103 protein-coding genes (1 of these 103 only partly in view) are annotated in these 114,263 nt (G+C 61.8%); 34 read left to right on the top strand and 69 right to left on the bottom strand.

Annotation, left to right across the window (positions count from 1 at the left end):
• A protein-coding gene (gene tssI / locus J3361_RS09785) for a type VI secretion system tip protein TssI/VgrG (protein ID WP_207964182.1) crosses the window boundary here: on the bottom strand, positions 1-831 show its 5' portion. 576 nt of this gene lie to the left of the window's left edge; the window shows 831 of its 1,407 coding nt (coding positions 1-831); it begins with the start codon at positions 829-831; its stop codon lies off the left edge, out of view.
• 218 nt (positions 832-1,049) lie between these two features.
• On the opposite strand from tssI, the gene J3361_RS09780 reads away from it, so the two are divergent.
• Entirely contained in the window at positions 1,050-1,754 is a 705-nt protein-coding gene (locus J3361_RS09780; RefSeq protein ID WP_207964181.1) for a YebC/PmpR family DNA-binding transcriptional regulator, read from the top strand.
• A gap of 169 nt (positions 1,755-1,923) precedes the next feature.
• Here J3361_RS09780 and J3361_RS09775 read toward each other — a convergent pair whose 3' ends face one another.
• The 8 genes from J3361_RS09775 to J3361_RS09740 form a co-directional block, all read right to left on the bottom strand.
• Positions 1,924-3,267: a leucine-rich repeat-containing protein kinase family protein gene (locus J3361_RS09775; RefSeq protein ID WP_207964179.1), complete on the bottom strand. Its 1,344-nt coding sequence runs from the start codon at positions 3,265-3,267 to the stop codon at positions 1,924-1,926.
• Between the two features lie 240 nt (positions 3,268-3,507).
• Positions 3,508-4,569 (bottom strand): ABC transporter substrate-binding protein, encoded by a 1,062-nt coding sequence (locus J3361_RS09770; RefSeq protein WP_207964177.1) that lies wholly within the window; start codon positions 4,567-4,569, stop codon positions 3,508-3,510.
• 18 nt (positions 4,570-4,587) lie between these two features.
• A complete protein-coding gene (locus J3361_RS09765; RefSeq protein ID WP_207964175.1) occupies positions 4,588-5,703 on the bottom strand; it encodes an FAD-dependent oxidoreductase in 1,116 nt (371 codons plus the stop codon).
• Complete coding sequence (locus tag J3361_RS09760; protein ID WP_207964173.1) at positions 5,700-7,055, bottom strand: FAD/NAD(P)-binding oxidoreductase; 1,356 nt, start codon at positions 7,053-7,055, stop codon at positions 5,700-5,702. Before J3361_RS09760 ends, J3361_RS09765 begins: the two co-directional genes overlap by 4 nt.
• A gap of 835 nt (positions 7,056-7,890) precedes the next feature.
• A complete protein-coding gene (locus J3361_RS09755) occupies positions 7,891-8,181 on the bottom strand; it encodes a (2Fe-2S)-binding protein (protein WP_003199964.1) in 291 nt (96 codons plus the stop codon).
• 7 nt (positions 8,182-8,188) lie between these two features.
• Positions 8,189-8,983, bottom strand: a complete 795-nt coding sequence (locus J3361_RS09750; RefSeq protein ID WP_207964171.1) for an ABC transporter permease — start codon at positions 8,981-8,983, stop codon at positions 8,189-8,191.
• A 6-nt stretch (positions 8,984-8,989) separates the two neighbouring features.
• Positions 8,990-9,859: an ABC transporter permease gene (locus tag J3361_RS09745; protein WP_207964169.1), complete on the bottom strand. Its 870-nt coding sequence runs from the start codon at positions 9,857-9,859 to the stop codon at positions 8,990-8,992.
• Positions 9,856-10,881 (bottom strand): ABC transporter ATP-binding protein, encoded by a 1,026-nt coding sequence (locus J3361_RS09740; protein WP_207964167.1) that lies wholly within the window; start codon positions 10,879-10,881, stop codon positions 9,856-9,858. Before J3361_RS09740 ends, J3361_RS09745 begins: the two co-directional genes overlap by 4 nt.
• Before the next feature lie 247 nt (positions 10,882-11,128).
• On the opposite strand from J3361_RS09740, the gene J3361_RS09735 reads away from it, so the two are divergent.
• Entirely contained in the window at positions 11,129-11,965 is an 837-nt protein-coding gene (locus J3361_RS09735) for an IclR family transcriptional regulator (protein WP_207964165.1), read from the top strand.
• 412 nt (positions 11,966-12,377) lie between these two features.
• Here the strand turns inward: J3361_RS09735 and J3361_RS09730 are convergent, their stop codons facing one another.
• Positions 12,378-13,130: an anti-sigma factor gene (locus J3361_RS09730; protein ID WP_207964164.1), complete on the bottom strand. Its 753-nt coding sequence runs from the start codon at positions 13,128-13,130 to the stop codon at positions 12,378-12,380.
• The gene (locus tag J3361_RS09725) at positions 13,127-13,633 is read right to left on the bottom strand and encodes a sigma-70 family RNA polymerase sigma factor (RefSeq protein WP_060738305.1); all 507 of its coding nucleotides are present in this window, start codon (positions 13,631-13,633) and stop codon (positions 13,127-13,129) included. Before J3361_RS09725 ends, J3361_RS09730 begins: the two co-directional genes overlap by 4 nt.
• Positions 13,634-13,801: 168 nt before the next feature.
• Between J3361_RS09725 and J3361_RS09720 the strand changes: the two genes are divergently transcribed.
• The gene (locus J3361_RS09720) at positions 13,802-14,884 is read left to right on the top strand and encodes a catalase family peroxidase (protein ID WP_207964163.1); all 1,083 of its coding nucleotides are present in this window, start codon (positions 13,802-13,804) and stop codon (positions 14,882-14,884) included.
• A complete protein-coding gene (locus J3361_RS09715) occupies positions 14,881-15,417 on the top strand; it encodes a cytochrome b (RefSeq protein WP_207964162.1) in 537 nt (178 codons plus the stop codon). The genes J3361_RS09720 and J3361_RS09715 overlap by 4 nt, the downstream gene beginning before the upstream one ends.
• 77 nt (positions 15,418-15,494) lie before the next feature.
• Here the strand turns inward: J3361_RS09715 and J3361_RS09710 are convergent, their stop codons facing one another.
• Together J3361_RS09710 and J3361_RS09705 are read right to left on the bottom strand one after the other, a co-directional pair.
• Entirely contained in the window at positions 15,495-16,646 is a 1,152-nt protein-coding gene (locus J3361_RS09710) for a M14-type cytosolic carboxypeptidase (RefSeq protein ID WP_207964161.1), read from the bottom strand.
• A gap of 492 nt (positions 16,647-17,138) precedes the next feature.
• Positions 17,139-17,480 (bottom strand): DUF3077 domain-containing protein, encoded by a 342-nt coding sequence (locus J3361_RS09705; protein ID WP_207964160.1) that lies wholly within the window; start codon positions 17,478-17,480, stop codon positions 17,139-17,141.
• 130 nt (positions 17,481-17,610) lie between these two features.
• Between J3361_RS09705 and J3361_RS09700 the strand changes: the two genes are divergently transcribed.
• On the top strand, positions 17,611-18,258 hold the full coding sequence (locus J3361_RS09700; protein ID WP_207964159.1) for a S24 family peptidase: 648 nt from the start codon (positions 17,611-17,613) through the stop codon (positions 18,256-18,258).
• A gap of 29 nt (positions 18,259-18,287) precedes the next feature.
• On the opposite strand, the gene J3361_RS09695 is transcribed toward J3361_RS09700, so the two are convergent.
• From J3361_RS09695 to J3361_RS09680, 4 genes are all read right to left on the bottom strand, one after another.
• Positions 18,288-20,237, bottom strand: coding sequence for an acetyl/propionyl/methylcrotonyl-CoA carboxylase subunit alpha (locus J3361_RS09695; RefSeq protein ID WP_207964158.1), 1,950 nt, complete (start codon positions 20,235-20,237; stop codon positions 18,288-18,290).
• Positions 20,234-21,052: a gamma-carboxygeranoyl-CoA hydratase gene (locus tag J3361_RS09690; RefSeq protein ID WP_207964157.1), complete on the bottom strand. Its 819-nt coding sequence runs from the start codon at positions 21,050-21,052 to the stop codon at positions 20,234-20,236. The genes J3361_RS09695 and J3361_RS09690 overlap by 4 nt, the downstream gene beginning before the upstream one ends.
• Before the next feature lie 12 nt (positions 21,053-21,064).
• Positions 21,065-22,669 (bottom strand): carboxyl transferase domain-containing protein, encoded by a 1,605-nt coding sequence (locus tag J3361_RS09685; protein WP_207964156.1) that lies wholly within the window; start codon positions 22,667-22,669, stop codon positions 21,065-21,067.
• Between the two features lie 97 nt (positions 22,670-22,766).
• Positions 22,767-23,930 (bottom strand): isovaleryl-CoA dehydrogenase, encoded by a 1,164-nt coding sequence (locus tag J3361_RS09680; protein ID WP_207964154.1) that lies wholly within the window; start codon positions 23,928-23,930, stop codon positions 22,767-22,769.
• Between the two features lie 356 nt (positions 23,931-24,286).
• Between J3361_RS09680 and J3361_RS09675 the strand changes: the two genes are divergently transcribed.
• Entirely contained in the window at positions 24,287-25,984 is a 1,698-nt protein-coding gene (locus J3361_RS09675; protein WP_207964152.1) for an AMP-binding protein, read from the top strand.
• Positions 25,985-26,638: 654 nt separating this feature from the next.
• Here J3361_RS09675 and J3361_RS09670 read toward each other — a convergent pair.
• From J3361_RS09670 to J3361_RS09660, 3 genes are all read right to left on the bottom strand, one after another.
• Positions 26,639-27,538, bottom strand: coding sequence for a hydroxymethylglutaryl-CoA lyase (locus J3361_RS09670; protein WP_207964150.1), 900 nt, complete (start codon positions 27,536-27,538; stop codon positions 26,639-26,641).
• Positions 27,539-27,695: 157 nt separating this feature from the next.
• Positions 27,696-28,097 (bottom strand): MerR family DNA-binding transcriptional regulator, encoded by a 402-nt coding sequence (locus J3361_RS09665; RefSeq protein WP_063322105.1) that lies wholly within the window; start codon positions 28,095-28,097, stop codon positions 27,696-27,698.
• Between the two features lie 206 nt (positions 28,098-28,303).
• On the bottom strand, positions 28,304-29,236 hold the full coding sequence (locus J3361_RS09660) for a LysR family transcriptional regulator (RefSeq protein WP_186710034.1): 933 nt from the start codon (positions 29,234-29,236) through the stop codon (positions 28,304-28,306).
• 177 nt (positions 29,237-29,413) lie between these two features.
• On the opposite strand from J3361_RS09660, the gene J3361_RS09655 reads away from it, so the two are divergent.
• Positions 29,414-30,643 (top strand): acyl-CoA dehydrogenase, encoded by a 1,230-nt coding sequence (locus tag J3361_RS09655; RefSeq protein ID WP_207964149.1) that lies wholly within the window; start codon positions 29,414-29,416, stop codon positions 30,641-30,643.
• A gap of 140 nt (positions 30,644-30,783) precedes the next feature.
• Here the strand turns inward: J3361_RS09655 and J3361_RS09650 are convergent, their stop codons facing one another.
• The 12 genes from J3361_RS09650 to J3361_RS09595 all read right to left on the bottom strand — a co-directional run bounded on the left by J3361_RS09650 (position 30,784) and on the right by J3361_RS09595 (position 41,132).
• On the bottom strand, positions 30,784-31,653 hold the full coding sequence (locus J3361_RS09650; RefSeq protein WP_207964148.1) for an oxaloacetate decarboxylase: 870 nt from the start codon (positions 31,651-31,653) through the stop codon (positions 30,784-30,786).
• A 186-nt stretch (positions 31,654-31,839) separates the two neighbouring features.
• Positions 31,840-32,019, bottom strand: a complete 180-nt coding sequence (locus tag J3361_RS09645; protein ID WP_207964147.1) for a hypothetical protein — start codon at positions 32,017-32,019, stop codon at positions 31,840-31,842.
• A gap of 50 nt (positions 32,020-32,069) precedes the next feature.
• Positions 32,070-32,249: a hypothetical protein gene (locus J3361_RS09640; protein ID WP_207964146.1), complete on the bottom strand. Its 180-nt coding sequence runs from the start codon at positions 32,247-32,249 to the stop codon at positions 32,070-32,072.
• Positions 32,250-32,263: 14 nt separating this feature from the next.
• Positions 32,264-32,923 carry a transposase gene (locus tag J3361_RS09635; RefSeq protein ID WP_207964144.1) on the bottom strand — a complete coding sequence of 220 codons (660 nt, stop codon included), beginning with the start codon at positions 32,921-32,923 and terminating at the stop codon, positions 32,264-32,266.
• Complete coding sequence (locus J3361_RS09630; protein ID WP_207964142.1) at positions 32,920-33,693, bottom strand: hypothetical protein; 774 nt, start codon at positions 33,691-33,693, stop codon at positions 32,920-32,922. The genes J3361_RS09635 and J3361_RS09630 overlap by 4 nt, the downstream gene beginning before the upstream one ends.
• A 206-nt stretch (positions 33,694-33,899) precedes the next feature.
• Positions 33,900-34,934 carry an arginine N-succinyltransferase gene (gene astA, locus J3361_RS09625; RefSeq protein ID WP_207964141.1) on the bottom strand — a complete coding sequence of 345 codons (1,035 nt, stop codon included), beginning with the start codon at positions 34,932-34,934 and terminating at the stop codon, positions 33,900-33,902.
• Positions 34,935-34,995: 61 nt separating this feature from the next.
• Positions 34,996-36,012, bottom strand: a complete 1,017-nt coding sequence (locus J3361_RS09620; RefSeq protein WP_207964139.1) for an arginine N-succinyltransferase — start codon at positions 36,010-36,012, stop codon at positions 34,996-34,998.
• A gap of 110 nt (positions 36,013-36,122) precedes the next feature.
• Positions 36,123-37,472 carry an APC family permease gene (locus J3361_RS09615; protein WP_207964137.1) on the bottom strand — a complete coding sequence of 450 codons (1,350 nt, stop codon included), beginning with the start codon at positions 37,470-37,472 and terminating at the stop codon, positions 36,123-36,125.
• Between the two features lie 73 nt (positions 37,473-37,545).
• Positions 37,546-38,298, bottom strand: coding sequence for an N-formylglutamate amidohydrolase (locus tag J3361_RS09610; RefSeq protein ID WP_207964135.1), 753 nt, complete (start codon positions 38,296-38,298; stop codon positions 37,546-37,548).
• Complete coding sequence (locus tag J3361_RS09605) at positions 38,282-39,634, bottom strand: glutamine synthetase family protein (protein ID WP_207964133.1); 1,353 nt, start codon at positions 39,632-39,634, stop codon at positions 38,282-38,284. Before J3361_RS09605 ends, J3361_RS09610 begins: the two co-directional genes overlap by 17 nt.
• Positions 39,631-40,275 carry an isochorismatase family cysteine hydrolase gene (locus J3361_RS09600; RefSeq protein ID WP_207964132.1) on the bottom strand — a complete coding sequence of 215 codons (645 nt, stop codon included), beginning with the start codon at positions 40,273-40,275 and terminating at the stop codon, positions 39,631-39,633. Before J3361_RS09600 ends, J3361_RS09605 begins: the two co-directional genes overlap by 4 nt.
• 2 nt (positions 40,276-40,277) lie before the next feature.
• Positions 40,278-41,132, bottom strand: coding sequence for a MurR/RpiR family transcriptional regulator (locus J3361_RS09595; protein ID WP_207964131.1), 855 nt, complete (start codon positions 41,130-41,132; stop codon positions 40,278-40,280).
• Positions 41,133-41,431: 299 nt separating this feature from the next.
• On the opposite strand from J3361_RS09595, the gene J3361_RS09590 reads away from it, so the two are divergent.
• Both J3361_RS09590 and cobF read left to right on the top strand, forming a co-directional pair.
• Positions 41,432-42,010, top strand: a complete 579-nt coding sequence (locus J3361_RS09590) for a histidine phosphatase family protein (RefSeq protein WP_207964130.1) — start codon at positions 41,432-41,434, stop codon at positions 42,008-42,010.
• Positions 42,007-42,765, top strand: a complete 759-nt coding sequence (cobF, locus tag J3361_RS09585) for a precorrin-6A synthase (deacetylating) (protein WP_207964129.1) — start codon at positions 42,007-42,009, stop codon at positions 42,763-42,765. The genes J3361_RS09590 and cobF overlap by 4 nt, the downstream gene beginning before the upstream one ends.
• A gap of 157 nt (positions 42,766-42,922) precedes the next feature.
• Here the strand turns inward: cobF and ftrA are convergent, their stop codons facing one another.
• Entirely contained in the window at positions 42,923-43,882 is a 960-nt protein-coding gene (gene ftrA / locus J3361_RS09580; RefSeq protein WP_207964128.1) for a transcriptional regulator FtrA, read from the bottom strand.
• A gap of 101 nt (positions 43,883-43,983) precedes the next feature.
• Between ftrA and J3361_RS09575 the strand changes: the two genes are divergently transcribed.
• The 4 genes from J3361_RS09575 to J3361_RS09560 all read left to right on the top strand — a co-directional run bounded on the left by J3361_RS09575 (position 43,984) and on the right by J3361_RS09560 (position 47,608).
• Positions 43,984-44,418: a rhodanese-like domain-containing protein gene (locus J3361_RS09575; protein WP_207964127.1), complete on the top strand. Its 435-nt coding sequence runs from the start codon at positions 43,984-43,986 to the stop codon at positions 44,416-44,418.
• Between the two features lie 413 nt (positions 44,419-44,831).
• Entirely contained in the window at positions 44,832-45,611 is a 780-nt protein-coding gene (locus J3361_RS09570) for an ABC transporter substrate-binding protein (protein WP_207964124.1), read from the top strand.
• A 102-nt stretch (positions 45,612-45,713) separates the two neighbouring features.
• Positions 45,714-46,826: a succinylglutamate desuccinylase/aspartoacylase family protein gene (locus J3361_RS09565; protein WP_207964123.1), complete on the top strand. Its 1,113-nt coding sequence runs from the start codon at positions 45,714-45,716 to the stop codon at positions 46,824-46,826.
• 65 nt (positions 46,827-46,891) lie between these two features.
• On the top strand, positions 46,892-47,608 hold the full coding sequence (locus J3361_RS09560; RefSeq protein ID WP_207964122.1) for an alpha/beta fold hydrolase: 717 nt from the start codon (positions 46,892-46,894) through the stop codon (positions 47,606-47,608).
• A 322-nt stretch (positions 47,609-47,930) separates the two neighbouring features.
• On the opposite strand, the gene J3361_RS09555 is transcribed toward J3361_RS09560, so the two are convergent.
• The 3 genes from J3361_RS09555 to J3361_RS09545 form a co-directional block, all read right to left on the bottom strand.
• Positions 47,931-48,518: a hypothetical protein gene (locus tag J3361_RS09555; protein ID WP_207964121.1), complete on the bottom strand. Its 588-nt coding sequence runs from the start codon at positions 48,516-48,518 to the stop codon at positions 47,931-47,933.
• Positions 48,519-48,597: 79 nt separating this feature from the next.
• Entirely contained in the window at positions 48,598-48,771 is a 174-nt protein-coding gene (locus J3361_RS09550) for a hypothetical protein (RefSeq protein ID WP_207964192.1), read from the bottom strand.
• 297 nt (positions 48,772-49,068) lie between these two features.
• Positions 49,069-49,353, bottom strand: coding sequence for a hypothetical protein (locus tag J3361_RS09545; RefSeq protein ID WP_207964120.1), 285 nt, complete (start codon positions 49,351-49,353; stop codon positions 49,069-49,071).
• A gap of 182 nt (positions 49,354-49,535) precedes the next feature.
• Between J3361_RS09545 and selD the strand changes: the two genes are divergently transcribed.
• Positions 49,536-50,570, top strand: coding sequence for a selenide, water dikinase SelD (gene selD, locus J3361_RS09540; protein ID WP_207964119.1), 1,035 nt, complete (start codon positions 49,536-49,538; stop codon positions 50,568-50,570).
• Entirely contained in the window at positions 50,570-51,673 is a 1,104-nt protein-coding gene (gene mnmH, locus J3361_RS09535; RefSeq protein ID WP_207964118.1) for a tRNA 2-selenouridine(34) synthase MnmH, read from the top strand. The genes selD and mnmH overlap by 1 nt, the downstream gene beginning before the upstream one ends.
• 159 nt (positions 51,674-51,832) lie before the next feature.
• Here mnmH and J3361_RS09530 read toward each other — a convergent pair whose 3' ends face one another.
• A complete protein-coding gene (locus tag J3361_RS09530) occupies positions 51,833-52,507 on the bottom strand; it encodes a histidine phosphatase family protein (protein WP_207964190.1) in 675 nt (224 codons plus the stop codon).
• A gap of 317 nt (positions 52,508-52,824) precedes the next feature.
• On the opposite strand from J3361_RS09530, the gene J3361_RS09525 reads away from it, so the two are divergent.
• From J3361_RS09525 to J3361_RS09510, 4 genes are all read left to right on the top strand, one after another.
• The gene (locus J3361_RS09525; RefSeq protein ID WP_207964117.1) at positions 52,825-53,523 is read left to right on the top strand and encodes a glutathione binding-like protein; all 699 of its coding nucleotides are present in this window, start codon (positions 52,825-52,827) and stop codon (positions 53,521-53,523) included.
• A gap of 8 nt (positions 53,524-53,531) precedes the next feature.
• Positions 53,532-54,377, top strand: a complete 846-nt coding sequence (locus J3361_RS09520) for a PhzF family phenazine biosynthesis protein (protein ID WP_207964115.1) — start codon at positions 53,532-53,534, stop codon at positions 54,375-54,377.
• Between the two features lie 117 nt (positions 54,378-54,494).
• A complete protein-coding gene (gene hemB / locus J3361_RS09515) occupies positions 54,495-55,469 on the top strand; it encodes a porphobilinogen synthase (RefSeq protein ID WP_207964114.1) in 975 nt (324 codons plus the stop codon).
• A gap of 654 nt (positions 55,470-56,123) precedes the next feature.
• Positions 56,124-57,218, top strand: a complete 1,095-nt coding sequence (locus tag J3361_RS09510) for a DUF1615 domain-containing protein (protein ID WP_207964113.1) — start codon at positions 56,124-56,126, stop codon at positions 57,216-57,218.
• A gap of 199 nt (positions 57,219-57,417) precedes the next feature.
• Here J3361_RS09510 and J3361_RS09505 read toward each other — a convergent pair whose 3' ends face one another.
• Positions 57,418-57,969: a phage infection protein gene (locus tag J3361_RS09505; protein WP_207964112.1), complete on the bottom strand. Its 552-nt coding sequence runs from the start codon at positions 57,967-57,969 to the stop codon at positions 57,418-57,420.
• 218 nt (positions 57,970-58,187) lie between these two features.
• Between J3361_RS09505 and J3361_RS09500 the strand changes: the two genes are divergently transcribed.
• Positions 58,188-58,817: a glutathione S-transferase family protein gene (locus J3361_RS09500; protein ID WP_207964111.1), complete on the top strand. Its 630-nt coding sequence runs from the start codon at positions 58,188-58,190 to the stop codon at positions 58,815-58,817.
• A gap of 1 nt (position 58,818) precedes the next feature.
• Here the strand turns inward: J3361_RS09500 and J3361_RS09495 are convergent, their stop codons facing one another.
• The 5 genes from J3361_RS09495 to J3361_RS09475 all read right to left on the bottom strand — a co-directional run bounded on the left by J3361_RS09495 (position 58,819) and on the right by J3361_RS09475 (position 62,774).
• Positions 58,819-59,355 (bottom strand): PqiC family protein, encoded by a 537-nt coding sequence (locus tag J3361_RS09495; protein ID WP_207964110.1) that lies wholly within the window; start codon positions 59,353-59,355, stop codon positions 58,819-58,821.
• Between the two features lie 17 nt (positions 59,356-59,372).
• Complete coding sequence (locus J3361_RS09490) at positions 59,373-61,031, bottom strand: MlaD family protein (RefSeq protein ID WP_207964109.1); 1,659 nt, start codon at positions 61,029-61,031, stop codon at positions 59,373-59,375.
• A complete protein-coding gene (locus J3361_RS09485) occupies positions 61,012-61,671 on the bottom strand; it encodes a paraquat-inducible protein A (RefSeq protein ID WP_207964108.1) in 660 nt (219 codons plus the stop codon). Before J3361_RS09485 ends, J3361_RS09490 begins: the two co-directional genes overlap by 20 nt.
• The gene (locus tag J3361_RS09480; protein ID WP_207964107.1) at positions 61,668-62,264 is read right to left on the bottom strand and encodes a paraquat-inducible protein A; all 597 of its coding nucleotides are present in this window, start codon (positions 62,262-62,264) and stop codon (positions 61,668-61,670) included. Before J3361_RS09480 ends, J3361_RS09485 begins: the two co-directional genes overlap by 4 nt.
• A gap of 69 nt (positions 62,265-62,333) precedes the next feature.
• Positions 62,334-62,774 carry a CBS domain-containing protein gene (locus tag J3361_RS09475; RefSeq protein WP_207964106.1) on the bottom strand — a complete coding sequence of 147 codons (441 nt, stop codon included), beginning with the start codon at positions 62,772-62,774 and terminating at the stop codon, positions 62,334-62,336.
• Positions 62,775-63,154: 380 nt separating this feature from the next.
• On the opposite strand from J3361_RS09475, the gene J3361_RS09470 reads away from it, so the two are divergent.
• Positions 63,155-65,518, top strand: coding sequence for a DNA polymerase II (locus tag J3361_RS09470; protein WP_207964189.1), 2,364 nt, complete (start codon positions 63,155-63,157; stop codon positions 65,516-65,518).
• Between the two features lie 185 nt (positions 65,519-65,703).
• Here the strand turns inward: J3361_RS09470 and J3361_RS09465 are convergent, their stop codons facing one another.
• A complete protein-coding gene (locus tag J3361_RS09465) occupies positions 65,704-66,525 on the bottom strand; it encodes an aldo/keto reductase (protein ID WP_207964104.1) in 822 nt (273 codons plus the stop codon).
• A 156-nt stretch (positions 66,526-66,681) separates the two neighbouring features.
• Positions 66,682-67,830, bottom strand: a complete 1,149-nt coding sequence (locus J3361_RS09460; protein ID WP_186708518.1) for an aldose epimerase family protein — start codon at positions 67,828-67,830, stop codon at positions 66,682-66,684.
• Between the two features lie 341 nt (positions 67,831-68,171).
• Between J3361_RS09460 and J3361_RS09455 the strand changes: the two genes are divergently transcribed.
• The 4 genes from J3361_RS09455 to J3361_RS09440 all read left to right on the top strand — a co-directional run bounded on the left by J3361_RS09455 (position 68,172) and on the right by J3361_RS09440 (position 71,881).
• Entirely contained in the window at positions 68,172-68,876 is a 705-nt protein-coding gene (locus J3361_RS09455; protein ID WP_243458803.1) for a hypothetical protein, read from the top strand.
• A 106-nt stretch (positions 68,877-68,982) separates the two neighbouring features.
• The gene (locus J3361_RS09450; RefSeq protein WP_207964101.1) at positions 68,983-69,768 is read left to right on the top strand and encodes a sulfite exporter TauE/SafE family protein; all 786 of its coding nucleotides are present in this window, start codon (positions 68,983-68,985) and stop codon (positions 69,766-69,768) included.
• Positions 69,769-69,837: 69 nt separating this feature from the next.
• Positions 69,838-71,196 carry an erythromycin esterase family protein gene (locus J3361_RS09445; protein WP_207964099.1) on the top strand — a complete coding sequence of 453 codons (1,359 nt, stop codon included), beginning with the start codon at positions 69,838-69,840 and terminating at the stop codon, positions 71,194-71,196.
• 136 nt (positions 71,197-71,332) lie between these two features.
• Positions 71,333-71,881 (top strand): DUF4174 domain-containing protein, encoded by a 549-nt coding sequence (locus tag J3361_RS09440; RefSeq protein WP_207964097.1) that lies wholly within the window; start codon positions 71,333-71,335, stop codon positions 71,879-71,881.
• Between the two features lie 177 nt (positions 71,882-72,058).
• Here the strand turns inward: J3361_RS09440 and ampC are convergent, their stop codons facing one another.
• Positions 72,059-73,207, bottom strand: a complete 1,149-nt coding sequence (gene ampC / locus J3361_RS09435; protein ID WP_207964095.1) for a class C beta-lactamase — start codon at positions 73,205-73,207, stop codon at positions 72,059-72,061.
• 223 nt (positions 73,208-73,430) lie between these two features.
• On the opposite strand from ampC, the gene J3361_RS09430 reads away from it, so the two are divergent.
• The gene (locus tag J3361_RS09430) at positions 73,431-74,309 is read left to right on the top strand and encodes a Dyp-type peroxidase (protein ID WP_207964093.1); all 879 of its coding nucleotides are present in this window, start codon (positions 73,431-73,433) and stop codon (positions 74,307-74,309) included.
• Between the two features lie 78 nt (positions 74,310-74,387).
• Positions 74,388-75,134: an SDR family oxidoreductase gene (locus tag J3361_RS09425; protein ID WP_207964091.1), complete on the top strand. Its 747-nt coding sequence runs from the start codon at positions 74,388-74,390 to the stop codon at positions 75,132-75,134.
• A 147-nt stretch (positions 75,135-75,281) separates the two neighbouring features.
• Here the strand turns inward: J3361_RS09425 and mapR are convergent, their stop codons facing one another.
• From mapR to J3361_RS09410, 3 genes are all read right to left on the bottom strand, one after another.
• Positions 75,282-76,691 (bottom strand): GntR family transcriptional regulator MpaR, encoded by a 1,410-nt coding sequence (gene mapR, locus J3361_RS09420; RefSeq protein ID WP_207964090.1) that lies wholly within the window; start codon positions 76,689-76,691, stop codon positions 75,282-75,284.
• A gap of 190 nt (positions 76,692-76,881) precedes the next feature.
• A complete protein-coding gene (ccoG, locus tag J3361_RS09415) occupies positions 76,882-78,294 on the bottom strand; it encodes a cytochrome c oxidase accessory protein CcoG (protein ID WP_207964089.1) in 1,413 nt (470 codons plus the stop codon).
• Between the two features lie 286 nt (positions 78,295-78,580).
• Entirely contained in the window at positions 78,581-78,817 is a 237-nt protein-coding gene (locus tag J3361_RS09410; protein ID WP_207964088.1) for a DUF3203 family protein, read from the bottom strand.
• Between the two features lie 137 nt (positions 78,818-78,954).
• Here J3361_RS09410 and J3361_RS09405 point away from each other — a divergent pair, with 137 nt between their 5' ends.
• Complete coding sequence (locus J3361_RS09405) at positions 78,955-79,455, top strand: MgtC/SapB family protein (RefSeq protein WP_207964087.1); 501 nt, start codon at positions 78,955-78,957, stop codon at positions 79,453-79,455.
• A 162-nt stretch (positions 79,456-79,617) separates the two neighbouring features.
• Here J3361_RS09405 and J3361_RS09400 read toward each other — a convergent pair whose 3' ends face one another.
• Positions 79,618-79,785, bottom strand: coding sequence for a hypothetical protein (locus tag J3361_RS09400; protein ID WP_207964086.1), 168 nt, complete (start codon positions 79,783-79,785; stop codon positions 79,618-79,620).
• Positions 79,786-79,997: 212 nt separating this feature from the next.
• Between J3361_RS09400 and J3361_RS09395 the strand changes: the two genes are divergently transcribed.
• The 3 genes from J3361_RS09395 to glgB all read left to right on the top strand — a co-directional run bounded on the left by J3361_RS09395 (position 79,998) and on the right by glgB (position 87,752).
• Complete coding sequence (locus tag J3361_RS09395) at positions 79,998-81,995, top strand: alpha-1,4-glucan--maltose-1-phosphate maltosyltransferase (RefSeq protein ID WP_207964085.1); 1,998 nt, start codon at positions 79,998-80,000, stop codon at positions 81,993-81,995.
• Positions 81,996-82,161: 166 nt separating this feature from the next.
• The gene (gene treS / locus J3361_RS09390) at positions 82,162-85,506 is read left to right on the top strand and encodes a maltose alpha-D-glucosyltransferase (RefSeq protein WP_207964084.1); all 3,345 of its coding nucleotides are present in this window, start codon (positions 82,162-82,164) and stop codon (positions 85,504-85,506) included.
• Between the two features lie 11 nt (positions 85,507-85,517).
• Positions 85,518-87,752, top strand: a complete 2,235-nt coding sequence (gene glgB / locus J3361_RS09385) for a 1,4-alpha-glucan branching protein GlgB (protein WP_207964083.1) — start codon at positions 85,518-85,520, stop codon at positions 87,750-87,752.
• A 235-nt stretch (positions 87,753-87,987) separates the two neighbouring features.
• Here glgB and gudD read toward each other — a convergent pair whose 3' ends face one another.
• Both gudD and J3361_RS09375 read right to left on the bottom strand, forming a co-directional pair.
• The gene (gudD, locus tag J3361_RS09380; protein WP_207964082.1) at positions 87,988-89,331 is read right to left on the bottom strand and encodes a glucarate dehydratase; all 1,344 of its coding nucleotides are present in this window, start codon (positions 89,329-89,331) and stop codon (positions 87,988-87,990) included.
• A gap of 30 nt (positions 89,332-89,361) precedes the next feature.
• A complete protein-coding gene (locus J3361_RS09375) occupies positions 89,362-90,708 on the bottom strand; it encodes an MFS transporter (RefSeq protein WP_207964080.1) in 1,347 nt (448 codons plus the stop codon).
• 335 nt (positions 90,709-91,043) lie between these two features.
• On the opposite strand from J3361_RS09375, the gene J3361_RS09370 reads away from it, so the two are divergent.
• The gene (locus J3361_RS09370) at positions 91,044-91,757 is read left to right on the top strand and encodes a FadR/GntR family transcriptional regulator (RefSeq protein WP_207964078.1); all 714 of its coding nucleotides are present in this window, start codon (positions 91,044-91,046) and stop codon (positions 91,755-91,757) included.
• A gap of 323 nt (positions 91,758-92,080) precedes the next feature.
• On the opposite strand, the gene J3361_RS09365 is transcribed toward J3361_RS09370, so the two are convergent.
• Positions 92,081-93,019 carry an alpha/beta hydrolase gene (locus J3361_RS09365; protein WP_207964076.1) on the bottom strand — a complete coding sequence of 313 codons (939 nt, stop codon included), beginning with the start codon at positions 93,017-93,019 and terminating at the stop codon, positions 92,081-92,083.
• Between the two features lie 161 nt (positions 93,020-93,180).
• On the opposite strand from J3361_RS09365, the gene J3361_RS09360 reads away from it, so the two are divergent.
• Positions 93,181-93,723 carry a hypothetical protein gene (locus tag J3361_RS09360; RefSeq protein WP_207964074.1) on the top strand — a complete coding sequence of 181 codons (543 nt, stop codon included), beginning with the start codon at positions 93,181-93,183 and terminating at the stop codon, positions 93,721-93,723.
• A 139-nt stretch (positions 93,724-93,862) separates the two neighbouring features.
• On the opposite strand, the gene J3361_RS09355 is transcribed toward J3361_RS09360, so the two are convergent.
• The 16 genes from J3361_RS09355 to J3361_RS09280 all read right to left on the bottom strand — a co-directional run bounded on the left by J3361_RS09355 (position 93,863) and on the right by J3361_RS09280 (position 112,033).
• Complete coding sequence (locus tag J3361_RS09355; protein WP_207964072.1) at positions 93,863-94,657, bottom strand: ChbG/HpnK family deacetylase; 795 nt, start codon at positions 94,655-94,657, stop codon at positions 93,863-93,865.
• Entirely contained in the window at positions 94,629-95,804 is a 1,176-nt protein-coding gene (locus J3361_RS09350) for a GNAT family N-acetyltransferase (protein WP_207964071.1), read from the bottom strand. Before J3361_RS09350 ends, J3361_RS09355 begins: the two co-directional genes overlap by 29 nt.
• Before the next feature lie 4 nt (positions 95,805-95,808).
• The gene (locus J3361_RS09345) at positions 95,809-96,498 is read right to left on the bottom strand and encodes an N-acetyltransferase (RefSeq protein WP_207964069.1); all 690 of its coding nucleotides are present in this window, start codon (positions 96,496-96,498) and stop codon (positions 95,809-95,811) included.
• A complete protein-coding gene (locus J3361_RS09340; protein WP_207964188.1) occupies positions 96,495-98,444 on the bottom strand; it encodes a hypothetical protein in 1,950 nt (649 codons plus the stop codon). The genes J3361_RS09345 and J3361_RS09340 overlap by 4 nt, the downstream gene beginning before the upstream one ends.
• A 263-nt stretch (positions 98,445-98,707) precedes the next feature.
• A complete protein-coding gene (locus tag J3361_RS09335) occupies positions 98,708-100,012 on the bottom strand; it encodes an oligosaccharide flippase family protein (protein WP_207964066.1) in 1,305 nt (434 codons plus the stop codon).
• Positions 100,009-101,013 carry a polysaccharide deacetylase family protein gene (locus J3361_RS09330; RefSeq protein WP_207964064.1) on the bottom strand — a complete coding sequence of 335 codons (1,005 nt, stop codon included), beginning with the start codon at positions 101,011-101,013 and terminating at the stop codon, positions 100,009-100,011. The genes J3361_RS09335 and J3361_RS09330 overlap by 4 nt, the downstream gene beginning before the upstream one ends.
• Positions 101,014-101,025: 12 nt before the next feature.
• Entirely contained in the window at positions 101,026-102,162 is a 1,137-nt protein-coding gene (locus tag J3361_RS09325) for a glycosyltransferase (protein ID WP_207964063.1), read from the bottom strand.
• Positions 102,155-103,114: a glycosyltransferase gene (locus J3361_RS09320; protein WP_207964062.1), complete on the bottom strand. Its 960-nt coding sequence runs from the start codon at positions 103,112-103,114 to the stop codon at positions 102,155-102,157. The genes J3361_RS09325 and J3361_RS09320 overlap by 8 nt, the downstream gene beginning before the upstream one ends.
• Positions 103,111-104,481 (bottom strand): O-antigen ligase family protein, encoded by a 1,371-nt coding sequence (locus J3361_RS09315; protein WP_207964061.1) that lies wholly within the window; start codon positions 104,479-104,481, stop codon positions 103,111-103,113. The genes J3361_RS09320 and J3361_RS09315 overlap by 4 nt, the downstream gene beginning before the upstream one ends.
• Complete coding sequence (locus J3361_RS09310; RefSeq protein ID WP_207964060.1) at positions 104,478-105,581, bottom strand: glycosyltransferase family 4 protein; 1,104 nt, start codon at positions 105,579-105,581, stop codon at positions 104,478-104,480. Before J3361_RS09310 ends, J3361_RS09315 begins: the two co-directional genes overlap by 4 nt.
• Positions 105,578-107,170 carry a Wzz/FepE/Etk N-terminal domain-containing protein gene (locus J3361_RS09305; RefSeq protein ID WP_207964059.1) on the bottom strand — a complete coding sequence of 531 codons (1,593 nt, stop codon included), beginning with the start codon at positions 107,168-107,170 and terminating at the stop codon, positions 105,578-105,580. The genes J3361_RS09310 and J3361_RS09305 overlap by 4 nt, the downstream gene beginning before the upstream one ends.
• A 15-nt stretch (positions 107,171-107,185) precedes the next feature.
• The gene (locus tag J3361_RS09300) at positions 107,186-108,208 is read right to left on the bottom strand and encodes a polysaccharide biosynthesis/export family protein (protein WP_207964058.1); all 1,023 of its coding nucleotides are present in this window, start codon (positions 108,206-108,208) and stop codon (positions 107,186-107,188) included.
• A 20-nt stretch (positions 108,209-108,228) separates the two neighbouring features.
• Positions 108,229-108,873 (bottom strand): CpsD/CapB family tyrosine-protein kinase, encoded by a 645-nt coding sequence (locus J3361_RS09295; protein ID WP_207964057.1) that lies wholly within the window; start codon positions 108,871-108,873, stop codon positions 108,229-108,231.
• Positions 108,874-109,620 (bottom strand): sugar transferase, encoded by a 747-nt coding sequence (locus tag J3361_RS09290; RefSeq protein ID WP_207964056.1) that lies wholly within the window; start codon positions 109,618-109,620, stop codon positions 108,874-108,876. It lies immediately after the preceding gene.
• Positions 109,617-110,672 (bottom strand): NAD-dependent epimerase, encoded by a 1,056-nt coding sequence (locus J3361_RS09285; RefSeq protein ID WP_207964054.1) that lies wholly within the window; start codon positions 110,670-110,672, stop codon positions 109,617-109,619. The genes J3361_RS09290 and J3361_RS09285 overlap by 4 nt, the downstream gene beginning before the upstream one ends.
• Positions 110,669-112,033 (bottom strand): UDP-glucose/GDP-mannose dehydrogenase family protein, encoded by a 1,365-nt coding sequence (locus J3361_RS09280; RefSeq protein WP_207964052.1) that lies wholly within the window; start codon positions 112,031-112,033, stop codon positions 110,669-110,671. Before J3361_RS09280 ends, J3361_RS09285 begins: the two co-directional genes overlap by 4 nt.
• A 375-nt stretch (positions 112,034-112,408) precedes the next feature.
• Here J3361_RS09280 and J3361_RS09275 point away from each other — a divergent pair, with 375 nt between their 5' ends.
• Positions 112,409-114,106 (top strand): sulfatase-like hydrolase/transferase, encoded by a 1,698-nt coding sequence (locus J3361_RS09275; protein ID WP_207964050.1) that lies wholly within the window; start codon positions 112,409-112,411, stop codon positions 114,104-114,106.
• Positions 114,107-114,263 lie beyond the last annotated feature (157 nt).

Genomic DNA, 114,263 nt, shown 5'->3' with positions numbered 1-114,263 from the left:
ATGGATTTCCCGTTGCCGACAGCGTAACCGTTCAAGGTGGCGGCGACCGGTCTGGTTACGATGTGTCAAGGCCGGGTCGCCGTGCATGGTTTTATGATCGATCGGCTCAAGGGTCTGATTCGCCGCCGAGGCCTCGGTTTCGGTCGTTGCGCGATCGCTGAATGCGACGGGCAAGCCAGGCAGCATCCCGTGGTGACGCAAATACAAGCGCTTGAGGGCCGGTACCGAGTTGTCGTTCGGGCGCAGGGGCAGCTCAATGGGGCGCGAGGGAAAACTCTTCGGGTCTTCGGCAAATACCAGGACGTGACCCTTGGGGGCGTGTTCGAAGTGGTAATGGATGCCTTCTTCTTCACACAGCCGTTGCAGGAGGGTCAGGTCGCTTTCGTCGTACTGGATGCAGAATGGGCGGCACGGATACTGTCCGTGGGGCAGCTCGAAACGGTAACTGTCGGCAGGCAGGCCGTTGTCTTCCAGCAGGCGTCGCAGTACCTGCACCACGCTGAGCCGATGGAAAATCTGGCGCCGTGGGCCTTGTTCCAATTGCTGCAGGTAGGGGACCAGGGTCAAGCGATAACCGATGCGCCGCGGTGCCAGGGCACTCAGGCTGACGCTGTGGACAATCCCATGGATGCCTGATTCGCCGTCCAGGCGCAGGAAGGCCGGGTGCCCCAATAGCAGGTCGGGCTGCAACGCTGGGGCCAGGCCGATCAATTCGAGGTCGAAACGGTATGGCTGGTTGAGGGCTTCGCGGCCATTGAAGCGCAAGACTTGCAGCTGCAAGTCGCTTTGCGTGAGCGTCAGGCTGAAGGGACTTTCCGTGTCGTTGCGCATCGCGCCTCCTACGGGCAGGGAGAGAGGCGCAGAGGGTACGAAACCACGGAGGGGAATGGTGCTTGTGAGCCGCTATTTCAGAAACGCCCTACAACACGCTGTGAAAATGTCGATCCGGTACGTTGATTTTTTGGTCGATCAGCCGGTTTAGGCCGTATAAACTTGCGCCACAGCGCCGGCCGGCAGATGTCTCGGCGCGTCAGACAAGAGAGTGAGTAATGGGCGCACAGTGGAAGGTTAAACACAAAGAAGCGGCTGCCAACGCCAAGGGCAAGATTTTCGGCAAGCTGGTGAAGGAAATCACCATTGCCGCACGCAACGGCGCTGATACCGCCACCAACGCGCACTTGCGACTGGTGGTCGAACAGGCGAAAAAGGCCTCGATGCCCCGCGAGACCTTGGAACGCGCGATCAAGAAAGGGTCTGGCCAGCTCGGTGAAACCGTGCAATACCACCGCGTCACCTACGAAGGGTTCGCGCCGCACCAGGTGCCGCTGATCGTTGAATGCGTGACCGATAACATCAACCGTACCGTGGCCGAAATTCGTGTCGCCTTCCGCAAGGGCCAGCTGGGCGCCTCGGGTTCGGTGGCGTGGGACTTCAACCATGTCGGTATGATCGAAGCCGCGCCGGACAGCCCCGACGCCGATCCGGAAATGGCCGCCATCGAGGCCGGTGCCCAGGATTTCGAGCCGGGTGAAGACGGCGCGACGTTGTTCATCACCGACCCTGCCGACCTCGATGCGGTACAGAAGGCCTTGCCGGAGCAGGGCTTCACCGTGTTGTCGGCCAAGCTGGGCTACCAGCCGAAGAACCCGGTCAGCGGCTTGACCGATGAGCAGATGGCCGAAGTCGAAGCCTTCCTCGAGGGCCTCGACAATCACGATGACGTGCAGGACATGTTTGTCGGGTTGGCGGGGTAAGCAGTACACCCTGTGGCAAGGGGGGTATTCCTGGGGGCCGCTCATTCTGTGGGAGCAAGGCTTGCCCGCGATGAAAACAACGCGGTCTCTGAGAAAACGAGGTGTCCGCATCGCGGGCAAGCCTTGCTCCCACAGATAAATCCCCTCGCCACAATAGGTGGTGTGTTTGTTAGTTTGGGGGGCTGGTCCAGTCGATGTGTTTGAACTCGCTCAGCAACCGTTCAATCTCATCGAACCCCGGCCGTGCCAGCACCTCTGGCTGACAGCAGCGCACCTGCAAATCCTGCAGCCTTGCAAGATCCTGTGCACCGAGCCCCGGCTCGATCCGCGTCAGCAATTCCTCCAGCAAAATCCCGAAGGCCCGCACCTCGATGCGTTGCAGTGCACGGGTTTGCAGGTTATCCGTGGTGGCGTGGAACGACGCCGCGCCAAAATCGCCCAGCAGGCAATCGCCCTGGTCATTGCACAGAATATTGTGTCCGTAGAGATCGCCGTGGGTGATGCCTTGGCGGTGCAGGTGCGCCGCCACCGAGGCGATGCCGTGAGCGATGCGCAACGCCACTGGGGCGCTCAGGCGCAGTTCATCGGCATACACGTCGCGGCTGCATGACGCCAGGCTCGGCAGCTCGGCGAGGTTGCGGTAGCTGGGCTCGATCAGCGCCATGACGAGACCGGCCTGTTGCTCGGGGTGCCCAGCGACCTGGCCCAACACGTCGATCAGGTTCGGGTGTCGACCGGCCGTGATGCAGGCATGCATTTCATGCAGGGGCGAGCCGTCGCTGGTCATCTGGCCTTTGTACAGCTTCACGGCGACGTTTCGTGCCACCTGGCCGGGGGCTTGCCAGAGCGCCTGGTGAATCACCCCGGATGCGCCTTCACCCAACGACTGTTGCAGCGCCAGTTGCGACCAGTCGATAGGCACAGTGGTATTCAGGGCCGCCGCTTCTGCCTGGGCTTCCAGCGGGTTACCGGCGTAGGCCAGCCAACTGAGGCTCGGTAGCTCCAACAACCATTGCGGCAGTTCGGTCAGTTGGTTGGCGGCGATGCGCAACAGTTCCAGGCGATGACACTGGCCCAGGCTCGCCGGCAACTGCTGCAAACGGTTACCGGCCAGCATCAGTTTTTGCAGATAGGGGCGTTGGCCCAGTTCATCTGGCAATTGGCTGACGCAGTTGTCGGTCAGGATCAGCCAGCGCAGCTGCGGTGGCAGCGCGGCGCCCGTGACGCGGGCGATGCGGTTGGCCTTGAAGCCGACCATGGTCAACGCGCTGCAACGGCCCAGGCATTCCGGCAGTTCGGTGAAGCGGTTGTCGGAACAGAACAGCACGCGCAGGTGGGGTAGCCGATACAGGTCGTCGGGCAGTGTGTCCAACTGATTGCCGCTGAGGTTGAGGATCTCGAGGGAATCGGCCAAGCCGAAGATTTCCCGGGGAAACTCCGTCAAGCCGCAGGCCAGGTCCAGCCGGGTAATGCCTGAGAGCTGGCCGGCGCGTAGTTGGTCGAGGGTGTGCATGGGAGGGTTCGCTGTTGATCAAGGGGCGGGCATAAATACTGAAACCAGCACAGGACCTGTGGCGAGGGAGCTTGCGCCCGCTGGGCTGCATCGCAGCCCCAAAAGCGGCCATGCAATCAGGCTGACACACCTTGGTGTCAGGCTTGGGGTCTGCTTCGCAGCCCAGCGGGAGCAAGCTCCCTCGCCACAGGTGATCAGCCTGGTTTGTGAATTGGCCGCATGATAACTGCAAAGCGCGCTCTAGCGCTCGATACTGCGGTTCCAGCGGGCGTTCCAGGCCGGGCGTTGTTCGTTGACCTGGTCCCAATCCACGGCAATCGCTGTTTCCAGGTATCGCTTCATCGCCTCTACCTGGCCACGGGTCTTGTCGGTGGTCGGGGTGTTGGGGTTGGACGGAATCTGGTCGCCTTCTTCCAGGGCGATGGCCTGGGCTTGCGGGGTCAGCAGGAACTCAGCAAGCTTTTGCGCCAGTTCCGGCTGGGTGTTTTGCGCGATGGCGCATTCGGCGACGTTGAGGACCACGGCGCCTTCCTTCGGCTGGGCATATTCCACCGGCATGCCCTTGAGTTTCAACGCGGTCACCTGGGTCGGTGTCAGGGGGAACAGCGCGGCTTCGTCGGTCTGCAACATTTCGGATATCTTCGCCGAGCTTGGGATGTACTCCAGCACGTTGCGCCCCACCGTGTTCGGCCATGCCTTGAAGCCCGGCTCGACGTCGGTTTCGCTACCGCCCTGGATCCGGTTGAACATCAAAAAGCCGTGCAGGCCGAAGGTAGACGAGGCCATCGACTGGAACACCACTTTGTCCTTGAAGCGCGGATCGGCGAGGTCCATCCAGGAGGTGGGCGTATTCCAGCCTTTTTCCTTGAACAGCCGGGTGTTGTAGGCCAGCCCCGTCACGCCGAGGCTGACGGCCACGGCCTGATCCTTGATGCGTCCCTTGGCCGGGATCTGCGCCAGGGTAGGGCTGTCCTCGAGTTTGTCGCACAGCCCCATGGCGATGGCGCGGTACATGATGCCGTCATCGAGGAACATCACGTGCATCTGTGGGTTGCCCTTGCTGGCCTGGACTTTCGCCAGGATGTCGGCGGAGGTGCCGGGCACGATGACCACTTTGACGTTGTTGGCTTTTTCGAAAGCCGGCAAGACTTTATCGGCGTAGAGCCGCTCCATGGTGCCGCCGTTCATGCCCAGGTAAAGCGTCGGCTCTGCCAACGCCTGGGTGACCGGGAGCAGGGCGCCCAGGCAAGCGGAACCCAGCGAGCAGAAACCGAACAGTGCACTGCGTTTGACGTTATTCATTGGCGCGACCTTCCTCTATCAAGCAACGGAGATGGAGTGGAACCGGGTGATGGAAAACGCATCCAGCGGCGTGGACGAAGCCCCGCTGCAGATGATCTCGGTGAGCGCCTGGCCCACCGCCGGGCCGATCTGGAAGCCCGCGCCGGCAAAACCGAACGCGTGCAACAGACCGGGCTGGGTGCCGCTGTGGCCGATCACCGGCTGGCGATCGGGCAGGTAACCTTCGGTGCCGCTCCAGGTACGAATTGCCTGGGCGCCCTCCAAAAACGGGTAGAGCTCGACGGCCTGGCGCAGGATGTCCAGCACGGCGTTTTGGCCGGGTCGGGCGCGTGCAGCGTCCAAGGCAAAACCTTGGCCGCCGCCCAGAACGCAATTGCCGCGCGAGACTTGGCGGGCATAGATACCGCCGCCCTCGACGCCAGTGCTGGCGTCCATGATCAAGGGCAAGGGTTCGGTGACCAGCATCGCCGGGTGTCCGGCATGCATCGGCACCGCTTCGCCGAACTGTGCGGCGAACTGGCTGGCCCAGGCACCGGCGCAGTTCAGCAGCCAGGGCGCGCGGACTGTCAGGCCTGTTGCGGTGCGTACGATAAAGCGCTGGCCGTCGTGCTCAACGTGGCTGACGGCGCATTGTTCGTGGACTTGCGCCCCCAGTCGGCGAGCGGCCTGGGCAAAGGCTGGCGATACCAGGCGCGGATTGGCATGGCCGTCTTCCGGGCACAGCGATGCCCCGACCGCGACGGTGCCGACCCACGGAAAACGCGTGCGAAGGGCCGTGCGATCGAGCAGTTGCAAATCCAGGCCAAAGCCTTGGCTGGCGGCAGCGTAGTCGTGCAGCGCTTGCAGGTCTGCGGTACTGCGGGCCAGCTTCAAGTGGCCGCTGCGCTGGTACTCGCCGTCGATGCCGATCAACTGGGGCAACTGGCGCCAGATTTCATGGGCCCGTTGCGACAAGGGCAGTTGCGACAACGGTCGGCCCTGGCGGCGTACACCGCCGTAGTTCACGCCGCTGGAGTGCGAGCCGCAGAAGTCGCGCTCCAGCAGCGCCACCCGGCGTCCGGCCTGGCTCAGGAACAACGCCGCCGAGGCGCCGACGATGCCGCCGCCAATGATCACCGCATCCACTTCGATCATGGCTCGACCTCCAGGCCGAACGGCACGGGTTTGATCGGCGCCTGGGCCCGCAAGCGGCCGATGCTGGCCACGGTGCGGCCACTTTCGCAGGCAATGATTTCCGCAGCCGCGCTGCCGCACATCCGTCCCTGGCAGCGGCCCATGCCGACCCGGCAATGGGCCTTGACCCGATTGATCTCCCAGTGGCCTTCGTTCACCACGCGGCGGATGTCGCCAGCGCTGACTTCTTCGCAGCGGCAGATCATCAGTTGATCGGGGGCGTCGGCAGCCCAGTGTTCAGGAAAGGCAAATGCACGCTCCAGGCCTTCGCGGAACCGGCCGATGCGTCCGAGGGTTTGTTCCAGTTGCGTGCAACGCTGCGGGTCGGTGGTGTAGCCGAGGTCTTCGAGCAAGGCCAGGGCCGCCCGTTCACCGGCCATTTCCGCTGCGTCGGCGCCCATGATGCCGGCGCCGTCACCGGCCAGATAAATCCCCGGCACGCTGCTGCGCCCGGCGCGGTCCCGTTGGGGCAGCCAGGCGCGGTTGAGGTCGTTCCAGGCGAACGCGCAGCCCAGCAGGTCGGCCAGTTGGGTTTCGCTGCGCAGACCGTGGGCGAAGGCCACCGCGTCACAATCGAGTGAGTGTTCGCCGCTTGCAGTGCGCCATGTCAGCGACTGCACCCGGCGTTCTCCTTCGCTACGCGCCAGGCTCGCACCTTGATGCACGGCGATGCCCTGGGCGGTCAGCCAGGCGCGATAATACAGGCCTTTGGCGAGGGTGGTCGGTTGTACCAGCAGGTCGGGCAGGGCGCGGACCTGGGCGCTAAAAGGTGAGCTGTCGAGGACCGCGACCACCTTGGCGCCGGCTCGGGCGTATTGATAGGCCACCAGGTACAACAACGGGCCGCTGCCGGCGAACACCACCCGTTCGCCGATGGCGCAACCCTGGAACTTCAGGGCAATCTGCGCCGCGCCCAGGCTGTAGACCCCCGGCAAGGTCCACCCCGGCACGGGCAGGATTCGGTCGGTGGCACCGGTGGCGACGATCACACCAGTGTACTCGAGACGGTCGGCGCGGCCTTCGTGCAAGGTATCGAGCAGGCCGGCCTCGGCGTTCCACACCAGGGTATCGGGACGGTAATCGAGCTGTCCGCGCAACGCGTCGAGGGTCTGGTGGATGGCGTTGGCCTTGTGTGCTTCGAAGCCATAGAGCTTGCCCGGCGGGCGCTTGAAATTGGCCGGTTGGCGCCGATAGATCTGCCCGCCACCGCGGGCGGCTTCGTCCAGCAGCACGGGGTACAGGCCGTGGGCGACCAGGGTCTGCGCGGCACGAATACCGGCCGGGCCGGCGCCGATGATGGCTATGGGTTTCATCGCCGCCTCACTGGCTGGGCCGGGGGATTTGTGGCGCTGTCGAAGCCGCCATCGCGAGCAGGCTCGCTCCCACATTGGATGTGGGGCGGCCGTGGGTTTTGTGGATGCCGCAGTTCCTCTGTGGGCTTGCTCGCGAAGACGGCGGCACATCCAACGATGGTTTCAGCAGGCAGACCGCTTTCGCGAGCAAGCCCGCTCCCACATGGGATTGGTTGTGGACTTGGGTTTTGAGAGCGCCGCAGTTCCTCTGTGGGAGCGAGCTTGCTCGCGAAGACGGCGGCACATCCAACGACGGTTTCAGCACGCAGACCGCTTTCGCGAGCAAGCCCGCTCCCACATGGGATTGGTTGTGGACTTGGGTTTTGAGAGCGCCGCAGTTCCCCTGTGGGAGCGGGCTTGCTCGCGAAGACGGCGGCACATCCAACGATGGTTTCAGCAGGCAGACCGCTTTCGCGAGCAAGCCCGCTCCCACATGGGATTGGTTGTGGACTTGGGTTTTGAGAGCGCCGCAGTTCCTCTGTGGGAGCGGGCTTGCTCGCGAAAACGGCGGCACATCCAACGATGGTTTCAGCAGGCAGACCGCTTTCGCGAGCAAGCCCGCTCCCACATGGGATTGGTTGTGGACTTGGGTTTTGTGAGCGCCGCAGTTCCCCTGTGGGAGCGGGCTTGCTCGCGAAGACGGCGGCACATCCAACGATGGTTTCAGCAGGCAGACCGCTTTCGCGAGCAAGCCCGCCCCCACATGGGATTGGTTGTGGACTTGGGTTTTGAGAGCGCCGCAGGCCCCCTGTGGGAGCGAGCCTGCTCGCGATGAGGCCATGCCAGTCGACACTGTTCATACCTGGCGCCCCGGTTCGCGGCTGATGTGCTGTCCGGCTTCGAGCAGGGTCGAGCAGGCGCGCACGCGGCGGCCGTCGCCCAGGCGCACCCAGCAATCCTGGCAGGCGCCCATCAGGCAGAAACCGGCCCGGGGTTCGGCGCTGAAGTCACTGCCGCGCAAGTGTTCGCTGCAGGTCAGCACGGCGGTCAGCAGTGTGTCGCCCAGCAGGCCGGTGGCAGGCTGGCCGTCGAGGGTAAAGTCCAGGGCCGGGCGGTCGCCTTCGGCCAGTCGTTTCAGCAGTGCCATGACACCCTCATTGTTTGCCTACCAGGACCCGATCCAGGCCATAAACCCGGTCGAGCAGAATCATGGTCAGCGCGGTGAGCCCGATGACCAGCGCCGACACCGCCGCCATCATCGGGTCGATGGATTCGGTGGCGTACACGTACATGCGCACCGGCAAGGTTTGCGTGGCCGGCGAGGTGACGAAAATCGACAGTGTGACCTCATCGAAACTGTTGATGAACGCCAGCAGCCAGCCCCCGGCCACTCCCGGCAGGATCATTGGCAAGGTGATTTGCCGGAACAGCGTGAAGCGCCCGGCGCCCAGCGATTGCGCCGCCTGTTCGGCGCTGCGGTCCAGGCCGATGGCCGAGGCCAGCACCAGGCGCAGCACATACGGCGTGATCACCAGCACATGGGCGAAGATCAGCCAGGCGAAGCTGCCGTTCACGCCCATCAGCGCAAACAAACGCAGCAGCGCCACCCCGAGCACCAGGTGCGGAATGATGATCGGCGACAGGAACAGTCCGTTGAAGAAGTCCCGCCCCGGAAACTCGAGCCGGGTGATCGCCAGGGCTGCCGGCACCGCGACCAACGTCGCCAGCGAGGCTGCGCAGAACGCCAGCACCAGGCTGTTGTAGAACGCGTCGACAAAATCCGCCCGCTCGAACACCGCGCGAAACCAACGCAGGGAAAACTCGCTGGTCGGCAGGCTCAGGGTATTTTCCGGGGTGAAGGCGACGAGGCAGACCACCACCAGCGGTGCGAGCATGAAGACCACCACCAGGGCGTGGAACAGCAGCGCGAAAGGACCGTTTCTAGACATGACCCATTACCCCAATGACTTCTTGTAGCGGCCTTCGATCATCCGGTTCCACGACAGCATGATCAGCAGGTTGAGCAGCAGCAGCGCGACGGCAATGGCCGCGCCCATCGGCCAGTTCAGCTCCGACAGGTACTGGTCGTAGATCAACGTGGCGACCATCTTCAAGCGCCGTCCGCCGAGCAGGCCGGGAATCGCGAAGGAACTGGCGGCGAGGCCGAACACAATCAGCGTGCCGGACAGCACGCCGGGCATGATCTGGGGCAGCACCACTTTGCGGATCACCGTGAACTGGCTCGCCCCCAGGGACAGCGCGGCCTGCTCGGCGGCCGGGTCGAGTTTCTGCAGCGAGGTCCAGACCGGAATGATCATGAACGGCAACATCACATGGACCAGGGCGATGACCACGGCGAATGGCGTATAGAGCAGCTTCATCGGCGCCCCGCCGAAGGCTTGCAGGGCCTGGTTGACCAGGCCGTCGGCACCGAGCAAGAGGCTCCAGCCGAACGCCCGCACCACCACGGAAATCAGCAACGGCGTGAGGATCAGGATCAGGAAAATCGAGCGCCACGGTGCGCCCATGCGGCTGAGAATGTACGCCTCGGGCACGCCGATCAGCACGCACAGGAGGGTGGTCAGGGCACTGATCCAGAACGTGCGCAAAAAGATCTCGTAGAAGTACGGATCGCCCAACAGACTGGTGTAGTGCTCGAAGGTGTAGGCGTCGCCGTTGATGCCCGAGCTGTAGTCGAAGACGTTGAACGATAGGATCACGGTCAGGCCCAGGGGAATGACCAGCAAGCCGAGGTACAAAGCCAGGGCCGGCGCGGACATCAGATAGCCTTGTCGGCCGCGACGCATCGCATCGATCAGCTTCATGCCGGCACCTCGTCCGCGCTCAGTACCCGCAGCAGTGCCGGATCCCAATCCAGGCCCACCGCCGTACCTTCGGCCAGGGGCGCGGAACCGTCGTTGCGGCGCACCACGCAGAGTTCACCCAGGCTGGTCGAAACGCCGTACAGCCATTGGCTGCCAAGGAAGAAGCGGCTCACGAGGGTGCCTTGCAATCGCCCAGAACCGGCGTCGCACAGGTCGATTTTTTCCGGGCGCAGGCTTAGCGTCAGCTCGCCATTGCCCTGGCTGCAGGCTTGAACGACGCCCGCACTGTCTCGCGTGCCGGGCAGCAGGTTGGCTTTGCCGACGAAGCCTGAAATGAATTCGGTGCGCGGGTGTTCGTAGAGGGTGTACGGCGCGTCGATCTGGGTGATGCGCCCGGCCTGCATCACCACGACCCGGTCACTGATCGACAGGGCCTCGGATTGGTCGTGCGTCACCATCAGCGTGGTGATGCCGACTTCGCGCTGGATGCGGCGGATTTCATACTGCATCTCTTCGCGCAAATTGGCGTCGAGGTTGGACAGCGGCTCGTCGAGCAACAGCACTGGCGGTTCGATCACCAGCGCCCGGGCCAGTGCCACGCGTTGGCGCTGGCCACCCGAGAGTTCGCGTGGGTAACGCTCGGCGTGACGGTCCAGGCGGACCAGTTTCAACACCCGGTCCACCCGTTGTTGCAACTCGGCGTTGGCCACTTTGCGCATGCGCAGGCCGAAGGCGACATTGTCCTTGACGGTCATGTGGGGAAACAGCGCGTAGCTTTGGAACACCACGCCCAGGCCACGGCTGGCCGGCTTGGCATGGGTGATGTCGCGACCGTCCAGCAGGATGCGCCCGCTGCTGGCTTCGACGAAGCCGGCGATCATCTGCAAGGTCGTGGTCTTGCCGCAGCCGGAAGGTCCCAGTAGCGAGACGAACTCGCCTTTTTCCACCGACAGATGGGTGGCGACCACGGCGTCGATGTCGCCGTAACGTTTGCCAAGCCCTTCAAGTTGCAAAAAAGCCATCGCTGCGCTCCACCTGGGATTGTTATGCGTCGCCGCAAGGGCGCGCTTTTTTGTATGGGCAGATACGAAAGGGTGCTGCTGGGGTGCGTTGGCGCTCGACCTCGAGTCGGCTGCCGCTGTTGTTCGAATCGCCCCTGTCTGGACGAAGAGTAGGACGAAGAATAGGATGGGCTCAATGGACTATTTCACTGAAGCGAAGACTATTTTCAGTTTCATTCGGTGAGTAAATTTAATAATGAGAAATTAGATGACTGATTCCACTGATCGGAATAGTGAAAAGGGCGAAGTCGGTGTCGGCGCAGTCCCCAGGCTGTTTGCCGTGTTGCGCAGCTTGGGCGACACGGTGGAAGGCGGCGAGCGGGTGACGCAACTGGCCCAGCGCATAGGCCTGTCCCAGCCCACCACGCATCGCTTGCTGCGCAGCCTGATGGACGAGGGCATGGTCGAGCAGGACGCGCGCAGCAAACGCTATCGCCTGAGCTTGGATTTTTTCGCCCTGGCAGCGCGGGCCGGCAACACCGGCAACCTGCGCGAGCTGGTGCGCCCGGCCATGCTGCGGTTGTCGGCGTCCTTGGGGGACTCGCTGTTTTTGCTCGCCCGCAGTGGTTTCGATGCCATCTGCCTGGACCGCAGCGAGGGGCCGTTTCCGATCCGCACGTTCACCGGCGACATCGGTGGTCGCGTGGCGTTGGGCGTGGGGCAGGGCAGCCTGGCGATCCTGGCGTTCCTGCCGGAAGAGGAGCGCGACACAGTGATTCAATACAACTTACCGCGGCTCAAGGATTTCCATTTGTACGACGAAGTTTTCCTGCGCACGGAAGTGGAGAACGTGCGCGCGCTGGGCTACGCCGGACGTAACACGGGTGTATTGCAGGGCATGGCCGGCGTAGCCGTGCCGATTCTCGACCGTGATGGACGGGCCGTGGCTGCCTTGAGCGTGGCCACTGTGAGCGACCGCCTGGGGCCCGATCGTCTGCCGACGGTGGTGGACATGCTCAAGCGCGAAGCCGCCCTGATCGGACCGCGGATCAACCCGTTCGACCCGTTGCTGCGAAGGCCTTCGCAGGTGTTTGGGCAGGGGTGAATACACACTCAAGAGCAGTTGACGTTCCCTGTGGGAGCGAGCCTGCTCGCGATAGCGGTGTGACAGTCGACATCATCTTTAATTGAACTACCGCCATCGCGAGCAGGCTCGCTCCCACATTGGATGTGTGATGGACGTGGATTTTGTGCACGCCGCTGTTTACTTGTGGGAGCGAGCCTGCTCGCGATAGCGGTGTGACAGTCGACATCATCTTTAATTGAACTACCGCCATCGCGAGCAGGCTCGCTCCCACATTGGATGTGTGATGGACGTGGATTTTGTGCACGCCGCTGTTTACTTGTGGGAGCGGGCTTGCTCGCGAAGGCGGTGTATCTGCCGAGGTGATGTCGCCTGACACACCGTCTTCGCGAGCAAGCCCGCTCCCACAGAGATTTCCCATTGGCCAGGGGGCTCAGAAATTCAGGGTCTGCTTCAGCCGCTGCGTCGTCGGCGTATCACTCGGTATGACCATCGCATAGTTGTAGCCGGGCCCGGACCAGTACTCGGCCTGCAGCTCGCCATCGCGGCGACTGCCCCGGGGCAGCAGGAAATTCTTCGGGCCGGGAGGGCGCACGTAGAAGCTGATCTTCTGACCGCTCGGATCCTGATAGACCACCATCGCCGCCGCGCCTTGCTCGGTGCTGAGCAAGCGCCCGCTGACCGGCTTGAACCCGGCGCTGGACAGGTCGGGCAGCCGGTCGGCCTGGGTGAAGTAACGGTCGAGCCAATCTTGCATGTGCTGTTCGTCGCCGCTCTGGTAGTCGGCTGGGAGGATGCCCTGCTGAGCAATCAACCGGTACGCCTGCAGGGCATCGGCCATGGGCGCCGCGGCGCTGAACAGGGTTATCTGCCGCGCCTGCCAGCCACCGAAGCCGCCCACGCTGACGGCCAGCAGCAACACCGCGGCGTTGGCCAGGTGGCGGCGGGAGCGATGTTTCAGGCGCTGGCGAATCATGGCCGGGTCGAGGTCCGGGTTGGATGGCTGTTGCAAGGCCCCGCTCAGGGCCGTGCGCAGGTGCTGCGCGTCCTGTTGCCAGGCGCGGACCCGGGCGGCGACTTCAGGCTGGTTGGCCAGGTAGGTTTCAACCAGACGTTGGTCGGCCTCGCTCAGTTGGCGATCGACGTAGGCGTGCAGGTCGCTGTCGCTGGGGGGCATGCTGATCATTTGAGTATCCGCAGGGTGGGGCGGGTGATTTCGCCATCGCTGAGTTGGCGCAGCGCCTGGCGGGCGCGGGACAGGCGCGACATCACCGTGCCGGTCGGCACGCCGAGGATGTCGGCGACTTGCTGGTAACTCAAGCCTTCCACCGACACCCAGAGCAATAGCGCGCGTTGTTCCGTCGTGAGCTGATCGAAGGCTTGCAGGGACGATTGCGCGATCACGCTGCGCTCGGCCGAAGGGTGGGCATCGTCGCGGCCGGTGAAGAACTCCAGCATGCGTGCATAGCGCCGTGAGCGCCGATGGCCGTCGAGAAACTGCCGATACAGGATCGAAAACAGCCAGGCCCGCAGATCGCCGTCCGGGCGCTTGTCGTTCCATTTGGACAACGCCCGTTCCAGGCACATCTGCACCAGGTCGTCGGCGTTGCTCGGATTGCGCGTCAGCGACACGGCAAAACGCCGTAGCCTGGGGATGAGTTCGCGCAACTGTTCGTCGAGTGCGTTCATGAAAGTGTGGCTTCTGTGGGCAGTCACTGCGCCGGGACTGGAAAGACGCCCCGCGAACGAGATTATTCCAGTGCAGGAAAAATAAATACGAGGCGTGGGAATAAACCTGGCGGGCCTTCGTCTGACGGGTCCTTTCCAACGAACGGCCTCGCGCCCTGGAGCTTTCTCATGGTTGATCCTTCACCCTCGTCGAGCCGGCCATCCTTGAGTACCGCCGCCCTGACCCTGCGTTTGAGCGGCATCGCCGTGATTGTTGCCGCGCTGGCCGGGGCATTTGCCTACGTCAATGGCAGCCTCGACCCGCAGCGGCTGACACCCCAGGCATTGGTCAATGTCCTGGAAAAAAACAACGGTGTTCACCCGGGCTTTCGACGCAACCACTCCAAAGGTGTCTGCGTCGCAGGTTATTTCCAAAGCACGGGCGAGGCCAGCGCCTATTCCAGCGCCCAAGTGTTCTCACAGCCGCAAACGCCAGTGGTGGGGCGTTTCGCGTTGCCCAGCGGTAATCCTTATGCACCGGACGGCAGTGTGCCGATTCGCAGCCTGGCACTGCGTTTTACCCAGGCCAACGGCCAACAATGGCGCACCGGCATGAACAGCATGCCGGTGTTTCCAGTGGGCACGGTCGAAGCGTTCTACCAATTCCAGCAAGCCCAATCGCCAGACCCCGCCACAGGAAAACCGAACCCTGCGGCCGTGCCGGCGTTCTTTGCCGCGCACCCCGAAGCGATGCCGTTCCTGCAATGGATCAAGACCGCCAAGCCGTCGGCCAGCTATGCCACCGAAACCTACAACGGCATTAACGCGTTCTATCTGGTCAACCCCGCCGGACAGCGCCAGGCCGTGCGCTGGGGCGTGGTGCCGCTGAGCCAGGACGCCGCCGATGCGACGCCGCCCCAGGGCGCCGACTTCCTCGAACAAGACTTGGCGAAGCGTCTCGCCGCCGGGCCGTTGCGCTGGCAACTGAACATCACCCTGGCCAACCCGGGGGATCCGGTGAACGACGCCAGCAAGGCTTGGCCCGCTGACCGCAAGGTGCTCAATGCCGGCACGCTGGTGCTGGAGCGCACCCAGGCCCAGGACAACGGCGAATGCCGCGACATCAACTATGACCCGCTGATCCTGCCCCAAGGAATCGAAGGTTCTGACGATCCGTTGCTGGTCGCACGTTCCGCCGCCTATGCCAGTTCCTACCTGCGCCGTACCAGCGAAGTGAACCAATTGCCCGCCACCCAGGAGTCCCGCCCATGAGCGCCCCTCGTCACTTCGCACCGCTGGCGCGGTTGCTGCACTGGCTGATGGCATTGATGATCATCGGCATGTTGTTTATCGGCGCGGGCATGGTCGCCTCGGTGTCCGAACGCCATGAATGGCTGCTGCAATTGCACAAGCCATTGGGCATCGCGATTTTGCTGCTGGTAATCGTCCGTCTGCTGGTGCGCTTTACCACTCGTCAACCGCCGCTGCCGGCCGATCTGCCGGGCTGGCAAGTGCTGGCGGCAAACGCCTCCCATGTGTTGTTGTACGCCTTGATGCTGATTCTGCCGCTGTTGGGCTGGGGCATGATTTCGGCGGCGGGGGATCCGGTGATGCTCAGCGACTCGTTGCAACTACCTTCGATCCTGCCTGCGCACGCCCAGACGTTCGCGCTGCTGCGCAAGGCCCACGGGTACCTGGCTTATTTGTTGTTCGTGACCGTGCTGGTGCATTTGGCGGCGGCGCTGTTTCACGCGTGGGTGCGCCGGGATGAGGTGTTGGACAGTATGTTGCGTGGCAAGGGCTGATGATTGTGGGAGCAAAGCTTGCTCCCACATTGTTCCCACCCAGGGGCACCTTGGACAGCGGGGATCAGGTCGTTGGCTCAGCGCAACTCGTCAACCATGGCCTCGATTGTGCTCAACACATCCTTGCCCAGTTGCATCGAGCGTTTGCCGGACCAACCGGTGATCGGGTTCGGGTGGTCGTTGTGGTCCTTGAATGGCATTTCCAGGGTCAGGGACAGGCAGTCATATTTCTGCCCGACTGCGTTACAGGCCAGGGTCATGTTGGCCTGGCCCGGTTCGTCGCGGGTGTAGCCGTGAGCGGTCTGGAAGTCTTTGGTCTGGTGCTTGAGCTGGCTGCGGAAGCGCTCTTCGAGCTCGGCGATGCGTGGCGTGTAGCCCGGGTTACCTTCACAACCGGCGGTGAAGACGTGGGGGATTTCCTCATCGCCGTGTGCATCGAGAAACAGATCGACGCCGTACTTTTCCATTTGCTGCTGGACGAAAAAGACCTCGGGGCTGATTTCCGGACTGGCGTTCTGCCAGGCACGGTTGAGGTCCTGGCCCATGGCGTTGGTCCGCAGATGACCATGGAAAGCGCCGTCCGGATTCATGTTCGGCACCAAGTACAGATCGGCCTTGGCGAGCAATCGGTTCAGTTGCGCATCGTCATGCTGTTGGAGGCGTTCGATCACGCCTTCCATGAACCATTCGGCCATGTGCTCGCCGGGGTGCTGCTGGGCGATGATCCAGACTTTGCGCCGGCCTTCGGCGCCGTTGCCCTTGCGTAGCAGTTGAATGTCCCGGCCTTCGACGCTTTTACCGACCGCCAATAGCTCGGTGCCGGCCTTGTGCTGTGCTTGCTCGATCAGCCAGTCATGACGGCCACGGCTGTAGGGTTCGAAGTAGGCGAACCAGGCGTGGGGCTGCTCGGCCTCCAGGTGAAAGCGCAGGGCGTCGCCTTCAAACTGGGTTGGGATGCGAAACCAATTGACGTGATCGTAGGAGGCAACGGTCTGGTAGCCCGTCCAGGCCTTGTTATAGGACGATTGGCTGGCGTTGAGCAGGCGGAAGGAATATTCCTGGCCGACGTGCAAGCCGCTGGCCTTGAAATGGAACCACTGGAAATGGGCGCTGCGGGTGTCGGGCCTGATCTTGAGCAACGACTGCAACGGGTTGCTGATGTCGACGACCTCGATGTTGCCGCTGTCGAAATTGGCACTGATACCAAAGGAAGATTTAGCCACGGTCACGGTTCCTGGAAAGGATTCACATGGCCGTTACTTTACACGCAAGAAAGGCGAAACCGACGATTTACATCAGGTAGAAGGAGGGGGCGTCCTCCCTGGACGCGAAGCCAGCTTAGAGAGTCTGCAATTGATTCTCAAGTGCTGGCTGTCGATAGTTTTTGCCTGCGTGGCGAGGGGACTCTTGTAAACAGATATTCATTTGTTATGATCGCCGCCATCGAATTGGCAGCACCCTGAAAGACTTCATTAGCCTGAAGACATAAGCCGAAAAATCGGCAAAAAAAGACCCGGCAAAAAGCCGGGTCAAAAACCGTGATTAGCCTGATGAGGAGATATTCCAGAAGTCCGACCAAGGTCTTCTGGTCTATCGACTGATCTCGCGACCAGCTGATGCAATAATAATCATTATCATTTGGAAGTCAAATGATTTGATCGCATCGATTGGTAATTATTTCTCGTCGTTCGCATTCGCAACGACATTCCCAAGTGTTATCGCTAGCGAGTAGGGTAACCATCCAGGGATCGGTCAAGCATTACCTTGGCCAGATCAATCATGTGTACCACTGAAAATGCCAGGTCACGACTCGAACCATCCAACTGGCTGGCCGACTCCTGGGCGGTCGCCGCAGCGCAGCGCAGTAGGTCGCAGGCGTGGACAAGGGCGTCTTCCGCGCTGACGCTGCGGTTGACCTCGAAGAAGCGATGTTCTGTCTGGGCTGGTGAAACACTTGGTTTCAAGTAGTAGTCGAGGGCGCGTTTGGCTGCGGGGCAATCCTGAAGTGAAGGGAATGTGCCATCGAAAGGGCTGCTGGGCTGGTCTGTATTGGATGTATCCATGGCGATGAAAATCTCCGTGTGTGGGGCTGAACTCCTGGATCCAGAATAGTACGTAACGTAATTGTGACGACAATTTAAATACTACAATTTGTGTTTTGAGGGTCGGGGTCACCCACGTATCGTGCCGCACATGGATAAATGGATAGAGTTGGTCAAGGCCAAGATGAAGGAGCTGCACATCACGCAAGTGGTGCTCGCAGAGCGGTTGGGCATGTCCCAGGGCGGCGTCGGCCATTGGCTGACCAAACGCCGGCAGCCCAGTGTCGGAGACATGAACCGGGTCCTGCGGGAGCTGGGGCTGGAGTTTCTGGAAGTGGCGATGGTGATCCGCGAGCCGGACACCTCCACCGAAGAAGGCATGGCCTTGGCGCAGAAGTACAACCCGTACTTCCGTTACCCGGTCAGTGAGTGGCACGAGGTGGGCGAAATTCGTGAAGGTGATCCTGGCGCCTACAGCCAGGCGCGCTACGAACTGACGGACTACCACGCCCTGGGCGATGCATTCTGGCTGGTGGTGGTGGGCGATGCGATGACCGCACCCAACGGGTTGAGCATTCCCGAAGGCATGTCGATCCTGGTGGACCCGGCCATCGAGGCGGTGCCTGGCAAATTGGTGGTCGCTTGCCTGCCCGGTAGCAGTGACGCGACCTTTCGCAAATTGATCGAAGAGAGCGGGCAGCGTTACCTGGTTCCGCTCAATCCGACTTACCCGAAAAACCTGTACACCGAGCAATGCCGCATTATCGGTGTGGTGGTGCAGGCCACCATCAGGTTCTGACTGGATCGGCCCTGGGAGCGGGCCGATGCCTATTCTTCGAACGCCACCAGGGCGCTGCCTTCGCTGATCATTTCACCTTCCTGGCAGTACAGCGCCTTGATCACGCCAGCCTGGGGCGCACGAATGCTGTGCTCCATTTTCATGGCCTCCAGCACGACCAGTTGAGCCCCGGCCTCCACTGTCTGGCCGACATTCACCAGAACCCGCACGATGCTGCCATTCATGGGCGCCACCAGGCCGCCTTGATGGCTGTGGCTGGCTTCGGCGGCGGCCAGCGGGTCGTACAGGTCGATCCGGTGCAGGTCACCTTCCCATTGCAGATACAGGCTGTCGCCCTGGCGAATGGCCCGATGGATGCGACGCAGGCCGTGGTGTTCGATGATCAGTTGCTCACCCTTGAGTTCCGCGCGACCGGATGTGACGTCCAGCGTCAGCGCGCGATCCTGGCCTTCGCAGCTCAGGTGCAAGGTGGTTTCCCTGGGCAGCCCCAGACGCAACCCGGTGGTGCTGGCCCAGGGTGAGTCGGCATCATCGCCGCGTACACGCGGGTTCAGGCTCAACGCGAACCCTTGGGCGGCGGCGAACCAGAACGCGTCATCCAATTCGCCGGGCTCTGGCAGTAATTGCGTCTGGTAACGTGGGATGAATCCGGTGTCCAGTTCTGCCGTTGCGAAGGCAGGATGGGCGATGATCCGTCGCAGAAAGCCGATGTTGGTCTTCAGTCCGCCAATGGCAAATTCGTCGAGCATGCTCAATAGCCGCAAGCGCGCCTGCTCCCGGTCTTCCCCCCAGGCGATCAATTTGCCGAGCATCGGGTCATAGAACGGCGAGATTTCATCGCCTTCTTCAACCCCGCTGTCGACACGCCGCCCCGGCCCGTCGGCCGATTCGCGATACAACCCCAGCCGCCCGGTGGCGGGCAGGAAGTCGTTGACCGGGTCTTCGGCATACAACCGCACTTCGATGGCGTGGCCACGCAACGGCACTTGCGCCTGAGTGAGCGGCAATGGCTCGCCTTGGGCCACGCGGATCTGCCAGGCTACCAGGTCCAGTCCGGTAATCGCTTCGGTGACCGGGTGCTCAACCTGTAAGCGGGTGTTCATCTCCATGAAGAAAAACTCGCCCCGCGCATCCAGCAGGAACTCCACCGTACCGGCCCCGACATAACCGATTGCCTGGGCCGCGCGCACGGCGGCTTCACCCATGGCCCGGCGCAGTTGCGGGGTCAGGCCGGGCGCGGGGGCTTCTTCCACGACTTTCTGGTGGCGGCGCTGGATCGAACAATCGCGCTCATTGAGGTACAGGCAGTTGCCATGTTGGTCGGCAAATACCTGGATTTCCACATGGCGTGGCTTGAGCAGGTATTTTTCCACCAGCATCCGTGAGTCGCCAAACGAGGACAGCGCTTCGCGCTGGGCCGAGGCCAGGGCTTCGGCCAGTTGGTTGACGTCCTCGACGACTTTCATGCCCTTGCCGCCACCGCCGGCGGTGGCCTTGAGCAATACCGGGTAGCCGATGCGCTCGGCGGCGTCGCGAAAGGTCTCCAGGTCCTGGGATTCGCCGTGATAGCCGGGCACCAGCGGCACTCCGGCGGTCTCCATCAAGGTCTTGGCCGCCGATTTGCTGCCCATGGCGTCGATGGCCGAGGCCGGTGGACCGAGGAAGATCAGCCCGGCGCTTTCAATCGCCCGGGCGAACCCGGCGTTCTCGGACAGGAAGCCATAACCGGGGTGGATGGCTTGGGCGCCGCTGGCTTTCGCTGCGGCGATCAATTTGTCGATTTGCAGGTAACTGTCGGCAGCTTTGCTGCCGCCCAGGTCGACGCGAATGTCGGCTTCACGGCTGTGGCGGGCATCACGGTCGGTGGCGCTGTGGACGGCAACGGTGGTCAGGCCCATGGCCTTGGCGGTGCGCATCACGCGGCAAGCGATTTCGCCGCGGTTGGCCACCAGCAACGTGGTGAGGGCAGGGGCGTTCATCGACGCGACTCCTTGTTATTCGATTCGGCTTGCCAGTTCGGCGCACGCTTTTGCAGAAAGGCCCGCAGGCCTTCCTGGCCCTCCGGGCTGACGCGGATGCGGGCGATGGCGTTTTCGGTATAGCGTCGCAGTGCCGGGGTCAGGGCGCCGTTACCGACTTCACGCAGCAACTCCTTGCTGGCGCGCATCGCCGCCGGGCTGTTGAGCAACAGGTTGTCGATCCATTGTTCGACCTGCTGGTCCAGGGTCTCGGCTGGGTAACTTTCCGACAGCAAACCGATTTCTTTCGCACGTTGCCCGTCGAAGCGTTCTGCTGTCAGCGCATAACGACGCGCCGCCCGCTCACCGATGGCTTGCACCACGAACGGACTGATCACCGCCGGGGCCAGGCCAATGCGCACTTCCGACAGGCAAAACTGTGCTTCATTGGCGCCAATGGCCATGTCACAGGCACTGATAAGCCCCAGCGCGCCACCGAACGCCGCACCCTGAACGACAGCCAGCGTAGGAATCTTCAGTTTGGCGAGGTTGTACATCAGCTCTGCCAGTTCCCGGGCGTCATCGAGATTGGTGTGGTAGTCGAGTTCGGCCGATTGCTGCATCCAGGCCAGGTCGGCGCCGGCGCTGAAATGCTTGCCGCGACCGCGGATCAGCAGGAAGCGCAGGTTGGGGTCGCTGCTGACATGGTCCAGGGCGAGAATCAATTCGCGGATCATTTCGGCGTTGAACGCGTTGTTTTTCGACTCGCGGCTGAGCCACAGGGTGGCAACGCCCCGCGGGTCGGTGTGCAGTTCGAGGGTGTTGAAGTTTTCCATGGTCATTCCCCGTTACATCCGGAACACGCCGAAGCGGCTCGGTTCGATAGGCGCGTTCAGTGACGCGGACAAGGCCAGGCCCAGCACATCGCGGGTCTGGGCCGGGTCGATGACGCCGTCGTCCCACAGCCGTGCGCTGGAATAATAGGGGTGGCCCTGTTCTTCGTACTGATCGAGGATCGGTTGCTTGATCTCGGCTTCCTGCTCGGCGCTGAAAGGGTGGCCGCTGCGTTCGGCCTGTTCACGCTTGACCTGCACCAGTACGCCGGCCGCTTGCTCGGCGCCCATCACGCCAATCCGCGCGTTCGGCCACATCCACAGGAACCGCGGGTCATAGGCGCGGCCGCACATGCCGTAGTTACCCGCGCCGAAACTGCCGCCGATGATCACGGTGAATTTCGGCACCTTGGCGCAGGCCACCGCGGTCACCAGTTTTGCGCCGTGCTTGGCGATGCCGCCGGCTTCGTATTTCTGCCCGACCATGAAACCGGTGATGTTTTGCAGGAACAGCAACGGGATCCCGCGCTGACAGGCCAGTTCGATGAAGTGCGCGCCTTTCTGCGCGGCCTCGGCGAAGAGGATGCCGTTGTTGGCCAGGATCGCGACCGGGTAACCATGCAAATGGGCAAAGCCGCACACCAGCGTGGTGCCGAACAACGCCTTGAACTCATCGAATACCGAACCGTCCACCAGGCGCGCGATCACTTCCCGCACATCGAACGGCTGCTTGGCGTCGGCCGATACCACGCCGTACAGCTCATCGCCGGCATACAACGGGGCGATGGGCTGGCGTTGCTGCAGTTCACCGAGTTTGCGCCAATTCAGGTTGGCCACGCTGCGCCGGGCCAGGGCCAGGGCATGTTCGTCGCTGTCGGCATAGTGATCCGCCACGCCGGAAATCTTGCAGTGCACATCGGCGCCGCCCAAGTCTTCGGCGCTGACCACTTCACCGGTGGCGGCTTTTACCAAGGGTGGGCCGGCGAGGAAAATCGTCGCTTGCTGGCGGACCATGATCGCCTCGTCCGCCATGGCCGGCACATAGGCGCCACCGGCAGTGCAGGAGCCCATGACCACGGCAATCTGCGGGATACCCAGGGCACTCATGTTGGCCTGGTTGAAGAAGATCCGGCCGAAGTGCTCGCGGTCCGGAAACACTTCATCCTGGCGCGGCAGGTTGGCGCCGCCGGAATCCACCAGGTAAATGCATGGCAGGCGATTCTGCTGGGCGATGGTCTGGGCGCGCAGGTGTTTTTTCACCGTCAACGGATAGTAGGAGCCACCTTTGACCGTCGCGTCGTTGGCGACAATCATGCATTCGACGCCTTCCACACGGCCGATGCCGGCAATCACGCCGGCCGCCGGCACGTCTTCGCCATAGACTTCGTAGGCGGCCAATGGACTGATCTCCAGGAACGGCGAGCCCGGATCCAGCAGTCGGTTGATGCGCTCACGGGGCAGCAACTTGCCCCGCGAGGTATGCCGTTCCTGAGCCTTGGGTCCGCCGCCCTGGCGAATGTGCGCGAGCAGGGTGCGCAGGGCTTCGACGTGCCCGAGCATCGCATCGCGGTTGGCGATGAATTCCGGCGAACGCGGGTTGAGCTGAGTGTGCAGAATCATGGCTACTCCGTAGCAGCTGTTAGCTTCAAGTCACAAGCTGCAAGCCAGAGCGCGTTTCTCTTGCCGCTTGGAGCTTGCCGCTTGCAACTGACGAAATTCATTTCGTCTCGTTAAACAGTTCGCGGCCGATCAACATCCGACGAATCTCACTGGTGCCAGCACCAATTTCATACAGCTTGGCGTCCCGCAGCAGACGCCCGGCGGGGAATTCATTGATATAGCCATTGCCCCCCAGGATCTGGATCGCGTCGAGGGCCATTTGCGTGGCGCGTTCGGCGCTGTAGAGGATCACCCCGGCGGCGTCCTTGCGGGTGGTTTCGCCGCGCTCGCATGCCTGGGCCACTGCGTACAGATAGGCGCGGCTGGCGTTGAGCTGGGTGTACATGTCGGCGACCTTGCCCTGGATGAGCTGGAACTCGCCGATGCTTTGGCCGAACTGTTTGCGGTCGTGGATGTAGGGCACGATCAGGTCCATGCAGGCTTGCATGATCCCGGTCGGGCCACCGGACAGCACCACGCGCTCGTAGTCGAGGCCACTCATCAGGACTTTCACGCCACCGTTGAGGGCGCCGAGGATGTTGTCTTCCGGCACTTCGACGTCATCGAAAAACAGCTCGCACGTGTTGGAGCCGCGCATGCCGAGCTTGTCGAACTTATTGCTGCGGCTGAAGCCTTTCCAGTCGCGCTCGACGATGAAAGCGGTGATGCCGTGGGCGCCTTTTTCCAGGTCGGTCTTGGCGTAGATCACATAGGTGTTGGCATCGGGGCCATTGGTAATCCAAGTCTTGCTGCCGTTGAGCACGTATTTGTCGCCGCGCTTGTCGGCCCGCAGTTTCATGGAGACCACGTCGGAACCGGCGTTCGGTTCGCTCATCGCCAGGGCGCCGATGTGTTCGCCGCTGATCAGCTTGGGCAGGTACTTGGTTTTCTGTTCGTGAGTGCCGTTGCGGTTGATCTGGTTCACGCAGAGGTTGGAATGAGCGCCATAGGAGAGGGCGACCGAGGCCGAGCCGCGGCTGATTTCTTCCATCGCCACCACGTGAGCCAGGTAGCCCAGGCCAGCGCCGCCGTATTCTTCCGCAACGGTGATGCCCAGCAGGCCCATGTCACCGAATTTGCGCCACATGTCAGCGGGAAACAGATTGTCGATATCGATCTGCGCTGCGCGAGGCGCCAGTTCGGCCTTGACGAAGGCTTGCACCTGGTCGCGCAACATGTCGATGGTTTCGCCGAGGGCAAAATTCAGGGATGGGTAGCTCATGGGACACCTTTGGCTTTTTTATCGGGTGCGGAGAGCGGGGGATGCTCTACCTTTACGTTAACGTAAGCCTGCGACGAGAGGCTGTCAATCGCCCTTTACGTTAACGTCAACTTAAGCCAGAGTACGGGTGTTTTGAAACAGCTTTTGTGGCGAGGGAGCTTGCTCCCGCTCGAGCGCGTGTAGGAGCTGCCGAAGGCTGCGATCTTTTGATCTCTTTCGCTTGGGACTGAAGTGTCTGGGGAAAGATCGCAGCCTCGTTGCACTCGACAGCTCCTACACAGCTCCTACCAGCCACTACGACATTCGTGCATGAGGTTCCACCGCTACACCCACTAATAAAGACAAGAGGGGGCGTCATGGATCAAACCGGTTCGCATTCGCAGCTCAGCTACACCCGCGGCTCGCAGGACAAGGCTTTGCTGGCGCAAACCATTGGCGAGGTCTTCGACCAGACCGTGGCCCGTTATCCAGAGGGCGAGGCGTTGGTGGTTCGCCATCAATCGCTGCGTTTCACCTGGCGACAACTGGCCGAGGCCGTCGATCTGCATGCCCGGGCGTTGTTGGCGCTGGGCCTGAAAACCGGTGACCGTCTCGGCGTGTGGGCACCCAACTGCGCCCAGTGGTGCATCAGCCAGTTTGCCAGTGCGAAGATCGGCGTCATTCTGGTCAACATCAATCCGGCTTATCGTGTTTCCGAACTCGAATACGTGCTTAAGCAGTCCGGCTGCCAATGGCTGGTGTGTGCCGGCGCGTTCAAGACCTCGGATTATCACGCCATGCTGCAAGCGCTGGCGCCAGAGCTGGCGGAGCAATCGATCGGCCAGCTGCAGTGCGAGCGCCTGCCGGATTTGCGCGGAGTGATCAGCCTCGATCCCCAACCCCCGTCAGGCTTTCTGCCTTGGTCACAACTGGCCGCCCTCGGTGCGGCGGTAACACCAGGACAACTGGTCGAGCGCCAATCCAGCCTGCACTTCGATCAGCCAGTGAATATCCAGTACACCTCCGGCACCACCGGCTTTCCCAAGGGCGCGACCCTCAGCCACCACAACATTCTCAACAACGGTTACATGGTCGGCGAAAGCCTGGGCCTGACAGCTGGCGACCGGCTGGTGATCCCGGTGCCGCTCTACCATTGCTTTGGCATGGTCATGGGCAACCTGGGCTGTGTGACCCATGGCAGCACCATGATCTACCCCAACGATGCCTTCGACCCGTTGCTGACGCTAAAAGCCGTGGCCGAGGAAAAAGCCACTGCGCTGTATGGCGTGCCGACCATGTTCATCGCCCTGCTGGACCAGCCGCAGCGGGGCGACTTCGACCTGTCCAGCCTGCGCACGGGCATCATGGCCGGGGCGACATGTCCGATCGAAGTGATGCGGCGGGTCATCAACGAGATGCACATGGCTGAAGTGCAGATTGCCTACGGCATGACGGAAACCAGTCCGGTGTCGTTGCAGACCGGTCCTTCAGACGAACTGGAGCTGCGGGTGACCACCGTCGGCCGTACCCAGCCACACCTGGAAAGCAAGATTATCGATGAGGCAGGCCAGGTGGTCCCGCGTGGCGCGGTCGGCGAATTGTGTACCCGTGGCTACAGTGTGATGCTCGGCTACTGGAACAACCCCAAGGGCACCAGCGATGCCATCGACGCGGATGGCTGGATGCACACCGGCGACCTGGCGACCATGGACGAGCAGGGTTACGTCTGTATCGTCGGGCGCAACAAGGACATGATCATTCGTGGCGGGGAGAATATTTACCCGCGCGAACTGGAGGAGTTTTTCTTCACTCACCCGGCGGTGGCGGATGTGCAGGTGATCGGCATTCCATGCTCGCGCTATGGCGAGGAAATCGTCGCCTGGATCAAGTTCCATCCCGGCCACAGTGCCTCCGAACAAGAACTGCAAGCCTGGTGCAAGGCGCGCATCGCCCACTTCAAGACACCGCGTCATTTCAAATTCGTCGAAGAATTTCCCATGACGGTCACCGGCAAGATCCAGAAATTCCGCATGCGCGAAATCAGCATCGAAGAACTGCGTGATAGCAACGGCTGACTGAGATCCCCTGTGGGAGCGAGCCTGCTCGCGAAAGCGGTGTGTCAGTCGACATTGATATTGACTGTCCGGGCCCCTTCGCGAGCAAGCCCGCTCCCACACGAAAAACCCAAACCCCAGACAGCACAAAGGGGAGCCGAAGCTCCCCTTTAATTTTGTCGTCGCGTGCTCTTTTTTTATTATTGAGGGGCGGCCTGTTGTTGTTATTGGCAGCCGTGGCCCTTTACCGCTGTTTTTGGCGATCCCCATCCGGGATCAAGAGCAAACGTATTTTTTTGAGCGCTGATCTGCTTTTTCGCTTTGCGATCCAACCGATTCGGGAGCTACCTGAAGGTAGTTTTATTGTTCTCTGCCCGGTTGCGGGTTGCTTCTGGAAGCACCCTGAAAAGCCCATCTTCTCCAAAAAAATCTGTTAGCTGCGTCTCTGCCGTGTTGTTTTTGTTATGTCAGAGTCGTTTCGTCTTGTTTTTATTGGGTTTGCTGCGTTTTTTTATTCTTGTTATGCCAGAGATATAGCAGGTGGCGTGCCAACTTTTAAAATTCTATACAAATCAATAGGTTGTGATTTTCGGCTGAAAAACCTGACGGACCAAACCCGACAAATTGTTTCCGTGTTACTCGTTTCGCCGCTGTTACAAAGCCAGCGGTAACACCTCACTGTGCGCTGCGGGCCTTGGTCACGCGCGAACCGCTGGGGCGGCCGAGCACGTCACAGATTTGCCGCCCCGCAGCGATCAATGCGTCCAGGTCGACGCCGGTTTCGATACCCAAGCCATTGAGCAGGTACAGCACGTCTTCGGTGGCGACGTTACCGCTGGCGCCCTTGGCATACGGGCAGCCGCCGAGGCCGGCGATGGAGCTGTCGAAGACCGCGATGCCTTCCAGCAGGCTGGCGTACACATTGGCCATGGCCTGGCCGTAAGTGTCGTGGAAGTGGCCGGCGAGTTTGTCCCGCGGTACTTCGGCGCCCACCACCTCGAACATCCTGCGGGTGGCGCCGGCGGTGCCCGTGCCGATGGTGTCACCCAGGGAAACTTCGTAGCAGCCCATCGCATACAACTCCCGAGCGACCCACGCGACTTGCTCAGGCTTGACCGCCCCTTCATACGGGCAGCCCAGCACGCAAGAGACGTAGCCACGCACGCTGACCCCGTGCTGTCTGGCGGCGCCCATGATCGGCGCGAAACGCTCCAGGCTTTCCTTGATGGAGCAATTGATGTTGCGCTGGGAGAATGCTTCGGACGCGGCAGCGAACACCGCCACTTCTTTTACGCCGGCCGCCAATGCATCCTCAAATCCCCGCAGGTTCGGCGCCAGGGCGCCATAGGTCACACCGGGCTTGCGCTCGATCTGCGCGAACACTTCGGCGGACCCGGCCATTTGCGGTACCCATTTGGGCGAGACGAAACTGCCGACTTCGATATAACCCAGGCCGGCGGCGCTCAGGGCATCCACCAAACGCACCTTGTCGGCGACGCTGATGGGCTGGGCTTCATTCTGCAACCCATCGCGGGGGCCGACTTCGATCAAGCGTACAAAGGAGGGGAGGGACATGGGGAGTGACCTGTGGTGGGTTGCCAATGATGTCGAGAACGATGATGTCGCCCCTGTGGGAGCGAGCCTGCTCGCGATAGCGGTATGTCAGTCACATTGATGTTGTCAGTTACATCGCTATCGCGAGCAGGCTCGCTCCCACAAGGGGCATGAAGTGTTACTGGACGATTTCCTCGCCCTTGAGCGTCTGCTCCAGCGCCTGGATGCAGCGTTCTTCGGCGGTGTCGAGTTCCAGCTTCATCTGTTCGATGTCCAGCAATTGCTGCTCGAGCTGTTCCCGGCGCTCGGCGATTTTCGCCAGCATGCTGTGCAACTGTTTCTGGTTGCCGCTGGTAGGGTCGTAGAGTTCGATCAGCTCGCGGCACTCGGCCAGGGAAAAGCCGATGCGCTTGCCACGCAGGATCAGCTTCAGGCTGACCTTGTCCCGCGGCGAGTAAATGCGCTCCTGACCCCGTCGCTCCGGGCTCAACAGGCCTTGTTCTTCATAGAAACGGATGGCCCGTGTGGTGATATCCAATTCGCGGGCGAGGTCGGAGATGCTGTAGGTCTGGCTGCTCATGGAAGCGCTCGAAACGAAAGGGGCTGGCGCTAAGCTAAAGGCAGGTTGACGTGCGCGTCAAGCAATCGCGGATGTGTTGCCTGTGCGGGCCTCTTCGCGAGCAAGCCCGCTCCCACAGGTTCTGCGTCGTACACACATGCAGCATGTACTCAGGACTAATGTGGGAGCGGGCTTGCTCGCGAAGAACGATGACGCGGTCTATAACCTTACACCACCTGATCGAGCTTCTTCTCATGGGCCGTCACCTGCTGGCACAGCTCGATCATCTGCTCGCGCATCCAGCGGTTGGCCGGGTCCTGGTCGGTGCTTTCGTGCCAGTAGAGATGAGTTTCAACCGGAGGCACGTCGTTGACCGGAAGCAGGAAGGCGTGCAAATCGTGACGCCGGGCAAAGCGCTCGGGGACGGTCATGACCATGTCGGTCTGCTGCAGCACTTGGGAGGCCATCAAGTAATGTTGGGAGCGCAAGGCGATCTTGCGTTGGATGCCCATCTTGCCGAGGGCCAGGTCAACGTAACCCAGCCCGTTACGGCGGCTGGAAATGTGCACGTGGGTCTGGGCCAGGTAATCGTCGAGGCTGATCTTTTCCTTGCCCGCCAGGGGATGGCCCTTGCGCATGGCACACACGTAGCGATCTTCCATCAACTTGACGTGGCGCACCTGCGGGTCGGTGTTGAGCGGTGCGTCCACGGCGAAATCGAGGCGGCCGGCGGCCAGTTCCTTGGTGGTTTCACGGCGCTTGGACAGGAAACTCTCGATCGCCACGGTCGGCGCCAGGCGGCGCAGGCGCTGGAACAGCAGCGGCAGGATCACGCCTTCGGTGAGGTCGGTCATGCTGATGCGATAGGTCTTGACGGCCTGCAGCGGGTTGAAGATCCGGCTTTCCTGCACTGACACCCGTAGCAGTGACAAGGCGTTGCGTACCGGGCCGATGATGTTCTGGGCCATGGGCGTCGGCACCATGCCTTGGGCGGTGCGCACGAAGAGTGGATCGTTGAAGGTCTCCCGCAGACGGGCCAGGGCATTGGACACGGCTGGCTGAGTGATGCCGACGATCTGCCCGGCGCGGGTCAGGTTGGCTTCGGTGTAGATCGCATCGAAGACAATGAAAAGGTTGAGGTCGACCTTGCTCAGATTCATGGCGCTGCACTCTTGTTCTTGGGCTTGTTGTGAGGTGCCGGGTGGCGATGAGAATCAGTGAAACATATATCGGTGATGAATGTTAATACACGCCGAGAATAGGTTAGGTAAATTTTCGTAGCTGAACTAGCATCGATTTCATGACCTAAAACAACCTCTGCCAAGAAGGTGCTGCTCATGGATTTCGCCTATTCCCCCAAGGTTCAGGAACTGCGTGAACGCGTCACGGCGTTCATGGACGCCTACGTCTACCCGGCCGAAGCGGTGTTCGAACGACAAGTGGCCGAAGGCGACCGCTGGCAACCCACGGCCATCATGGAAGAGCTCAAGGCCAAGGCCAAGGCGGAAGGCCTGTGGAACCTGTTCCTGCCAGAGTCCGAGCTGGGCGCCGGCCTGACCAACCTGGAATACGCGCCATTGGCAGAGATCATGGGACGCTCGTTGCTGGGGCCGGAGCCGTTCAACTGCTCGGCGCCGGACACCGGCAACATGGAAGTGCTGGTGCGCTACGCCAATGAAGAACAGAAGCAACGCTGGCTCGAACCACTGCTGCGCGGTGAGATTCGCTCGGCCTTTGCCATGACCGAGCCGGACGTGGCCTCCTCCGACGCCACCAACATGGCCGCCCGCGCCGAGCGTGACGGCGACCAATGGGTGATCAACGGCAAGAAGTGGTGGACTTCAGGCGCCTGCGACCCGCGCTGCAAGATCCTGATCTTCATGGGCCTGAGCAACCCCGATGCGCCACGCCATGCCCAGCACTCGATGATCCTGGTGCCGGTGGACACCCCCGGGGTCAAGATCGTCCGGCCGCTGCCGGTGTTCGGCTACGACGATGCGCCTCACGGCCATGCCGAGGTGCTGTTCGATAACGTGCGGGTGCCGTACGAAAACGTCCTGTTGGGTGAAGGCCGCGGCTTTGAAATTGCCCAGGGTCGCCTTGGCCCGGGCCGGATTCATCACTGCATGCGTTCGATCGGCATGGCCGAGCGGGCATTGGAATTGATGTGCAAGCGTGCCGTCAGCCGCACGGCCTTCGGCCAGCCGTTGGCGCGCCTGGGCGGTAACATCGACAGGATCGCCGACTCGCGGATGGAAATCGACATGGCGCGCCTGCTGACGCTGAAGGCGGCGTACATGATGGACACGGTCGGTAATAAAGTGGCGAAGAGCGAAATTGCCCAGATCAAGGTCGTCGCGCCGAACGTGGCCTTGAAGGTCATTGATCGGGCAATCCAGATCCACGGTGGCGCCGGGGTTTCCAACGATTTCCCGCTGGCCTACATGTACGCCATGCAACGCACCCTGCGCCTGGCCGACGGCCCGGATGAAGTCCACCGCGCTGCGATTGGCAAGTTCGAGATCGGTAAGTACGTGCCAAAAGAAATGCTGCGTAGCAAGGGCTAGGATCTGGCCCACCATGGGCCTCTGTGGGAGCAAAGCTTGCTCGCGATAGCGGTGGGTCAGCTTGCATCAATGGGGGAGATGCCACCGCAATCGCGAGCAAGCTGTGCTCCCACAGGCTGATCCTGTGGGGGCGAATCAGCTCACTCCTTGACGCTCATGTATTCCTCGGCCCAGCGGATGTACTCCTCGGGCTGGGTGTAGGTGTGCGTCAGTTCGGTGGCGCTGAGGTCCGAGGCCTGGGTGAAGATCTGTCGTTGTTCGCGAAGGCTGTCATAGGTCGCCTTGATCGCGGCGAAGTAGGCGCCGTGGCCGTCGATGGTCACGCGCACGCCCAGTTCAGCCAGGCGCTTGTCGTCGCGCAGCAACGGGTTGCCATAGGTGACAAGCATCAACGGCACCGTCAGGTTTTCGCTGATTTTCTCCAGATGATCGAAGTCTTGCACGCCCACCATGCAAATCCCGTCCGCCCCGGCACGCTCATACTGCTGGGTCCGGCTGATGATTTCCTGCACCGGTAGAATCCCGGCGTTGGTGCGGGCGATGATCGCCATTTCCGGATCGACTCGCGCCTCCAACGCCGCACGAATCTTGCCGACGCCTTCGGCAACGCTGATCAGGTCGGTGGATTTTCGTCCGAACTGGGCCGGCAGCAACGTGTCTTCGATGGTCAGCGCCGCGACGCCGGCCCGTTCCAGTTCGATGATGGTGCGCATCACGTTCAGGGCATTGCCATAGCCGTGGTCGGCGTCGGCAATGAATGGCAGTTGGGCCACGCGACCGATACGGGTGGCCTGCTCGACAAATTCACTGAGGGTGATCAAGGCAAAGTCCGGCGCGCCCAGCACCTGCAACGACGCGACCGAGCCTCCCAGGATGCCCACTTCAAAACCCAGGTCGGCGGCGATCCGCGCCGACATCGGGTCAAACACCGATGCGGTGTGGTAGCAGGTCTTGGAAGCCAGCAGTTGCCGAAAGTTACCACGCAAATCTTGATGGGAAAGCCTGGACATGTGAAATCCACCAATGGAATGGAAAGGCCTGAGCAAAAGTGTCAACGCCAAAGAGCCAAAGGCTATCACGCTGCGGGGATAAACATTATGACGAACGCGCATGGGCCATGCTTTTCATTGCACCAAAAAAGGGCCGCAGACCGAGAAGGTCTGCAGCCTGGCAGAACGGCTATTACTTACATGTCGTTAATCTTGGATCGGCATGCTCAGGATTTGCTTGATCTCATGAATATTCCCGACGTTAAAGCGCAATGTCCACTCGGGAAGCTGGCACGGAGCTTCGCTCGCCCGCTTTGTAGCCGTATCAACTACATCGGGGCCCGCTCGCAGCAAAGGGGCGCGATCCCAATCCTTCAGATTATCCATAACTTCCTCATATATTTAGTGGCGACGGAGAGTGCCCTTGATTCACTGGGTCAGTCTTGGATCGATAGGTTCCAGAACTGCTTGATTTCATGGATGTTGCCTACGTTAAGGCGCGGTGTGAATGGCGCTCCGCAAGGGGAGCCATCCAGGGTTTTGATGGGGGTGTCCAAGACATTCGCACTCGCACGTAGCAAAGGCACTTCATCCCAGCTATTAATTAGGTTTTTCATTTTTTTCTCTTTGGTTATAGGGCAGCCAGTGACTGCCCGGGATTGAGCAAGGACAGCGTATCGGTAAATAGCGCTGTTTCTTGCGAAGCTATGCCGGGGTAAAGCGGCTTGTAATTATTATCGAAACACCAGGCTTCATCGGCTCTGACTGAACGCTCTGGATGAATAAGCAAGCTCAATGATGCAGACATTGACCGAGGCGCAATCTGTCTGTGGATCTCCCGCAAGGCGGGCATGAAGATAACGTTACCTGGCGCCAGTTTTACGCTTCGCTCTTCGCCGAGTCGTGGCGTCTTGCCCCTTTGTAACGGAAGATCATCAAGGATTTCACGGATGATTGTCGTGTATCCATCTCCGCTGTAACCGACCGCATACATGTCGAAATCATGGTTGTGGTTAAGGTTGTAAATAAAAGTCTCATTCTCGGCATGGATTTGTACCGGTGCCCAGAATCCCAAGCGTAGGGTGAACTCATCGTTGCTGTGCAATACAAACGCATAAGCATTGTAAAGACTGTTACGAACCGAGAATCCGTCCGCCTGGATCACCGCATGAAGATGTTGACTCAGGATAGAGCGATTCGAGGCCAGCTGGCGCAAGTCTTCAACGACATCGGCTTTGTCTCGCAGCAGGTCATATGTTTTTATGCGTTTTAGGAAAGTGTCCAGCTTCATGCCGCGGCTTCCAGTGGATCAAGCAAGCTGTCGAGGCGCGCACTCTTGTGTTTTTTTAACAGCGGAATATGCATCAACGCCTTTTGTCGGTCGGCCTTATAAAGTATTTGGAAGGCCTTCCACACCACGGCGGGATGGTAATGGTAGATCAGATCCTCAGCGACTTTGACGCCATCGGGGTCTTGGATTGTTTCGAGTAGCTCAAGGCTGACCAGGTAACGGGAGGCACTTTCGTCGTGAGGCAACCAAGCTATTTTACGCAACGTAATACGATCAAATACGCTGATATCGTCCGCTCGGTTTGGTAAATTGACTCGACCTGTCAGTGTGGCCGGCTGAGGGCTTGTTTGGACATAGTCGAATAACGTATGGCGGCCATCAATCACTAGCGGATTTTTTTTGTCGACAATAACCCTGTCCGCTTTTTCGATACATTGCTCGCTCAAAGTGTATCGCTGGATTTCAAATGGTTGGTCAAGTGCGAATAATATGCTTTGGCCGGGCACCGAGTACAACGCTGATGAAGCAGAGTCAAATGTAGGCGATTTGACACTTATATTGCCTATGCTCGTCTGGTGCAGTATCACGGTTCCGGTGTGCGGGTTGGTGACGCTCATGATTTTTGCACGCCGGAATTGGCCTCTGGTGAAATCAGGCTCAGCGGTGAGTTGGGAAATCAATTGTCTTGTTTCTGACGTCATGTCCAATGTTTTGATTGTTTTCGCTATATGGGCTGGCGAAAAGTTCTTGGCAATTAGATTTTTTATCATGATCGTTTTCGTTGCAGTGGGTCGGTGTTGAAAAGTATGAGGTTGGTCTGAAGGGCAAGCAATGTTGTAATTGTCGACAAGTATTGCCGGCAAACTATTTAGTTGCGTTCCGGACTTTTAGATGTACGGGTTGTTCTTTCGATTCAAGTGCTTACCCTCACGTTGCGTGAGGGGAAGAAATGTCCTTAAAAGGGGACGGCGAGGTGTCAGGCTGCCTCTGCCTGTTGTCTCGGGTTGAGCAACGTCACGGCGCGTATCGTGTCGCCCGGTTGTACCAGCAGGCGTTGGGCTGTGGCGCGGTCAACAAGCAGGCTTCGGCCGTGCAGGTGTGCCCGGGCGCTGGTGAGGCGGCAGTTTTCCAGGCGACGGTTGTGAATCAGCCAGACCGGTGCTTGTTTGTCCGGGGTGCCAATGGCCAGGGTCAGCGCCTGGCTGTCGCGGACGCTGCGGATCTTCGACACCGGCGCCTCGATCACCGGGCCGCCGTCGAAGATGTCAATGTAACCCTTATGGCTGAAACCTTCGGCACTGAGGATCTTCAGGGCCGGCTCGGTGTTTGGATGAGCCTTGCCGATCACCGCCTGGGCCTGTTCGGTGAGCAGGCAGGTGTACAGCGGCTGGCGTGGCATCAGCTCGGCGATGAACGACTTGTTGCCCATGCCGGACAATTGGTCGGCGTAGCTGAAATCCTTCTTGAAAAAGTGCCGTCCCAGGCTGTCCCAGAACGGCGAACAGCCTTGTTCGTCGGCGTGGCCGCGCAGTTCGGCGATCAGTTTTTCGCCGAACAGATGGGGAAACTCGGCGACAAACAGTAGACGTGCCAGGGACAGCAAGCGGCCGTTGTGGCCGTGGCGTTGCTCGGGGTGCAGGAACAATGAGCAAATTTCCGATTGCCCGGACATCTCATTGTTGAGAAACAGCGTCGGGATCTGCCGTTGGATGCCCAATTCCGGCGCCGAGCTGAGCGTGACTCCGACCCGATAGTTGTACCAGGGTTCACGCAGCCCCACCGCGCCGGTCAGGGCGCTGATACCCACCACTTGTCGATCATCGTCTTCGAGTACGAAGAGGTAGTCGGCGTCGGCACGTTCGACTTGCCCGGCGAAGGTCCGCTGGGCCCAGCGAACACGATGGGCGAGGCGCTCTTCGTTGGCCGGCAGGCTGGTGAACCCGGGCCCAGCGCAACGGGCCAGGTCCAGCAAGGCAGGCAGATCAGTGATGGCCACCGGACGGACAATCATGCTACAGCTCCTTTATCGTGTCGGTCCAAACGTCGGTGCAAGCCATGGGATCGAATGAAGTTCATAAGGTAACCACCCGGATCCGCGCGCCGTCCTGGATGTCCAGGGCGGTCAGCATGGCGGGCGACAGGGATACCGGGCCGTCGGCATTGACGTCCAGTTCGGCGACGATGGCCCGGTAGCTGCCCAGGCGCTCGTTGCTCACCAGGTACAGGCCTCGGGCGTCAATCTGTAGGCTCTGCCTGGCGGTGGCGAGGCGACTTTGCGTGATGGAACGGATATGGGCGATACGGGCATGCAAGGTCGGCCCGCCGTCGAAGATATCGACGTAGCTGTTGGTTTCGAAACCCTCGCGTTCGAGGATATCGAAGGCTTCCTGGCCATCGGGATGCACCCGGCCGATGCAGGCCTGGGCCGCTGGCGGGAGCATGGGCACATAGATCGGGTACTGCGGCATCAGTTCGGCGAGAAAGGTCCGGCTCTGCAAGCCACACAACCGTTCGGCTTCGACATAGGGCAGGTCGAAGAAGTGCTGGCCGATGGCGTCCCAGAAAGGCGACTGACCGTCTTCGCTGCTGAAACCGACGATTTCGGTGATGACCGACTCGGCAAAGCGCTGGGGGTGGGCGGCGATGAACATGAGCCGGGCCCGGGACAGCAGCTCCGATGCCGGCGTGCGCACCCGCTCGGCGTCGATGTGGAAGCCACGTAGCAGCGTCTGCCCGTTGAGGTCCTGGCATAACGACAGCGCGGGCACGCCATGCTGAATATTCAGCTCCCGGGACTCGCTGGAAAACGGCCGGTTGCGCAGGCTGTAGAACGGTTCGTTGCAACCGGTGCTGGAGAGGATCTCCGAACAACCCACCAGGCGCCCGGATTCCAGGTCCTGCAGGACGAAAAAATAATTCTCCGCCCCCGGCCCCTGCACATCGGCGGCGAACGAGGCACACGAGTCGAGGATTTTTTCCTCCAGGCGCCCGGTATCGTCCGGCAGCGACGTGACGCCCACCAGGCTGTCACGGGCCAATTGTTGCAGTTGCGGCAGATCGGCTAATTGAACTGGACGTAAGGCCAGCATGGATTGCACTCCTGTTCCAGGGAGCCCGGTGACTGGCACCGGGCTTGACGATCACTGTCGATGTCCACGCGTTTTAACCACGACTGGCCGACTCCTTCGACCGCCGCCCCTCATTGACCTGCCGGATCGGGCAGGGCGGTACGACTGCCGAACTTGTTGAGCAGGCACAGATAGACCACGCCCGCGGCGATCCAGATCAAGCCGAGTTTCTGCGCAGCCACGCCCATGTTGTACATGATGGCCGCGACGATCACGAAGCCGACCAGCGGGCAGATCACGTGGCGAATCAGTTGGCCGGACTGCTGGCGGCGCCAGTGATGGTTGATGACCGTGATGTGCAGCAACATGAAGCCGCTCAGGGCGCCGAAATTGACCAGGGAGGTGAGGGTGTCCACGGCGTTGATGAACAGGTAGCAGATCAGCAACGACAGCACCGCCACCAGATAGATGCTCATGTAGGGGGTGTTGTGTTTCGGATGGACCTTGGCCAGCACCTTGGGCAACTGGCCGTCCCGGGCCATGCCGAACAACAGGCGCGACACCGCTGCCTGGGAGGTGATCGCCACCGCCACGCCCCAGGCCAGGGCCGTGGCCACCGCAGTCAGCGTGGCCAACCAACTGCCGGCCGCCAGTTCGGCGATTTCATAGAACGCGGTGTCGGCAGACTTGAAGCCCATGCCGGCCGCCAGGTCGGTGGCGATCCAGGTCTGCACCACAAAAATCGCCCCCATCACCAGCAAGGTCACCAGCGCCGCCTTGCCGATGCTGCGCCCCGGGTCACCCTTGACCTCTTCTGCCAGGGTGGAAATGGCGTCGAAGCCCAGGAACGACAGCACCGCGATGGACACGGCTTGCATCAGCAAGGCGAAGTTGAAGTGTTCCGGGCTGTACAGCGGCGCCAGGGTCAGTTGGCCGTGACCGGCCCCACCGTGCAGGGCATTCCAGGCGTAGAACAGGAAGATCCCCAGTACTACCAACTGTGCCAGCAGGAAAATGATGTTCATCCGCGCGGTGAACGTGATGCCCCGCAGGTTGACGAAGGTCGCGCTCACCAGGAAGGCCAGGATGAACCCGACCTTGGGAATGTCCGGGTATAAATGGTTCAGCGCCATGGCGGCGTAGACATAAAGCAGTGGCGGGATCAGCAGGTAGTCCAGCAGCATCAGCCAGCCGGCGATGAACCCTACGTGTGGGTTAAGGCCCCGTTGCGCGTAGGAATAGACCGAACCTGCCACCGGAAAAGCCCTGGCCATGCTGCCGTAGCTCAAGGCAGTAAACAGCATCGCCACCATGCCGATGATGTAGGCCAGCGGCACCATTCCCGGTGCTTCGGCGTTGACGTAGCCATACACGCCGAACGGTGCGATGGGGATCATGAAGATCATCCCGTAGACCACCAGGTCTGTCAGTGACAGGCCGCGTTTCAATTCCTGTTTGTAGCCAAATGCCTCGATGCCCATGAGCCGTTTTCCTTTTCAGCTGTTGTAGTTGCTTTTGCTTACCGCTTGTCGCTAAAAACTTGCCGCTGCACCTCTACAACAGGGGCGCCAGGTAGGCGCTCCAGGTCCGTACCGATTCGGGGTTGCGCAGTTGGTCGTTGCGCACTTCGATCAGCACCGAATCCAGGCCGCGGCCATCGCCGTGCACCGGGACTGTCATGTCGCTCAGGGGATTGATCTTGTAGGGTTGGTTGCCTGCTGCACGCAGCGAATGCCGGCTCAGCCCGTCGACGATGTGCTGGGCGTACTCCTTGGCTTCGCCGAACAGCACGCCGGCTTCCAGTGCGCGTGGCTGGCCATAGAACACTGGGGTAAAGCTGTGGATGCCCACCACGCGTACCGGCCGGTTGGCCGCCAGGCGCTGGTCGATCAATGTTCGCAACCGATCATGGAAGGGATGGAACAGGCACTGCTGGCGATATTCGCGGGTGGCCTCGTCCAGGTCGTGGTTGCCCGGGACCTGGTAGATCTCGCTCTGGGCCGGAATGCTGTCGGGCACGTGCAGCGGGCGGTTGAGGTCGATCAACAGCCGTGAGTAATTGGCCGACAGCAAGGTCGCGCCGAGGGTTTCGGACAGGCGTTCGGCCAGCAGCAGGGCGCCGATGTCCCAGGCGATGTGTTCCTGGGACGCGGTTTCATCCAGGCCCAGGTCGTTCAGCGCCACGGGAATGAAACGACTGGCGTGTTCGCACACCAGCAACACCGGGTGGTCGGAGTCTTCCCGGGTCAATCGATAGGCTGGCCTGGTGTAGAGGCCCGTTTCAGCACATTCAATAGATTCGTGCATAGTGCTCGCAACGCTCGACAGGTGAGAGCGCCTGGGTCAAGGCCAACTCCTGGGCCTTCAAGGCGAAATAGGTTTCGACCAGCGGGCCGGGCAGGGTATCGAGCAATGCCCCGCTGTGGCGCAAGCAATCCAGTGCCTGGGCCAGGTTTGTCGGCAGGGCGATAATGCCACGGGCGCGACGTTGTGTTTCATCCAGCTCATCGGGTATTTCATCGGTGACAGCCTGCAATGGCAGCCGTTGCTGGATGCCCAGCCGCCCGGCAATCAACAGCGCGGCCATCGCCAGGTGTGGCGAGGCGGTGGCGTCCATGGCGCGGAACTCCAGGTTGTATTGGTTCGCCAGCGGTTTTCCACCCAGGCTCACGGTGGGGCAGATGCGCAGCGCCGCTTCGCGGTTGCGCTGTCCCAGGCACGCGTAGGAAGCGCTCCAGTGATGAGGTTGCAGGCGCTCGTAGGACAGCGGCGTCGGCGCGGTCAGCGCACACAGCGCCGGCAGATAATGCAGCACACCCGCGGCCCAATGCTGGCCGAGGCTGGACAAGCCATTGCTGCTGGCGGCGTCATGCAGCACCGGATCCGCGCTCAGGTTTTGCAGGCTCAGGTGCAGGTGCACGCCGTTGCACACGGCATGTTCCGAAGTCTTGGGGGCGAAACTCAGGTCCAGGCCCATCTGCCGGGCGATCTCGCGGGTGATTTCCCGAACGTTCACGGCCCGGTCGGCAGCGGCCACGCCCAGGGTCGGGCGGCAGGTGATTTCGTATTGCTGCTTGCCATATTCCGGCAGGAACATTTCCGGTTCGACGCCGCCGGCCCGCAGGGCGCTGAGCAACCAGCCGGCGAACCCGGCCTGCTGGCGCTGGGCCTGGAGGCTGAAGGCCAGGCGATCAGGCTGCGCAGGCGTGGCAACCAGGTTGAACTCATGCTCGAAGGCGGCGAAAACTTGCAGGCCCAGTTCGCTGCGATAACGTTCCACTTCATCCTGCAGCAGCGTGCGTGGACAGGCGCTCCAGGGTCGGCCGTCGGTCTCTCGAATGTCGCAATGGATGAAGTCCAGGGCCGGCGCCTGGGCGTCGGGGCCATTGTTGATGGTCACCCGGCTGGACAGGTCCGGTACCAGCCGCAGGTCGCCATAGGCGCCCCAGGGGTTGGTCGAGGCGATAATGTCTTGTGGCGTCAACGCGCTGTTGGCCGGCACCCAGCCGCAACCGGCGGTGACGTAGTGGGGCAATTCATCGCTGGGAAAAGAGCGCCCACGGGTCACGCCGATCAGGTCGGTGGTCACCAGGGTCGTGACCGGTAGCGGTGCGAGGACGGCGGCGGTATCGGGGCGGCTCATGGCTGCATCTCCTGCAGGCGAGCGAGTACCGTGTCGGTATCGGTGATCCAGCAATAGCCCTTGATCGCGTTCAGGCACGCCAGGTGCCGTTGTTCGGTGTAGGTGGCGCAGGCATCTTCCACCAGCGTGACCAGGTAGCCGCGATCGGCGGCGTCGCGCACGGCCATGTCGACGCACTGGTCGGTGACGATGCCAGCGACGATCAAGTGCCGAGTCTCCAGGTTGCGCAGCACGTAGTCGATGTTGGTGGAATTGAAGACGCCGGAGGAGGTCTTGGGCAGCACGATTTCGTTTTCCCGGGGCGTCAGCTCGGCAATGATCTGCGCTTCGGGGCTGCCCTTGGGCAGGTGCATGTCCGACAGCTTGTGATCCAGGGAGCGGTCGCGGCCATCGGCGGTGAGGCTTTCGATGTGGGTGTGCAAGACGTTTTGCCGCGCGTCTCGCATCGCGTTGAGCAAGCGCTGCTGGTTGGGAATGACCTGCTGGCGGGCCCGCTTGAGGAAATACTCGGCCTCGGGGCTGTGCAGGTGGGCATCGAATTGCGGTTCCAGCCAGGCGCGTTGCATGTCCACCAACAATAAAGCGGTGTGCTGGCGGGTGAACGGCAGGTCCCGGGGCGAGCGGTGGGGGAGCGAGAACATCCTTATTTTTCCTCCAACAGGTGCGTGTTGAATTCCGTGCGCAAGGCGTCGATGCCTTCCAGGCGTTCGGCCAGCTCAGGGCATTGCAGGGTCAGGCAGGCGATCAGGGCCTCGACCTGGGCCAGCGCCGGCACCAGGCTGTCGAAAGCCGAGACCGATTCCACCGGGGCGCTGATGATCAGGTCCGCCAGCTCGCGCAACGGCGAAGCATAGACGTCGCTGAACAGCACGACCCGGGCGTGTCGCGCCTTGGCCGCGCTGGCCACGCGCAGGGCCTGGGCCTGGTAGCGACGGTAATCGAAAATGAGCACCACGTCCTGGCGCTGCACGTCGAACAGCCGGTCAGGCAGTTGGGCGTTGTCTTCCAAGGCAAAACAGCCGGCACGCAGCAGCCGCAGATGATTGAGCAGGTAATGGGCAAGAAGGCTGCTGAAGCGGCCGCCGAAACAATGCACCTGATGACGGTTGTCGAGCAACCACTGCACGAGAATGCGCACGTCTTCGGGTTGGGTCAGGGCCTGGGTGTCGCTGAGGTTGCGTTGGCTGGCGGCCAAGTATTGGCTCCAGGTATCGCCTTGCTGCAATTTGGCCCGCGGTTGCAATAAGGTGCGGGGGGAGCGCAGGCGATGGTCCATGTCACTGAGCAGGGCATCCTGGAATTCGGCATAACCGCCAAACCCGAGTTTTTTCACCAGCCGCACGATGGTCGGGTCGCTGACACCGGCATGGTCTGCCAAGCGTGACATCGGACCGAGGCCGTTGCGTGGGTAGTGATCGAGCAGGGCACGTACGACCTTGCGTTCCGACGGCGTCAATATTAGGCCGGGATCGGTGATCAGGTCTCTGAGGGGCGGCATCCGTGCTCCTTGCCTGGATGAATGTTGGTTTTCTTTCATAACTCCTGAAAACAGTATTTATGTAGCTGGTGCTACATGTCCAGTGGTTTTTACGTTCCGTTTAAAATGCTCCAAGATTGTGCGAAAGCCTTGTAGGAATTGGTCTCGGTCAGGTGGGCCTGGTATGTAAGTCATTGCTTTTTAAGCTGTAAGACATAACGCCTTTTTGTCTCACTTATTTGATTTCGTATAAGGTGCTGTACAACTAAACGCCTCAATACTTCGCCCATGCGACCCGTTCGATTACCCGAGAATCCAATGTGCAAACCACTCGCCTGACGTTGATCTGCCACGCGCGCACCGTTGCCCAGAAGCAGGCGCGCTTCGGCCTGGACGAAGCGCTCGACGCCGGCTGGCTGGGGCGTCATGGGCGGGTCGAGCATGGCTATCGAAACGTCACGCAACTGCTCTGCGGGCCGGAACTGCGCACTCGCCAGACCGCCGCGCTGTTCGGCGACGAGCCTCAGGTGGACCCGGCCCTGGCCGATTGTGACCTTGGGCGATGGCGCGGATTGTCCATCGATGAATTGCTTCAGGTTGAACCGCAGGCCCTGCAAACCTGGCTCGACGATGCCGAGGCTGCTCCTCATGACGGTGAATCCGTCGCCCGGTTGTGTCGCCGTGTCGGAGACTGGCTGGCCAGCCTGGAAACCCGACCGGGTCACCTGCTGGCCGTCACCCACCCCTTCGTGATTCGTGCCGCGCTGATGACCGTCTTGGGTTGCCCGGCCGCCACGTTCAACCGGATCGACATCGAACCGTTGTCCACCCTGGAGTTGCGTTTCAACGGCGTATGGCGATTGCGTGTCCAGGCGCCTGGCCAGGAGTCGCCGCGATGAAGCAGTTATCCGTCATTGGTATTGGGGCCGGCGATCCGGATCACTTGACGATGCAGGCAGTGAAGGCCTTGAACCGCTTGGACGTGGTCTTCCTCATGGACAAGGGCCCGGCCAAGGACAAGCTATTGGACCTGCGGCGCGAAATCTGTCGACGCTACATCGTTGATCGTACCTACCGTTTCGTCGAAGCCTACAGCCCGGAACGCCAACGCGGCGACCTGGACTACAAGGACAGCGTCGCAGCGTTGAATCGCGCCAAACAGGCCACTTTCGAACGGTTGATCGATGAAGAACTGTCCGACGGACAGCAGGGTGGTTTTCTGGTATGGGGCGATCCGGCGTTGTACGACAGTACCGTGCGCATCCTGCAGGCGATTCTCGATGCGGGCCGCTGCGCTTTCGAATTCGAGGTGATCCCCGGCATCACCAGTGTCCAGGCCCTGGCCGCCCGGCACAAAGTGTCGTTGAACACTATTGGCGGTTCGCTGGAAATCACCACCGGACGCCGTTTGGCGGCGGGGCAGGTGGGCGACGCGGCCAGTGTGGTGGTGATGCTCGATGCCAAGGACGGCTATCGCCAGGTCAGCGATCCCGATACGCAGATTTATTGGGGGGCCTACGTGGGGACGCCGGACGAAATCCTGATCGCCGGCCGGCTGGAAGACGTGGCCGATGACATCGAACGCACCCGCAAGGCCGCGCGCGAGGCCAACGGGTGGATCATGGATACGTATTTGTTGCGTAAGCCACGATGACGCTTGCACCTCACCCTGTGGCGAGGGAGCTTGCTCCCGCTGGGTTGCGCAGCAACCCCTGATCACTGAGACATGTTATGACTTCCATCTTGCGCCTGCTGCGCAGTCGAGCGGGAGCAAGCTCCCTCGCCACGGAGGGGCATGATCCCCGGCATCTTTATCCCCGCCCAAACCGTTCCCGATACACCGACGGCGCCAACCCCACCACGCTGCGAAACGCTACGCGAAAGCTTTCCACCGAGCGATAACCACACAGTTGGGCAATGTTGTCGGTGTTGTCGCCAGTGCTTTCCAGCAGCTCACGGGCCCGGGCCAGGCGTTCGTGTTGCAGCCAGGCCTTGGGTGACACGCCGCAGGCTTGGGTGAAGTGGCGCAGGAAGGTGCGTTCGCTCATGGCCGCCTGGCTGGCCAGTTCGCGCACGCCGAGTGGTTCGTGCAGACGCTGGCGGGCCCATTGCATGACGCTCGACAAGTCGCTGCGTGGCGTGCGACTGACCGGCGACGGAATGAACTGTGCCTGGCCGCCCGTCCGTTGCGGTGACATCACCAGCCGACGCGCCACGGTGTTGGCGACCTGAAGGCCATAGTCCCGTGCCACGAGGTGCAGGCAGGCATCGATGCCGGCGGCGCTGCCCGCCGAGGTAATGACCTGCCCCGAGTCGACGTACAACACATCCGGGTCGACCCGCACGGCGGGAAAGCTCTTGGCCAGTTCGTCGGTGTAGCGCCAGTGAGTCGTGGCGCCGAGACCATCGAGCAGGCCGGCGGCGGCCAGCACGAAGGCACCGGAGCAGATCGACAACAGACGTGCCCCACGGGAATGGGCCCTGCGCAGTGCGTCGAGCAGCGCCTGGGACGGTGGCTCGCTGCGGCTGCGCCAGCCGGGTATGACAATGGTCCGGGCGGTTTCGAGCAGTTCCATGCCGCCATCGGCCAATACCTGGAAGCCGCCCATGGCGCGCATCGGGCCATCATCGACCGCGACGATCCGGTGTTCATACCAAGGGAAATTGAACTCCGGCCGCTCCAGTCCGAAGATTTCGACGGCGACACCGAACTCGAAAGTGCACAGGCCGTCGTAGGCGAGGATCGCGACCAGACCCGGAATTGGCTGCATTTGTCGGAAAGTTCCCACAGAGTGTCTTGTACGCCACTGTAGCCGCAAGCATCAGGGGGATAAAGTCTCTTCACGCCTTTACTACCTTGGAGTACACATCCATGACCAGCCTGGTTCGCGAAGTGCCTGCCGCCCCGTCCGATATCGCCCTGGAGCATTTCAGCCGTCGCCTGTCCTTCGAAACGGATTGTTCCGACGTTCACGCCAGTCAACAGGCCGGCAGCGTCGATTTTGTGCTGGTGGATGTTCGCGGACCGCTGGCCTATGAGCGCGGTCACGTGCCCGGGGCAATCAACCTGCCGACCCGCACGCTCACCACCCAGGCACTGGCGGCCTATGCCAAGACCACCCTGTTCGTGGTGTATTGCGCCGGCCCCCATTGCAATGGCGCGAACAAGGCGGCGGTGCGTCTGGCAACCTTGGGTTACCCGGTCAAGGAAATGATCGGCGGCATCATGGGCTGGCTCGACGAAGGTTTTCGCCTGACCGGATCGGTGGAGCGCGTGGCGGACGAGGCGATCAGCTGCGATTGCTGACTCCTCCTGCAACCAGGCTTTTGTGGCGAGGGAGCTTGCTCCCGCTGGGCTCTGTAGGAACTGGCGAAGCCTGCGATCTTTTGATCTTTCGCTTGATGCTCAACCAGCCTTGGAAAGATCGCAGCCTCGCTTCGCTCGACAGCTACAGCCCAGCGGGAGCAAGCTCCCTCGCCACAGGGGTTATCTGCCACAGGGTGTTTACCTGCCTTTGGAGTGTTTCCCTGTCAGGCTTTTCGCAAATCCCGTGACCGCCAGCCGCACCTGGCTGTTTTTATAACTATTTGTCGCCTCAACATAATTCCCCTCCTGAGTGCCCCTCTAGACTCCCGGCCACTTCGGTTTTTGCTGACCGAACGCTGCTATGAATCTGCCTATAACGATCCAATAAAATACCTGCGCACTCAGGAGCGAAAATGAAGAAGCTAGCCATGTTCGGTGCCCTGGCACTGTCCGTATTGTCCCTGTCGGCCGTGGCCGAAGACGCCAAGCCGATCCGCCTCGGGATCGAAGCCGGTTACCCGCCTTTTTCGATGAAGACCCCCGACGGCAAGCTGGCCGGCTTCGATGTCGATATTGGCGATGCGCTGTGTGAACAGATGAAGGTCAAGTGTGTCTGGGTCGAGCAGGAGTTCGATGGCCTGATCCCCGCGCTGAAAGTGAAGAAAATCGACGCGATCCTGTCGTCCATGACCATCACCGACGATCGCAAGAAAAACGTCGATTTCACCATCAAGTACTACCACACCCCGGCGCGCTTCGTGATGAAGGAAGGCACTGCGGTCAAGGATCCGCTGACTGAGCTCAAGGGCAAGAAAGTCGGTGTCCTGCGCGCCAGCACCCACGACCGTTTCGCCACCGAAGTGCTGGTGCCCGCCGGTGTCGACCTGGTGCGCTACAGCTCCCAGCAGGAAGCCAACCTGGACATGGTTGCCGGCCGCCTCGACGCCACGCTGGCCGACTCGGTCACCCTCGACGAAGGTTTCCTGAAGACCGACGCTGGCAAGGGCTTCGCTTTTGTCGGCCCGACTTATGAAGACGCGAAATACTTCGGCGGCGGCGCCGGCATTGCGGTGCGCAAGGGCGATAAGGCCCTGGCCGAAAAATTCAACGCGGCCATCACCGAAATCCGCGCCAACGGCACGTACAAGAAGGTGCAGGACAAATACTTCGCCTTCGACGTCTACGGGCATTAATCGCTAAACCCAAGGTGGCCCGCCGTTGACCCGGCCGGCCGCCTTTTTCATGGGCGATTGTTTACCCTGCGCCTATCGTCATGCCGCCATTCGGAGTTCCTCATGCAACGCATCGACCATACCCTGCCATGGAGTCACCTGGGCACCGAACGCCGGCTCAGTGTGTTTCGTTACGGCCACGGCCCGCGCAAGGCCTACATCCAGGCCAGCCTGCACGCCGATGAACTGCCGGGCATGCGCACCGCCTGGGAGCTGAAGCAGCGGCTCAACGACCTGGAAGCCCAGGGCATGCTCAAGGGCGTGATCGAACTGGTGCCGGTGGCCAACCCCATCGGTCTGGATCAACATCTGCAAAGTGCCCACATGGGACGTTTCGAACTGGGCAGCGGCAAGAATTTCAACCGCTCCTTCGTCGAACTCAGTGCACCGGTGGCGCAGCGTATCGGTGAGCGCCTGGGCGACGATCCGGCTGCCAATATCACCTTGATCCGCCAGGCCATGACCGAGGTCCTCGATGACCTGCCGCCACCTCCCTCGCAACTCGAAGCGCTGCATCGCCTGCTGCTGCGCCACGCCTGCGACGCCGACATTACCCTGGATCTGCATTGCGATTTCGAGGCCGCTATCCACTTGTACGCCTTGCCGCAACAGTGGCCGCAATGGCGTTCCCTGGCCGCACGCTTGAAAGCGGGAGTGGCGTTGCTGTGCGAGGATTCGGGCGGCAGTTCGTTCGATGAATCCTGCTCCTCGCCCTGGTTGCGCCTGGCCAAGGCCTTTCCCGCGGCGGCAATCCCAGCGGCGAACCTGGCGACAACCCTGGAGCTGGGCAGCATGGGCGATACCCGGGTGCAGCAGGCCCAGGCCAATTGTGAAGCCATCCTCGGGTTCCTGGCCGAGCAGGGGTTCATCGCTGGGGAATGGCCGTCCGCGCCAGCGGAGTGCTGTGAAGGCTTTCCGTTCGAAGGCACGCAATACCTGTTCGCGCCGCACCATGGCGTGGTGAGTTTCCTGCGTGAGGCCGGCGAATGGGTGGAGCGGGGCGATCCGCTGTTTGAAGTGGTCGACCCTTTGGGTGATCTGGTCACCACCGTGCGGGCCGGCACCAGCGGTGTGTTGTTCGCCCTGGACCGTGGACGTTATACGCAGCCGGGTATCTGGCAGGCTAAAGTCGCCGGGCGTGAACCGATTCGTACGGGGAAATTGATCAACGACTGATAACTGCTGTCTACCTCACCGCACGCGCCTCGCCGTGCGGCTGTCGAAACGATGGAGGAAGATCGATGTTCAAAGCGCTCGCCCTGTTTCTGTTGCTGGTCTCATCCGGGTTGCAGGCCCAACCCTCGTTGCACACGGACTTGCCGCTCAACTACCTGGCCCAAGTCGATGAGCAGGCCCGGAACCGACCACTGGTGATCTTCCTGCACGGTTCCGGCAGTAACGAGCAGGACCTGTTCGAACTCAAGGATGAGCTACCCCGGGACTACAACTACCTCTCAGTGCGAGCGCCGAAGAGCATGGAACAGGACCGTTACCAGTGGTTCGCGAAAAAGGGCGAGGGCGCCTACGACGGTGACACTTCGGACCTGAAGGCCAGCGGCCAGATGCTGCTGGACTTCATCGACAAGGCCCGAGCCAAGTATTCGACCGACGCGAGCAAGGTCTATCTGGTGGGTTTCAGCCAGGGGGCGATGATGAGCTACGAAGTCGCGTTGCGACACCCCGAAGCCGTCGGCGGCATTGCGGCGATGGGTGGGCGGGTCCTGTCGGTACTGCGGGCGGAGCTGACCCCCGACGAGTCACGCCGGACGCTGGCGGTGTTCATCGGCCATGGCACGGCGGACCCGATCATCCCCTATCGCGATGGCACCGAGGCCAATACCTTCCTGAAGACCCTGGCACTGGAACCGGAATTCCATGCCTACCCGGGCGTCGGCCACAGCATCAGTACCCTGGAAGTGCAAGACCTGCGGGCTTGGCTGGAACGGCTCAATCCCTGACCACCGTAAGTCCCTGTGGGCAAGCCCGGCTCCCACAGGGTTCAGCGACGGATTTAGATGTTGCGTACACCCAGGTCCACTGTGGGAGCGAGCTTGCTCGCGATAGCGGTGTGTCAGCTTGCATCACAGTTGGATGTGCCGCCGCCATCGCGGGCAAGCCCGGCTCCCACAGGGTTCGGCGACGGATTTAGATGTTGCGTACACCCAGGTCCACTGTGGGAGCTGAGCTTGCTCGCGATAGCGGTGTGTCAGCTTGCATCACAGTTGAATGTGCCGCCGCCATCGCGGGCACGCTCGGCTCCCACATGTTCCGGGGTGCTTGTTACTGACCGCTGGCGATCTGCTTCACCAACGCTTCATGGCCTGCCTGGTCGCTGACCCGGGAGATGATCTGCACCACCGCCATGCGCGTGCCGGAGGCAGCCAGCAAGGTGCTGTCGAGGGTCGGCCCGCCGCCCTGGGTCGCCTGGGTGTCGAGCTGGCGCAGGCCCAGCCCGGTGCCTTTTTGCTTCAGGCTTTTTTCGCTGAGGATCCTGGCGTCCGGCAGGGACTTGAGGCGCTGGGCGGCGAAGTCGGCCATGGTGGTGTCGAGGAACGCACCATCGTCATCCTTCACATTCGTTCCGTTGAGGATGACGTTTTCCGCTGCGATCACCACGGTCTTGCTGGTGGCATTGCTGTACATCGTCCCCGTCGCCCCGGCGGTGCCCTGTGCAACTTCACCGGCGGGCAATGGCGTCGCCGTGAAGCCCTTGGGCAAGGTGAAGGTGAACGTGCCGCCGAGCATCGATACCTTCTGCGCCGGCGCATCACTGGCAGGTTTGGCCGGGGCCGCTGGGGCGGATACCACGACCAGGCTGGCGATGGCCCCCAACAACAGGGCGGCGGCTTGTTTACTCAGCAATGACATTGAAACTCTCCACGGATGGTCGCGCTTGAAGGCCGATCATCCCATGGGCGTCGCACCGGACTCCAGCGCCAGTGTGCTGTCAATCCTGCGAAACGGTTGTGGTGCCGCCGGAGGGGGCCGGCACTAGCAGGAGTCGAGTTACCAACAACATGGCGTCCGACACCGCGACGCCCAAGGCAAAAGCCGGCATGCCCATCACAGGCAGGGCGAGGGCCAGGGTCAGGCAGAAAGAGGCGAAGCGCCACGTTAGCACTGTCCGGCTCAATGCCTATACGCCGCAATCTCTGTGGGAGCTTGCCCGCGATAGCAATCCTCCATTTACTGCAGATAGGCCAGCAACACTTGAGCTGGCAGTCGATCCCTGTGGCGAGGGAGCTTGCTCCCGCTCGGCTGCGCAGCAGCCGCCAAACCGGACAATGCGGCCTGCCTGAAGGAATGCCGGGGGACCTGCTTCGCAGGCCAGCGGGAGCAAGCTCCCTCGCCACGGGGTTTGAGGGTGTCTGGGCTGACGTCATCGCGAGCAAGCTCGCGATGGCGGCAATGCGAAACCTCAGTCGGGTTCCACGTCCAGTTGAAGGCTGTCATCGGCCAGGCGTTCGGCTCGGCGGACAATGCCGCTGATGCGTTTGCCTTCGGCGCTGAATACCACGATCTGGGCCTTTTCCAGATCCTCCGGCAGTGGGGCGCGCACGTGCAGCACGAACCATGGCGGTTCGCCGTCGTCGAGGCGTTTGACCTCGAACTGGCAGTCGACACTTTTGGTTTCGCGACCGAACAGCGTGTCGAGGCCGTAATCAATATGAGTGCTGTCGGCAGCAGCGGGTGCGAGGCGCATCGGCAGTCTCCTGGGTGGATAGGCAGGGGTGATGTTCAAGTGATCCCTTCAGAAATGGAAAATTCCATCTGATGGGCTGGGGGGAATCGCCCCAGCCTGTTGTATGGGCGAATGCTCGGCGCGGCACTGAGTCGGTAGCGTTGCTGTTAGAATCGGCCAATTGACTGAACAGAGGTGTACCCATGAGCGAGCCGATTCGCCTGACCCAGTACAGCCACGGTGCCGGTTGCGGCTGCAAGATTTCGCCCCAAGTGCTGGAAGTGATCCTCGCCGGCAGCGGTGCGCAAAACCTCGATCCGAAGTTGTGGGTCGGCAATGCTTCTCGCGACGACGCGGCGGTGTATGCCATCGACGAGGAGCGAGGCGTGGTTTCGACCACCGATTTTTTCATGCCGATAGTCGATGATCCCTTCGATTTCGGCCGCATCGCCGCTACCAATGCCATCAGCGACATCTATGCGATGGGCGGCGACCCGCTGATGGCCATCGCGATTCTCGGCTGGCCCGTCAACGTATTGGCCCCGGAAATCGCCCGGGAAGTGATTCGCGGCGGTCGTTCCGTGTGTGACGAAGCCGGCATACCCCTGGCGGGCGGGCACTCGATCGATGCGCCTGAGCCGATTTTCGGCCTGGCGGTGACAGGCCTGGTGCAAAAGCGCCACATGAAACGCAACGACACGGCCACCGCCGGTTGTCGCCTGTACCTGACCAAGCCCCTGGGCATCGGCATCCTCACCACGGCGGAAAAGAAGGGCAAGCTGCGCGCCGCCGATGTTGGCCTGGCCCGTGACTGGATGTGCACGCTCAACAAACCCGGCAGCCGCTTCGGCAAGCTCGACGGCGTGACCGCGATGACCGACGTCACCGGTTTTGGCCTGCTCGGGCACTTGGTGGAAATGGCCGACGGCAGCCAACTGACCGCGCGCATCCGCTATGACGCGGTGCCGCGCCTGCCGAGCGTCGAGTACTACCTTGACCTGGGCTGTGTGCCAGGCGGAACGCTGCGCAACTACGACAGCTACGCCAGCAAGGTCGGTCGGGTCCAGGAACTGCACAAGCGAGTGCTGTGCGACCCGCAGACCAGCGGTGGCCTGCTGATTGCCGTCACCCCCGAAGGCGAGGGCGAGTTTTTGCAGGTGGCCGCTGAACTCGGCCTGACGCTGGAACCCATCGGCGAACTGGTGGAGCGACAGAGCTACGCGGTCGAGGTGTCTTGATGAGCCATGACATCACCGATTACCGCGACATCTTTCTCAATGACCGACCAATGATGGACACGCGCGCCCCGGTGGAATTCATCAAGGGCGCTTTCCCCGGCGTGGTCAATTTGCCGTTGATGACCGACAACGAACGGCAACGCATCGGCACTTGCTACAAACAGCAGGGGCAGCAGGCCGCCATTGTCCTGGGCCATCAGCTGGTGTCCGGCGAGACCAAGGCCCAGCGCATCCAGGCCTGGGCCGCGTTCGCCAAAGCCCATCCCGAAGGCTTGCTGTATTGCTTTCGCGGCGGCTTGCGTTCGCAGATCGTCCAGCAGTGGCTCAAGGACGAAGCGGGCATCGACTACCCTCGGGTTGGCGGTGGCTACAAGGCGATGCGCACGTTCTTGTTGGACACCATCGAGCAGGCAGTCGCCCAGTGCGACCTGGTACTGTTGGGCGGTATGACCGGCACCGGGAAGACGCAAGTGCTGGGCCAACTGGGCAACAGCCTGGATCTGGAAGGGTATGCCAACCATCGCGGTTCGAGCTTCGGCAAACGCGCCACGGGCCAGCCGTCCAACATCGATTTCGAGAATCGCCTGGCCGTGGACGTGCTGAAAAAGCGCGCCGCCGGTATCGGGCAGTTTGTGCTGGAAGATGAGAGCCGTGCGGTCGGCAGTTGCGCGTTGCCGCTGTCCTTGTATCAGCGCATGCAACAGGTTCCGATGGTCTGGCTGGAAGACAGCGTGGAGCGTCGGGTCGAACGGATCCTGCAGGATTACGTCATCGACCTGTGCGCGGAATTTGTCGCGGTGCACGGCGAGGAAGGCTTCTCGCTGTTTGCCGAGCGACTGCTGGCAAGCCTGGACAACATCCACAAACGCCTGGGCGGCGACCGCCACCGGCGCTTGAAGGACATCCTGGAAACCGCCTTGGCCGAGCAGGCGAACAGCGGCGCCGTCGATTTGCATCGCGGATGGATCGAAGGTCTGTTACGTGAGTATTACGACCCGATGTACGTATTCCAGCGGGAGAAGAAGGGCTTGCGGATCGAGTTCTCGGGGGAGCAGGCGGCGGTGTTGGCGTATTTGCGCGAGCGGGCTGCGCGGGGAGGTTGAGCCCGCCAGTTCTGGCTTATTGAGTCAAACTACTAGCCCTGTGGGAGCGAGCCTGCTCGCGAAAACGGTGTGTCAGTCACATCAATGCCAGCGGGGCTAACGCTATCGCGAGCAGGCTCGCTCCCACAGGGGGCTGTGCTTGTGAGGAATGCCTGCTGATCAGGTCGGGCAGGTCTCCTGGCCATTGTCCAAACCTTGCTTGTAGCTTTGGCTGGTGAGGCTGGCCTTGCCGTTGTGCCAGGTCAGGGTCAGCACATACAGCGAATCGAAGTCTCCCGAGGCCCAGTCATCGGTAATGGTTTGCTTCTTGCCCACGGCTTCCCCGGCAACCTTGTTGATCAGCTCCGGCAGGTAACCATGGGACCAGGCGGTGTAGATGGTGGCGTTGTGGTACTTGTCGTGCAGCAACTCGTCAGCCAGGTCGCTGGTGTCGTTGGCCGAATAATTGATGTTCACCGGCAACCCGAGCTTGATGGCACTGGGGCTGATGGTCATCAGCGGGCGAATGTAGCTGTAGGAGTTGTCCAGCTCGCCCTCCTCGACATTGCGGGTAGGGTTGGCCGCGAACACGTAATCGGCCTTGCCGAATTTTGCCGGCAGCAGGGTGGCCAGGTCGATGGCGCGGTTGAGGCCTTGGCAATTGAGCTGGCCCAGGCCGCCGGCGGGTTTCTCGGCGTGGCGCAGGAACACCAGGGTCTGTACACCGTCGGCTGGCTGGGCACGGCTGACGCTGGACTCCAGCGACAGCACCAGGCCACAGACCACAAGCAGCGTCGGCAGCATCAGCCACGAACGGTGTTTGAAACGTCTGGCGAAATTCAGTGGGTTCATCATGGAATAAATAGTCTTCGGCACGCGTGAGTCAGGCTGACAAACCCTGGCACCGCGAAGCGCCTGGCTTCGGGTGTTTTCCCTGTCGTTACGCCTCGTCGAATCCTTGGGGCATTGCTCAGAGTCCCTTTGAGCGGTTTGGTTCGATTTTGGCTGGTCCTGGTGCACTGTAACGATCTCTGTCAGGAGATAGGACGAACGTTAACGACAGGATGTTGCGAAATTAAGAAGGGACGACGTGAATTCCATGACGGGCAGTGATGCCGTGCCCTACATCTTGGATTATCCTCGGGCTTTCTTTCATTTTCCGAGCCGACCCCATGCCCGACTTGACCTCATTCCTTGTCACCGAAAAATGGCCCGCCCAATACCCGGAGTGGCTCCAGCTCTACTCCCTGCCAACCCCCAATGGCGTGAAAGTCTCGATCATGCTGGAAGAGATCGGCCTGCCGTACGAGCCCCACAAGGTGGATTTCGCCAGCAACGACCAGCTGTCGCCCGAGTTCCTTTCCCTGAATCCCAACAACAAGATCCCGGCGATTCTCGATCCCCATGGGCCGGGGGATCAGCCGTTGGCGCTGTTCGAGTCGGGGGCGATCCTGATTTACCTGGCGGACAAGAGCGGGCAATTGCTGGCCCAGGAGTCGGCGGCGCGCTACGAGACGATCCAGTGGCTGATGTTCCAGATGGGCGGGATCGGGCCGATGTTCGGGCAGCTGGGGTTCTTTAACAAGTTCGCCGGCAAGGACTATGAGGACAAGCGCCCGCGGGATCGGTATGTCGAGGAAAGCAAACGCCTGCTCAAGGTGCTCGATGGCCGCCTGCAGGGGCGGGACTGGATCATGGGCGAGCGCTACACCATTGCCGATATCGCCACGTTTCCCTGGGTGCGCAACTTGATCGGTTTTTATGAGGCCGGTGATTTGGTCGGTATCCAGAACTTCCCGAATGTGACGCGGGTATTGGAGCGCTTCCTGGCGCGACCGGCCGTGGCCCGTGGGTTGAAGATTCCGGAATGAGTGGCCCCATGCCTCGTCGTTTCGATTACAAGCAACTGGATGTGTTCAGCGATGTGCCGCTCAAAGGCAATCCGCTGGCGGTGGTGCTGGGAGCCGATGGGCTCAGTGACGCGCGCATGGCCGCCTTCGCCAACTGGACCAACCTCAGCGAAACCACGTTCCTGTTGGCGCCGCAGCACCCGGAAGCCGATTACCGGGTGCGTATCTTCACCACCTCGACCGAGTTGCCGTTTGCCGGGCATCCGACCTTGGGCAGTTGTCACGCCTGGCTGGAAGCCGGCGGCGTGCCGAAAGGGCAGGAGATCGTGCAGGAATGTGGCGTGGGCCTGGTCAGGATTCGCCGCAGCGATCATGGGTTGGCATTCCTCGCGCCGCCCTTGCTCAAGTCCGGTCCGCTGGACGTCGAGCTGCTGGAGCGGGTCCGCAAGGGATTGGGGCTCGCAGCCGAGGCGATCGTCGAGGCGCAATGGGTCGACAACGGTGCCGGCTGGCTGGCGTTGATGCTCAAGGATCGCCAACAGGTGCTGACGCTGGAGCCCGATTACCAACAGTTGCTGGATCTGGCCGTGGGCGTGATCGCCCCTTGGGATTTGGCCGTGGATGGTGATGAAGCGCACTTTGAAGTGCGCGGTTTCATTGCCGGTGATGGCATGCCCGAGGATCCTGCCACAGGAAGCCTGAACGCCGGGCTCGCGCAATGGATGCTGGACAAAGGCCTGGCGCCGGCGTCCTACGTGGTCAGCCAGGGTTTGACGATGGGCCGGGCCGGGCGCATTCATGTCGAACAGGTGGGGGATGAAGTCTGGATTGGCGGCGCAGTCGTGACGTGCATCAATGGCTCATTGACCTTGTGAGGCGATTATTGCTCGGCTGGTAACACTCTGTTTTCCAGCAGGCGTTTGTGCCTTGGCTGGCCAAGGCATAAGCTTTGCTCCCTGTGATCGAGCGCCCTTTTTTTGCCCAGGAGTCCCATGTCCAGCCAGTTCCCCGAAGCACGTCCACGCCGCCTGCGTCGCAATGCAAGCTTGCGCAGCCTGTTCCAGGAAACCGAGTTCACCTTGAATGACCTGGTGTTGCCGATTTTCGTCGAAGAAGAAATCGATGATTTTGTCCCGATCAGGAGCATGCCCGGCGTGGTGCGCATTCCTGAGTCGAAGTTGGCTGGTGAGATCGAGCGTTATGCCCGTGCCGGTATCAAGTCGGTGATGACCTTTGGTGTGTCCCATCACCTGGACAATGACGGCAGCGACACTTGGAGCGAGCGCGGCCTGGTGTCGCGCATGGCCGGGATCTGCAAGGATGCGGTGCCGGAAATGATCGTGATGTCCGACACCTGCTTCTGTGAATACACCGATCATGGTCATTGCGGTGTCCTTCACGGCGATGAAGTGGACAACGACCGGACCTTGGTCAACCTGGGCAAGCAAGCCGTGGCGGCGGCCCGCGCCGGTGCCGACGTGATCGCGCCTTCGGCAGCCATGGATGGGCAGGTCCAGGCGATTCGCAAGGCCCTGGATGAAGCCGGTTTCAGCCAGACGGCAATCATGGCCTATTCCACCAAATTCGCCTCGGCGCTTTATGGCCCATTCCGCGAGGCCGGCGGCAGCGCGCTCAAAGGCGATCGCAAGAGCTACCAGATGAACCCGATGAACCGCCGCGAAGCCTTGCGCGAATCCTTGCTCGATGAGCAGGAAGGTGCCGATGCGCTGATGGTCAAGCCGGCCGGTGCCTACCTCGATATCATCCGCGACATTCGCCAGGCGTCGAACCTGCCGTTGTCGGCGTATCAGGTCAGTGGCGAATACGCGATGATCAAATTCGCCGCCCAGGCCGGCGCCATTGACGAGGCCCGCGTGGTACGCGAGAGCCTTGGCGCAATCAAGCGGGCAGGGGCGGATCTGATCTTCACCTACTTCGCCATGGACCTGGCGCTGAGCGGGATCTGAACCGCCTGCATCCATGTTGCCTGTGCCATCGCGAGCAAGCTCAGCTCCCACAGTGGACCTGGGTGTGCACAACATCCAGGTTCGGCGCCGAACCCTGTGGGAGCCGGGCTTGCCCGCGATGGCGGCGGTACATTCAGCCTCCCAGTGACAGACCCACCGCTATCGCGAGCAAGCTCAGCTCCCACAGTGGACCTGGGTGCGCGCAACCTCAAAGTTCGGCGCCGAACCCCGTGGGAGCCGGGCTTGCCCGCGATGGCGGCGGTACATTCAGCAGCCTAGTGACAGATCCACCGCTATCGCGAGCAAGCTCAGCTCCCACAGTGGACCTGGGTGCGCGCAACCTCAAAGTTCGGCGCCGAACCCTGTGGGAGCCGGGCTTGCCCGCGATGGCGGCGGTACATTCAGCAGCCTAGTGACAGACGCACCGCTATCGCGAGCAAGCTCAGCTCCCACAGTGGACCTGGGTGCGCGCAACCTCAAAGTTCGGCGCCGAACCCTGTGGGAGCCGGGCTTGCCCGCGATGGCGGCGGTACATTCAGCAGCCTAGTGACAGACCCACCGCTATTGCGAGCAGGCTCGCCACACATCGGGCTATAGCTCACAGTCACTTTTGATCGTATGGTTGCTCCGGAACAACAAACCCGATGGAGCCCCATGCAATTCAACCGATTGATGATCAGCCTCGCGGCGTTGCTGGCCCTGGCTGGTTGCGGCAGCCGCCAGGCCCAGGAGCCCGAGCGCCAGCCCGCTGAGGTCAAGAAGCAGATCGTGCAATTGTTGCCGGCCAAGACGGCGGATCGCCAAGGTTGGGCCACTGACATCTATGTGGCCTTTTCGGCCCAGCAGATTCCGTCCACGACGCAGAATATCTGTGCGGTTCTGGCAGTAACCGAACAGGAGTCGACGTTCCAGGCCGACCCGCCAGTGCCGGGGCTGGGCAAGATCGCTCGTCAAGAGATCAACCGCCGGGCGGCGAAGGTGCACATTCCGGAGCTGTTGGTCAGCGGCGCGCTCCAGGTGCGTTCGCCCAATGGCAAAAGCTACAGCGATCGGCTCAACGCGGCGCGCAGCGAGAGAGAGTTGAGCGGGATCTTCGATGATTTCATCGGCATGGTGCCGCTGGGTAAGACGCTGTTCGGCGGTTTCAATCCGGTGCACACCGGTGGCCCGATGCAGGTGAGCATCGCGTTTGCCCAAGCCAATGCGCGGGATTACCCCTATACGGTGGATGGTTCGATTCGTCGCGAAGTGTTCAGTCGCCGTGGCGGTATGTACTTCGGTATCGCGCATTTGCTGGGTTATCCGGTGAGCTATACCGAGCCGTTGTATCGTTTCGCCGATTTCAACGCCGGGTGGTACGCCAGTCGCAACGCGGCTTTCCAGCATGCGGTCAGTGTGGCGTCGGGCATTTCCCTGGCGCTGGATGGCGATCTGGTTGCCCATGACTCGATCATGCCGGGCAGCACGGAGCTGGCGGTTCGCACGCTGGGCAAGTCGTTGGGGATGCGCAACCCGACCATTCGCGATCAGTTGGAGCAGGGCGACAGCCTGGCGTTCGAGGACAGCACGCTCTACAAGCGCGTGTTCGAACTGGCTGAGCGCGCCGAGGGCAAGCCGTTGCCGCGGGCGGTATTGCCGGGGATCGTGCTCAAGAGTCCGAAGATCACGCGTAAGCTGACCACGGCATGGTTTGCCAAGCGGGTGGATGAGCGTTATCAGCGCTGCATGGCGCGGGCGTCGGGGCGTTAGCGGATGGCGGGCATGAAAAAAGCCCGGTGGATGAGGCCGGGCTTTTAGGGGGGAGTCGTCTTGATGGGGGTGTCGGGCGGGCTACGCAGCGGCTTGTCGATCGTTGCGGCCGCTGCGCGCCCGAGCGGGAGCAAGCTCCCTCGCCACGGGGTGTGTTGCCTATGACTTGCGGTGTGTTCAGGCATTACGATCAAGCAACTCATGCGTGGTTTTCGATCAGGCGATCAGAGCCACCTTCAGCAACGCGGCGTTCCAGCAGACGGTCGGAGCCACCTTCAGCGACACGGCGTTCCAGCAGGCGATCAGCGCCACCTTCAGCGACACGGCGTTCCAGCAGGCGATCAGCGCCACCTTCAGCGACGCGGTTTTCGATCAGGCGATCAGAGCCACCTTCGGCAACGCGGCGTTCCAGCAGGCGATCAGAGCCACCTTCGGCAACGCGGCGATCCAGCAGGCGATCAGAGCCACCTTCGGCAACGCGGCGTTCCAGCAGGCGATCAGAGCCACCTTCGGCAACGCGGCGATCCAGCAGGCGATCAGAGCCACCTTCGGCAACGCGGCGATCCAGCAGGCGATCAGAGCCACCTTCGGCAACTCGGCGATCCAGCAGGCGATCAGCGCCACCTTCGGCGACGCGGTTTTCGATCAGGCGATCAGAACCGCCTTCGGCGACGACGGGTTGCGAGGAGGCGGCGAATACGTTGGCGGCCAGTACGGAGAAAGCGAGGCTGAGGATGACTTGGCGTTTCATGATGGTGTGCTCCGGGGTGCAGTGGTTTGTGTGGGGCCATTGTTGTCCCGGGCGATCATCATGAGAACTTCATTGGTATGATGGTGAACATCGACGGCAGTGATAGCTCGATGTCGGTTGATCCAGTGAGGTATCCCTGGCGTGCGCGTCGTCCTTCGGGTGGAACACTGCCAGGTTTGCAGGTTCTACCGGGTAACCCACAGGCAGGAGGCAAGCTCATGTATCAGTTATTCGGTCACAGGCAATCCGGCTCGTCGGCGGTGGAGGTGGCCCTGGATCTTTGTGATGTGGCTTATCGGCGGGTCGATGCTTATTCGACGGAAGAAAGTGAAGCAGCGAAAGAACTCGAGGCCCTCAACCCCCTGAAGCAGGTTCCGACGCTGCAACTGCCGGATGGCTCGGTGCTGACCGAGGCATCGGCGATCCTGATTCACCTCGGGCTGACCTTTCCCGCCTCGAAGCTGCTCCCTGACGACGCAGCCCAACGTGCGCAAGCCATACGAGGCCTGGTTTACATCGCGGCCAACTGCTACACCCCCATCGGCATCATCGATTTTCCGGAGCGCTGGCTGGACGATGCGGACGAAGAGACTCGGCAGCGCTTGGTATCAGGTACCCAGCAACGGCTCTACCGCAACTGGGCGTTGTTTGCCGACCAATTCCCGGCCCAGCCGTTTCTCGGCGGTGCCGAGCCGGGGGCGCTGGATATTCTGGCGGCTGTGATCACCAAGTGGAGAAATACGCGGGAGGCGATGCTCAACGCCCGCCCGCAATTCCACGGATTGTTGGAGCGCATCGACCGCCATCCACGCGTGGCGCCGATACTGTCGCTGCATTGGCCTGAATGAATCAAGGGCACGCCTTGCGCACAGCCGCCTGCTCGACAAGGTCGACAAATTGCCGGACGTTCTGCTGATGGGCTGTCACCAGGTCGTCGATACTGGCCCCCGACGGTGTCTGCAGGCTGCTGCGACAAACGAGGGGGCGAACATCGCCGCTCAGGCTGCGCAGCCGCCATTGCACGTCCATGCGGGCGTAGCGGCCCGGGATCGAGTCAAAGCGCTGCACATCCACCCGCAGCGATGATTTCGGCGCGCCAGGGTTGCTCAGTTGTTCGTCCAGGCTGCTGTGCAGCTCATCCGCCAGGCTGGCGCCCCACCATTCGGTTTCGAGGATCGCCAACCCGCTGCTGCCCTGGCGAATGACCATCTGGGTGCGATCCACCTGGGGAGGAACGCTCACCTGTTCGATCTGGATGTCCATGCCAGAACGTGACTGGCCTGCCGGCTGAACCGGGCTCAGGGTGTGGTAATGAATCGGATCGCTGCGACAGGCGCCGAGCAGCAGGGCCACGGCAACCAGGGAGAGTTTCAGCGTCAGTGGCATGGGGCGGGCTCCTGTGATCATTCTTTCACCGGCAAGGTCAGGTTCTGTGCCGGTGCGTCCTTGGGACGACCGCGAAGCAGCGATTCGGGATGGCGACTCAGGTAGTCCGACAGCTCGCGCAACGAGCGCGACATGCGGCCCAGGTCGTCCAAGGTCTGGGTCAGTTGTTCACGCTGCGGCGAGTCTTCGGCCAGGGTCGAGTTGGCCGATTGCAGGGTCTTGCTGACGTCCTGCAAGGTGCTTTGCACGCCGGGCAGGGTCTTGCTGTTGAACTGGGCCAGGCCTTTGCGCAACTCCACCAGGTTGCCATCCAGGTTGCCGGCGATGCTCTCCAATGGCAGTTTGTTGATCCGCTCGACCATCGTCTGCAGTTGTTCCTGCAATTGCTGCAGGCTGCCCGGGAGGGTTGGAATACGCACGGGGCGGGCGCTGGGGTCGAAGGCGACTTTTTCGGCCTTGGGGTAGAAGTCCAGCGAGATGTACAACTGCCCGGTCAGCAGGTTGCCGCTGCGGGCCTGGGCGCGCAGGCCACGCTCGACGAAGCTGCCGATCAGGCGGGCACCGGCGGCTTCGTCTTCCGGATCGTGGTTGAGCGACTTGAGCAGTTTTTCATGGGCCTTGCCCAGGCGCTGAGGGTAGATCACCACGCCGACGTTGACCGGAAAGCTGCGTTGTTTCTCATCGAAATCCAGGTTGATGGCCACCACCCGGCCGACTTCAACGCCGAGGAACTCTACCGGGGCACCGACTCGCAACCCGCGCAGTGCCTGGTCGAAACGCAGGGCCAGGTATTGCCCCTTGCCGTCGGGCGGGGCGAGGGCGCTTTGCTGGTCGGCAAACAATTCGAAGGTCTTGTCCTCGCTGGCAATGGTGTCGTTCGGATTGTATTCCGGTGCCCTGAACGCGATGCCACCCAGCAGCAGGGCAGAGAGCGATTCGGTCTTGACGGCGAAACCGTTGGCGCCGACGTTTACGTCCACGCCGCTGACGTTCCAGAACCGGGTGTTTTCGGTGACGTACCGGTCGTTGGGCGCATTGACGAACACGTCGATGTTGACGCCTTTGCCCTCGGCGTCCAGCGCATAGGACACGACCTGGCCCACCGGGATCTTGCGCAGGTACACCGGCGAGCCGATGTCCAGCGAACCGAGGTCCTGGGAGTGCAGGGTGAAGCGCTTGCCTGGTTCGCCATAGGTGATCGGCGGCGGGGCTTCCAGGCCGGTGAAGGATTTGGCGCGCACTTTCGACTGGCCGGCGTCGGCGCCGATGAAGTCACCGGACAGCAGCGTGTCGATTCCCGAGATCCCACCGGCCCCGATACGCGGCCGTACGACCCAGAACACCGAGTCTTCGTGGGTGAAGGTGTCGGCGGTCTTGGCGAGCTTGACCGTGGCGGTGACGTTCTTCTGGTCTTCACTCAATTGCACGTCAGTGACCTGGCCGATGACCACATTGCGGTATTTCACCTGGGTCTTGTTGGCGGTCAGGCCCTGGCCGGTCTTGAAGGTGATGGTGATGGTCGGGCCTTCCTGCAGCCAATTGTTGACCACCAGGGAAATGCCCACCAGCACCGCGATGATCGGCACGATCCACACCAGCGACACCGTCCAGCGGCGAGTGCTGACATGGGCCCGCCCGGGGACGGGTTGTTGCCCGTCAGTGGCTTGCGATTTCATCCATGGTCTCCTCGGATGGTTGGGTGTCCCAGATCAACCGGGGGTCGAAACTCATGGCCGACAGCATGGTGAACAGCACCACGAGGCCGAAAAACAGGATACCCGGTCGCGGTTCGATATCGCTCAGTGCCTGGAACTTGACCAGGGCCGCCACCAGGGCCACCACCAGCACGTCGAGCATCGACCAGTAGCCGATGACCTCCACCAGCCGGTACAGCTTCGCCCGCTGGACCTGGGCCCAGGTGCTGCGTCGTTGTACGGTCACCAGCAGCAGGGTCAGCACGACGAACTTGATGCCGGGCACCGCGATGCTGGCAATGAAGATGATCAGGGCGATGTCCCAGGCGCCGCTCTGCCAGAACTCGATGACACCGCTGATGATGGTGCTGTCGGCACCGTCGCCGAGCATCTGGGTGTTCATGACTGGAAGCAGGTTGGCCGGGATGTAGAACACCAGCGCCGCGAGCATGTAGGCCCAGGTGCGGGTGATGGCGTCGGGTTTGCGTCGGTGCAGGGCGGCGTCGCAACGGGGGCAGGCCTGGGGTTCGTCGGTCATGTCGCAGGCCAGGCCGCAACTGTGGCACAGGCAAAGGTTCAGGTCACGGGCCTCGGGCGGGGTGTCCAGTGGTTGGACGTTCATAGGCTGTCCCACAGGTCGCGGACATCGCGCCCGGCAATGCGGATCATCAGCAGGCTCAAGGCCGCGAGGGCGAACAGGCCGATGCCTGGGAGCACGTCCAGCAGGCCGGCAAGCTTGATCACCGCCACCAGTGCGCCCAGCAGGCACACCTCCAGCATGCTCCAGGGCCGCAGGGTTTCCAGGCTGCGCATGCACAGGGCGAACCCCGGCGCCCGCCGCTGGAGGTAGGCATGGCCCAGGACCCAGAGCAGCAGCGCCAGTTGGAAGGCCGGCGCAATGATGATTGCCACCGCTGTCACTAGGGCGATGAAGGTGATGGGCCCCTGGCTCAGCGCCACAATGGAGTCCCACAACGTCGCGCTGTTGCTCAGGCCTTGGAGGCGGATGCTCATCACCGGATAGATGTTGGCGAAAGCCCACAGCACCGCGGCCGTCACGCTCAATGCCAGGCGCTGTTCGATAGTCAGGCCGTTGTAGCGCTGGATCACCGCGTGGCAACGCAGGCACGCGGCTTTCTGATGCGGGGCGAGCACAACCGGCTCGTACACCGCATCGCAATGTTCACAAATGATCAGTCGGTCGGTGGCGGCCATCGGGATGCTCGCAGGAACAACCTCTTCAATATAGAAGTGTGTTGAGAATGAGCAACCCGTCGAGACGGATCATTCGCCGCGAATGTATTGCTCCAGTTGTCGGATCAGATCGGCCTGTTCGGCGATGGCTTCCTTGACCAGGTCACCGATGGACAGCAGCCCGACGAGTTTGCCGTCTTCTACCACCGGCAAATGGCGCAAGTGCTTCTCGGTCATGATGCTCAGGCAGGTCTCGACATTCTGGTGCGGGTCGATGGTGATCACCGGCGAGACCATGATGTCGCTGACTTTCGTGCCCACCGACGAGCGTCCGTGCAGGACCATTTTGCGCGCATAGTCGCGCTCGCTGATGATCCCCAGCACCTCATCGTTTTTCACCACCAGCAAGGCGCCGACGTTCTTCTCGGCCATGCGCATCAGGGCCTGCAATACCATGTCGTCCGGTGAGATGGTGTGCACTTGCTGGTTCTTATCATCTTTTAGCCGGAGCAACTGCGCGACGGTTTTCATGGGGGAGCCTCGGGGTGTTGTTTTTGCAGGTGGTTAAAGCATCGTAGACCCAACGGCGCAGAGCAAGCGGTAAAGCGGCGGCCAATCGTCCAAAAGCGTCATTGCCGGTGAATTTCCCCCGAACTAAGGGTGGGCGCTGTTGTGGCGAGGGAGCTTGCTCCCGCTGGGCAGCGCAGCAGCCCCAAAACCGACCACCTCGGTATATCGGGCGAATGCCAACAACCAGGGGCTGCTTCGCACCCCAGCGGGAGCAAGCTCCCTCGCCACAAAAAGCAGGTGTGTGGTGTCAGTTAAGCGGGCGGGTGGTGTGTCAGTTGGTCAGGTGAAGTCCTCTCGCCACAGGTAGAATCGTGGCCTACGCAAAATTCGAGGTTGCAGTGGTGGATTTACAGCAGGGCTTCGTCCTGACCCGGCATTGGCGCGACACCCCGGCCGGCACCGAAGTCGAGTTCTGGCTGGCGACCGACGCCGGTCCCCGGCGCGTGCGCCTGCCGATGCAAACGTCGGTGGCCTTTGTGCCGCAGGTCCAGCGCGGCCAGCTCGAAGCCTTGCTGCAAGGAGAGAAGAACGTAGAGTTGCGCCCCTTGGACCTGCTGGATTTCGAGCATCGCCCGGTGCTGGGCCTGTATTGCCAGCAACATGCCCAACTGATGCGCCTGGACACCACCTTGCGCCGCGCCGGTGTGGAGGTGTTCGAAGCGGACATCCGCCCGCCGGAGCGCTACCTGATGGAGCGTTTCATCACCGCCCCGGTCTGGTTCGGCGGCACCCCGGCGGCGGATGGCCTGCTGGTTGATGCCCAGATGAAGCCTGCGCCCGACTACCGTCCACCGTTGCGCCTGGTGTCCCTGGACATCGAAACCACCGCCCAGGGCGAGTTGTATTCCATTGCCCTGGAGGGCTGTGGCGAGCGCCAGGTCTACATGCTCGGGCCACCCAACGGCGACGATACCGGCGTGGATTTCCAACTGGAATACTGCGAATCGCGCACGCTGCTGCTGAAGAAACTCAACGACTGGTTCGCCCGTTTCGACCCCGACGCAATCATTGGCTGGAACCTGGTGCAGTTCGACCTGCGGGTGCTGCATGAACATGCCCGGCGGCTGGCGGTGCCGTTGCGTCTGGGGCGCGGTGGCGAAGAGATGCAATGGCGCGAACACGGCGCGCGCAACAACCACTTCTTCGCCTCGGCGGCCGGTCGGCTGATCATCGACGGCATCGAGTCCCTGCGCTCGGCCACCTGGAGTTTTCCGTCGTTCAGCCTGGAAAACGTCGCCCAGACGCTGTTGGGGGAGGGCAAGTCCATCGATAACCCGTACCAGCGCATGGACGAGATCAATCGCATGTTCGCCGAGGACAAACCGGCCCTGGCCCGCTACAACCTCAAGGATTGCGAGCTGGTGACGCGGATCTTCGCCAAGACCGAATTGCTCAAGTTCCTGCTGGAGCGGGCCAGCGTCACCGGCCTGCCAGCGGACCGCAGCGGTGGTTCGGTGGCGGCCTTCACGCACCTGTACATGCCGCTGATGCACCGCCAGGGCTTCGTCGCGCCCAATCTTGGCCAGCGCCCACCCGAGGCCAGCCCGGGCGGGTTTGTCATGGACTCCCAACCGGGGCTCTACGAGTCGGTGCTGGTGCTGGACTACAAAAGCCTGTATCCGTCGATCATCCGCACGTTCCTGATCGACCCGGTGGGCTTGATCGAAGGGCTGCGCCACCCGGGTGACGATGAGTCGGTGCCAGGCTTTCGCGGGGCGCGCTTTTCCCGTACTCGACATTGCCTGCCAACCATCGTCGCACGGGTCGCCGAAGGCCGGGAGACCGCCAAGCGCGAACACAATGCGCCGCTGTCCCAGGCTTTGAAAATCATCATGAACGCCTTTTATGGCGTGCTGGGTTCCAGTGGCTGTCGCTTCTTCGACACGCGCCTGGCCTCGTCCATCACCTTGCGCGGCCACCAGATCATGCAGCACACCCGGCAGTTGATCGAAGCCCAGGGCCATGTGGTGATCTACGGCGATACCGACTCCACCTTCGTCTGGCTGCGCCGTGCCCACGGTCAGGAGGAGGCGGCCAAGATTGGTCGCGAGCTGGTGGCGCACGTCAACCAATGGTGGCGTGAGCAGGTGCGTGCCGAGTTCGGACTGGAAAGCGCGCTGGAGCTGCAGTTCGAAACGCATTTCAAGCGCTTCTTGATGCCGACCATCCGGGGCGCCGAGGAGGGCAGCAAGAAACGCTACGCCGGGCTGGTGACCCGCGCCGACGGCAGCGATGAAATCGTCTACAAGGGTTTGGAAACCGTGCGTACCGACTGGTCGCCGCTGGCCCGGCAGTTCCAGCAGGAGTTGTACGAGCGGATCTTCCACCGCAAGCCCTACCAGGACTATGTGCGCGATTATGTGCAGCAGACTTTGTCCGGTGCCTTCGATGAGCGGCTGGTCTACCGCAAGCGCCTGCGTCGGCCGCTGGACGACTATGAACGCAACGTCCCACCCCATGTACGGGCCGCGCGGCTGGCCGATGAGTTCAACCAGCGCCAGGGCCGGCCGCGGCAATACCAGAATGGCGGTTGGATCAGCTATGTCATCACTGTCGCCGGTCCCGAACCGCTGGAAACCCGCAGCGCGCCAATCGATTACGACCACTACGTGACCAAACAGCTGCAGCCGGTGGCGGACGCGATCCTGCCGTTTGTGGACGATGATTTTTCGACGTTGGTGGGGGGGCAGATGGGGTTGTTCTGAAGCTCCAGTATTCAATTCAGGCCAAGCCCGTGGGCAGAGTTTTAATCCCTGTGGGAGCAAGGCTTGCCCGCGATGCGGGCGCCCCGTTTCCCCATGACTCCGCGCCGTCATCATCGCGGGCAAGCCTTGCTCCCACAGATGAATCCCCTCGCCACAGCTCAGTGTTCCGCGAATTTTTTGTGGAGTCAGACCATCGCCAACCGCTGCTTACCCTGGGGCTGGGGAAAGATCAGGTCGAGGGCGGCCAGGTCCTGGGGATCGAGCCGGATGTCAGCCGCTTCGGCGTTCAGGCGCACATGCTCAGGCTTCACAGCCTTGGGAATGGCAATCACGTTGTCCTGGCGCAGCAACCAGGCCAGCGCGATCTGCGCCGGTGTCGCACGATGGCGTTCGGCAATTTGCCCCAGGGTGTGATCCTTGAGCAGGTGCCCACCCTGGCCGACCGGGCAGTAAGCCATGATCGGCATGCGCAGTTGCTGGCACCCAGGCAGCAGGTCGAATTCAATGCCGCGTTCCTGCAGATTGTACAGCACCTGATTGGTAGCGCAGGCCGGCGAAGCCAGCTCCTCGAGATCATCGACGTCAAAGTTCGACACGCCCCAACGGCCGATCTTGCCTTCTTCGCGCAGGCGCTCAAACGCTTCGACGGTTTCTTCCAAGGGGTACTGGCCGCGCCAGTGCAACAGGTAAAGATCAATGTAATCGGTGTCGAGCCGGCGCAAACTGCGTTCGCAGGCGAGGGGAATGCCTTTGCGGCTGGCATTGTGGGGATAGACCTTGCTCACCAGGAACACTTGGTCGCGCAGGCCGGTGATCGCTTCGCCGACGACCGTCTCGGCGCCGCCTTCGGCATACATCTCGGCGGTGTCGATCAGGGTCATGCCCAGTTCGATGCCCAGCCGCAACGCGGCCACCTCTTTCTTGTGATGGGACGGTTCTTCACCCATGCGCCAGGTGCCCTGGCCAATGACCGGTACGGACACGCCCGCCAATTCCAGCGTCCTCATGGCTCTCTCCTGTTGTGCTGATCCATCATCCAATGGACAGCAGGATAGTAGGAGCTGCCGAAGCCTGCGATCTTTTGATTTTTCGCTCCAGACTCAATTGTCTGGGGAAAGATCGCAGCCTCCCTTGACAGCTCCTACGGGTGTTGCGCAGCTTTTCTATTTCGTGGAGAACTTCAACACCATCGTCTGGGTGTAGGTCTGGCCCGGATCAAGCCGCGTCGAAGGGAAGTCCGGCTGATTTGGCGAGTCGGGGTAATGCTGGGTTTCCAGGGTGAACGCGCCCCAATGGGGATACACCTTGCCTTGCTTGCCCTTGACGGTGCCGTCGAGGAAATTGCTGGTGTAGAACTGCACGCCCGGCTCGCTGGTGTAGAGCTGCAGGAGTCGTCCGGACTGCGGGTCATGCACCTCGGCGGCCAGTTTGTCCACATCGCCCTTGGCATCCAGCACCCAGTTGAAATCGAAGCCGCCCTGTTTCGGTTCGGCGAACTTGAGTTGTGGGTGATCAGCCTTGATGTGCGTGCCGATGGCGGTGGGCTTGGTGAAATCCATCGGTGTGCCGGCCACGGGGGCTAGCTCGCCGGTGGGAATGAGTTTGCCGGTGACTGGGGTGTAACGGGCCGCGTGCAGGGTCGCGACTTGTTTGAGAATGTCACCGTTGCCTGCACCCGCCAGGTTGAAATAGCTGTGGTTGGTCAGGTTCAACACGGTCGGTTTGTCGGTGGTGGCCTTGTAGTCGATGCGCAGCTCGTTTTTGTCGTTGAGGCTGTAGGTGACATCCGTCTTCAGGTTGCCGGGAAAGCCCATTTCGCCGTCCGCCGACAGGTACGTCAGGGTCACGCCCACCGAATCCTTGTCATTGCTCGGTTCGGCTTTCCAAACACGTTTATCGAACCCTTGTGGCCCACCGTGCAGGGAGTTGTCCTTGTCGTTCTGCGGCACCTGGTAACGCTTGCCATCCAGCTCGAACGCCCCACCGGCCAGGCGATTGCCAAAGCGGCCGATGGTCGCGCCGAAATACACGCTGCCGTTCTTCTGGTAGCCCTGCACATCGTCGAAGCCGAGCACGACATCAGCGGTCATGCCGTTTTTGTCCGGCACGATCAGCGACTGGAGGATGCCGCCATAGGTGATGACGGTTGCCTCGATACCGTGGCTGTTGCGCAGGACGAATTTCTCAACCGCGGTGCCGTCGTCGGTCTTGCCGAAGGCAACACGTTCATTGGTCAGGCCAGCGGCCTGGGAGGAGGTGGCAATCATCAGAGAGACTCCGAGGGCCGTGAGCAGATGTCTGGATTCAAGCATGGTGTGACCTTCCTTCCTGTTGTTTTGTTGTTGTTTTAACGCAGTCGAGTCCGTTACTTGGTCGGACAACGATGAAGGTTTTTCTGTTCAGTAGTCTTTCTATTTGAGGGTGGAGAAGGGATTTATAGCCATAAATAGGGATTTATCAATTAAAAAGTAAGACTAATTTAGCGAAGCGAGGCTTGCCCAAACGAACGCTTTCACCCCGGGCGTCGCACTTTTGCGGTTTTTGCTGCTCTATCCTTGGCCTGGAAGCGGCGACCCCCATCGCTTCCCCATGCCCAGATTGAGACTCGATGGCCGGTGTTTTTTCTTCTGTGACGAGGTTGCGCCACGCCTGCATGGCAGGATTGGTCGGCGTGTCGATGCTGTTCAGCGGCGGCTGCAGCCATCAACAGGGGCAGGACATGGTCACGCAGTTCAGCAACGCCAAGCCCCAGGAGTTCTTGCAAACCAGTGTCGACCGCATGGCGACGTTGGCGATGCACGACAATTTGCAAAGCCTTTACCTGCTGATGAGCAAGCTGTACCTGCGCAACCCCGAGGAACTGCGCAAGTCCGGCTTTCTCGACGCCCGCACCGCGGAAAAACAGGTGCGCATGGCCATCGAGCAGCAACAACCCTTGCCGACGTTGGGGGGCAAGAAGGACTTGGCCGCCCTGAGCTATGCCATGAGCCCGGAATTTCTCGGTGATCGGGTCGGGGCGTTCATCTATGCCATCGGCAGCATGCTGGTCACCGCTCACGGCAATCGCCTCGAGTTCTACATGACCGATACCATCGACCCGCGATTTGTCAGCAACGCGGCGCGCAACATCGAAAAAGCCACTTGGCTGCTCAGTCAGCGGCAGAACAAGGACGGCACGCCGTTGCTGTTTTCCAATGAGATTTCGGAGGAGGGCAGCAACCTGAGTTTCGCCGTGGAGTTCGGCAAAATCGTCGCGCGATTGGACCTGCTGACCCAGATGCTCGATGAGCGTTACCGGCGCATCGGCTTGAACTACGCCCAGAGCCTGCTGTTCCTCAACTTCCTGCCGGTCCAGTGAGCTGAGAAAAAGGAATAAAGATAGATCACATCGATATAGGGGGTTATAAGAAAAATCGCTATGCTCGCGGCCAGATTTTTCACGCGGTCGTGTCGAGACGGGTTCAATGGATTTCGGTAATGTCGGTTTAGTCGTTGCGGGCCTGGTGGTCGGCTTCATCGTTGGAATGACCGGCGTTGGCGGTGGTTCACTGATGACCCCGATCCTGTTGTGGTTTGGTATCAACCCCGCGACAGCGGTGGGCACCGACCTGCTGTACGCGGCCATTACCAAGTCTGGCGGCGTCCTGGTTCACGCAAAAAACCGCAATATCGATTGGGCCATCACCGGTTGGTTGACCCTGGGCAGCGTGCCGGCGGTCGGGTTGACGCTGTGGTTTCTCAGCAGCCTGCACAGCTCGCCCGACGCCATGAACGCGGTGATCAAGCAAGCCTTGGGCTTCGTGTTGTTCGCCACTGCCTTGGCGATCCTGTTCAAGAAGCGCCTGCTGCAATTCGCCCATGATCGTGCTGGCGGTCACTACAACCCCTCCGGTTCACGACTCAATCTGCTGACGGTCATCACCGGCCTGGTGCTGGGGACGATGGTCGCCTTGACCTCCATCGGTGCTGGCGCCCTGGGCACGGTGGCGCTGTTCATTCTCTACCCGTTCCTGGTGACCAAGCGCCTGGTGGGCACCGAGATTGCCCACGCCGTGCCGCTGACCCTGGTGGCTGGCCTGGGCCATGCGAGCATGGGCAACATGGATTGGCATATCCTGGGTTTCCTGCTGATCGGTTCGTTACCGGGGATCTATCTGGGTAGCCATTTGTCGGGACGCATCTCCGACGAGGTCCTACGGCCTTGCCTGGCGGTGATGCTGGCGATGATCGGCTTCAAACTCGCGTTCTGATTTGATCGGAGTCATGGGTCCATAGCCACAGTCATACCTGTAAACCAGGTACTGATGAGGCCAAGACCCATGAACAGCCCAGCCAGAGATCTGCTGCAACGACTACGCCGGCGTGGCGCCGAGCCTCGCACCGACATTGCCGATATCCTGCGCCGCCACGCCGAGCCATTGCCTGCCGAGGACAGCCCGGCCTTTGGTGAGACGTTCGATCGCTTCGCTGATGCCAAGGTCGTGTTGATTGGCGAGGCCAGCCACGGCACCCATGAGTTCTATCGGACCCGTGCCGCCGTTACCCGACACCTGATAGAGCGCCACGGTTTCAATATCGTTGCCGTCGAAGCGGACTGGCCCGATGCGGGGCAAATCGACCGCTGTGTACGCGACTTGGGGCCGTCGGCGTGGAAGCAGCAGGCATTCGCCCGATTCCCAACCTGGATGTGGCGCAACTGCGAAGTCCAAGGCTTCGTCCGTTGGTTGCGCGATTACAATCTGGAGCAGCCCATGGGGCAAAGGGTGGAGTTTCGCGGCTTGGACGTCTACAGCCTGCGTCACTCCATCGATGAGGTGCTGAACTACCTGGATACCAGCCATCCGGACATGGCCCGTGATGCCCGTCACCGTTATGGCTGCCTCACGCCCTGGCACGATGACCCGGCGCTGTATGGTCATTTCACCGAGCGCGGCAACCTGGCGACGTGTGAAGACGCCGTGGTCGAGCAGCTCAACAGCTTGTTGGCCAAACACCTGGATCCGATGATCAGTGACGATGAGGCCTTCTTCAGCGCCACCCAGAACGCCCGGGTCGTGCGCGCCGCTGAACAGTACTACCGAGCCATGTACCGCGGCGGCAAGTCATCGTGGAACCTGCGGGACCGGCACATGTTCGACACCCTGCAAACCTTGTTGGAGCATCGGGGCACGGATGCGAAGGCGTTGGTCTGGGCGCATAACTCCCACATCGGCAATGCCGCCGCGACACGCATGGGCTGGGAAGGGGAGTTCAATATTGGCCAGCTATGCCGCATGGCTTATGGCCGCGATGCGGTGTTGCTGGGCATGGGCACCGATCATGGCAGCGTCGCAGCGGCGGACGACTGGGATGCGCCGATGAAAATCAAACAGGTGCGGCCGGCGTTACCCGGCAGTTGGGAACACCAATTCCTCCAGGCCGGTGTGAGTGCCTCGTTGACGCAATGGCGGACCAACCCTGACGAGGCGCTCTTGGACGCATTGTCCGAACCACTGCTCGAACGCGCGATTGGTGTGATCTACCGCCCTGAAACCGAGCGCCAGAGCCATTATTTCGAAGCGGTGCTGGCGGAGCAGTTCGACGCCTGGCTCTGGTTCGAACAGAGCGAAGCCGTTACGCCATTGCCGGTGCCCCAGGTCCTGGAGCACGAGGAGGATACGTTCCCGTTTGGCCTCTGAACGCTGTGCAGGGCGGTTGCGCAATGAACGTGCTCGCCTAAGCTTCAAGGCAGGCAGGCGCAGTATCGGGCGACGCTCGCGGAACAATCGCCGCCCTGTGCAATCAGTACAGCGTAACTATCAAAAGGAGAGGCGCATGCTCATTCGGTCGTTGACCTTCGCTACCTTGCTGGCCATCGCCGGCCCTCTGTTCGCTGCCGATGGCGACTCCCCTCTGGTGGCGGAAGTCGGCAAGTCACGTTCCCTGATCGTCATTGCGCCCAGCACGGTCGACCCGGCCTGGGTCAGCCTGAAAAAGGCCTTGGATGAACCGGCGGGCAAGCAGGGATTTTCCGAGCGCAACATGGTGCTCTACACCGTGCTCAATACCATCGGCCAGCGCGATGGCAAGGACCTGGACCCGCAAAGCACCATGGCACTGATTCGCTCCCTCAAGCTGGGCGCCGGTGCCCAGACCAAGATCATCCTGGTGGGCAAGGACGGGGAAAAGAAACTCGAGCATTCCGGCGCGATTGAATTGAAGGACCTTTTCGACACCGTCGATAAGCTTCCCGCCGCGGAAAAAGAAGCAACGCCGCCGACGCCTCCACCCGCGCCCGAGCCTGCACCGGCCAAGGATGCGAAAGGCACCAAGCCTGGCAAGGCTGTCAAGCCGGCGGCGGCGCCTAAGCCATTGGAAGATTGACTCCCGCTAGCGCCGAGGCCGCTTTTGTGGCGAGGGAGCTTGCTCCCGCTGGGCTGCGCAGCAGCCCTCTGCTTTTTTTCAATGGATTATCGAATGACTGGTTTGGGGCCGCTGCGCGACCCAGCGGGAGCAAGCTCCCTCGCCACAGAGAAACTCATCACCCCGAGGCGTCATGAGTTATTGGTGTTCCAACGCCATAAGAATCCGATGCGCCGCCTTCACCCGTTCCTCGATCGGGTAGTTCTTGTTGGCAAGCATGACAATCCCCATGTCCTTTCCGGGCACGAACGCCGCGTACGCGCCAAAACCGTTGGTGGAACCGGTCTTGTTGATCCAGGCGCCGTCCGGCGCTGGAAGGGGTGGGTTCAAAGGTTCGACTTTTTGAGGCGTCAGGGCCATTTGCGGTGTGTTGCCGGCGAGCAGGTCATCCAAGCTGAACGGCGCGGGGTAGAACTCCCAGCCCAGTCCCTGGTTCATCCCGCCAGTCCTGTAGAAACCTGTGTGCGTGGTGGTGATGGCCTGCTTCAGGTCCGCGTCCAGTTTTTCAGGTCGCAGGTTGGCCTCGACGAAACGAAGCAGGTCCGACGAGCTGGTTTTTACCCCGTAAGCCTCTGAGTCCAGGGCACCAGGCCCGACCCGCACGGGCTTGCCGTCCTTTGCATAACCTTGGGCGTATCGGCCCGCCTGATCCTGCGGCACCCGGACATAGCTGTGCTTGAGGCCCAGCCCTGGCATCAGCGTGCGCTCCATCACTTCGTCAAAAGGTTGCCCCAGGCTGCGGGCCGCCAGATAACCGAACAGGCCGATGCTCGGATTTGAATAAAGCCGCTGGGTGCCGGCCGGGTAGAGCGGCTTCCAGGTCTTGTAATAACTGAACATCCGGTCCGGATGGTCCGCCTCGTCTGGAAACTGCAAGGGCAGGCCACCGGCTGTGTAGGTGACGAGATCGAGCAAGCGGGTACCCTCCAAGGCGCTGCCGCGCAGCTCGGGCGCAAAGCGACTGGCCGGATCCGTCAGGGCCAGTTTGCCCTTGGCCTGGGCATAGGCACCGAGGGTGGCGGTAAAGGTCTTGCTGACCGAGCCGATTTCAAAAAGGGTCTGGTCGGTGACTGGTTTTTTGGTGTCCTTGGCGGCTACGCCGTAGTTGAAAGAATGGCGTTGGCCGTTGTAGGTGATCGCGACGGCCATGCCGGCAATGTCCTGTTGTTTCATCAACGGCTGGATGACGGCATTGACCGTCTCTTCAATGCGTTCCTGGGCAAAGCCTGCGGACGTCCCGCAGGCCAGGAGAAGCGTCCCGGCGAGTATCGATCTGGCAATGTGCATGGTGCAGCGCTCTCGTTGGTCTTCCTGAAGGAGGGCAATCTAGGGCGTTTTGCGCTGTCCGGCAATCCGAGGCTATCGGGCCGCGGCATGTTTCTGAGCATTCTGACGGGGCCGCGGGAACCTTCCCACAAACGGCCCGGTTGCCCCCGTGACCGGACCTCAAGCCAAACCACACAAAGCGGCGGCTGCCGGGTAAACTTGCGCTCTTTCTAAAGGAGTTCACATGAGTTACTACCAGCCCGGCATTCTCGCCACCCCTGTTCCGCCTCAGGCCCGTCATTTGTTTTTTGCCTTGGAATCGGTCGAGGCACTGCCGGCTGCGCTAGACAAACTCCTGTTGCTGCTCGATGGCCGGGCCGTGGTCGGCTTTGGCGAGTCGCTGGTCCAGGCGCTGGGGGCCCAGGTCGATGGCCTGCGGGCTTTTCCTGCATTGGCCGGCGTCGGCGTGGACAACCCCTCGACCCAACATGCCCTGTGGTGCTGGTTGCACGGTGAAGACCGCGGCGAGCTGATGCATCGCAGCCGCGCCATCGAAGCGGCGCTGGCCCCGGCTCTGTGCCTGGTGCAGATGAACGAAACCTTCCGCCACATGACCGGCCACGACTTGACCGGCTATGAAGACGGCACCGAAAACCCCCATGACGAAGCGGCCGTCGCCGCCGCCCTGGCCCCAGGTTCCGATGGGCTGCGCGGGGGCAGTTTCGCCGCGATCCAGCAGTGGCAGCACGACCTTGACGGCTTCGCGGCAATGCAGCCCCATGAACGCGACAACATCATGGGCCGGCGCCTGAGCGACAACGAAGAAATCGACGATGCGCCGGAATCGGCCCACGTCAAGCGCACCGCCCAGGAAAGTTTCGCTCCGGAAGCATTCGTGGTCCGTCGTTCCATGCCGTGGATCGAAGGCGACCGCGCAGGTCTGATGTTCCTGGCGTTCGGTTTCTCCCTCGATGCCTTCGAGGCACAGTTGCGGCGCATGAGTGGACTGGAAGATGGCATCACCGACGGCCTGTATCGCATGAGCCGCCCGATCACTGGCGGCTATTACTGGTGCCCGCCGCTGTTGGATGGACGCCTGGATCTGCGCGCCCTGGCCCGGTAAGCGCAGCGGTTTGTGCAAAGCGTGACGTGAACGCTATTCTTGGGCCGGACGTCTATCCGTGGAATGGGGGAAGCAAGCGTGGATAAAGTCATCGTCATCACCGGTGGCGGCCGCGGAATCGGGGCGGCCACGGCGCTGTTGGCTGCCGAGGCGGGTTATCGGATCTGCATCAACTACCAGTCCGATGAAAATGCCGCGCAAGAGGTGCTTGAACAGGTGCGGGCCAAGGGCGTGCAGGCGATTGCCGTGCGAGCCGATGTGAGCATCGAAGATGAAGTCATTGGCCTGTTCAATCGGGTGGATGCCGAACTGGGACGTGTTACCGCCCTGGTGAACAACGCCGGTACGGTTGCCCACAAGTCCCGACTCGATGAGATGTCCGAATTCCGAATCCTCAAGATCATGAAGACCAACGTGCTGGGCCCGATCCTGTGCGCCAAGCACGCGGTGCTGCGCATGTCGCCCAAACATGGCGGGCAGGGCGGCAGCATCGTCAACGTATCGTCGGTGGCCGCTCGCCTGGGGTCGCCGGGCGAATACGTCGACTACGCGGCCTCCAAGGGCGCGCTGGATACCTTCACCATCGGCCTGTCCAAGGAAGTGGCCGGCGAAGGTATTCGCGTCAACGCGGTGCGTCCTGGCTATATCTATACCGATTTCCATGCCCTGAGCGGCGACCCAGACCGGGTCAGCAAGCTGGAATCGGCGATCCCCATGGCCCGGGGCGGGCGTCCGGATGAAGTGGCCGAGGCGATTATCTGGCTGCTGTCGGACAAGGCTTCGTATGCGACCGGGACGTTTGTGGATTTGGGGGGCGGGCGCTGAGTCCTGGAATGCGGCTCGCCTGTTCCGCCGCCATCGCGAGCAGGCTCGCTCCCACAGTGGATTTGCGTAGACACGAATATCTCAGGAACTCAGCAGGTCTCATGTGGGAGCGAGCCTGCTCGCGATGGGGCAATAACAGACACCCGATCAAAACGACCGAATAATCCGCCCCAACGTCTCCATGGCCTTTTCCGAGGCTTCGGTCCACGGGCTGCCATAGTTCAGGCGGATGCAATTCCTGAAGCGCTGGGTCGGTGAAAAGATCGGTCCCGGGGCAATGCTGATGCCTTGGGCCAGGGCCATCTGGAACAGTTTCAGCGAATCCGTCTGCTCTGGCAGCTCCAGCCACAGGAAGTAGCCGCCCGCGGGCTGGCTGACCCGGGTCTGGGCCGGGAAATAGCGGGCGATGGCGGCGAGCATCGCGTTTTGCTGCTCTTCCAGGGCGTAGCGCAGTTTGCGCAGGTGACGGTCGTAGCCACCGTGTTGCAGGTAGTCGGCGATGGCAGCTTGGGCCGGCATCGAGGCGCACAGCGAAGTCATGAGCTTGAGCCGTTCGATCTTTTGCGCATAGCGCCCGGCGGCGACCCAGCCGATGCGATAGCCCGGGGCCAGGCTCTTGGCGAACGAACCGCAGTGCATCACCAGCCCTTCTGTATCGAACGCCTTGGCCGGTTTGGGGGCCTGCTGGCCGTAATAGAGTTCGGCGTAGACGTCGTCCTCGATCAGCGGCACCTGATGGCGACGCAGCAACGCCACCAGCGCCTGTTTCCTTTCCTCGGGCATCGTCGCGCCCATGGGGTTCTGGAAACTGGTCATGCACCAGCAGGCCTTGATCGGGTGACGCTCCAGCGTCTGCTCCAGCACGTCCAGGTCGATGCCGTCGCGCGGGTGGACGGGAATCTCCACCGCCTTGAGCTTGAGCCGTTCCAGGACCTGCAGGCTGGCATAGAACGCTGGCGCCTCGATCGCCACCAGGTCGCCGGGCTCGGTCACGGCTTGCAGGCACAGGTTCAAGGCTTCCAGGGCGCCGTTGGTGACCAGCAGTTCCTCCATGGGCAACATCAGCCCACCGACCATGTAGCGCAGGGCGATCTGGCGACGCAATTGTGGATTGCCCGGTGACATGTCCGTGACCACCACCCGCGGGTCCATATCCCTTGTTGCGCTGGACAGCGAGCGGGACAGGCGTTGCAACGGGAACAAGGTCGGGCTGGGGAATGCCGAGCCGAACGGTACGGTGGTCGGGTCCTTGATCGAGTCCAGGACTGAAAACACCAGCTCGCTGACGTCGACTTCGGTGGACTCGTGCACTTGGCTGCTGATCGCCGGCTCGGAAAACGGGCTCGGTGCATGGGTATTGACGAAGTAGCCGGAGCGCGGCCGGGCCCGGATCATGCCGCGTCGCTCCAGCAGGTAATAGGCCTGGAACACCGTGGACGGGCTGACGCCGTAGGTCTGGCTGGCGTAACGCACCGACGGCACGCGCTGGCCCGGCCCCAGCATGCCCGAGCGGATCAGTTCAGCGATGTCGTCGGCGAATTTCTCGTAGCGTTTCATGGTGGGGCCAGTCTTGGGTGGTATTCGTGGATTTAACTGTGGCAGCGCGCTTGTGGGAGCAAAACTTGCTCGCGAAGCACGATGACGCGACCTCACTGTTGATTTGTGTCGCCTGTATCGCGAGCAAGCTTTGCTCCCACAGGCTTGCCCTCACTGGCTCGCTCCCACAGGTGCCCGGCATCTTACGGGTTCAACGGTTCATCGGTGCGACAAAACGGCTCTTGGCCACGCTGTAGATGCCCGGCTCGTCAGTGTCGGCGACCTTGAAAGTCATCTCCCGGGACGCTTTTTCGGGCCGTTCGCCGAGCATCGCCACCGACACCGGCACATCGACGATTTCCCCCGGGGCCAGGCTCAACCGGGTCTTGCCCTGCAGGACGAAGCCGTCGCCGTCCGCCAGGGACAGCTGATAGTCCTGGCGCTGCTGGGTCTTGTTGATGATTTTCAGGCTGTAGATATTCTCGATCTGCCCGGCGCTGTTTTCGCGGAACAGGCCACGGTCCTTGCTGACGTCCAGCGACACCATGGGCCGTTGCACCAACGCCATGGCCAGCGCGCCGATCATCACCAGGAGCACGGCGGTATAGCCGATCAATCGAGGGCGCAGCAGGTGAGTCTTGCCCCCCTGCAATTGATGTTCGGAGGTGTACTTGATCAGGCCACGGGCGTAACCCATCTTGTCCATGATCGAGTCGCAGGCATCGATGCAGGCCGCACAGCCGATGCATTCCATTTGCAAGCCGTCGCGGATGTCGATGCCGGTGGGGCAGACCTGCACGCACATCTGGCAGTCGATGCAATCGCCCAGGCCAATATTGGCCGGATTCACCTCGCGTTTGCGCGGGCCGCGGATTTCGCCGCGGGCCGTGTCGTAGGAAATGGTCAGGGTGTCCTTGTCGAACATCACGCTCTGAAAGCGTGCATAAGGGCACATGTGCATGCACACCGCTTCTCGCAGCCAACCGGCGTTGAGGTAGGTGGCGGCGGTAAAGAACAGCACCCAGAACAAACTCACACCGGCCATTTGCAGGGTCAGCAGCTCCTCGGCCAAGGGGCGGATCGGCGTGAAGTAACCCACGAATGTCAGGCCGGTGAGCAGGCTGATGGCCAGCCACAAGGTGTGCTTGGCGCCGCGGCGCAGCAGTTTGTTCAGGCCCCACGGCGCGGCTTGCAATTTGATCCGCTGGTTGCGTTCGCCTTCGGTGATTTTCTCGCACCACATGAACAGCCAGGTCCAGGAACTCTGGGGGCAGGTGTAGCCGCACCACACGCGACCGGCAAACACGGTGATCGCGAACAGGCCGAAGGCAGCGATGATCAACAGGGCCGACAGCAGGATGAAATCCTGGGGCCAGAAGGTCGCGCCAAAGATATGGAATTTGCTTTCGGACAGATCCCAGAGCACCGCCTGGCGACCGCCCCAGTTCAACCACACCGTGCCGAAGAACAGCAGGAACAAAGCCCCCGCACCGCTGATGCGCAAGGTGCGGAACAAGCCGGTGAAGCTGCGGGTGTGGATCAGGTTGTCGGTGGTCCTGGCCTTGATCTTGGTTGGCGCAGGTTCGAACGTCTGTATCAACTGGACGGGGATTCTATCGCTCATGGTCGGTCGCTCATCAGCCTCTATCTGGCCGGCGCACTATGACCATGGAACTGTTTGCATAACAGACTCAGGTGTTTCGATAAAAACCGGATCAGATGCCGCGAAGCCCAGGCGCTGCGACACTTTGAAGCACCCATGGTTGAACAAACAACATCTGTGGCCAAAGGACCTGTGGGAGCAAAGCTTGCTCGCGATACAGGCACCGCGGTCCAAGAGGTACCGTGTTGCTCTCATCGCGAGCAAGCTTTGCTCCCACAGATTGAACTTGTCGCAACGTTCAAGGGATTCAGATCGCCGAGCCGCTGTCCGTGGCCTTGAGGTGCTTGCGCTTATCGGTCGCGCCGGCCACGGTCAGGGCATCCACTTCGGCTTCGGTGAGGTAGACCAGGTCGCCATTGATCTCCACGGCGGACATGGCCTTGTCCGGGTCGGTGATGATGATCAACTCACTGGCCGGGCGTAGCTTCGTGCCGACGGCGGTCTTGATGTGGCAGGTACCGTCTTTGTCGATTTGCTCAAGCATGGCGTCGCTCCTTCCTGAATATCCTGAGTGTTAGGCCCCACCCATCGGCCAGGGTTCGTCGTGGCTGATCAGCGGTCGGGCGCACCTCTGGCTTCGCTTGCGGTCCATCGTTTATCCAACGAAAAAGAGGACGGTCCATGAACGCCTGGTGGCATGAAGTCTGGATAACCCTGCAGGCGGAATTCGCCGACATCACCGATGCCCAGCAGATGACCCGGGTCACGGTGCGCCTGGTCATGGCCGCGCTGCTGGGCGGCATCCTGGGTTTCGAGCGCGAACACAAGGGCAAGGCCGCCGGCGTGCGTACCCACATGCTCGTGGCCCTGGGGGCGGCGCTGTTCGTCCTGGTGCCACAGATGTCCGGGTCCCAGGCCGATGCCATGAGCCGCGTGATCCAGGGTGTGGTCGCCGGCATCGGATTTCTCGGCGCCGGCACCATCCTGAAAAACAACGACGGCGACGAAAGCCACGTCAAGGGCCTGACCACGGCAGCCGGCCTCTGGATGACAGCCGCCATCGGCGTTGCGGCCGGGCTGGGGCGGGAAGCCACGGCAGTACTCAGCACGGTGCTGGCCCTGGCGATCTTCAGCGTGATGCCGGTGATCGTCCGGGCGCTGGAGAAGGACGACAAGCTGTGACACGAGAGTCAACCTGAACACACACACAACCCTGTGGGAGCGGGCTTGCTCGCGAAGGCGGTGTGTCAGTCGATGAAGATATTGCTTGTCACGCCGCCTTCGCGAGCAAGCCCGCTCCCACAGGTTTTTTCGTCATCCAATTTCTTTATTACTACGCTTGAATCAAACCCGCTCCGGCGGCGCCTCGCTGGGCGGGTCGCCCTTGGGTGGTTGTCCTTCGTCCGGCTTTGGATCTTCCTCGGGAAACGGCTCGGGATCAGGGCTGGGCGGGGGCAAATTGGGGTCGTCGATGTTCGGATCGGGTGTTTCGGCCGGGATGGGAATATTCATCGGGACGGGTCTCCGTAGCTCACATGGCTTGAGTCGTGCTTAAGGATGTTGACCACCCTGCACCGGGTTTGATCCCGGATGCATCCCGGGGGCAAATCCCGCTGAACTTTTAGCCGTCGTTCTGGTTCGGAGTTTAAGTGAGTTTTTTCAGGGACCCGTTGGGCCTTTACCGCCACAAGCGCGTCCATGGGGCGTAAAAGGAGCGATGCTCGATGACTGCCGAACACCCGTCTGACCTGGCCTACAACCCGCATTTGCCGTTGTCTCAAGCCTTGTTGCTGCCGCGTATTGCGATTGAAAACACCATGCCGGTGATCGATGGCGGGCAATTCGCCGCCAAGGCCGTGGCCGGGCAGGACGTGACGGTGACCAGCAAAGTCTTTGCCGACGGTCACGACAAACTGGCGGTGCGCATCCGCTGGCGTGCCCTGCAGGACGAGGTGTGGAACAGCGAAGTCATGAGCGATTTGGGCAACAACGGCTGGCGCGGCCAGTTCACCGTGCCGGAGCAAGGTCGCTATGTGTTCTGCATCGAGGCCTGGATCGACCAGTTCGCCAGTTTTCGCTACGAGCTGGAGAAGAAATTCGCTGCCGGGGTGCCCATCAGCCTGGAGTTGCAGGAAGGGCGCAACCAAGTGCACATGGCGGCCGAGCGCAGCAGCGGTGAACTGAGCGAGCAACTGGCGGCCTTGCACCACGAACTCTCCGGCCTGTTGCCGAACGAACAGGTGGCGCTGTTCCTGGCCCCACGCAGTGCCGACCTGATGTCCCTGGCCGATCATCGACCCTACTTGAGCATCAGCCCCGAATACCCGTTGGATGTGGAGCGAAAACTGGCCGAGTTTGCCAGCTGGTATGAACTGTTTCCCCGTTCGATCACCGACGATCCCCAGCGCCACGGCACCTTCAATGACGTGCATTCGCGCTTGGCGGTGATCCAGGACATGGGCTTCGACGTGCTGTATTTCCCGCCGATCCACCCCATCGGCCGCAGTTTCCGTAAAGGCCCGAACAATTCCCTTACCGCCGGCCCCGACGACCCGGGCAGCCCCTATGCCATCGGCAGCGAGGAGGGCGGGCACGAGGCCATTCATCCGCAATTGGGCAGTCGCGAGGACTTCCGGCGCCTGGTGGCGGCGGCCGCTGAGCATGGCCTGGAGATCGCCCTCGACTTCGCCATCCAGTGTTCCCAGGACCACCCTTGGCTCAAGCAGCACCCCGGCTGGTTCAGTTGGCGGCCGGACGGCACGATCAAATACGCGGAAAACCCGCCGAAGAAATACCAGGACATCGTCAACGTCGACTTCTACGCGGCCGATGCGATTCCCAGCCTGTGGGAAGAGCTGCGGGACATCGTGGTGGGCTGGGTCGAGGAAGGCGTGAAGATCTTCCGCGTCGACAACCCGCACACCAAGCCACTGCCGTTCTGGCAATGGCTGATCGCCGATGTCCGGGCCCAATACCCTGAGGTGATCTTCCTGGCTGAAGCGTTCACCACGCCGGCGATGATGGCGCGGCTGGGCAAGGTCGGGTATTCCCAGAGCTACACCTATTTCACCTGGCGCAATACCAAGGCCGAACTGGCGACCTACTTCAGCGAGCTCAACGAGTCGCCGTTGCGCGAGTGCTACCGGCCGAATTTCTTCGTCAACACGCCAGACATCAACCCGGCCTTCCTCCATGAGTCGGGGCGCCCGGGCTTCTTGATCCGCGCGGCGCTGGCGACCATGGGCTCAGGCCTGTGGGGCATGTATTCGGGCTTCGAACTGTGCGAGTCGGCCCCGGTACCGGGCAAGGAGGAATACCTCGACTCGGAGAAGTATGAGATCCGTCCCCGGGACTTCACCGCGCCGGGCAACATCATTGCCGAGATCGCCCAGCTCAACCGCATCCGCCGGCAGAATCCGGCGCTGCATAGCCATCTGGGCCTGAGGATCTACAACGCCTGGAACGACAACATTCTCTATTTCGGCAAGCGCACGGCCGATGGCAGCAATTTCATCCTGGTGGCGGTGAGCCTCGATCCGCACAACCCGCAGGAGGCCAACTTCGAATTGCCGCTGTGGGAAATGGGCCTGCCCGACGACGCCCAGACCCAGGGTGAGGACCTGATGAACGGACACCGCTGGACCTGGTATGGCAAGTACCAGTTCATGCGGATCGACCCGGCGTACCAGCCGTTCGGGATTTGGCGGATCAGCGTGGCGTGATGCTGTGGGAGCAAGGCTTGCCCGCGATGAAGATAACGCGGTCTCTCGGGAATCGAGGTGCCTGCATCGCGAGCAAGCTTTGCTCCCACAAAGCGCAGGCCTCACAACACAACAAGACCCCACAAGCCTGTCTCCCGCGGCTTTAATGAATTACCAGGAGTTGCAAATGGCGAAGAAACCCCGGTCTGCCACCTTCATCAAGGATCCGCTCTGGTACAAGGATGCGGTGATTTACCAGGTCCACGTTAAATCCTATTACGACTCCAATAACGACGGGATTGGCGATTTTCCCGGTCTGATCGAAAAACTCGACTACATCGCCGACCTGGGCGTCAACACCATCTGGCTGCTGCCGTTCTATCCTTCCCCCCGGCGCGACGACGGTTATGACATCGCCGAATATCGCGGCGTCAGCGCCGACTACGGCACCATGGCCGATGCGCGGCGGTTCATTGCCGAAGCCCACAAGCGCAACCTGCGGGTGATCACCGAGCTGGTCATCAACCACACCTCGGACCAGCACCCCTGGTTCCAGCGCGCGCGCAAAGCCAAGAAAGGTTCGAAGGCGCGGGACTTCTACGTCTGGTCCGATGACGACCACAAGTACGACGGCACGCGCATCATTTTCCTCGACACCGAGAAGTCCAACTGGACCTGGGACCCGGTGGCGGGCCAGTACTTCTGGCACCGCTTCTATTCCCATCAGCCCGACCTCAATTTCGACAACCCGCAGGTCATCAAGGCTGTGTTGTCGGTGATGCGCTACTGGCTGGACATGGGCATCGACGGCCTGCGCCTGGACGCCATCCCGTACCTGATCGAGCGTGACGGCACCAATAACGAGAACCTGCCCGAGACCCATGATGTCCTGAAGCTGATCCGTGCCGAGATCGACGCCAACTACCCCGACCGCATGTTGCTGGCCGAGGCCAACCAATGGCCGGAAGACACTCAGTTGTACTTCGGCGATGTCGACGCTCAAGGGCTGAACGGTGACGAATGCCACATGGCCTTCCACTTCCCGCTGATGCCACGCATGTACATGGCCCTGGCCCAGGAAGATCGTTTCCCGATCACCGATATTTTGCGCCAGACCCCGGAGATTCCCGCCAATTGCCAGTGGGCGATTTTCCTGCGCAACCACGATGAGCTGACCCTGGAAATGGTCACCGACAAGGAGCGCGATTACCTGTGGAATTACTACGCGGCCGACCGTCGGGCGCGTATCAACCTGGGCATTCGCCGGCGCCTGGCGCCACTGGTGGAGCGCGATCGTCGTCGCGTCGAGCTGCTCAACAGCCTGCTGCTGTCGATGCCCGGTACGCCGACGTTGTACTACGGCGATGAAATCGGCATGGGCGACAACATCTACCTGGGCGACCGCGATGGTGTGCGTACGCCGATGCAGTGGTCCATCGACCGCAACGGTGGGTTTTCCCGCGCCGACCCGGCCAGCCTGGTGCTGCCGCCGATCATGGACCCGCTGTACGGCTACCAGTCGGTCAACGTCGAGACCCAGGCCGGCGACCCGCACTCGCTGCTCAATTGGAACCGCCGCATGCTGGCGGTGCGCAAGCAGTCCAAGGCCTTCGGGCGTGGCACGTTGAAGATGCTCTCGCCGAGCAACCGCCGGATCCTGGCCTATACCCGCGAATACACCGGGCCTGACGGCAAGCACGAAATCATCCTGTGCGTGGCCAACGTGTCCCGTAGCGCCCAGGCTGCCGAATTGGACCTGTCGGCCTACGCCGGCATGGTCCCGGTGGAGATGCTCGGCGGCAACGCCTTCCCGCCCATCGGCCAGTTGAACTTCCTGCTGACCCTGGCGCCGTATGGCTTCTATTGGTTCGCCCTGGCGGCAGAAAACCAGATGCCGAGCTGGCACGTGGAACCGGCCCAGAGCCTGCCGGACTTCACCACGTTGGTGCTGAAAAAACGCCTGGAAGAATTGCTCGAAGCGCCATCGCGCACCACATTGGAGCAAACCATCCTGCCGACCTGGTTGCAGAACCGGCGCTGGTTCGCCGGCAAGGACAGTGCGATCGAGAAGGTGGATATTGTCTATGGCGTGCGCTTCGGCGATCCACAGCACCCGGTGTTGCTCAGTGAAATCGATGTCACCAGTGGTGGCCAGACCCTGCGTTACCAATTGCCGTTCGGCCTGCTTGCCGAGGACCAGGTCGGCGCCGCGTTGCCGCAGCAACTGGCCTTGTCGCGGGTACGTCGGGTGCGCCAGGTGGGCTTGATCACCGATGCCTTCAGCCTGGAAAGCTTCGTGCGCGCCGTGCTGCACAGCATGCAGGCCGCCACGGTGCTGCCGTTCGCCGACGGTGAGTTGCGTTTCGAGCCGACCGAAGGCCTGGCCGCGTTGCAGTTGGGAGAAGAGCCGGAGGTGCGCTACCTGTCCGCCGAACAATCCAACAGCTCGGTGGTGGTGGGGGGCAGCCTCGTCCTCAAGCTGATCCGCAAGGTCGCCTCGGGTGTGCACCCGGAACTGGAAATGAGCGCCTACCTGACCGCAGCGGGGTTCAGCAACATTTCACCGCTGCTGGGTTCGGTGATTCGCCGCGACGCCCAAGGCGAAGATGCGTTGCTGATGATCGCCCAAGGCTACCTGAGCAACCAGGGCGACGCCTGGGAATGGACTCAGAACAACCTCGAACGCGCCTTGCGCGATGAGCTGGCGGACGCTGTGTCCGAGCAGGAGCAGCATTACAACGCCCTCGGTGAGCTGAAGGATTTCGCCGGCATGCTCGGCCAACGCCTGGGGGAAATGCACCAGATATTGGCCCAGGCCACCGACGACCCGGACTTCACGCCGCAAACCACCAACGCCAAGGAAGCCCAGGCCATCGGCAAGGACGTGGCCGCCCAGGTGGACAACGCCTTGCGCCTGCTCAAGCAGAACCAAGGCCAATTGAACCCCGCCGACCAGGCCATGGTCGCACGCTTGCTGGAGCACAAGAAAACCGTCCTGGCCCATGTCCAGGAACTGGCCGGCAAGGCCGCCGGTGGCTTGCGCATTCGCGTCCATGGCGACCTGCACCTGGGCCAAGTCCTGGTGATCAAGGGCGATGCTTACCTGATCGACTTCGAAGGTGAGCCGGCGCGGCCATTGCATGAGCGCCGGGGCAAGCACAGTCCGTACAAGGATGTCAGTGGCGTGTTGCGTTCCTTCGATTATGCGGCGGCCATGGCGATTCATTTGCACACCGTCGACAGCACGGCCGATGCCGATGCGGCGCGGCAACGGGTCGCCGATCGTTATTTGAAAGAGGCTCGCCAGGCATTTGTCGAGGCATATCGGCTGGCGGCAGCTAGTCTTGCCCATGAGTGGAAGGATGCTGAAGGCGAAGACGCCGCGCTGGCGTTGTTCGGCCTGGAGAAGGCGGCCTATGAAGTGGCCTATGAAGCCGAGAATCGCCCCACCTGGCTGCCCGTGCCGCTGCACGGCCTGGTCGGGTTGTTAAGGGGGCTGCAACCCTTTTCCGACGTAGCCGGACCGATTTAGTGGAGAGAATCATGAGTGTCTCGAACAAAGAACCCCAGGGGCAGGCCAAGGAGTCCTTGCTGCCGGCGCCCCATGACATCGACGCGCTGGTGCGTGCCGAACATCACGACCCGTTTTCCATCCTGGGGCCCCATGGCGACGGCGCCGGCGGCCAGTTCATCCGCGCCTACCTGCCCGGTGCCCTGAGCGTGCATGTGCTGGCCCGGGACAGCGGCGAAGAGCTGGGAGAGCTGCAAGTCACCGAAACCCCGGGGCTGTTCGTCGGCCATTTTCCTCGCGCCCAGGCGTACTTGCTGCGCACCCGGTGGGCCGGCGGCGAGCAGGTGGCCGAGGACCCCTACAGCTTCGGCCCGTTGCTGGGGGAGATGGACCTTTACCTGTTCGCCGAGGGTAATCACCGCGACCTCAGTTCCTGCCTCGGTGCGCAACTGACCACCGTCGATGGCATCGACGGCGTGCGTTTCGCGGTCTGGGCTCCGAACGCGCGACGGGTGTCGGTGGTGGGGGATTTCAACGTCTGGGACGGGCGGCGGCATCCGATGCGCATCCGTTATCCGTCCGGCGTGTGGGAGATCTTCATCCCGAGGCTCGGCGCCGGCGAAGGCTACAAGTATGAAATCCTCGGCGCCCACGGCATCCTGCCGCTCAAGGCCGACCCGGTGGCGCTGGCTACCCAGATGCCGCCGGACACCGCCTCCAAGGTCGCCTCGCCGTTGAAGATCGAATGGCACGACGATGAGTGGATGCAAAGCCGTCGCGAACGCCAGTTACCGGGCGCGCCGTTGTCGATCTATGAACTGCACGCCGGCTCTTGGCAGTGCGAAATCGACGAGGCGGGGGAGGTAGCCCGGCAATACAACTGGCATGAAATGGCCGAGCGGTTGATTCCCTATGTCAAGGACCTGGGCTTCACCCACATCGAGCTGATGCCGATCATGGAGCACCCGTTCGGCGGTTCCTGGGGCTATCAGCCGTTGTCACAGTTCGCGCCGACGGCACGCTTCGGTTCGCCGGACGATTTCGCCGCGTTCGTCAACGCCTGCCACCAGGCCAATATCGGCGTCATCCTCGACTGGGTGCCGGCGCATTTCCCCACCGATACCCACGGCCTGGCCCAGTTCGACGGCACCGCTCTGTACGAATACGGCAATCCGTTGGAAGGCTTCCATCAGGATTGGGACACGCTGATCTACAACCTGGGCCGTACCGAAGTGCACGGCTTCATGCTGGCGTCGGCGTTGCACTGGCTCAAGCATTTCCACGTCGACGGCCTGCGGGTGGATGCCGTGGCCTCGATGTTGTACCGCGACTATTCGCGCAAGGCGGGTGAGTGGGTGCCCAACCGTCACGGCGGGCGGGAAAACCTCGAAGCCATCGATTTCCTGCGGCACCTCAACGATGTGGTGGCGCTGGAAACCCCCGGTGCCCTGGTCATCGCCGAAGAGTCCACCGCGTGGCCGGGCGTCAGCCAGAGCACCCAGCAGGGCGGCCTGGGTTTCGCCTACAAATGGAACATGGGCTGGATGCACGATTCGCTGCACTACATCCAGCAAGACCCGGTGTACCGCGCCCATCACCATAACGAACTGAGCTTCGGCCTGGTGTATGCCTGGTCCGAGCGTTTCGTGCTGCCGATTTCCCACGACGAAGTGGTCCATGGCAAACGCTCGCTGATCGACAAGATGCCCGGTGATCGCTGGCAAAAATTCGCCAACCTCAGGGCCTACTTGAGTTTCATGTGGGGCCATCCTGGCAAGAAACTGTTGTTCATGGGCTGTGAGTTCGGCCAATGGCGCGAGTGGAACCACGACCAGCAGTTGGATTGGTACCTGCTGCAATACCCTGAGCACCGGGGCGTGCAGAAGCTGGTGAGCGATCTGAACCGGCTCTATCGCGAAGAACCGGCGTTGCATGACCAGGATGACGCGCCCCAGGGTTTCCAATGGCTGATTGGCGACGATGCCCTCAACAGCGTCTACGCCTGGCTGCGCTGGAGCAAGGATGGCCGGCCGGTGCTGGTGGTCGCCAACTTCACCCCGGTACCGCGCGAGGCCTATCGGGTCGGCGTGCCGTTCGGCGGGCGTTGGGTCGAATTGCTCAACAGCGATGCCGATACCTACGCCGGTTCCAACTACGGCAACGGCGGCGGCGCCTCCACCGAAGAAGTGCCCAGCCATGGCCAGGCCTTGTCGCTGGAACTCAACCTGCCGCCGTTGGCGGTGTTGATCCTGCGGCCGGAGGGTTGAGCCTGAATGCCTGAGGCCGGGCGGATAGCTGGCAGCGGGTTAGGTGATATTTGAAGATGATGACTGTGGCGAGGGAGCTTGCTCCCGCTCGGTTGCGCAGCAACCGCCGGAAGGGGGCCGCTACGCAGCCCAGCGGGAGCAAGCTCCCTCGCCACAGGTGTTTGCGGCGGTCATGAAATCAAAGGCCACCCAGATCCCAATGTGGGAGGCAGCTCCCACAGGGAAGTTGATCGACTCAGCGAACCAGGCACGGTTGCTTGTTGTTGAACGTCCAGCCCGGTATCAGGAACTGCATCGCCACCGCATCGTCCCGCGCCCCTAGGCCCATGCCTTTGTACAGCTCATGGGCCTTGGCCAGTTGGTCGGTGTCCAGCTCGATCCCCAGCCCCGGTTTTTTCGGCACTTGCACGCAACCGCCCTGGATCTGCAGCGGCACCTTGGTCAGTCGCTGACCGTCCTGCCAGATCCAATGGGTGTCGATGGCCGTGATGTCGCCCGGTGCCGCGGCGGCCACATGCGTGAACATCGCCAGGGAAATATCGAAGTGGTTGTTGGAATGCGAGCCCCAGGTCAGGCCCCACTCATTGCACATCTGCGCCACGCGCACGGAGCCCTGCATCGTCCAGAAATGCGGGTCGGCCAGGGGAATGTCCACGGACTGCAAGGTGATGGCGTGGCCCATTTCGCGCCAATCGGTGGCGATCATGTTGGTGGCGGTCTTCAGGCCCGTGGCGCGGCGGAATTCGGCCATGACCTCGCGCCCGGAATAGCCATTCTCGGCACCGCAAGGGTCTTCGGCATAGGCCAGCACTTTGTGCTGGTCGCGGCACAAACGGATCGCCTCCTTGAGTGACCAGGCGCCGTTCGGATCCAGGGTGATGCGCGCCTGTGGAAAGCGCTCGGCCAGGGCCGTGACCGCTTCGATTTCCGCGTCGCCCTGGAGCACGCCGCCCTTGAGCTTGAAGTCCTGGAAACCATAACGAGCCTGGGCCGCTTCGGCCAGGCGGACCACGGCGTCGGCGTCCAGGGCTTTTTCGTGGCGAACGCGGAACCAGTCATTGTCGGCATCCGGCTCGCTGCGATAGGCCAGGTCGGTCTGCTGGCGATCACCGACGTAAAACAGATAGCCGAGCATCTTCACTTCATCACGCTGCTGGCCTTCGCCGAGCAGGGCGGCGACCGGTACGTCCAGGTGTTGGCCGAGCAGGTCCAGCAAGGCCGCTTCCAGGCCGGTAACCGCGTGGATGGTGATGCGCAGGTCGAAGGTCTGCAGGCCACGGCCGCCGGCATCGCGGTCGGCGAAGGCGTGGTGCACGGTGTTGAGAATCTTCTGGTACGTGCCGATGGGGCTGCCGACCACCAACGAACGGGCATCTTCAAGGGTCTGGCGAATGCGCTCACCGCCGGGCACTTCGCCCACCCCGGTGTGGCCGGCGTTGTCCTTGAGAATGACGATGTTGCGGGTGAAGAACGGACCATGGGCGCCGCTGAGGTTCAGCAGCATGCCGTCGTGGCCGGCCACGGGTACGACCTGCATGCTGGTGATGATCGGGGCTTTGCGGGTGTCTGGCGTAGTCATCGTGTACGTATCCTTGAATTATTGTTGTGATCAGGCGTGGTTGGTCGCGGGGTCGACGGAGGCAGCGATTGTTTTCGGTTTGGGTGTATTACGTGCGGCAAATACGATGATCGCGGCGATGATCGAAGTGGCCGCCAAACCATAGAGGCCGCCCTGGATCGAGCCGGTGTGCTGCTCCAGCAGGCCGAATGTGGTCGGGGCGACGAACCCGCCGAGGTTGCCCACCGAGTTGATCAGGGCAATCACTCCGGCGGCGATGCGGGCGTCCAGGTAGGCTTGGGGAATCGGCCAGAACAGCGACGACGCCGACTTGAAGCCCAGGGCCGCGAAGCAGATGGCGACGAAGGCAAAGATCGGCCCGCCGGTGGTGGACATGAACATCCCCGCCGCGGCGATCAACAGGGCCGCAGCGACCCAGGCCTGCTGGAATTTCCATTTGGCCGACAGCGAGGCGAAGGCGTACATGCCGACGATCGACAGCAGCCACGGGATCGAGTTGAACAGCCCCACTTGAAGGTCACTCAGTTCGCCCATCTTCTTGATGATGCTCGGCAGCCAGAAGGTGGCGGCATAGATCGTCAACTGAATGAAGAAATAGATCAGGCAGAACAGGATGATCTGGCGGTCCTTGAGCAACTGGCCGATGGACAGCTTGATCGGCGAGGCGGCTTCCCGAGCGCGCTGTTCATCGTCGATGGCCTTGACCAGCACATCCTGCTCTTCACGGCTCAGCCATTTGGCGTCGTGGGGCTTGGAATCCAGCCAGAACCAGACGAAGACGCACAGGCAGACGGAAAACATCCCTTCGATGAAGTACATCCATTGCCAGCCGTGCATGCCCAGGCCGTTGATTTGCAGCAGCAGCCCCGACAGCGGGCCGGAGATCAGCGACGCAATGGCCGAACCGCTGAGGATGATGGCGATGGCTTTGCCGCGCTCGACGCCGGGCAGCCAGCGAGTGAAGTAGTAGATGACCCCGGGGAAAAACCCGGCTTCGGCCACGCCCAGCAAGAAGCGCAGGATGTAGAAATGGGTTTCGTTCTGGATGAAGGCCATGCCCGCAGCCACCAGGCCCCAGGTGAGCATGATGCGGGTCAGCCAGATGCGTGCACCGATTCGTTGCAAGAGGATGTTGGACGGCACTTCGAACAGCGCATAGCCGATGAAGAACAGGCCGGCGCCAAAGCCATAGGCCGCGGCACCGATGCCCAGGTCGTGCTCCATGTGGGCACGCACGAAGCCGATGTTCACGCGGTCGATGTAGTTGACGATAAACATGATGACGAACAGCGGCAGGATGTGGCGCTTGACCTTGGCGATGGCCGACAGCAGCACCGGATCCGCTCCGGCATTCGCCTTGAGGCTGGATGTGTTCACTGGTTTTCTCCCACTCGTTATTTTTATGCGGGGCATCGTGTATGTGTCGATGTTGATAGACATCATACAACCTGATTTTTTTGGATGACAAGCAGTTTTTCAGCATGATTGGATTGGGTGGGGAAGGTTTTTATTGCGTGTTTGTTGGCTTTGGCCGAAGTCGTCGATGTTGTTCAGGGTTTTTTAGGGTGTTGGTAGCTTTATTTAATGAGTGCGGATTTCAATGAAAATCAGCTGATCTTGAGTGTTGTCATACAAGTTGACGGTTCGTCGAGGAGATTTCCGGCGCCCGCTGGTGATACGATCAGTCAGCCTGTTTTCAAGGAACCCCGGCGATGCCGCAAGATACCGAAGCGCCCCTGCGCAAGCGCACCCACAACCTGGCCCATGACCTGGTGGCGAAGCTGAGCCAGAGCATCCTGCTGGGGCAGTTGAAACCGGGCGAGAAGTTACCGTCGGAAGGTGCCATCGTGCAGGCCCATGGCGTCAGTCGTACGGTGGTGCGCGAGGCGATTTCCAAATTGCAGGCCTCGGGGCTGGTGGAGACTCGCCACGGCATCGGCACCTTTGTGCTGGCGCAAACCGGCGAGCAGGGGCTGCGGCTGAATGTCGACACCGCGGCGGGGGTGCGGGCGATTCTGGAACTGCGCCTGGGCCTGGAAACCCAGGCGGTTGCCCTGGCGGCCCAGCGCCGCAGCGAGCATCAATTACAGCAGATGCGCCAGGCGCTGGATGACTATCAGCGGTTGTCCAACAACAACGACAGCTGTGTCGAAGCCGACCGGCGTTTCCATCTGCTCATCGCCGAGGCCACGGACAACACCTGTTTTGTCGAGATCATGCAGCACCTGGGCAATGCGATGATTCCCAGGACCCGCGTGAACGTGGCCGAGCGCGGCCAGGCGGATCTGAGCAAGCTGGCGCAGTGGGCCAACCTTGAACACGAGGCGATCTTCAACGCCATCAAGCGCCAGGACCCGGACGCCGCCCGCGCCGCCATGTGGCTGCACCTGACCAACAGCCGTGACCGGTTCGGCGCGGGATCCTGACGGCTCATCGTCGCCTGACCCACCGCCATCGCGAGCAGGCTCGCTCCCACAAGGGATCAGCGGCTGACGCCGATTTCTTGAACGCCTCGGAACCCTGTGGGAGCGGGCTTGCTCGCGAAGATGGCGGTACAGTCAATGTCTTTACCAACTGACCCACCGCTTTCGCGAGCAAGCCCGCTCCCACAGGGTTTTTGGTGTATGCAATATTTGCGAACCCCTCGGACAAACGGTGGGATCGAGCCTGCTCGCGATGGCGCCGGCACAGCCAACATCGCTACTAACTGACCCACCGCTTCCCACAGGAGGCATGGAGATTCAGGGGCTCAACCCGCTTTGGCCGGGGCAGTGGGGGTGTTTCCGGCCACAGGCGATGGTGAGCTTTTCATCAGTGCATCCAAGGCCTGCCGGTAGTTTTTACCCGCCAGGCTCATGCTGTTGTTATGCGTCGCCCCAGGCACCAGCAGCAGGCGCTTGGGTTCCCGGGCGGCGTTGAACAGTTGCTCGCTGAACCGTGGCGGCACGTAGCGGTCGGCAGCGCCATGGACGATCAGCAGCGGCATGTTGATCTCGCCGATCTTGTCGATGGAGTCGAACTTCTGCGACAACAGCCAGCGCACCGGCAGGGAGGTATTCGCCATCGCGGTGGCGACATCGCCCAGGGACGTGAACGTGGACTCGATCACTAGGCCTCGAACCCGGGCCTTGCCATCCTTCGCTGTCTCTTGGCCAAGCTGCGCGGCGAGGTCCACCGCGACGGCACCGCCCAGGGAATGTCCGTAGATCAGCCGCAGGCTTGGGTTCGGTTGCAAGACTTCGAGACGCTCCCAGGCGATGCGCGCGTCTTCATAGACGCTGGCTTCCGACGGCAGCTCCCCATGGCTTTTGCCAAAGCCACGGTAGTCGATGGCCAGGACCGAATAGCCCAGCGCCCGCAGTTGTTGGATACGGAACAGTTGGCCGGTCAAATTCCAGCGCACGCCGTGTAAATACAGGATGGCCGGCGCGTTCTTGCGTTCGGCCGGCCACCACCAGCCGTGGATATTTTCCCCGGCCTTGAAGCTTGTTGGCTTGAGGTCGAACTCCTGCACACCGCTGGGCAGCCCACTGAACCAGCGAGCGGTCCCGGGCTCGATGCGAAAGACCAGTTCCCGCTCTTTGTGCTGCAACACAGCGCAGCCTACCGGCAGGCCGACCACCAATGCGCTCATGCACAGCCAAGCCAACCAGCGGCGTTTCAAGCCAGAAAGTAAGAGTGAAAACATCGATGCCATTCGCCACTCGAAATCGAAGATGCCTTGTAGCAGATTCTCCGAAAGCGGCGCAGGGATTTCGGGCTGTCATTCGTCTGAAGCGCGCTTGTCGGCGCTGGAAAATCCCCAAACCCTGTGTCTTACTCCCTATTCCTTTGGGGGAGGGCAACGCGATGCGACGTAGAAGCGCACAGTATTGGCTTTGGGTGGACAGCCGGTTGCCGGCGCGCAACCACGAAGAGAACCTGGAGGACGGCACGCAGGTCGAGGTTCAGGCAAGAATCAATCAGCAGGGCATGACACAAGTCTTCGTCTGTGTTTATCGTCCGAACGGATCCGTTTGGATCGAAGAATTCTACGACCGCGCCCTTCATGAACCGCTGGCCCAGGCGTTGGAATGGGGCCTGGACCGGGCGCGGGAGATCGTCGCCGGCACGGCGTGTTTCAAGGCACCCCACAAGATCCAGGCGACCCTCGGCCCGTTGATCCAGGACGAATGTGCCCTGGCCCTGCGGCGCATGGACATGAGCGAGGAAGAGCGGCGCAGTCTCAAGGCGCGGGATGCGTGGGCCGAATACCTCAACGCCAAGGAAGCGATGTTGGCGCTGATGCGTTCACCCCGGGTGGATGCCAATGTCTGGGAGGCGCAGAAGCGCCGGTTGCGTGAGGCCATCGATCGCCGTGCCTCGCTGGCGCGGATGAGCATCGGTAGTTGAAACAATGATGACTTGTGGCGAGGGAGCTTGCTCCCGCTGGACTGCGAAGCAGTCCCCGACAAGTCACCATTGAAGCCTGAGGGGCCGCTACGCGACCCAGCGGGAGCAAGCTCCCTCGCCACAGGTATACGCGTCCCTGTCAGTGCCCGTCCCCACGCTCAACCAGCTTCAACACTCGCGTGGTCCGGTCATACGCGACCTTGGGCACGCCCGCCAGGCGCTTGTGCAGTAGGTGGGTCAATGAGTCTCCTGGCATCAGGCTGGCATCGCCAAAATCCCCGTCCAATTGCAGCGGATGAACGATGACCTCGAGCGAGCCGTGTTCCGGCGGCGCGGCGTGGTCCAGGTCGGCCGGCGTGCAGACGTAATCCGCTGTCGCCCCGCACAGGCTGCGCAAGCGGCGGTTGAGCAGGGTCTTGAATATGCGCTTGGGCAGGTTCAAGTTCAGCCCCAGGTTGCGCGCCAGGCGCATGGGCACGCCTTGCCGGGCGGCGAAGCGGGCCACCAGTTCGCCGATGGGCCAGATATTGTGCACGTGTTGATGAGAGTCGAGATGGCTGGGGCTCAGGCCATGGTCCAGACAGTGTTGCCATTGCGCGTGGAGCTCATCTTCCACCGCCGCCAGGTCCTTTGCACCCAGGCGCAGGCAATACCGCGACAGGTTCAGGTCGAACTGGCCATTGGCGTCGCAAAAAAGCTGGCGCGATGCGATTGCCTGGCCCAGCGGCGGGCCGTAGCTGAGATTGAAGTGCAGGCCAACGTGGCCGTCGAGCAGCGGTTGCCGGGCCAATTCACAGGCTTGCTCGAAACCCGGCATGTTGGCCATGGCTGAGGCGGAACTGATCACGCCGGTCTCGAAGGCCCGCAGGATCAATGCGTTTGCGCTAAGGCTGAGTCCAAAGTCGTCAGCGTTGATGATCGCTTGGCGAGGCATGGGTGTTCTCCTGGGGCTTGGTGGAAGACGATGACGTCGCCGCGGTTGGTTTCGTCTTGCGCTGGCCAAGCCATGGTTTCAGGCTCTTCCAAAGCCGCAAGGCGAAACCCAGGAGCAAACCATCAGGCTGCCAGGAATAGAAACTCCAACGCCAGTGTTCCAGCAGGCCGGTCATGCGCTCGTGCAATTGATGGTTGGAGTTATTGAGACTGACCCGCGACGCATCGATCCAGCGCCAGTTTTCGTCCAGCCCCCAGCGGATCCACTCTTCAAGCAACACCCGGCCACTGCCCAGGTCGGCATGCTGTGGCAGGAATGCCAGGTTGTAATCGTACAGCCGGCCCTGGTCCAGCAGGCCGAGGCGATAGCTGATGCACTCGTCGTTCAGCTCCAGCAGCACCACCCGCACCAGGCCTTGGGCGGCGAGGGCGGTGAAGGCGTGGTTCATCCATTGCTGGCGCCTGGGGTCGGCGAAGATGCCGACACCTTCCTCGCCTTTCCAACTGACCGCCTCGACATCGGCGAGGGACCGCAGCAATTGGCCCATGCTGATGGCATCCGGTGTCACCCGGCGGATCTCGGCGCCACAGGCGGCGATCCGCTTGCGCGCCCGGCGCAATTTGTAGCGTGGATCGCCGGATATCTCTTGTCGGTCACTGTCATTGATCAAGTGCACCGGAACCCTGCAACTGAGCCGCCGTTCGCCGGTTGAACTCAGCGCCATCCAGGCGCTGAGGACGCTTTGCTCACCGATGGGCTCGATCACCTCATTCAATTGCAGCAACGCGTGAGGCAAATGCTGACGGATCTGCATCAGCGCCTGGCCCATGTCTTCGGGGGGCAGGCGCGCCAGCAAGGCGATGCGGTCGGTCATTGGAAAACCCAGGTGATGCAACACCCTGAACCGCAGCCCGCCGATCCGTTCACGTCCTGATATCAGGGGCAGGCAAAGGCACAAGGCCTGGTCTTGCCAACCCAGCAGTACATGCAACTGCTGCTCGGGCAACAGGGCGAATTCCGCCGCTTGCAGCCAGGCCAGGGTATTGAACGGTGTTGCGTCGGGCACCTGGGCCAGCAGCTGTTCATAAGCTGATACAGGAAAATCCGCTGCGCCCAGGGAGCGACACCATTGGAACCGGATCGCCATGGGGTCAGGCCGCCGAAGTCGAGGCAGCCGGCTGGGCCGGTTTACGGAACGCGTCCAGTGCCGTGCCGGCGTAAGACGTATTGCGCAGGAACCGCCAATGACCGAACAAACGGTAGAGGTGGGTGATCTGCCCGCGCTCCTGGAAGCCCATGCGGATGTGCATCTTGATCGCCTGGATGTTTTGCAGATCGCAGACATCGACCATCGTGCTGCAACCCTGGTTCGCCATGACTTTCCACACCTCCAACTGCATGTCCGCCGAGATACTGGTCCCCCAGTATTGACGAATCGCCTCGCCACCGAACTGAAAGTATTCGCCAGGCTTGATCGGAAAGTTGCAGCGGTAGAAATGGCGGTCGAAATAGTCCCGTGTACTGGCCCAGGCGAAGCCCACGCTGTCGCCCTGATCATCCAGGTACATCAAGCCTGTGTAGCCTTCGGCCGCCAACTCGCGCATGGTTTCGACGCGGTCGCCGAAGTGTCGGGCAAACGCATCGGCGTTGCTGACCGTGATGAACTCCAGGCGCATCGGTGGGTAGGGCTTGAGGTTATGGGGGGGGAGCGGGGTCCGTATGTCATGCTCCAGCCACACCAGTCGGGTGTGGGAAAATAGGTAGCGTCTGCACAGCTGCTTTAGAACGGCGCGCAGACCTTTTTTCTGAATGCGATCACGCAATGTTTGCAGAGCGTTCATGGTGCCTCCTGACGGGTGGCAGGTTTGGGGGGAAGGGGAGCTGTCCAACTGAGGACGAACACGGTTTCCCCTGGCAGGAGAAACCCGACCTGGCCGGCCTTGCACTCAAACGCAGCGTTTTGGCTGCGGTTATCCGGGCCGAAATACATCAAGCTCATGCCTGGCTGAGGGCAGGCCGTGCCGTCGAGGCTGACCTGATGGGCGCGTGTGCTTTTGTTCACGCCCAGCAGATTGCGTTGCTTGTCGGTGGCCATGGCCAGTACGTCGACTTCAAACGCGTCGTTGTCCAGGCGCAGCACCTGGTCGAGCCAGTGCTGTTGGATGAACTGCTGGGCCAGGCCCACGGGCTTGAGCTCGAAGCGCTGATTGTCCAGCACCCGCACCATGCCTTTGGGGTATTCAGGTTCGTCGGCGAGCATGAACCAGTTGAGCATGTCGAGCCAACCATCCGCGGAGGCGTTGATCGCCACCGAGGTCCACCACAAAGCGGCGTAGTGGGTTTCCTGATCGTAAGGGCTCAGGCTCGAGCCGCTGGACATGTTGGTCTGGTCCAACAGCAACGCCTTGCGCGGCAGGCCCTGACTGTCCAGCCCCACCAGGTTGGCGGCCTGACGGACGCTGTCGCGGTAGACCCGGGTCGCCAGCAGGTCGCGGATCATCCATTCGTGCCAGGCCAAGGCGTCGATCTGGTCGTCGGACGTCGCGAGCAGGCGCCGGGCCCAGTCGATCCCGCGCTTGTCAGCCGCATTGTCGGTGAAGGGGCCGTTGGTGAATCGGGAACTGGCGGGTATGGCGATGCGGACACCGGCGCGTGCGTTGGCAGGGTCGGCGCGGACCTGGGCCGCCATGCTCTGGAACAGTTGCTGGAAACTGGCGAAGTCTGGGTAGTTCAGGTTTGGCTCATCGGCAAAACTGAGGTAATGGATACCGTTGCCGCCCGAAGCCCGGGTCGACATGAGCCAGGCTTGCAAACCGCTGAGACTGGTCCGGTCGGCCTGCAGATCCGCCCGGCGCTGGGTAGCGGCCAGCAGGGTGATGTCCTGGCTGATGCCGAAGCGGCCCTGATACAAACGTCGGAAGGCATCTTCATGATTGACCTTGGCCGCCATGACATCGACAAAACTGTAGAGGCTTGCCGCCTGGGGTTTGAGCGCATCGAGCATCGCGTAGCTGGAGGGCGGCAGTAATTCGTAGGGCAGGTATATGCCCAGCTTGGGGGTCGTGCCGAGCGTCTCGTCGTGTAGCGTCAGGTGGGTCTGCCCCGGATCCTGGCGCACCGGTTGCAAGTGCGCCGGGTCCTGGGCGAACAGGTTGGCCGTGCCGTCCAGCCAGAACGCCAGCTTGCCATTGCCCTGCACATGCAGGCGCCAGACTTGTTCAACATCCGTCACCGGCAGGGCCACTTGGTCGAACTGCCAATAGGCCCGGTACGGCTTGAGGTTCAGTTGCAGCTGCTTGCCATCGGCGACGCGCCGGGCTTGCAGTGCCCGCGCGCCGCCGTGGAACTTGCCTGCCAGCACCGCCTGTTCGCCGGCCGCCACTTTGAAATACAGCTCGTCGCCATCGTGGATTTCAGCACTGAAATGCACCTTGGCCGGAGCAAACAGGGCGCGGGTGCGGGCGTCGTGTTCGACGCTATAGCGCCGGAAACTGTAGCCGGGAATCTCCAACCGATAACTGGCGGCGCCGGGCAGCAAGGGCCATTGTTGCTCTCCGCGCACCTGGTCGGCCTTGACCAGGCGTTCGCCCGCCAACCGCCCGTGGCCGTCGAGCAGATACAGGTGTTCGGCATTGGCCTCGGCTTGCCAGGCGGGCACCCAGCGTACGGTGACAGCATCCGGACGGTCCGTTTGCAGGTACAGGCTGCCGTCACGGATACCGGTCCACTGCATGGACGCGGCTTGGGCCGGGGTGGCCAAAAGCAGGAAACACAGGCAACCGCTCATTTTGAGCATGCGCTGCACTGGCCTCATCGCGAGCAGGCTCGCTCCCACAGTGGATTTGTGGTGGTCATGAAAATTGTGCTCGGCGCCAGGCTTTTGTGGGCGCGGGCTTGCTCGCGAAGAGGCCGTCACTTTCAACATCATCGCAAGCTGCCCCACCGCTTTCGCGAGCAAGCCCGCTCCCACAAGGGATTTGTGGTGCTTGCACATACCGGACCCTGTGGGGGCGAGCTTGCTCGCGATGGCGGTTTTGCTGGCGACGGTGTTCACGCGGATTTCCCCAGCAGCATCTGACGCATCGGCAGCAAATCGCTGGGCAGGATAATCAGTGTCTGCCACGGTGCCACGCCGCTGAGACGGCAATACATCACCAGCATGGCAACGGTCACGCCCAAGTAGGCGATCGACGAAGCGGCGGCAGCGCCGACGATGCCGTAGCTCGGAATCAGGATCAGGTTCAGCGCCAGGTTCAATAGCGCACCCACACCCATCAGCAACGAAACGCTTCCGGGGCGGCCCTTGCCTAGCAGGTCCAGGCGCAGGATGCTTGCGTAGCACAACCCGAACACCCCAGGCAGCAGCGCCAGCAGGGCCGGGTACGCCGGTTGATAGGCGATGCCGAACATGGTAACGATCAGCCATTCGCCGACCAATACCATGCCCAGGCAGGCGGCTAGCATGGCCGTGGCGGTCAGGCGCAAGGCTAGCGGGGTCAGGCGCTTCATGTCGGTGTCTTGCTGCAGCAGGCGTTTCATCAGTGGCGTGGTGACCGCTTCCGGCACGATATGCAGCAGTTCAGCCGCGGCGCTGGCCATGGCGTAGTGTCCCAGCGCCGTGCTGCCCAGCAGTGCGCCGATGAACAGGTAATCCGAGCGCATCATCAGTTGCTGGAACAACAGGTCCGGATGACTGCGGACACCGTAACGCAACAGTTCATTCTGGCCGGTGCGATCCCAGCGTAGCGTGAACGCATGATCTCGGCGCAACCACATCCAGCCCGCCAGTACCACCAGGCTCAGGCCCGCCAGCCAGCTGATCAGCGCCGCTTCCAGCGCCGTGTCTTTCCACATCCAGAACAGCGCCACGAACAGCAACAGCGGAACCAGGGATTCCATCAGCCGTAAGGCATTGAACGCACCGACGCCGCCGGAGGCGTTGTGCAGCGTCAGCAGGCCGCTCTTGAGTACCGCCAGCGGCACGGCCAGCAACAGCAGCCAGGCCAGCAGCCCAAGTTGCAGGGTGATGTCCAGTTCGGCGCCGAACTCACGCACCAGCGCCACCACCAGCAGCGTCAGCAACCCCGCCAGCAGGCAGCCGAAGACCAGCACGTGGCTGAGCAACAGGCTCATCGAGCGATGCTGCGCTGCCTGATAACCCACGGCGGAATTCAGGCCCCCGCTGGTGATGGCGCTGATCAGGTCCGGCAGGGTGCTCAGCAGCGCCAACAGCCCACGCTCACTGGGCCCCAGGATCCGTGCCAGCAACACGTTGCGCAGCAGGCGCAGGCCGATCATCGCCAGGCTCGTGCCCATGCTCAACACCAAGAGCCTGAGGTAATGTGCGCGATTCATGAACGGGCTCCTTGGCGAATGCGCCAGGCCAACAATTCAGGGTGGCAGGCGTTGCGCTGGCTGACGCCAAAACGTGGCAGGTTCAAAGGGTCGCCATCGTTGCGATACAGCCCGGCCTCGGTGCCCAGGGCGAAGGCAAAACCGTGGGCCGCCACCTGTTGGCGCACGCGGGCATCGTTATCACCATTGGGATAGCAATACACCGGCAGGGGTTGGGCGCAGCCGTTTTCCAAGGCTGTCCAGCTGCGGGTCAACTCTTCGTGCAGGCGCTGGTCGTCCAGCCCGGTCAGGATCGCGTGGCTGGCGCCATGGGGGCCGAAGCGGATCAGCCCGGAGTCTTCGAGCATGCGCACTTGGGGCCAATCCAGCGCTTGGGGTTGCGAGCCGTGCGGGCAGGCCTGAGTGAGATCGCTCAAGGTGCGTGGATCGAGGGTCTTGAGGCTTTGCAGATAATGCAGCAGCGCCAGGCTGCGGCGCTCATCGTCGATGTCATCGAGCAGCACCGGCAACGGCCGGCCGACGTGTTGCAACTGCTCGATCAGTGAATGTCGTGCCACCTGTCCATGGCTGCCCCACAGGGTTTCGCCGATGCTTTCCCACCAGAAGTGCTGGCGACTGCCGACGAAGTCGGTGGACAGGAAAATGCTCGCCGGCACCTGGTATTGGCGCAGCAACGGAAAGGCATTCATGGCGTTGTCGCGCCAGCCATCGTCGAAGGTCAGGGCCACCCGCGGACGGTTGGGGACGCTCTCAGGGTCGGCCAGCAACAGGGTCATCAGTGGTACGCATTCGAAATGCCGTTGCAGCCAGATCAGCAGATGTTCAAACGCATCGGGTCCCACGCACAACTCGTTGCGATGGGGCAATTCGGCGGCGCGGTCGTTGTTCAACACCCGATGCAGCATCAGGATCACGCCAGCGCCACGCAGGGGGTGGCGGCCCAGGGACGTGTTCAGGTACAGCCAGCCACCCGTGCGCTTGAAGACGTGTTTGATCGACATCGGCCTTTCTCCTTAGCGATTCTGCTCGGGGTTCCATTGGCTGTAGCGATGACCGCGCAGAAACTGCCAGAGCCCGATGCTCATGCCCGCCAGCGTCACCAGCACGAACGCGGCCAGGCGAAAGGGGCGGGGCAAGCGATGGCCGGCGTCCATCAAGCCGATCAGTGCCATGGCGTAGCCGAGTAGCTGCGCCACCAGGGTCAGGCGGTAGAACGGATGGTCGTCCCACAGCCAGGCATTGCTCAGCAACAGCGGCAAGAGCAACACTGGCGCGAGGCGGCGGATCAGTTTGTGGCTGATCAGCCCGATGGCGTAGAGGCCATGCCGCAGTGGGTTGAGCAGTTCCTTGCGCTGGGCCAGGCTCTGCAACCCACCGACGGTGACCCGCTGGCGGCGGCGAAACTGCTTGTCGGCTTCGTCCACGCCCTGGTCGGTCACCCGGGCCCGGGGCACGTAGACAATGGACTTGCCGGCGGCCGGCGCGCAGGTGCTGAGGAAAAAGTCATCGTTGACTTGCGCCGGTATCGGTTGGAACAAAACCCGGCGCAGCGCCAACAGGGCGCCGTCGGCCGAGACCATGCAGTCGGTGCGACTTTCCACCCGCCGCAACCAGCCTTCGTAATGACGATACAGACTGTCCCCCAGGCTCAGGCCCTTGCCCGGCACCGGGATTTCCATGTGCCCGGCACAGGCGCCAACCTCAGGATCCCCGAGCGGTGCCAACAAATGGCCGAGGGTGTCGGGAAACCATTGGTTGTCGGCATCGGTGAACACCAGGATCTCGCCGTTGCTGTGGGCCACGCCGGTATTGAGGGCGGCCGCCTTGCCCTGGCGTGGCAGGTCGAGCACGGTGATTCGCGGGTCGATGACTTTGCGCGCACAGGTCACCGTGTCGTCCGTGGAACCGTCGCTGGCGAGGATGATTTGCAGCGAGCGCGCCGGGTAATCCTGAGCCAGCAACATGCGCAACTTCGCTTCGATGTGCCGCGCCTCGTTATGGGCAGCAATGATAATGCTGACGTCCATGGGCACTGCGGTGATGTAGCGGCGTACCGGAAACAGCGGGGTGAGCAAGGTCAACAGCACGGGGTAGCCGAGGTAGGCGTACACCGGCAGCAACAGGCAAGACCAATACAGATATTCAGCCACGGGCAGGTCTCCTGACGTTCCGTTGAAAAAGATTGAGCAGCAGCGCGGCGCCGGTCAGGTGCAGGCGCACCCCGTGCAAGGTCCACAGTTGCAAGGTCAGGCGCGGGTCGCGTTGGCTCTGGCGCAGGCTCAGCACCAAGGCCGGCAATGTGCTGATGAACAACAGCATCAACCCCAGGCGCGCCTGGCCCTGAAGCAGGGCGATCAGTGCCAGCAAATCCATGCCCCAGGTGCCAATGGACAGCGCGGGGAAGCGCAGCAGGCGCAGGCTCGGCCCGTGGCTGCGCAACAACTGCCAGTGACTGCCCTGGCGCCACAGTTCCTTGCTCATCCATTCGCGCCAACTGCCTTCATAACCCCAGTGCAGGGCCACGCTTTCGTTGACCAGCAACAACTGCGCACCGGCGTGACGCAGGCGCAGGGAGAAATCCTTGTCTTCACCCGTGCGCAAGGTCTCGTCGAAACCGTCTACCCGTTCGAACCAGGCGCGACGCATCAATAGATTGGCGCTGGGTAACCATTGGACGCGATGCAAGGGGCGCGAGCCTGGACGCCGACTGCGGCGCTGCCAAGCCTGTGCGAACCACGGCGCTTGGCTGGGCGTGTCCAGGTCAAGGCCCAGCACATCGCCCTGGTGGCCTTCCATCTCGACCAGCGACTTGAGCCAGTCGGCCGGCATTTCCATGTCGGCGTCGATGAACGCCAGCCATTCACCAGTGGCGAGCGCCGCGCCACGGTTGCGCAGGGCGCCGATGTGCACGCCAGGTACGATCAACACCCTCGCGCCCAGTTCGTTGGCGATGCGCGGGCCATGGTCGTCGGAGCCGTTGTCCACCACGATCAACTCGCAATCCAGTTGCGCCTGGCGAGCCGCTTCCTGCGCCGCCAGCAGTGTGCGGCCGATGTGCCGGGCCTCGTTGTACATCGGGATGACGATGCTTACGCGGATCATGAACGGGCCTCCTGCGGCGCGGCCTGTTCGGCGTCGTAGCGCAAAATGCTGGTCAAGGCGAGCATGATCCACAGCAACTTGTGGTTCGGCGCACTGAGGAACATCAGGAACAACGCCAGCGACAGGAAGCTCATACCCAAATGCGTCAACAGGTCCGCCTGGACCCAGTCCCGGCGCTGGAGCCAGAGTTGGCGCGCGCGCATCAGGTTGTAGAGGCCCAGCCCAATCGTCGCGACAAACATCAAGCCGCCTGGCACGCCGATTTCGCTGAAGATTTCCAGGTAGGTGTTATGGGCCTGGCGATACAGATCGCCCATTTTGCGATTGGCCGAGAATGCTTTCGCGTAGCCAGTGGGGGCATAGTGCTGCGGAAACGTCCCGGGGCCGGAACCGAGTATCGGGTTCTCTCGGATCATCTGGCTGCCCACCACAATGTAGGAGGCGCGGCGACCCAAGGATCCGTCCTTGTGGGCATTGGTGCCGGAGCTGAGGATGCTCAATGACTGGATGCGTGCCACGTAGCCAGCCGGCATCACGGCGATTGTCACCGGCACCGCGAGTGCCAGGCCGAGCATCGCGAACCCCAGGTGCCGAGGACGTACGCGAGGTAGCTGCGCCCGATAGTGATACAACCCGATCATCAGGCTGAGCAGCAGCACAACCAGCCCTGAACGCGATTCTGTCTTGGTCATTCCGCCCAACAACAGGATGAAAGCGCCGCCCCAGAACAACCGGTGCAACAGGTTCTGGCTGCGTATGGCCAACAACAATGCCAGGGGGACGGTAAACGCAATCAACAACGCAAAGGCGTTCGGGTCTTCCAACAAACCCGAGGCGCGACCCTGATCCTGATATTTGGCTGAAAACATCGCGAGCACGCAGGCCGTGGCGACGCTCACCGTCATCAGGCGGGCGAACATATCCAGGTTCAACTCGCGACCGATCAGCAACGTGATCACGAACAGAATCAGCCCTACGGCGAGTTCACGCAGGTGCGTCAGGGACACGCCGATGTTTTCCGAGATCAACAGGCTCAGGCCATACAACGCCATGAAACCGAGTAACGGCTTCCAGATGTTGCTGCGCAAGCGCGTCCCAGGGATCTGGTGCAAGGCCAACTGCAGCATCAGGATCAGGATCAGCGCCACGCCGAGGAATTTGCTGCCGGAAAACGCGTTGTCCTTGAACAGGCCTTCGAACGGCAGCAGCGCGGTAATGCCCAGCAGGCCCCAGCCAGGCTTGCGGTACAGCATGGCGACGCCCACCAGGCCGAATACGGCGCCCGGTGCCAGGAACGGATAAGGACTGGCCAGCAATGCCAGGCAGACCAGCCCCAGCAGACTGACGATCGAGAGCGGGACGATCATGGCCGAGCCTCCCGTGCCGTGCGGATATAGAGTTGTGACCAGCGTTCGGCCAGCGTGCGCAGGTCGTAGCGGTCGCGTTGGGTGCACCGCGCGTTGTCGGCGAGGATCCGCGCCAGGGGCGGTTCGCTGAACAGCGTTTCGATCTGGCTGGCCAGCGCCTCGCTGTCGGCCGGTGTAGCGAGCAGGCCGTTGTGGCGGTCTTGCAGGATATCGGGAATGCCGCCGACGCCGAACGCCACCACCGGCACGCCGGCCTGCATGGCTTCGAGCAGGATCATCGGCGTGCCTTCGGTGCGTGAACTGATCACCAGCGCATCGAGGCGGCTCCACCAGCCGTTCATGTCTGTCTGATAACCAGGCAGTTCGATGCGCGTGGGCAGCCCGGCATCGGTGATGCGTTTGAGCAAGGACTGGCGTTCCGGGCCGTCGCCGAGCATCACCGCGTGCAGCGACGCATGGCGCTGGCACAGCGGGATCATCGCGTCGAGGAACAGGTCCGGACCTTTTTCGCTGCTCAACCGACCGACGTAGCCGACCCGCCAGCGCTGCCTGTCGGCGTGGTGGGGCAGTGGAGTCGTGACGGCGGGCAGGCCGTTGGGGATTACATCGAGTTTTTCCGCTTTCACGCTGGCCTGGCGGTGCAGCGCCGCGATGCTTTCGGCCACGCAGACCACGCGCTTGACCGGCGCGGTACGGCACAGTTGCAGGCTCAGCCACGTATAGAAGCGCTGCTTTGGACTGCGCGGCGTGAAGCCGTGCTGGGTGATCACCAGCGGCAGGCGCAGCATCGTGGCCGCCGACCAGCCGAACAACAGCCCCTTGAAGTTGTGGGTATTGATCAGCGGTCGCTCGGCGCGCCGTTGCCGCAAATGTTGCAACAATTCAGCCCAGCTGGCGCAGTGGTGGCAATCGACCCCGGCTTGGCGGAACCGCGTGATCAAGGTCGGCGGCGCCGCCAGAAACACCACCTGATGTTGGCCGGGTGTCGCCAGGCAATGATCGAGCAGCATCCGCTCGGCCCCATAGAAGCCGCCGCTGTCGAGCAGATGAATGATCGACAAGGGGCTGTCATGGCGGGACGGGCCGAACGGCGCGTTCAATTTCTCACCCAATGGACAAGGCTGGGCAGGCTCCAGTTGCGGTGTGGATTGATCTGCTCGGGTGACTGCTCGTTGATCACCAGCAAGACCGGCAGATCCAGTTGCTGGCTGATTTGCGCTGGGTGCTTGAAGCGATGGTCGAAGAACTCACGCACGTAGACCAGGGCGATCGCCAGCAGCAGGCCACTGAACATGCCGAAGACAATGATCAGCATCGGCTTGGGAAAGGCCGCGGCGGTGGGTTCGAACGGCGGGCTCAGGACCCGGGCGTTGGACAGGTCGTTGTCCAGCGAGCGCGCAGTGCTGGCCTCGGCGAAGCGTTGGGCATAAGTCGAGAAGGCCGCATGCAGGGCGTTGATCTCGGTGTCCATCTGCCGCAGCTTGCTCTGGGTTTCCTGCAACTGGTGGATGCGTTCCTTGAAGGCTGCGATGCGTTCGACTTTCTGGTTGATCACCGAGCTGACCACCGCCAGGTCGGTGGTGCGTTCCTGGATGCGGTTGTTCACCACTTTGAGGAATTGCTGGCGCGTGCGCACGATCTGCTCCCGGGCCAGCAGCATGGGTTCGCTGCTGGGCTGGAAGATCGCCAGGTCGTTCATGTAGCGGCTCACCTGGCTGGTCAATTGCTCGCCCATTTGCCGGATTTCCCGGTCTTCGAAGGCAATGTTGTCCACGGTGGTGGTGAACGTGAACGGGAAGGTGTAGTCGTTGAACCGCGAGCTGTTCGCCGCCGTCAGGCTGGTCTTGAGGTAATCGAGCCAGCGTTGGCTTTGCAGCAGGCGATCCCGGTACAGGTTCAGGGCCTGCTCCTCGGTGTTGATCGCATTCAAGCGGAAGGTGATTTCTTCCTTGGGATCGGAAGAGCCGACGCCCTCAAGCAGCGTCAGGCGGTTGCCTTCCAAGCCGTCAAGGCGCGTCTGGTATTGGGCTTTCTTCTGCTCGTAGAAGGTCTGCGGCAGTTCGATCGACTGCAGGTCCTGGCGGTTGCTGAGGTAGTTCTGCAGCAGTTGCGCCACGAACCGAGTGCCCTGGGCAGGGTCGCCGAAGCTGTAGACGATGGAAATGACGTTGGAGCCGGGCAGCGTCTCGATCTTCAGGTTTTCGATGGCCTCGTCGGTCAGGGTATCGAGCACGGTGTCGCGCACCGGATCGACCTCAAGCCCCAGGCCATCGCGCAGCGGGTTGACGACGTACTCACGCAGGGGCTGGGTGATGTAGCGCTTGAGCGGTTCGCTCACCCATTTGTTGAGAATGCCGGGGCTTGGGGTGTATTCACCCTGTTCGCGCAGGACACTGATGGTCTGCCGGATCAGCGCCGGCGAGCGCAGGATGTTGCTCTCGGTTTCCATGTCCGCCAGGGATGGTGGAATGAAGGTTGCGTTTTCCTGGTTCAGCGACGTGGTGGCGTCGCCCTGGGAGAGTTTTTTCGACTGGACGATCACTTGGGCGGTGATGTCGAAGCTCTGCTTGAGCATCAACGGCAGCACCAGGGCGATCATGGCGAAAATCAGGAAGACGCGCTTCACCCACTGCTTGTTGGCAAAGAAGATCCTGAAGAACTCGTGCAGATAGTTTTCCTTGGGGTTCATGATCATTCACCTGGGTCAGTTGCCGCTGCTGTCGTTGTCGAGGTCGTAGCCGAAGCTGACGCCAACGCCCTGGAACAGCACCACGTCGGCCAGTTGCCTGGCCATTTCACCGGCTTTGGCCAAGCCGGTCTTGGGCACATACAGCATGTCTTCCGGTTGCAGGTAGGCGATCTGCGAGGCGTCACCGCTCAGGGCCTTCTCCACGTCGTAGTGGCGGGCTTCAACCTGATTGCCGTTGCGACGCATGATCACCACCGAGTCGAGTCTCGCCTTGACGTTGGTGCCACGAGCCAGAGTCAGGGCCTCGAGGACCGAGATTGGCCGGCGGATCGGGTAGGACCCCGGCTGGGCCACTTCACCGAGGACATAGATCTCGTTCCCGGCGGTGGACTTGAGCAGCACATCCACCGTCATATGGCCGGGCAACTGCGCGTAGCGCTCGTTGAGGAAGGTTTCCAGCTGGGTGACGGTCATGCCTTGCAACGGCACCGAGCCGATTTCCGGGAAGCTGGCGTAGCCATCCCGGCCCACGATGATTTCCCGGCTCATGCCCGTGGCCGGGTGGGTCAGGGTGTTGCGCAAGTTCGTCTCGCCGGACAACGGGCTCGTCACCAGAACGGTCAGTTGGTTGCGATTGGGTTGGAACAGCATCTTTTGGTTGTAGGCACGCTGCACTTCCAGGCGGGCTTCGTCGGTGGTCAGGCCGGCGACTTTCACCGAGGTGTTGGCGCCCGGCAGTTCGATACTGCCGTCGGGCATCACTTGTTGCGTGCCGTTGAGCTGGCTGGCGGCGGTGAAGTTCAGGGCGACTTGATCGCCAGGTTGCACTCGATAAGCCTGGGAAGAGGTCGTGTCGATGTGAAAAATCACATCCAGTATGTCCTGGGGCCGCAGGGTCTGTTCGACCCTGGGCATGTCGGTGGCCTGGGCGTTGGCCGGCGCGGCCGTGAGGATCTGCACCGGCATCGAGCGGGTATCGGTGGTGCTGGAGCAACCGGCAAGCGGCAGCAACAGCAGGACAAGCATTCTGGCGTTCATCTCGTCATCCTTTTGCAGGCTTACAGGTTGTTGTAGAGCCACTTGGGCATGTAGTACTTGCGGCGGTTGAACACGCTGCCGACCACTTTCGCGCCCGCCTGGGACAAGCGCTGGCGGGCGGCCTGGGCCACTTCCCAACGGGTGTCTTCACCGCGCACCACCAGCACGACGCCGTCCACTTGGGTGCTGAGCACCAGGGTGTCGCTGGCCGAATACACCGCGTCGGCGTCAATCACCACAAAGCGGTATTGCGCCGCCAGTTGCCTGAACAGCGGGCGCAGGCGCTCGGGGCTCAGGTGTTCGGCATTGCGGCCGAGGCGACCGTGGGGCAGCACGTCGAAGGGCAGGCTGGACGCCTGCACCACGCAGTCCTGCAACAGGGGCGGGGCAAGGCTGTTGAATAGCAGGTCGGTAAAGCCGCGCTCCTTGTGCAACGACAGTTGTTGGCTGAGGTTGCGCGGTGACTGGCTGGCATCCACCAGCAGGACGCGACCGTTGCTCATCTGCGCCAGTTGAGCGGCCAGCGCCATGCTGCTGGTGCTGGTACCGGTGCCGGTGTTGGCGGACGTCAAGAGCAGGATCCGCAGGGAAGGGTCGAGCACGGTCGAGGTCAGGTTGGTCTCGCTCGGGCTGGCTATGGTCAGGATATTCGTTGAACCGTCCATTTAACTCGCTCCGTGGCCGCTGAAAACTTTGAAGGGGGTCAGCATCAGGATCTTCAAATCCAGCCACAGGCTTTGTTCAGCGATATAGCTGAGGTCCAATTCCACGCGCTGGTCGAAGTCGATATTGCTGCGCCCGGAGATCTGCCACAGGCCGGTCATGCCGGGGTAGATGCTCAGGCGCACAAGATGGTTGTCCTTGTAGCGATAGGCGTTGAACGAGGTCGGCCGCGGGCCCACCAGGCGCATGTCGCCGGTCACTACGTTGATCAGGTTCGGCAGTTCGTCGAGGCTGCTGCGACGCAGGAATCGGCCGATGGGCGTGATGCGCGGGTCGTTGTCGATCTTGAAATCGATCGCATCGGCGCCGTGTTTGTTGAGGTGGCGCAGCGACTCCTTGAGGGCCTCGGCGTCGGCGACCATGGTGCGGAACTTGTACATGCCGAACACCCGCCCGCGATAACCGGTGCGCTTCTGTATGAACAGCACCGGGCCCGGGCTGGAAAATTTGACCAGCAGTGCCAGGCCCAGCAACAACGGGCAGAACACCACCAGGATTGCCAGTGCGCCGAGGCTGGCCACGACACGGTTGGTGCGCGAGACCGTCCAGGGCCGGCCGCCGTCGCGTCCAGTCAACCAACCTCGGCCCTGGCGGTGGATGGCCGCGTCCAGGCGCCTGCGGTGCTCGGGATCGACACGTTTGTCGCGTCCGGGGGCGTTGATCTCGATGGCTTGTTCATGTCGGGTCATAGACTCCTCCGCTGAGGTTGGGCCGCAAACGGCGCGTGGGCAGGCAGTGGGTAGTAATCGCGGAACCACTGGATGAAGCGACCCAGGCCGTCGTCCAGTTCGATGCACGGCTTGAAACCGGTGGCCCGTACCAGGTCGCTGGCGTCGGCGCAGGTGTTGAGCACATCGCCCGCTTGCAGGGGCAGCAACTCGATACGGGCGGCGCGTCCCAGGTGTTTTTCCAGCAGCGCGACGTAGGTGCGCAGCGCCACCGGCTGCTGCCCGCCGATGTTGTAGATCCGCCAGGGCGCGCGGCTGGTGGCCGGGTCCGGTTGTTCGTGATCCAGCAAGGGCGTGACCTGGGGTGCACGGTCGATCAGGCGGGCGATGCTTTCGACGATGTCGTCGATGTAGGTGAAATCCCGTTGGTGCTCGCCGTGGTTGAACAATTGCAGCACCCGGTCTTCGGCGATGGCGCGGGCAAACTGGATCGGCGACATGTCCGGCCGGCCCCAAGGGCCGTACACGGTAAAGAACCTCAGGCCGGTGCAGGGAATGCCAAACAAGTGGCTGTAGCTGTGGGCCATCAGCTCGTTGGCTTTTTTGCTGGCCGCGTACAGCGACAATGGATGGTCGACGTTGTCCTGCACCGAATAAGGCGTGCGCGGGTTGGCGCCGTACACCGAGCTCGAGGAGGCGTAGATCAAGTGCTTGACCGGATACCGGCGGCAGCTTTCCAGGATGCTCAGGAACCCGGTGATGTTGCTGTCGACGTAGGCCTTCGGGTTTTCCAGGGAGTGGCGCACGCCGGCCTGGGCCGCGAGGTGAATCACCACGTCCGGGCGCTGGGCCTGGAACAGTTCATCGATGGCTGGCGCGTCGGCCAGGTCGAGCCGCGCCAAGGGGAAAGTGCCGACCTGGTCGTTCACCCAGGCCACGCGGTCGTGCTTGAGCTGCGGGTCGTAGTAGTCGTTGAAATTGTCCAGCCCGCACACCCGATGGCCGTCGCGCAGCAACCGCAGCACGACATGGGCACCGATGAAACCGGCTGCGCCGGTGACCAGGATGTTCATGCTTGCGGCCCTGGCGCGGGGGTGCCGGGTACGGTGTGGCGCAGCCCGATACCGCGATACAACAGCCCGGCGGCGGCCAGGTGTTCGGGGTTGTACAGGTTGCGGCCGTCGATGATCACCCGGGCGCGCAACTTGCTGGCCAACAGGTCGAAATCCACCACGCGAAAGTTCTTCCACTCGGTGCAGATCACCAGGGCATCGGCGTCTTCCAAGGTGTCATCGCGGGTTGCACACAGGTTGAGGTCCTTGCGATAGCCGTAGAGGCGACGGCATTCGGACATGGCTTCCGGGTCGTAGGCCTGGACCCGGGCGCCTTCGCGCCAGAGCGCTTCCATCAGGTAGCGGCTGGGGGCTTCACGCATGTCATCGGTGTTGGGCTTGAACGCCAGGCCCCAGATCGCAATCGACTTGCCGGCCAGGCCATCCTGGAACTGCTTGGCCAGTTTTTCGAAGAGGATGTGCCGCTGGCTGTCGTTGACGTCGGTGACGCTACGCAGCAGGCGCAGCGGCATGCCGCTTTGTTCGGCGGTGTGCAGCAGGGCCCGCAGGTCCTTGGGAAAGCACGAGCCGCCAAAACCGCAGCCGGGGTAGATGAAGTGGTAACCGATGCGCGGGTCCGAGCCGATGCCCTTGCGCACCGCTTCGATGTCGGCGCCCAGCCGTTCGGTGAGGTTGGCCAGTTCGTTCATGAAACTGATGCGCGTGGCGAGCATGGCGTTGGCGGCGTACTTGGTCAGTTCGGCGCTGCGGTTGTCCATGAACATCAATTTTTCGTGGTTGCGGCAGAAGGGCGCGTAGAGCTCGGTCATCTGGTCGCGGGCTACCGGGTCGGCGGTGCCGACGATGATCCGGTCCGGACGCATGCAATCGGCCAGGGCGCTGCCCTCCTTGAGAAATTCGGGATTGGACACGACGCGTACGTTCAGTTGTTTCAGGCCGCGCCGAGCCAATGTCTGGCGAGCGCATTCGGCCACCTTGTCGGCGGTGCCCACCGGCACGGTGGACTTGATGACCAGGGTGCGGTCGCTGTCCATGAAATCGGCGATCTGCCGGGTGACGGCCAGTACATGGCTCAGGTCGGCCGAACCATCTTCATCGGCGGGGGTGCCGACGGCGATGAAGATCAGCTCGCCATGATTGACCGCGTCGCTGGCCTGGTAGCTGAACGACAAGCGTCCGGCCTTGATGTTGTCTTCGAGCAGATTGGACAGTCCCGGCTCGCTGATGGTTGGCACAGCCTGTTGCAGTTGCCGGATCTTGTTCGGGTCGATATCGATGCACAAAACGCGGTGTCCGACGTCCGCCATTGCAGCCGCCTGGATCAGCCCGACATACCCCGTACCAAATACGCTCACGTCCATTTTTGGCGCGCCTCGCAAACCGAATGATGTAACTCGGATGAAACTGTTTAGAGGGGTATAGCGCAGCTTCAGAAAAGCGTGTCAGCAAAATGACAGTTGTCAGTGTTGGCAATTCATGTGAAATCGGGCCTTTTGATATCAAGTCATTGACTGTCCTAGCAAAGTGGCTGTTTTACTGGGGATGACAGGCATTTAACAAAGCGATAAACGGTCGTTATCCATAGATTTTTATATTTTGTTACCTGTTTTCGTGTCGTTTTTGGGGTAACTTTTTTTTGACGCGTGGTTGTGAAGGGCGTTTCTTGCGCTTTGAAAACCGGCTGCTAACGTGCAGGAACGAAGCGCTTTCGATACCGCGATCCGGTCGAGGAAAACATGGCCCGCTACCTCAAGGAATTGCTGCTGCTTTTGTACCTGCTCAAGGGGTACGACTATTACCTCGACCGTCTCGACGCGTTGGGCCTGGGTTTGGCGACCGTGCTGTTCGGCGCCATGTTCGTGGTGTTGGTGCTGGCGCTGTGGCTGAGCGCCTACATTCGCCAGACGTTGGTGAGGCATGTGTTTGCCTTGGCGTGGTTTGTTTCGGCGGTGTTTTTCGAGGTGTACACGAAGGTCACGGACAGCTACCTGACCTACAGCCAGTTTGTTTCGCTGGTGTACTCGGGAGGGTTCATCCAGGAGGCGGCCTATCAGTATCGCGAGGTGATCATCGATGCGGTGATCGGCGGTTTGTTGCTGTTGTTCGGCATCGCTCTCAAGCCTCAACGAACGCTGCGAGTGCCCGGTTATCTACCTGTGGTCGCGCCCGTGCTGGGGGTGATGTTGCTCAGTGGCGTATTGTTCGTGCGGGCGGGCGAAGGTGCGCGCGGCCTGCCGGTGATGTACACGCCGTTGGCCTATTTGAATCTCCTCGCCTATGAGTCCTTGCACAGCACGATCGGTCCCCGGGAGCCGGTCACACTAACGCGCCGATCATCCTTGATCGAGCAGGACATAGTGCTGATCATCGATGAAAGCGTCGGTGGAAATTACTTGGACATCAACACGCCCTTCGGCGTGCGCAGCGGACTGAAGACGCCGCCCGAGGGCGTGGAAATTTTCAATTTCGGCTACGCAGCTTCGATCGCCAATTGCAGCGCCGACACCAATGTCACCTTGCGCTACGGGGGGACGCGCGCCGATTACATACGCATCAACAGCACTCGTCCGTCGATCTGGCAGTACGCCAAGAAGGCCGGCTTGCGTACCGTCTATATCGACGCCCAGCGCACCGGCGGCAACTTGCAGAACCTGATGACCGAACTGGAAAAACAGGACATCGATGAGTTCGTCCAATTCGACCAGACCAGCGTGCGCGACCGCGACATGGCGGCGGCGGCGAAGTTGATCGAACTGCTGGGCGACCACCAGGCCGAACTGGTGGTGATCAACAAGGTGGGGGCGCATTTTCCGGTACACGACAAATACCCCGACGACTTCATGAATTACCGGCCGGCCTTGCCGCGCGGGCAGTTCCAGGAAGTGGCCGATACCGGCAGTCGCGACGGTTTCAACGGGCAGAACGATGATTGGTTGCTGTATCGCAACGCGTACCAGAACACCTTGCTGTGGAACGTCGGCGAGTTCTTCACGCGAATTTTCCAGCAGGCTGATTTGAGCCGTACGGTACTGATCTACACCTCCGACCATGGCCAGGACCTGCACGAGCGTGGCAATCCTGGGCTCAACACTCATTGCGGTGGCGACCCGATGCCCGAAGAGGGGTTGGTGCCGTTGGTGGTGATCCAGGGCAACCAATTGAATAGCCTTGATTGGCGTGGAGCTTGGGCGCGGAACAAGGATCGTTCGAGCCACTACAACATCTTTCCGACGCTGTTGCAGTTGATGGGGTATGACCCGGTTGGGGTTGAATCGGTTTATGGCCGGTCGTTGAGGCAGCCGACGGAGGATGAGTTTACGTTCAACTATCGTTTCAATGCGCGGTTGGGGGCGAAACCGGCTTGGAAACATATTGACCTGGGCCATATCGTGACGCCGTCCGCTGGCCAGGCCGAAATGGCGGCGGGGCATTGATTGAAGGCCCTTATGCGCTGGGCTCTTTGCGGGAGCGAGCTTGCTCGCGATGTCGGAGGGTCGGTTTGCGGTGATGTTGGATACCCACAAGGTTTTTGGGTACTGCACGACCCTGTGGCGAGGGAGCTTGCTCCCGCTGGGTCGCGCAGCGGCCCCA

The organism is Pseudomonas sp. OA65, from assembly GCF_017498305.1.
Classification (GTDB): Bacteria; Pseudomonadota; Gammaproteobacteria; order Pseudomonadales; family Pseudomonadaceae; genus Aquipseudomonas; species Aquipseudomonas zanjanensis.
This window is presented reverse-complemented; position numbering and strand designations above follow the sequence as displayed.

Excerpts from the sequence above, each read along its gene's own strand:
- J3361_RS09780 (WP_207964181.1), top strand. The coding sequence starts at position 1,050 with ATGGGCGCACAGTGGAAGGTTAAACACAAAGAAGCGGCTGCCAACGCC.
- J3361_RS09775 (WP_207964179.1), bottom strand. The coding sequence starts at position 3,267 with ATGCACACCCTCGACCAACTACGCGCCGGCCAGCTCTCAGGCATTACC.
- J3361_RS09770 (WP_207964177.1), bottom strand. The coding sequence starts at position 4,569 with ATGAATAACGTCAAACGCAGTGCACTGTTCGGTTTCTGCTCGCTGGGT.
- J3361_RS09765 (WP_207964175.1), bottom strand. The coding sequence starts at position 5,703 with ATGATCGAAGTGGATGCGGTGATCATTGGCGGCGGCATCGTCGGCGCC.
- J3361_RS09760 (WP_207964173.1), bottom strand. The coding sequence starts at position 7,055 with ATGAAACCCATAGCCATCATCGGCGCCGGCCCGGCCGGTATTCGTGCC.
- J3361_RS09755 (WP_003199964.1), bottom strand. The coding sequence starts at position 8,181 with ATGGCACTGCTGAAACGACTGGCCGAAGGCGACCGCCCGGCCCTGGAC.
- J3361_RS09750 (WP_207964171.1), bottom strand. The coding sequence starts at position 8,983 with ATGTCTAGAAACGGTCCTTTCGCGCTGCTGTTCCACGCCCTGGTGGTG.
- J3361_RS09745 (WP_207964169.1), bottom strand. The coding sequence starts at position 9,859 with ATGAAGCTGATCGATGCGATGCGTCGCGGCCGACAAGGCTATCTGATG.
- J3361_RS09740 (WP_207964167.1), bottom strand. The coding sequence starts at position 10,881 with ATGGCTTTTTTGCAACTTGAAGGGCTTGGCAAACGTTACGGCGACATC.
- J3361_RS09735 (WP_207964165.1), top strand. The coding sequence starts at position 11,129 with ATGACTGATTCCACTGATCGGAATAGTGAAAAGGGCGAAGTCGGTGTC.
- J3361_RS09730 (WP_207964164.1), bottom strand. The coding sequence starts at position 13,130 with ATGATCAGCATGCCCCCCAGCGACAGCGACCTGCACGCCTACGTCGAT.
- J3361_RS09725 (WP_060738305.1), bottom strand. The coding sequence starts at position 13,633 with ATGAACGCACTCGACGAACAGTTGCGCGAACTCATCCCCAGGCTACGG.
- J3361_RS09720 (WP_207964163.1), top strand. The coding sequence starts at position 13,802 with ATGGTTGATCCTTCACCCTCGTCGAGCCGGCCATCCTTGAGTACCGCC.
- J3361_RS09715 (WP_207964162.1), top strand. The coding sequence starts at position 14,881 with ATGAGCGCCCCTCGTCACTTCGCACCGCTGGCGCGGTTGCTGCACTGG.
- J3361_RS09705 (WP_207964160.1), bottom strand. The coding sequence starts at position 17,480 with ATGGATACATCCAATACAGACCAGCCCAGCAGCCCTTTCGATGGCACA.
- J3361_RS09700 (WP_207964159.1), top strand. The coding sequence starts at position 17,611 with ATGGATAAATGGATAGAGTTGGTCAAGGCCAAGATGAAGGAGCTGCAC.
- J3361_RS09695 (WP_207964158.1), bottom strand. The coding sequence starts at position 20,237 with ATGAACGCCCCTGCCCTCACCACGTTGCTGGTGGCCAACCGCGGCGAA.
- J3361_RS09690 (WP_207964157.1), bottom strand. The coding sequence starts at position 21,052 with ATGGAAAACTTCAACACCCTCGAACTGCACACCGACCCGCGGGGCGTT.
- J3361_RS09685 (WP_207964156.1), bottom strand. The coding sequence starts at position 22,669 with ATGATTCTGCACACTCAGCTCAACCCGCGTTCGCCGGAATTCATCGCC.
- J3361_RS09680 (WP_207964154.1), bottom strand. The coding sequence starts at position 23,930 with ATGAGCTACCCATCCCTGAATTTTGCCCTCGGCGAAACCATCGACATG.
- J3361_RS09675 (WP_207964152.1), top strand. The coding sequence starts at position 24,287 with ATGGATCAAACCGGTTCGCATTCGCAGCTCAGCTACACCCGCGGCTCG.
- J3361_RS09670 (WP_207964150.1), bottom strand. The coding sequence starts at position 27,538 with ATGTCCCTCCCCTCCTTTGTACGCTTGATCGAAGTCGGCCCCCGCGAT.
- J3361_RS09665 (WP_063322105.1), bottom strand. The coding sequence starts at position 28,097 with ATGAGCAGCCAGACCTACAGCATCTCCGACCTCGCCCGCGAATTGGAT.
- J3361_RS09660 (WP_186710034.1), bottom strand. The coding sequence starts at position 29,236 with ATGAATCTGAGCAAGGTCGACCTCAACCTTTTCATTGTCTTCGATGCG.
- J3361_RS09655 (WP_207964149.1), top strand. The coding sequence starts at position 29,414 with ATGGATTTCGCCTATTCCCCCAAGGTTCAGGAACTGCGTGAACGCGTC.
- J3361_RS09650 (WP_207964148.1), bottom strand. The coding sequence starts at position 31,653 with ATGTCCAGGCTTTCCCATCAAGATTTGCGTGGTAACTTTCGGCAACTG.
- J3361_RS09645 (WP_207964147.1), bottom strand. The coding sequence starts at position 32,019 with ATGGATAATCTGAAGGATTGGGATCGCGCCCCTTTGCTGCGAGCGGGC.
- J3361_RS09640 (WP_207964146.1), bottom strand. The coding sequence starts at position 32,249 with ATGAAAAACCTAATTAATAGCTGGGATGAAGTGCCTTTGCTACGTGCG.
- J3361_RS09635 (WP_207964144.1), bottom strand. The coding sequence starts at position 32,923 with ATGAAGCTGGACACTTTCCTAAAACGCATAAAAACATATGACCTGCTG.
- J3361_RS09630 (WP_207964142.1), bottom strand. The coding sequence starts at position 33,693 with ATGATAAAAAATCTAATTGCCAAGAACTTTTCGCCAGCCCATATAGCG.
- astA (WP_207964141.1), bottom strand. The coding sequence starts at position 34,934 with ATGATTGTCCGTCCGGTGGCCATCACTGATCTGCCTGCCTTGCTGGAC.
- J3361_RS09620 (WP_207964139.1), bottom strand. The coding sequence starts at position 36,012 with ATGCTGGCCTTACGTCCAGTTCAATTAGCCGATCTGCCGCAACTGCAA.
- J3361_RS09615 (WP_207964137.1), bottom strand. The coding sequence starts at position 37,472 with ATGGGCATCGAGGCATTTGGCTACAAACAGGAATTGAAACGCGGCCTG.
- J3361_RS09610 (WP_207964135.1), bottom strand. The coding sequence starts at position 38,298 with ATGCACGAATCTATTGAATGTGCTGAAACGGGCCTCTACACCAGGCCA.
- J3361_RS09605 (WP_207964133.1), bottom strand. The coding sequence starts at position 39,634 with ATGAGCCGCCCCGATACCGCCGCCGTCCTCGCACCGCTACCGGTCACG.
- J3361_RS09600 (WP_207964132.1), bottom strand. The coding sequence starts at position 40,275 with ATGTTCTCGCTCCCCCACCGCTCGCCCCGGGACCTGCCGTTCACCCGC.
- J3361_RS09595 (WP_207964131.1), bottom strand. The coding sequence starts at position 41,132 with ATGCCGCCCCTCAGAGACCTGATCACCGATCCCGGCCTAATATTGACG.
- cobF (WP_207964129.1), top strand. The coding sequence starts at position 42,007 with ATGAAGCAGTTATCCGTCATTGGTATTGGGGCCGGCGATCCGGATCAC.
- ftrA (WP_207964128.1), bottom strand. The coding sequence starts at position 43,882 with ATGCAGCCAATTCCGGGTCTGGTCGCGATCCTCGCCTACGACGGCCTG.
- J3361_RS09575 (WP_207964127.1), top strand. The coding sequence starts at position 43,984 with ATGACCAGCCTGGTTCGCGAAGTGCCTGCCGCCCCGTCCGATATCGCC.
- J3361_RS09570 (WP_207964124.1), top strand. The coding sequence starts at position 44,832 with ATGAAGAAGCTAGCCATGTTCGGTGCCCTGGCACTGTCCGTATTGTCC.
- J3361_RS09565 (WP_207964123.1), top strand. The coding sequence starts at position 45,714 with ATGCAACGCATCGACCATACCCTGCCATGGAGTCACCTGGGCACCGAA.
- J3361_RS09560 (WP_207964122.1), top strand. The coding sequence starts at position 46,892 with ATGTTCAAAGCGCTCGCCCTGTTTCTGTTGCTGGTCTCATCCGGGTTG.
- J3361_RS09555 (WP_207964121.1), bottom strand. The coding sequence starts at position 48,518 with ATGTCATTGCTGAGTAAACAAGCCGCCGCCCTGTTGTTGGGGGCCATC.
- J3361_RS09545 (WP_207964120.1), bottom strand. The coding sequence starts at position 49,353 with ATGCGCCTCGCACCCGCTGCTGCCGACAGCACTCATATTGATTACGGC.
- selD (WP_207964119.1), top strand. The coding sequence starts at position 49,536 with ATGAGCGAGCCGATTCGCCTGACCCAGTACAGCCACGGTGCCGGTTGC.
- mnmH (WP_207964118.1), top strand. The coding sequence starts at position 50,570 with ATGAGCCATGACATCACCGATTACCGCGACATCTTTCTCAATGACCGA.
- J3361_RS09530 (WP_207964190.1), bottom strand. The coding sequence starts at position 52,507 with ATGATGAACCCACTGAATTTCGCCAGACGTTTCAAACACCGTTCGTGG.
- J3361_RS09525 (WP_207964117.1), top strand. The coding sequence starts at position 52,825 with ATGCCCGACTTGACCTCATTCCTTGTCACCGAAAAATGGCCCGCCCAA.
- J3361_RS09520 (WP_207964115.1), top strand. The coding sequence starts at position 53,532 with ATGCCTCGTCGTTTCGATTACAAGCAACTGGATGTGTTCAGCGATGTG.
- hemB (WP_207964114.1), top strand. The coding sequence starts at position 54,495 with ATGTCCAGCCAGTTCCCCGAAGCACGTCCACGCCGCCTGCGTCGCAAT.
- J3361_RS09510 (WP_207964113.1), top strand. The coding sequence starts at position 56,124 with ATGCAATTCAACCGATTGATGATCAGCCTCGCGGCGTTGCTGGCCCTG.
- J3361_RS09505 (WP_207964112.1), bottom strand. The coding sequence starts at position 57,969 with ATGAAACGCCAAGTCATCCTCAGCCTCGCTTTCTCCGTACTGGCCGCC.
- J3361_RS09500 (WP_207964111.1), top strand. The coding sequence starts at position 58,188 with ATGTATCAGTTATTCGGTCACAGGCAATCCGGCTCGTCGGCGGTGGAG.
- J3361_RS09495 (WP_207964110.1), bottom strand. The coding sequence starts at position 59,355 with ATGCCACTGACGCTGAAACTCTCCCTGGTTGCCGTGGCCCTGCTGCTC.
- J3361_RS09490 (WP_207964109.1), bottom strand. The coding sequence starts at position 61,031 with ATGAAATCGCAAGCCACTGACGGGCAACAACCCGTCCCCGGGCGGGCC.
- J3361_RS09485 (WP_207964108.1), bottom strand. The coding sequence starts at position 61,671 with ATGAACGTCCAACCACTGGACACCCCGCCCGAGGCCCGTGACCTGAAC.
- J3361_RS09480 (WP_207964107.1), bottom strand. The coding sequence starts at position 62,264 with ATGGCCGCCACCGACCGACTGATCATTTGTGAACATTGCGATGCGGTG.
- J3361_RS09475 (WP_207964106.1), bottom strand. The coding sequence starts at position 62,774 with ATGAAAACCGTCGCGCAGTTGCTCCGGCTAAAAGATGATAAGAACCAG.
- J3361_RS09465 (WP_207964104.1), bottom strand. The coding sequence starts at position 66,525 with ATGAGGACGCTGGAATTGGCGGGCGTGTCCGTACCGGTCATTGGCCAG.
- J3361_RS09460 (WP_186708518.1), bottom strand. The coding sequence starts at position 67,830 with ATGCTTGAATCCAGACATCTGCTCACGGCCCTCGGAGTCTCTCTGATG.
- J3361_RS09455 (WP_243458803.1), top strand. The coding sequence starts at position 68,172 with ATGGCAGGATTGGTCGGCGTGTCGATGCTGTTCAGCGGCGGCTGCAGC.
- J3361_RS09450 (WP_207964101.1), top strand. The coding sequence starts at position 68,983 with ATGGATTTCGGTAATGTCGGTTTAGTCGTTGCGGGCCTGGTGGTCGGC.
- J3361_RS09445 (WP_207964099.1), top strand. The coding sequence starts at position 69,838 with ATGAACAGCCCAGCCAGAGATCTGCTGCAACGACTACGCCGGCGTGGC.
- J3361_RS09440 (WP_207964097.1), top strand. The coding sequence starts at position 71,333 with ATGCTCATTCGGTCGTTGACCTTCGCTACCTTGCTGGCCATCGCCGGC.
- ampC (WP_207964095.1), bottom strand. The coding sequence starts at position 73,207 with ATGCACATTGCCAGATCGATACTCGCCGGGACGCTTCTCCTGGCCTGC.
- J3361_RS09430 (WP_207964093.1), top strand. The coding sequence starts at position 73,431 with ATGAGTTACTACCAGCCCGGCATTCTCGCCACCCCTGTTCCGCCTCAG.
- mapR (WP_207964090.1), bottom strand. The coding sequence starts at position 76,691 with ATGAAACGCTACGAGAAATTCGCCGACGACATCGCTGAACTGATCCGC.
- ccoG (WP_207964089.1), bottom strand. The coding sequence starts at position 78,294 with ATGAGCGATAGAATCCCCGTCCAGTTGATACAGACGTTCGAACCTGCG.
- J3361_RS09410 (WP_207964088.1), bottom strand. The coding sequence starts at position 78,817 with ATGCTTGAGCAAATCGACAAAGACGGTACCTGCCACATCAAGACCGCC.
- J3361_RS09405 (WP_207964087.1), top strand. The coding sequence starts at position 78,955 with ATGAACGCCTGGTGGCATGAAGTCTGGATAACCCTGCAGGCGGAATTC.
- J3361_RS09400 (WP_207964086.1), bottom strand. The coding sequence starts at position 79,785 with ATGAATATTCCCATCCCGGCCGAAACACCCGATCCGAACATCGACGAC.
- J3361_RS09395 (WP_207964085.1), top strand. The coding sequence starts at position 79,998 with ATGACTGCCGAACACCCGTCTGACCTGGCCTACAACCCGCATTTGCCG.
- treS (WP_207964084.1), top strand. The coding sequence starts at position 82,162 with ATGGCGAAGAAACCCCGGTCTGCCACCTTCATCAAGGATCCGCTCTGG.
- glgB (WP_207964083.1), top strand. The coding sequence starts at position 85,518 with ATGAGTGTCTCGAACAAAGAACCCCAGGGGCAGGCCAAGGAGTCCTTG.
- gudD (WP_207964082.1), bottom strand. The coding sequence starts at position 89,331 with ATGACTACGCCAGACACCCGCAAAGCCCCGATCATCACCAGCATGCAG.
- J3361_RS09370 (WP_207964078.1), top strand. The coding sequence starts at position 91,044 with ATGCCGCAAGATACCGAAGCGCCCCTGCGCAAGCGCACCCACAACCTG.
- J3361_RS09365 (WP_207964076.1), bottom strand. The coding sequence starts at position 93,019 with ATGTTTTCACTCTTACTTTCTGGCTTGAAACGCCGCTGGTTGGCTTGG.
- J3361_RS09360 (WP_207964074.1), top strand. The coding sequence starts at position 93,181 with ATGCGACGTAGAAGCGCACAGTATTGGCTTTGGGTGGACAGCCGGTTG.
- J3361_RS09355 (WP_207964072.1), bottom strand. The coding sequence starts at position 94,657 with ATGCCTCGCCAAGCGATCATCAACGCTGACGACTTTGGACTCAGCCTT.
- J3361_RS09350 (WP_207964071.1), bottom strand. The coding sequence starts at position 95,804 with ATGGCGATCCGGTTCCAATGGTGTCGCTCCCTGGGCGCAGCGGATTTT.
- J3361_RS09345 (WP_207964069.1), bottom strand. The coding sequence starts at position 96,498 with ATGAACGCTCTGCAAACATTGCGTGATCGCATTCAGAAAAAAGGTCTG.
- J3361_RS09340 (WP_207964188.1), bottom strand. The coding sequence starts at position 98,444 with ATGAGCGGTTGCCTGTGTTTCCTGCTTTTGGCCACCCCGGCCCAAGCC.
- J3361_RS09335 (WP_207964066.1), bottom strand. The coding sequence starts at position 100,012 with ATGAATCGCGCACATTACCTCAGGCTCTTGGTGTTGAGCATGGGCACG.
- J3361_RS09330 (WP_207964064.1), bottom strand. The coding sequence starts at position 101,013 with ATGTCGATCAAACACGTCTTCAAGCGCACGGGTGGCTGGCTGTACCTG.
- J3361_RS09320 (WP_207964062.1), bottom strand. The coding sequence starts at position 103,114 with ATGATCCGCGTAAGCATCGTCATCCCGATGTACAACGAGGCCCGGCAC.
- J3361_RS09315 (WP_207964061.1), bottom strand. The coding sequence starts at position 104,481 with ATGATCGTCCCGCTCTCGATCGTCAGTCTGCTGGGGCTGGTCTGCCTG.
- J3361_RS09305 (WP_207964059.1), bottom strand. The coding sequence starts at position 107,170 with ATGAACCCCAAGGAAAACTATCTGCACGAGTTCTTCAGGATCTTCTTT.
- J3361_RS09300 (WP_207964058.1), bottom strand. The coding sequence starts at position 108,208 with ATGAACGCCAGAATGCTTGTCCTGCTGTTGCTGCCGCTTGCCGGTTGC.
- J3361_RS09295 (WP_207964057.1), bottom strand. The coding sequence starts at position 108,873 with ATGGACGGTTCAACGAATATCCTGACCATAGCCAGCCCGAGCGAGACC.
- J3361_RS09290 (WP_207964056.1), bottom strand. The coding sequence starts at position 109,620 with ATGACCCGACATGAACAAGCCATCGAGATCAACGCCCCCGGACGCGAC.
- J3361_RS09285 (WP_207964054.1), bottom strand. The coding sequence starts at position 110,672 with ATGAACATCCTGGTCACCGGCGCAGCCGGTTTCATCGGTGCCCATGTC.
- J3361_RS09280 (WP_207964052.1), bottom strand. The coding sequence starts at position 112,033 with ATGGACGTGAGCGTATTTGGTACGGGGTATGTCGGGCTGATCCAGGCG.
- J3361_RS09275 (WP_207964050.1), top strand. The coding sequence starts at position 112,409 with ATGGCCCGCTACCTCAAGGAATTGCTGCTGCTTTTGTACCTGCTCAAG.